We start from the raw sequence: 113698 nt of genomic DNA, 5'->3' as shown, positions 1-113698 counted from the left end.
TGCCTCAGGGCCGGCTTTTGCTGCGACTGGGAAGCTCTGCAGCGTTGCCGCGTAGACCGCCGACCTGATCAGCGCTGAAGCGCGGTCGGCAAGGCTCATGCGGCCAAGCGAGCGCTGCGCGGCTTCGATCAATGGCTGGTTGAGCTCGAAGACGGGATCGTAGGCGTCATCCAGGGCAAGCATCGCGCGCAGATGCTTTTCGAGCTGCGCGCGGCCCTCGCGGTTGTTCTCGCCCGGATAGCGGTTCACTTCCCAATCCTGCTTCATCCAGGAAACAATCAACTCGTTCTCGACCTTCGGAGCCTTTCCGCCGAGCATCAGATAGATCTTCAGCGGCTCGTAGAGTGCGATTGGATCGGCAATCTTGGCCTGGATGGTCCGCTCGGCCTGCACCAGGAGGCGGGAGCGGAATGTCCGCTCGAGCGCTTGTCGATAGGCATCCTTGGAGGCCGACAGCAGCCTGTCGCGCTGGCCAAGCCCGAACGTCTCCTCGATCGGCTTTCCCTGGTCGCCGGTCTCGAATCCCGCTGGCAGGTTGCGCAACTGGTCGAGCGGGCCGATGACATTTTCGAGGTCGACGTCGCTCACCATAGTGCTCTTGAGCAGCGCATCGGCGCTGTCGCGATAGTGGGCCATGGACTGCCTGGTGGACGTGATCAGGGACTGGTTGGCGAAGAAGCTCAGCCCAAGCACGCCGAGCGCCGTCAACGTCGCCAGCGCAATCGTGGCGAGGCCACCAAATCTCGCAAGTCTGGCGCGCCGCTCGGCCACCCGGTCGAAAGATACCCAACCTGATTCCGGGAAGATCACCTTGGTCAAGAGATCGTGCAGGAAGAAGCTCTTGCCGGTGCCCGAAAGATGCGCCTGCGAGGCGGTGCCGAAGCTGCGCCCGATTGTGCCCAGTACCTGGTCGAACGGTGTTCCTTCCTGAGTACCCGAGGAGAAATAGAGGCCCCGCAAGCTGACATTCACCCGCGATCGGGAGGCATCGAACAAACTGCCGATGAAATGCGCGGTCCGGTTCCTGAGGGCGCCGAACTGCGCCGGGAAGTCGAAGATGGCGATGCGCGCCACCGGGTCGGCCTCTTCCTGCAAGCGCTCGACGAGTTCTTCTGCCAAGCGCTGCGCCAGGCCGTCGAACTCAGCCGCTGCCTCGCCGGCCATGTTCCTTGTGCGATCGGCGGTCTGGAAGGTCGCGCCCCATACCTGGCGCCTGCGCACGTCATCAAAGCCGCCGAAATAATCCATGAAGCCCGACAAGAGGTCGGCCTTGGTGAAAAGCAGATAGACGGGAAACTGGATCTTGAGCGTCTCGTGCAATTCGCGCAGACGGCTCCTTATCTCGGTGACATGCGCATCGATATGCTGGTCGTCGAGGCTGATGAGATCGGCGAGGCTGATGGCGAGGATCACCCCGTTGATTGGTTGCCTGGGGCGGGTTTTCTTCAGCAATCCCAGGAATGCAAGCCAGCTCGCCTGGTCGCGTTCGCGGTCCGATTCGTGCGTCGTGTAGCGGCCGGCCGTATCGATCAGCACGGCTTCATCGGTAAACCACCAGTCGCATGACCGCGTGCCGCCGACGCCAGTCACCGGCTGGGCGTTGCCGGAGCCCGCAAGCGGAAAGTTGAGGCCGGAGTTGACCAGCGCCGTCGTCTTGCCGGCGCCTGGCGGACCGATGACGATGTACCAGGGGACATCATAAAGGAAGTTGCGCTTGCGGCTCGTCCGCCTGAGCGTCGCGATGGCTTCGCTCATGCGCGCTTCGAGCACCAGTGAATCGTCGTTGCGCTCGTCGCCGCGCACAATGGCCGTTTCGAGCGCCTGTTGCGCCTTGCCTCTTTGCCAGAAGCGAATGCCGTAGAAAGACGCAAGCACGATGGCGGTCGTGCCGATGATGAGAGCCCTGAGCCACACCGACCCAAGCGGGCGGGTGTCGGCGAAGCGGATCAGGGGTCCGGCATACCAGACGGCGGCCGAGAAGCCGACCAGGGCAAGCGCGCTGAAGATCCGCAGCACCCAGCCGATCAGCTCCTCGCCGCGCCGGCTCATAACGCGTCCTGCTTTGGGAGTATCACGTCGACGCGGCGGTTCTTGGCCCGGCCGTCGGCGGTCGCATTGCCGGCAATGGGTTCGTCTTCGCCCTTGCCTTCGACGCTCAGGCGCGACGGGTCCTTCAATTGCTTGGCCATCATGGCCTGCACCGCTTTTGCACGTGCAACAGAAAGATCGAAATTCGACTTGAATGGGCTCGACTTCTTCGGCTTCACGTTGTCGGTATGGCCGACGATTTTGATCGGTCCGGGTTCGGCATCGAGCGCCGAGGCGATGTCTGTCGCGATGGGCTGGAACTGTACCGTTACCCCGGCCTGGCCGGGCAGGAACAAGAGCTGGCTGCTGATCTCTACGACGATGAACTCGCCCTTGGTGCCGACGCTCAGTCCACCGCCCGCGACCTCCTTGGCGAGTGCGGTGCGGATGCGGTCGATCTGCGTGGTGTTCGCAGGCGTAGGTGGTGGCGGGTCGGCTCGCGCCGGCTCGGCGGGCGCCTCTACGCTGGCCCGTTCAATCATAACCGGGCTGGATGGATTGAGCGCCAGCAACTCGCTGGCAGTGACATCGCCTTCGTCAGTGATCAATATCCTCAGCCAGAAAAAGGCTACCGTCACCAGGGTCGCGCCTGCCGCTGCGATCGCCCACAGCGGCAGCCGCCCTGCTGGCCTGGGCATCGCCGCCGCCATGCCTTGCCACCTGGGCGAAATCTCGTCTGCGGCACGTGGCCTGAAATAGCGCAGTGTGTCGTAGACGTCGCGCCGGACGCGCTCGAGTGTGTTGCGCTCACCCGACAATGCCCGATACTGGCCTTGGAAGCCCAGCGAAAGGCAGGCATGCATCAATTCGAGCAGGTCGCAATGGCTTTCAGGCTTGGCGAGGATATTGTTCAGCGCCTCGTAAAAGCCGGTCCCTGTCGGCTGCGTGTGGAAGAACTTCATCACCATGCTGTGCCGCAGCCAGGTATGCTTGTCCGGCCAGGGCAGATTGCCGATGAGGTCGTCAGCGGTTTCACAAAGCGCAAACTTGGCGATCCGCGCGTCTTGTTCGGCAATTCCGGCTTTGGCCGTGGCACGGTCGAAGCTATCGATGTTGTCCGCGATATGCTCGGCCAACGCGGCCGCTTGGCGTTCGACCGGCATCAGCCGCAACTGGCCGAACAGCATGAGCAAGGGGGCTGCGGCGGCAAGGATGGGATTGGCCGCGGCATACTTCACGCCAGCGGTGGCGTGGAGCAAGGCATCCTGCTGCAACAGTCCTTTTGCAGCCACCGCTTCGTTGTCTTGAACAACAACAGTTCCCGACGACCAGCCGGGGGGCAACTGGCGGCCGGCGCCGGGGTCGAACACGGTCGATTCCCTGGCCGGTGAGGGGACAGGGGGCACGCTTTGCACACCGGAACCAGCGGGAGCCACGAGCGGCCTTTGCCTCGGCCGTGGCACGCGGATGACGGTTTTATCCGGAGGCTCGGAGGAATCGTCCTTCGAGCTCATCGGCGCACCACGGCCGAAGTCCAACGGGGGTCTTTCAGACAGGAGGAAAGCGGCATACGAGGCTCAGTATCAGCAGCGAGCCGGATCGAAGGTCTGATCTTGCCGAAACATGACATTCCTGCACACGCCCCAAGCCGCGCCGCTTGCCAGCCTGGCAAGCGCTCCTATGCCATTCTAGTCGCACAGGAAGCCGATTGAAATCGGAAAGCAGGATGTCAAGGAAGCGGCTTTTCCATGATGTTGCATAGCGAGTGCTAGCAACGCCATCTGGTGCAAGGCTATTTCTGCTTGCCAGCCTTGGCGTAGGCTTCGGCGAAATAGGCAAGAAAGACATCCAGCATGCCGTTTTCGTGCTTGTCTTCCATCGTCCGCCACGTCGCGACGACCGCATCCCAGGCGTGGCTCTTCCTGGATGAAAAGGAGGCGGGCGGGATTCTTCTGGCGATTGCCTCCGGCGACAAGTCGTCGAGCAGCCTTGAGAGCGCGGCCTGCATGGCTGCGTAGGTTGCGATCTCGTGGGTCTTCAGATCGTCGAACGCATCCTCGATGCTGCGTCTGGCATCCAGATAACCTGCCCGCCGCTTGGCAAACATGATCTCCAGCATATCGTCGGTGCCCGGCACGAATTTCAGCGGGTTGTTGTCCGCGGCGCCGATCATCGTGCGATGCGCGCTCTTGGCGAGGACCTTGGCCGCCGCGCGCGCCTTGAGCAGCAACGACAACTGCTCGACTGTGGTTCGCAAGACCGCGCCGATCTCGGCAGCGACGTCATGCGGGTCGCGCGACGCCAACAGCTCCGGCGACAAGCCGGCCGCCCTGGCGATATCGCCAAGTATCCGGTCGGCTTCCGCCGGCTGCTTGACTGGGACGTCAGGGCCGGGGCTCGGCGCCGACGACATCGACATTTTCGCTGCCTGGCCAGGGCTGTGTTCTGCCGGAGTGGGCAACGGTGCGCTGCCGGGCTCAAGCGACCGTCCCGTCGAGGCCGGCAACTCGCGTTGCGTCGAACCGGTCCTGGCTTGCGGATGACCGGCGCCAACGGGCTCTTCGTCGATCGAAACGGTGATGACATAATGGCCAATCAGCAGCCGGTCGCCTCGGATTAATCGATGCGGCGCATTCAGGCGCTGGCTGGAGCCGTTGACGAAAGTGCCGTTGCGCGAGAGGTCGTATAGCCAGAACGAGCCCGTCTGATAACGGATTTCGCAATGCCGCCCCGAGATGAATTTGGCAGGGTCGGACAGCGTCCAGTCGCAGTTTTCGCGCCCGATTTCGAAGCCACGGTCGCGGGCGGCATAGCTCGCGGCGACCCCTGGCGGTAGCCGGTCGACATTGCTGATCTGAAGCGAGATGAACATTCGAAGCCACTGTCCGCTGAAATCCCAAGGCATTCTAGCAGCTTGCCGGCGCAGTGGGAGAGGCGGGTTTCACGAACAATGCTCGCCAGGTTCATGCGTTGCTTTTATTTGGTCTCCGTCGAAGGTATGCTAGCTTGCGGCGGTCAGATGCTGTGAACGTGATGCCGTTCACGGAGCGGGGCTTCAATCCATCATCCCGGCTGCCGCGTCGAGGAGGGGCACGACCCATGCCGAATGAACGTGCCACGGTTCTACAGACGCCGGTTGGGGCCGATGTGCTGACATTTACCCATCTCGTTGGCCGTGATGAGATCAGCCGATGTTTCGCCTATACCGTGGGGTTCGTCAGCAAGAGCCGTGAGATCGATCCGCTGAAGATGCTGGGCGGCGTCGTTTCCGTCGAAGGCGAATCCGATCCAAAGCGCTGGTTCAGCGGTCTGGTGTCGGATTTCAAACTTACCCGCATAGAGGATCGGTTGACCTATTACGAGGCCAGTGTCAGGCCATGGCTCTGGTTTCTCGGCAACACCACCGACTGCCGCATCTTCCAGAACATGACCGCTGTCGAGATCGTTGAAAAGATCTTCTCGAAATACGGCATCGCCAAGTTCGAGAAGCGGCTGCAGGGGTCTTATCCCTCGCGCGAATATTGCGTGCAGTACGATGAGAGCGATCTCGATTTTGTGCAGCGGCTGCTCGAGCACGAAGGGATCTTCTATTTCTTCGAGCACAACGAGGGCAAGCACACGCTGGTGCTGTGCGATGCCATGAGCAAGCTGAAGCCGGCGCCAGGCTACGACAAGGTGCTTTACAATTTCGAAGGCCACGGCTCGCGCCGTGATGTTGAATACATTACCGAATGGATTCCGGGCAGCGCCGTGCGTCCAGGCGCCTACGTTCATACAGACTATGATTTCGAGAAGCCCGGCGCTGACCTGATGGCGAAATCCGCTCAGCCCTTCGCCCATCAGGAGGCTTCGGGCGAAAACTACCGTCAGCCCGGCGCGCATCTCGATGTCGGGCGTGGCGATAAGATTGCCGGTATCCGGCGCGAGGAACTCCAGGCTGTGCACCAGCACAGCACGGCGGTGGGAACCGTCCGGGGCCTTTTTTCAGGCTGCAAGTTCACGCTGGAAAGTTTTCCGCGCGACGACCAGAACCAGGACTATCTGGTGATCAGCGCCGAATACCGGCTGTTCGATCCGGGCTACCGGACCCAGAACGAAGCCCACAGCGAGAACTTCAGGGTCGTGCTGGGCGTTGCGCCCACCAAATTGCCCTACCGGCCGCTGCGGATCACGCCGCGACCGATCATGCGCGGGCCGCAGACCGCGACCGTCGTCGGCCCGTCAGGCGAGGAGATCTTCACCGACAAATACGCGAGGGTGAAGGTGCAATTCCATTGGGACCGCCTCGGCAAGAAGGACCAGAACTCGTCCTGCTTCGTGCGTGTGTCGCAGACGTGGGCCGGCAGCGGCTGGGGCTTCATCCAAATCCCTCGCCTCGGCCAGGAGGTCATAGTCGATTTCATCGAGGGCGACCCCGACCTGCCGATCATCACCGGACGTGTCTACAATGCATCGGAGATGCCGCCTTACGCGCTGCCGGGCAACGCCACGCAATCAGGCTGGAAGTCCAATTCCTCGAAAGGCGGCGGCGGCTACAACGAGCTGATGTTCGAGGACAAGGCTGGTTCCGAGCTGGTCAATTTCCAGGCGCAGAAGGACCACCATCTGCTGATCAAGCACGATCGCAACAAGACCGTACAGCACGACCAGTCCGACCGCATCGACCATGACGCCAAGCACTCCGTCGGCCATAACCTTGACGAGGACGTCGGCAACAACAAGACGGTCAAGATCGGCGTCGACCAGACGACGAATATCGGGTCGAACGATTCCGAGACGGTGGGTAAGAACCGATCGCTGACGGTAATGGCGAACGAGACGATCCACGTCGTCGCCAATTCGACGGAGAACATCGACGCTAATCACTCGCAGACGGTGGGGCTGGTGCAGACGGTGACTGTGGGCGCGGCGCGTATGGATTCGGTAGGGGCGGCCGAGACACGGAGCGTCGGCGCAGCGCAGTCGAACACGATCGGGGCTTCACGTTCGGTTACGGTGGGGGCGGAGCAGAGCCACGATATTGGGGCGGATGATAGCTGGAATGTAGCGGCCAGCCAAAGTATCGAGATCGGCGCCGATCAGGGCCTCAAAATCGGCGGCGCGCAGAACACCGAGATTGGCAAGACATGGACCGTCAAGGTCAGCCAGGATGCCTCGACCCAGATCGACGGGGCGCACGAACTCAAGATCGGCAAGAAGAGCCTCACCCAAGTCGGCGAGGATGCGGGGTTGGTGGTCGGCAAGAACCTGACCATCGAAGCAAAGGACTCGATAACGATCAAGACCGGTGGTGCCGAGATCCTTATGAAGAAGGATGGAACGATCACCATCAAGGGAAAGGACATTACGGTCAAAGGTTCGGGAAAGATCAATGTCGACGCTTCGAGCGATATCGTCATGAAGGGCAGCAACATCCTGCAGAATTGAGGTTCGAAATGGTTGCGTTGAAATCGCGGATCGAGGGTGTCGTTATCGGCGTTCTGTTGGGCTTCGAGGAAGCCGCGCCGCTGGTCGTATTTGCAGGCAATCCAAAGGAGACCGCACTCAAGGCGAAGAGCCTCGTCGCGCTGGGTCCGGACGCGATCGCCTCCGAAGTGGCACTGTTGTTCGAGGAGGGGGATCCACTACTTCCGCTGATCGTCGGACGCATTGTCGATCCGACCCGCGACTCGCGGCCGCGGGCGTTCAGTGACGGGCGCCAGGTGCGGATCCATGGTGAGGAACGCGTCGAACTCCGCTGCGGCAAAGCGTCCATCATCCTGGAAAAAGACGGTCATATCACCATTCGCGGCACATATGTCACCAGCCATGCCAGTGCGGCAAATCGTATCCGCGGTGGCTCGGTCAACCTCAACTGATGCCGCGCGCACCCGTCCTTCCGAAAATCGTGCGCCAGCACGCGGAGATGGCGGCGTTCCTGTGGACAGTCTACGACCGGCACCTGCTTCACCCGGATGAGAATCCTGACATGGACGCTGAGCGGCTCGCGCGGCTGGTCGAGCGGCTGGAGGCGCATTTGGACGGGCTGTGGGTGGCGGGACCGGACGGCAAGCGGATCGCTCAGGAACGGTTCGCCGAATATCCCGAAGCGGGCGAGCTGTTCGTCGTGCGCATGCTGGAGGCGAAGCGCCCGATCCCGGTCACAGAGCTGGACCTCAAAAAGGTCAGAGAATATCTCGGGGCGAACGGGGTGTAGATCCTAACCAAGCTGCCGCGCCCGATTATCCATCGTGACGCACTTCTTCCCATACGTCGTCCGGCAGATCCGTGATGACCCAGGCGTTTTGCCGCCGTTTGGCGACCCCCTTGTGATCGAAATACCAGAGCACGCCATCCGCGACATCAATGAGCAACGGGCTCTGCAGTTCGTCCGGCAGGCCAATCTCCTCTTCCAACTGCAAATCCTTGCCGAGGACATGGATCACCGTATCGCCAAGAAGGTGGGGCCGGCCACCGACTAGGCAGATGGAATGGTAGTTCTCGGCGAAGCCCGGCTGCGAGAAATCCTCGAAGCCATGGGGATCCCGACCTGCGACGATCAGACCACCGCCGCCCGCCGCTAGAAGGCGACCGTCCTCTAGCACGACAACATCCTCAAGATAGGTGTTGCCTGGTAGGTCCACGCCCGTCCAGCGGCGTTTATTCCGCACGTACAGGCAGCCGATTTCGCCTGCCAACTGGGTCTCGAAGCGCTCCTTCGCGGCAAGGTATTGGGGCATCGTGCCTGTCTCTGCGATCCGGTCGAGTTCGGCTTGCTCGGCGACGGTCGGCTCACGGAAGGCTGCGGCGGTGTTGCCGCAAGCCGCCCACTCCCCATTCGCGTTTCGCGCCACGGCCTCGAAGGCGTTGTCGCCCAAAGCCTCGTCATCCGAGCCGGCTATTCTTGTCCACGCGTCCCGTGTGTCGCGCACATAGACTTGCGAACCGTATCCGCAGGCAATCAGTTCGTCGCCCAATTGCCGAATTTGGCTCATCGAGCCACGGCCCTCTTCGTCGTCGCCGGCGCCCGCATCCGGAATCTGCTCACTGGCAAATTGCTGGCCGACGAAGCTGACATCGCCGTCGATGCCGAGGGCCGCGAGCAACGCCCCGTGACGCCAGCCGTCGAGTCTCGTCAGCCACACGAGCGTCGATTCGAAATGCAAATAGTTCCATTCAGGCATGCCCGGCGCTCGGTGGAGCGTAAGCCTGCTGAACTGCGGCCCGTCCTCGAGCAGGCCGGTCGAAATTGCGAAGCCGTCGGCAGACAGCGCACAGGCCGCCCAGATATTGTAGTCGCTCATGATATTGTCGTGTTCAGCATTTTGCTCGCCGCCGCCTTGTTAGGAAGCGTCCCTGACGTGCGGCCGACCTGGTTCGGCCCGATGTTTGCGGTCTGCCTGGTTACCGCGGCCTTCGCCTTCGCGATGCACGCGGCCGTTGGATTGCCGTTCTTATCCTGCTTGATGTCGCTTATCGACTTCTTCGACTCAGCGATAATGTCACCGAGCTTCGCGGTGTTCCAGGTGCCGTTGCTTTTCATGGTCTCAATATGCGCCTTCTTGGCCGCGCCTTTCAGATTGGCCGGTACCTTCTGCCCGAGCTTCTTGAGCGCTGCCCGCTCCTTCTTGTGGATCTTTTTGTGCGCCGACTTGCTGACACAGATGCAGACGCCTTCACCGATCGACGGCGCGTTCTTCACGCGCTCGCCGATGTTCCGCTTCTGCCTGCCGAAGGTCCGCGTGATAGTCGAGGCGCCGGCCGCCTCAGCGGCAATCGCCTGGTCCCGCGTGCCCGTGCGGCAGGTCTTGTCCGGAACGACATGATGCGCCTCGCCGGGAGGCTTCGCGTTCGCGCAGGCAGCGGCGATGTCATCATAGGAACCGACGAGGCAGTCCGCGTCCTGGCCGGGTTTCAGGTCGGCGGCCGCGACCTTCGGCCAGGGCGGCGCATTGCCGACCGGCGAGGCATGGTTATTCGTTGAGATGTCCGTAAACCGGCTGATCGGCTCTCCATCCATCTTGACGTTGCCGGACCAAGCTTCGGCGTACTCCTTGCCGGTGTTTTGCGAGCTGACGACGCCCTTTTTCGGCGCACACCCCGCTTCGGTCCCCGTGGTCTTGGTGTAGTAGGACTGGTTCTTCTGCGTGACGGTCTTGCCGCCGATCTTGACTGTGCTCGTCCCTTTGTCCGTGTCGGAATCCGTGCCGAAGCTTGGGTAGGGAATCGGCACGCCGGGCGGCGTAGCCGGCGTCTGCGGCGGCGTGAAGCAGACATCTGGAAAGGCCGCGATCACCTGATTGGTCTGCGCCTTGCAAGCGATCTCGAGCCCATTCGCGAACACGGTCATGCGGCGACCCGCCTCCGCGGCATTCGTCCCGCGGTCAACAGCATCGCACCGCAGGCGCCGTCGTCGCCCGAAGACTCGATCAGCACCGGATCGCCTCGGTCGTAGCCTTTCATGGCAGCGGTTATGGCCATGCCAACCGTCATCGGCACGACAGCGGCTCCGACATTGCCGAGACTTTCAGCTGGGCTCCAGAAGTCTTGGAAACCATGATGGCCTCGGACGAGCCGCAACGAGGCAATCGCTGCCTGCTTGAAGAAATAGCTCTCGCCGATAAGATCCGAAATCCGGTAACCGACATCGCGCATTTCCATCCCCGAGGCGTCCAGAGCCATGCGGTAGGCTGCGGTCATGCCGTTACCGCGGAGAGGAAGATCGGTACGGTTGTAGATATAGGCCGGCTCGCGGGCCAGGCCGAGGCCGAGGAGGCGCATGGTGCCGCTGCCTGGGCGGGTGCAGAGGATAGCACTGGCAGCTTCGCCGGGGATGAAGCCATTAGGGTTGTCTGGGGTGAGCAGGCGCCGTTCGGCCAGATAGTGGTCGATCGTTAGTCCCGCCAGGTAGCTGTCGACGCCGCAGATCATCACGTAAGGTACGCTGCGGTCGGCCAGCAGCCGACGGGCCTGGTCGAGTGCGACGTGGCCGGAGGGCCGGCCGTGGGCGACGATTCGCGTTCGATACGGCGAGGCGATGCCGGTGATCTCGGCGATGCGCGCAGCGAGGCGTGCGGCTTCCGGGGCGAGCCGGCCGGGCCGGTCTTCTTCGGCGAGGCAGAGGATGAGCGCTGCGGTGCCACGTGCCTCGGGAACGAGCTCGAAGGCCTCGATGATGGCGGCCGCAGCCATGTGGGCCAGCCGTTTCTCCCCTGTGAACTTGCGCGGCAGCGGCACCGGGGCGCCGACCAGCCAGCCGCCGCCCGGGCCGACAAAGCGGGTTTCCTGGAAGCCGTCGAGTTTGGCACGCATCGCGGCGCACGCCGAGGGGGCGTCGAGACCGACCGCGGTCACCATGCCGATCGAAATGATGTCGAGCTCGAGTGTCATGCCTCCTCGATTTCTTCTTCCGCGTCAGCACCGTTTGCACGGACATAAGTTCGCCCGGTCCCTCGTGCGCGCAGCATGGATTGCGTCGGCGGCCCGATCCAGCATTCCGAAAAATCGAGGATCGTGCGCTTGAGCCGCTGCTGCAACCGCCAAACCAGCGAGAATCGTCGATTTTCTAGATCGAACAGGATGGTGTCCGGAGACAGTTCACCGTCGAACACCTTGTCCTGCTCCTTGAACAAGGTCATCTGCAACGCCGGCGCCGGCAGGCGGAAAACCTCCTTGCCCATCGGCGTCAGATTGATCAGCTGCACGTCCTCACCGCCTCTCGGAGAGTCGATCTGTTGGTCAGGTGGCGCCATCTGGAAATAGCGTTCATCGAAATCCGGCGGCAGGAACGGAAAAATATTGTCGATCCAGTTCTGGTCATATGTGCCGCCATATTCGATGCGGCCGGGCCAGCCGCGCCCCATCGGCCCGAAACTCATCGGCCTGTAGTCCCCAAAGGGTGAGCGCACTTCCTCGCCGACCGCCTGCGTGTTGGGCAGCCGCAGGCCCGGGACTAGACGCTGGTTCTTGGTGCGCGACCAGCCGGTTCCGACCGGGTTGTATTTGTAGCTGGCGGGAAGCTTGTCCTCTGGGTCCAGTCGGTCGACGCCGCCCCAGGCTACGTCGTAGGAAATCGGCAGTTTCAGAAAGGGCTGCGGAGCCGTAGCGGTAAACAAAGGCCCGATGGCGCGCCACTCGCGGTGCCCGACGACCTCGAACAGCTTCGACCAGTTGCCGACCTTGATGCCGACCGGCACGCGCTCGGCTGGACGCCCGCCCGGCGCGTAGGCACAGCCATTGGCGATCACATCGCAGCGCGGCTTGCGGAAGGCGAAGTCTGTCTCCCACAACGTTGCCGAATAGCCGGGCACGCCGGTTTGCGTGTCGGCCATGACCAGCGGAACCTGTTCGGCCGATTTCTGCACCAACCCGCCAGGCTTCGTCGGAAAATCGAAAGTGCCCTTGACCACGACCACGATCCATTCGTGGCCGGCCTTGTCCATGCCCATGGTGAACTGATGCGGATAGCCCATCTGGTTCCATATCTGCATCAGCTCGCCTCCATATGGCTGGCGGCGATCTGCTCCAGCACCGGCTGCGGCGCCAGCTGGTCGACATCGAAAATATCCGTACGCGCCGTCCACGCTACGAGATCGTCGATGACATCGCCCTCGCCATCGACGACCGGCGCGGGTAGGCTGGCCAGCACCGCGTCGAGCTCGTCCGGCGTCATCTCGCCCCGTTGCGCGGCGAAGGCAGCTTTTTCGATATTTTCGAACCAGGCATCGGTATAAGCAAGCTTCAGCGGTGCTTCATCAAGACGTGCGACAACGCTCAGTGGAAATTGCCGGCCGACCTTGTCGGTGCTTTGCAGTACAATGCCGGCCGCGGCGCCGAAGGAACCAGGCCCGCTGAGGAAACGCAGCGCAATGTGCTGCGGCCAGGTTTCAAGTCCGAACAGCGGCACGATATGCTGCGCCAGCCAGCGGTCCCATCCACGCACGAAATCCGCCGGCAGCCGCCGGGTCACGAAATCGCCGGTGGCGGGCATCTTGCCGTAAAAGCCGGGCACGATCAGATCTGCGGCGGACATGTGAATTTCTTGAACATTTCGAGCGTGTAGGGGTTTTCGACGCTGGCCGCCTTGAGCTCGAAGTCGGCCCACATCCCCTTCGTGCCGAGCCGCAGGCTGTAGACGTCGGTGAGCTTGGTCGCGGCGAAGCGGCCGCCGCGCAGCATTCTGAGCCAGGCCCAGCTGCCGGTTTCGTTGAGCATCACTTCAGGCGAGCCGTCGACCGGCTGGAAGGCAAGCGAGATCACCCCGGTGCCGTCCTTGCCGGGCCACGTCATCGGCTGCGGCCGGGTGGCATTGTTGTAGTAGACGAGGTTCTGGCCATCGAGGTTGAGCGTAACCCGCGCCGCGCCGGGTGCGAGGTCCTTGGGTTCGAGGGTGAAATTCATCACCGGGCCGGTGCCGCCTGGAAACAGGTCGTCGCGGATATGCCTGGCCTGCTCGAAGGCTGCGAGCGCCGCCGGGTCGAGACCGAAATCGGCCCGCCATTTCCACGGCTCGCTGGCGGTGTCGACGTAGTTGATCAGATGGTCGTTGATGAAAGCATCGATCAGGCCCGTCGGCCCGAACAGGCGCTGAAAGTCGCGCACATTAACGTCGACCGCGCTGTCGGCGCTGAATGGATAGCGGTTGTTGAGCGCCGCCTGGCAGAAGGGGAGTATGTCGGCCCTCCAGATGGCATTGAGCTCGTTGGTTACAGCCTTCTGCGACAGGCCACTGGTGTCGCCGGCAATACCGCCCAGCCAGTCGTTGACGGGCGAGGGCAGGATCTGTGCTTGTCTCGCAACCGCGCCTGTCAGTTCGGCAAGGCCTCCCTGCTTCTTGATCGCATCCTGCGGGTTGGGATTGGCGGTGACCGTCTGCAGAACGTTCGACAGCGCCGTAAGCGCGACGATCGCCGCGTCGAGCGCCGGCGGCTGGCCGTCGACCTGTGCGATGGTGCCCTTGAGCGGCTTGAAATGGTCAGCCACCAGGCTGCCGGTCATGTCCACCTGGTTGGCGGAGCCGGCGCGAGGCAGGAGCTTGGCGCCTGAGGTCACCACCTTGCCGAGCTTGCCAAGCTTGCTCAGCAGCTTCGAACCGGTCTTGGCGGCAGCGCCGCTTTGGCCCTCGGCCGGCGCCTCGTCGGAGCGGGTGAGGTCAGTCTCCTGCACCACTGCCGTCAACAGGCGCTTAAGCGCGGAGTCGGCGCTTGACAGATCCTTGAGGTTCTCACTGGCAACGTTGAGATCGGTCAGCGGTGAAAGCCGCATGTCCCGCAGGAAAGAGTCCCACTGCGCGATATAGTCGTCGTAGTAGAGCTTCAGGATGTCCTGGGAGAGGGCCGAGACCGACGTCTCCGAATTCTCCGCGCAGCCGCCGGCAAACACCGCTCGGTCCAACGCGGCCTGGCCGGCGACATCCTCGACTCGGTCGAGGATCGCGTCATGGAACCCGGCATAGGTATAGGGGCCCGGAACGCCAACACGCAGTGTTTTGTCGGAACGGCGCGCAAACACCTTGGCGCCGTTCGGCCCGGCGAAATTGGCCGGCACCCATTCCTTGACGGCTGCTACTTCCGGGTCGGCCAGGAGTTGCCTGTAGGCGCGCTCGGGCAGCGAGATCGTGCACACAGTCTTCAGCGCCTCTGCGACCAGTTGCTTGTCGGGGGCGATGTAGCTGTCATCGACTGCCATGCGGCCGATAGCGGCAAGCTGGTGCTCTTCGGCGTCGGCCGTGGGGAAGGGCGGCGCCGGCGCGAATTGCGGCAGACTGTTCACCCACCAGTTCTGGACGAAATCGGTGTCCATTTGCGACAGGCCAGTCATCATCCGGTACGTCTTCAGCGCGCCAAGCATGAAATCCGGATCGCGGATTTGCCGCCACATCGTAGCCTCGAGCAGGGCAACCATATGCGGCTCGAGCACGTTGCGCAGGGCATGGTCGTAGGTATCCGTCTGTGCGCGCATCAACTCCGCCGACGCGGTCGGCCCGAGCAGGTTATGGACGCCGTCTGGCGGCGGCGTTCGTGCCGTCGCGACTGCGCCCATCGCCGCCAGCGCGCCATCCAAGGTCGGCTGCTCGACCGCAGCCGGCATGGCGGCCACCTCGGTGAGCGGCCGCTGTAGGGCTTCGAACTGGCCAGCCTGTTCGGCGATCGCATTGCGGTTGTCGAGGTAGGACCAGGTGAACAGGCCGCCGGCCAGCAGAGCCGCGAGCGCACAGGCGGCGGCAGCCCCGCGCCAGATCCAGGCGCGGCGACGCTGCGCCAGCGGATCGAACGTACCAAGGCCGGCCTCCTTGAAGATAACCTCGGTCAGAAGGTTCCTGAGGAAGAAGCTGCGCCTCTCGACCCGCGCCGCCGGCATGGCGCGGCGCGGCGGCAGGCCGAAGGAGGACGACAACGCCGCGGTCAGCCGGTCGATGGGAGCGCCTTCCTGGGTCGCCGATGTTAGATAAAGGCCGCGCAACCAGGCGGCTTCCTCATAGCGGCTTTCGCCGAATATTGCCTCGATCAATGTCTTGATCGGCTCGCCGAGGCTCGCCAGCTGGGCTGGAAAGCGGAAGATCTCGGCGCGCGAGGCGAGTTTGTCTTCGTCTTCCAGGCGTGGCACCAACCTCCGCTCCAGCTCGGTGGCGAGCCTGGATAGCTCCGCCTGGATCGTGCCGGCGTTGACTTGGGCCTCGAGCGGAAAGGTTGTTCCCCATACCTGCTCGCGCGCGCTTGTCGACAAGCCACCGAAGAAGGCTTCGAAGCCTTTGATCAGATCTGCCTTGGTCAGCATCAGGTAGACGGGCAGGCGGATCTCCAGCCGATCATTCAGCTCGGCCAGTCGGCGGCGGATCTTGCGGCCGTGCGCCTTGATCGCTTCCTCGCCCTCCGAGAGCGCGTCGATCGACAGGGCGACAATGACGCCGTTGAGCGCTCGGCGGCCGCGGTGCTTTTTCAAGAGGTCAAGGAAGCCCAGCCATTCCGCGGCATCGACCTCCGGCTGGCTCTCCTGCTGGACGTAGCGGCCCGCGGTGTCGATCAGCACCGCGTTTTCGGAGAAGAACCAGTCACAATTGCGCGTGCCGCCAACGCCTTGCAAATCATCGGTGAGGTCGATTGGAAAATTGAGACCCGATTGGCGCAACGCCGTGGTCTTGCCGGTGGCCGGAGGTCCGACGATCACATACCACGGCATCTCGCGCAGGAACTTGCGTCCGCCGAGCTTGCGCCGCTTGAGCTCGGCCATCACCTCGCCGAATTTGGCGCCGACGGCTGCAACGCTCTCCTCGCCAGGGGTGAGCTGTTTTTCGGCTACGGGAGCTGCGATCTCGGCGACAAACATGCGATTGGCGCGGATGGCGCGCCGTTGCGCGATGATCAGCCAGATCAGCCATAAGATGATCAGTCCGGCGACAATGGCGATGCGCACATTGTCGGATTCGAATGGCGCGTAAGGACCGACCCTTACGATCGGGCCGAACACCCAGATCAACAGCGAAAGCAGTGCAATGCCGATCAGGGTCCACAGAAATCGCGAGGTGATGACCGCCCACAGGAATCGCAGGATGAACATCTCAGAGCCTCTTCTCGACCAGGACCTCAACGCGCCGGTTGAGCGCGCGGCCCTCGCGCGTCGAGTTGTCGGCCACCGGATCGGTGTCGGCGCGGCCTTCGGAATGGATGCGCGCCTGTGGCACGCCAGCCTGCACCAGGAGGTCCCCTATGGTCTGGGCGCGTGCCTCCGAAAGCCGCTGGTTGCTCGCCAGGGGGTTGGACCGCTGTAGGCGCACATTATCGGTATGGCCGATGATGGTGATCTTTCCAGTCAGCTCCTGGTTGGCGAGGATCACCTTGGCGATCGAGGCGATCAGCGGCTCATAACCTTGGGACAGTGTCGGCCGCGAGGACTGGAAGAGCTCTGGGTTGGAGGACTGAATGATCAGCTTGGCCAGCGAGACGCTTTCGGTGCCGCTGAGCGCGCCCTTGAGGCTTGCCGGCGCTTCAGCCTTGAATGCGGGCAAAAGCGCGAAATCGACCGCCTGTGGCGGCTCAGGTTCGGGCGCATCCTGCTTTGGTGCGGCGCGGGTAACGTCCGCGCGAGATGCCGGCGGCAGGGTGCGCACCAGTGCGGACAATTCAACCGCCAGGCTGCTCAAGCTCATCGATAGGCCGATATAAGCGGCGGCGGCGATGGCAATTGCAGCAAGGGCCATCACCCATATCGGGACGATGAAGCGCTGTGGCTCGTCGGAAGCGATTACGCCTTTCCAGTTCGGCGATAGCGGCGCGGCGTCCGCGTCCGCATTGCGCAGGACGCGGACGGCTGCCACACGCACGCCATTGAGCGAGCGGTCCCCGGCTCGGCCGGGCACCCGATACTTGCCGCGGAAGCCGAGCGCCAGGCAGTAATACTGAAGCTCCAGCATCTCGCGGTCGCGGTTGGGATGGCGCTCCAGCTCGTCAAGGCGGGTGAAAAACTGGGTGCCGGCATCGACGTCGCCACGCAGCATGACCACCAGCGGCTGGCGCGGCCAGGCGCTGGCGCCGCCCCATGGCGTGTTGAGCGCAAGGTCGTCGAGCAATGCCGCCACGGCCCATGCCGCCTGATCGGCGCGCTCCAGCGAGGAGCCCGCTGCCATAACGGCGTCGCGCGCCTGAACCAACTCGTCGAGCAGGCGTGTGCGCATTGCTTCGGGGTTTTCCGGCGCCAGAGCGCTTTCGAGCTCGGGGGCGAATTCGAGCAGTGGCGCGAAGATGTTGATGAGCGGGTTGGGATGGAAGCGCGCCCTCTTGACCGGAGCGCCTGGCGTCAGCGGCGCGAGCGGTCGCGGCGCAACGCCCGCCAGCCTGATGCGCGTGCGCTCGCGATCCTCCGACAGACCGAAAGGATCATCCCGGCTCATCACCTGTTCACCGAATAGCAGTCGACCTGGGGCTCGCTGTCCAGGACACCCGACACCCCAATGACGAATCCGGGCGCGTCCAGCAAGGAGGCCCAATGCTCGCTCTTCTGATCGAGCTCCAGGCACAGCCGGTCGCCATCATAGGGAATCTCGCGTGGCTGCGAATGGAGCGGTTTGAGCGGGATGCCCGGCAGGCGCGACTTCCAAAGCCCTTCGAACTGGTCCGCGGCGCCGACTGTCGCCTGGTTGACGAAGATCTTGCGCAGCGCGTCTTCCGAAAGCTCCGATCCGACGCGGATGACGATCCGGCTGGCGAGCAAAAGCTTGGGGTTGTCGATGCGTACTTTCCAGACATTGGTTGCGTGCCGCATCACCGGCAGCGCGCGCGATTTCGGTTCGATGTAGCGCAGGCTGAGGATGAGCGAACGCAAGGCGTCGGCCAGTGCCATATAGGCGGGGCCGGGGGCCATGTGGTCGTAGGCCGGCAGGTCGCCGAGCCGGCGCGAGCTCGAGCCGTAGGTTGCCATCTCGCCGGCGAGTCCGGCAAGTTCGAGATAGAGTTCGGCGGGATGAAAGACATTCTGCGCCAGCATATGGGCAAGGCGCGGGCGAGCGGCATTGGCCAGGTGCAGCATCAAGAGGTCTTCGACGCTACGGCCGGCGCCGCCCATCACCATCTTGCCATGCGCTTCGCCGATCTGCTCGAGGCCGGTGACGACCTCCTGCAGCAATTGCCTGTACCAGTGGACCGCGCCGGTGATCAGCGTCGGCGGCAGGAACGTCTCGTCGAGCGAGATGCCGCCGTCGGCGCGTACACCTTTTATGTCGGCGATCGGCAAGGCGGTATAGCCGCCGACCGATTTGCCGGGCGCAAGCAGCGCCGCTTGCGGCCTTGCGATCTCGATCTCCTCGGGATCGCCGCCAATTTGGACGGCATCGCGCACCGATACGATCTTGCCGTGGTAACGCGCGCCCGTCGAGGCCGCATGCGCCGGGTCGAATCCCACGCCTCCGGGGGGCTCGAGCGGCAGTGCGACCAGCACCGGCCCGGCGCCCGTGTCGGGCGTGACCGGTAGCGGCTTCGGCGCATCCATCAGGTCGGGAATGGAAAAAGGCGTGCCGTCCGGGAAAATGCCCCGGGCGGACACGATCGAAACCTGACCGGCGTCGAGCAGCGACTGGTCGAGGGCCAGTTGCTGGAACCCGAAAGTATGGAGCTGGCCGGCCCGCAATGCGCCGCGCACCATGCCTTCGAAGAACCGATCCTGCTGCTGGAAGTGTTGGGTCCTGAGAAACAGGCCCTCCGACCACAGCACCCTGTTTGCATCGCTCATGCCGCTACTTTCTGCATGCAACTATATGCTGCCTTACCGCTAGGCGGAAATGCCGCCCTTGCCCAGGCTGACGTTGACGGTGAATTTCGACCCTGGCGACACCGACTTGGTGGTGCGCCAGTTGCGTCCGCCTGGCTCGCGGATCAGCGCCACGAAGCCGAGCGCCGTCGCATTCGGCTCGACCGTGATGGTCTTGGCCACCGTTTTGCCAGGCGCAACCGAGATCGCGTCGGAGCCGATGAGGTCGGCACCGAGGGCCGAGCCCGCGTCGCCCTGCAGCGCGAAATAGTCGGCCGAGTTGAACTTGCCGGTGCTGGCAAGCCGCATCACCAGCACCGTTACCGGCCGATCGCCGCCGCCCGGCCCTGGATTCATCCCCGCACCGCCGGTCACATTGACGGAGATAACCGATGGTTTCGGCGGGCCGCTCTGGCAAGCCGCAAGTAGCCCCGCAGCGCCGAGGGCAACGACGAATTCGCGTCTGTCGATCATGTTCTACTCCTCCTCATATGCGTCCCTGAAGTCTGCGCCGATCTCGCCCAGGAAACTCGATTCGGCACTCTGGGCGATGTCGCGATGGCGTCTCTGATAGAGCTCCCACAGCTTGGCGTTGCGCCCGCCCGAGAGCAGATTGCTGATGGCGGAATTGGATTTGAGCTCTTCTTCGATGGCGGCTGGATCAAAACGGTCGATCATGCGCCGAAGTGCCGCCTGAACGCCCCGCCAGGCGCGTACGTGATGCTGTGCAAGGTCCTTCACCGCGTCGCTGATCGCCGCCTCGCCTGAGAGAAAGCCCGGGCTGCGTTCGGAGATGATGGTGACGACGACATCCTCGACCGTGGGCAGGAATTTAAGCGGATTGACCTCGGAGACGCCGACCACAGTCTGGGCGACGCGCGCGCTTCCCTTCTCCTCGGCGCGTTTGCGCAGCAGCTGCATCAGGCCATCCAGCATCAGCCGGTATTCACGTCCGAATTTTTCCATTTCGGCGATCGCATCGCGCCCGGGAAAATCAGCCTCCTCGACGCCTATGCCGCGCAAGAACGCGGCACGAAGCGCCATATCGCTTGGCGCTGGCTGCGCAGCGGGCGCCGGCTTCGACGCTGGCGCGGCGCGGCGCGGCGCCGGCGATGCGGCTGCCTGCACCGGCATGTCCCAAGGATTGTCGGCGCGCGGCTTTTCAACCTGGTGCTGGCCGCGTCCTAGCGGATCAGCGCCGTTGGTGACAGGCGGCGTTGCGGGGGGCCCGAAACTGAAGTCGTCATCGAAGCTGGCCGGCTTCACCGGCTGCCAGGACGCATCGTTGCGCGAAGACATGTCACCCAGCCCAAACGGATCCGGCTGACCCGCAGCCGGGCCGTCACCGGCCTGCGGCGTGGCCACAGGATCGAGGCTGAACGGGTCATCGAAGGCAGGCGAACTGCGCTGGTTCGATGCGCGATCGTAAGCCGCAGGGACAGGCTGCTCGAACGGGTTTGGCAGATCCGCCGGGCGGGGCTTGCGCGGTTCTTCCTCGATCTTGACCGAGAAGAAGTCATCGCCGCCGATGCTGGCCGGCGTTCGTGCTCCCGGAGGCGACCACGCCGGTATGGGATGGCTGGCGGCCGGGGCCAGGCCGACTGCGGTCTGGCTCATTTTGGACTGAACCTCGACGTGAAACACGTAGTCGCCCATGCGCAGCCGCATGCCGTTCTTCAGCCGCATCGACCTGCCAGGTCCAAGAGGGCTGTCGGCTTCATCGACGAACAATCCGCTGCTCGATGTGTCGGTCACGAAATAGCCGTCCCGGTCGCCCTTGATCGTGCAATGCGCGCGCGAGACGAACATGTCCGGGTCGTCGATCTGCCAGCCCGCATCGGCGCTGCGCCCGATCACCAACTCGCCCTCCTCCAGCCGGCTCTGCCGGACGACTTGCGAGCGGGGGCCCTGTTCCAGGGTCAGCAGCAGGCTCATGCGGCCGCCTCCGGCATTTCCGGCCGCCAGCCGACGATAGTGTGCAATCTCAGATCGTCGGCGTCGCCCATACTTGCGGGCCGATCCAGCCAGGCCGTGCGGCCAAGCTGGACGGTCCCGACCCGGGGCGGCGGTACAGCATCGCGCGCCAGCACGATGCGCAAATCGACATCGAGCGCCTCGCCGATCATATCGCGCACCGCCTTCTTGAACAGGCCGAGACGCCGCTCGCCAGGCAAGAACGACTTGAACTCGTCGAGGCTCAACGGACCGACGCGCAATTCGATCCTGCTCTGGCGGCTGAACACCCGCGGCCCGATCGTCGCGCCGCGTCCAAGTCCGGCATAGGCCTTGCCGAGACGCGTCTGCAATGCCATTGGAATGGTGATCCAGGCGGCAACGAACTCCTTGATCCGCACCGGAACCTTGAAGGCGGTCGCAAGGAACAAAGTAAGCCGCTCCACGCCGTCGACCTGACTGGCCAGCGACCCAGCCTGTCGCAGTCGCACAGCGTCGAGTTCGGGATCCTGCGTGCCGGGCAGGCCGATGCCGGACATGGCCTCCAGCATGGCGCGAACGCGCCCGCCGACGGAACGCTCGACCTGCACCGCTGGATGCGCGTCGGCCCAGGCGCGGTAGTAGAGCGCCATCATGCGGTGCTGCAGGATGTTGACGAAATCGACGAAAGTCGTGTCGCTGGTCTGCTCGGCATCGGCTCCGGTGAACCAGCGCTGCGAAAGCCGGTCGAGCACCCAGCGCGTCAGATGCAGCGGCATCGGTCCTTCCGGTCCAAGCAGCCCCAGATTGGCGACGGTCACCCTTGCCAGGGCCTTGTCCCCGCCCTCCTGGAACTTGACGACGTCGCGCGCCGAGAAGCTCAGACGCACATGCTGGCCCAGCCTCGCCGGCTCGCGCTCGGCCGTTCCGGAATGGCCGAACAACCCGCGGCGCTGCTCCAGCCGTCGCAGCAACTCGAAAAAGTCGAAGTCCTCCGACAACATTTCGGCCGCGACCGTTGCGGGCTGCGCTAGATCAGGTAGCGATTGCCGGGCGTCATCGGCCATGGCACATCCTCCTGCTTCTGCAGCAACCGCGTACGGGTCCGCACAAAACCGTTTATCCCCGCATGGCGGGCGAACAGCCGCGAAAGCAGGGCCGAAAGCAGCAGTGAGCTTTGCCCCGCCAGCACGGACTGGTCGACATGCAGCGTTACCTCGGTGCCGCGTCCAAAACACATTGGCCCGTCAATTTGCAGCCTCTCAATCACCGGGCGCGAATCAATGCGCACGATCGAATGCACGTTGCGGGCAAGGGCCGGATCGCCCCGATCGGCATAGAGGTCGAGCAAGGCATGCAGCGGATCGACTCCCCGGCCTTGCTTGGCAAGGCTGAGGAAGTTGAGCGAGAGCTGGGCCACCAGACGCCAGGCGAGATTGTCGGCGCGCGATTCGCCTTCAGCGCCGCCCGGCAGGGATGCCGGGATCGCCGGCTGCGGCGGCCGCAGCGCTCCAAGCAAGCGAACCGCTTCGACTGGATCTGCCGTCTCCAGCGTCAGCGTCGGCGTGTCGTCCAGGATCGGCAGGTCGCGATTGGTACAAAGCGCCACGATGCCGAGACGCTTGAGCAGCCGGTTTGGCACGCTTCCTGCCGGCCGCGAGACGGCGATAAAGACGTCGTCGCCGGTGTAGGAGGTGCGGGTCAGGCCGTCGCGCCGCTCGTCCTCGGTGGCCCGGCGCGGACGCCGCTCGGTCGAATAGACCCAGCCGCTGCCGCGGTTCTGCCCCAGGCTGAACAATTCGGGAATCGTCGCCTCGCTGCTTTCGGCGTCGGCATCCTCGACTTGTGTGACCCGAAAGATCTCGAAATCCCGCGCCCGGGTGCGGTCGGCATGCAGCACCTGACGCGTTTTGCGCGGATCGATTTCGATGTCGTTGCATTCGCGTTCGAAGAGATTGATGACCGGCGTCACGAACAACTCGAAATCGGCAGCCGTCACATCGGCGAGTTCTGGCACCGCACGCCGGAACAGGAAGATGATCTCGATCGCCGCCTCGCATGTGCGCACCACCGGCTGGAGGCCAGCAACCCGTACGTAATGGAAGCGCTCCGGGATCATGAAATATTCGCGCAGCAGCCGGTAGCCCTCGAAGGTCGTACGGGTTCGTGGCATCAACGCTTCGTCGTCGCGAATGCCTATCATTTCGGGCTCGGGCAGCGCTGATAGCGGATTGGCCTTGCCCTGGGCGCGCGCGCCGAGCGCCGAGCAGGCGCCGAAGATTGCATCGAAAAGCACCGGCGCCTTGGCGCGCCCGGCGAAATAAAGGTCGAGACGGTCGAGCGACAAGTCGCTGAGCTTTCCTTTTCCTGTCCGGGCGAGCGTTACCCGGAACGCCGCCTCGGCGCGCACGCCGCCGATCGGCGCGATTGCGGCGGCGGCGAGCGCGCTGCGATCCTGGAGATAGCTGACCGAGGTGACGGCGATCGGCCACAGCGTCACCTCCTGCGCGGTGGTAAAGGTGGAGCGTGTCGAAAGCCCTGGATGCAGGGCAGAGACCAGCCGTGTGCCGCGCGCGATGGCGTGACCTGCGAGCATCGACTGCACTTGCTGGCCGGGTTTTAGGACCGCCATTGCCGTCGCCGGCGCCGGCGCGACCAGATCGGGATAAAGCACATCGAGCACTGCGCGCGAGAAGCGCGAGCGCTCCGCGTCGACCTTCAGACGGGTCCGCGCCGCCAGGAAGGCGACGCCGTCGAGCAGCCGTTCGACATAAGGGTCGGGACATGGGACCGTGTCGAGGGAAAGATTGCGGGCGACCGCCGGATGCATGTCTGCGAATTCCGCCGCCAGGGCGCGGATATGGGTCAGTTCCTCTTCGTAATACTCCACAAAGACCCGATCCATCTCAGGTCTCCCTGAATTCGGTTCGTGCCAGCCCGTTGTCGAGATTGATCGTGGTGCGCAGCCGCATACGCTCCGGTGTGGGGGCCATGATCAGCACCGCGTCGATCTCGATCTTCAGGCCGATGTTTTTGTCGCCGAGCGTGACGTTGACGATCGTGGCACTCTCCTTCAGGCGCGGCTCGAAGGTGGCCAGCACCGCGCGGATCTCTCGTGCCAGCGAATCGCGCTCGAAATCCCGCGACGAACGGCCGGAAAAAGAGGGCACCCCGAAATTGACCACGCTTCGGCGCACCTGCGGAAAGTCAGTGAGCGAGGGCAGTTCGTCCAGGGGCTGTTCGTGTTCGGCGTCGGAGAGCATCGGTACGGATTCGAAGCGCTCGGTGTTGAACAGGGCCTCGATGTCGCGGCGCACGGCCTCTCTCAACACGCGTGCCGAAACGACCACGCCGCGGCCTTCGATCTCGGCGCGATGCTGGCTCTGGAAGACCAGCCGGTGCAGGCGCCGTTTTTGCTCGGATGTGAGTTCGGCGTCGGCGTCGATAGCGCGTGCGCTGCCGGCAAGAAGACCCTCGACGCGCTCGGCGCCGAGTTCTTCATCCAAGAGACGGCGCAGCCCCTCGATCTCCGACGTCAGCCCAGGCAAGTCGTTGACGAGGCGATCCCAAAGGGAAGGCTGGACCGCCTCGCGCCTTGCCCGCGAACTGCCGCCAGGCTGCGCTCTCGCGCCAGGCCGCCTGGTCTCACTTGCCGACATAAACGTCCATTTCGATCTCGTCGTCCTTGTCGTAGACGAACTTGATCTTCTTGTAGGCGAAGCTGACTTCTTCCTCGATCAGGTCCGCCTCGTCGGGAGCCTGCCGCATGTCGTATTCCATGATCGACGCGTCGGTGAGCGTCACGACCAGATAGTCGCTGGTCTCGCCGTCAATGGTACGCCGTGCCGAAAACACCACCTCGTCGAGAGCCTTGTTCTCGAACAACGCCTTCTTCAGATATGGCGACGACTTGTCGTAGTGCTTGAAGAACTTGATCATTCCCATCGACACACGGCCGCGTCGCGAAAGCGAATTCGGATCATAAGGCGCCATCATCTTGTAATCGACGCCATGCACTTCGATCTCGTCTTCATGCCCGTCGCGCTTGCTGGGCCCCTTGATGTCGGGAACTTTCAAAAAACCATCAATCTTCATTGAAGGAGCATCGCTTCTGTCTGTGGTCGGCATTGTCTTTCTCCACCGCTTTCAAATGAAACAGGATGATGACTTCGCTGCGCTTCAGCCCTTCACGGACGGCAGTTCCGACACCAACCGCAGCGAGGCGTTGATGCCCTCCAACTGGTAATGCGGACGCAGATAGAAACGGGCGTTGTAGTAACCGGGTCTGCCTTCGACGCTGTCGACCTGAACCTCGGCCGCGGCAAGCGGTCGCTTGGCTCGCGCCTTGTCGTCGGCAAAGGCGGGATTGGCCAGCACGTAGCGGTTGATCCATTCGGTCAACCATGTCTCCATGTCGGTGCGTTCCTTGAACGAGCCGATCTTGTCGCGCGCGATCGCCTTGAGGTAATGCGCAAAACGCGAGACCGGGAAGAGATAGGGCAGGTTGGCGCTCAGCCTTTCGTTCGACTGGGCGTCGGGATCGACCAGACGCCCGGCACGCGTCTCGTCGTCCTGAAGCGAGTGCGCCCCGATGAAGGCTGCGAGATCGGTGTTCTTGCGGTGCAAGATCGGCATCAGGCCGAGCTTCGCCAGTTCCGCCTCACGCCGGTCGTCGATGGCAACTTCGGTCGGGCATTTCATCGCAATCGAACCGTCGTCCGTCGGGAAAGCGTGCACCGGCAGGTTGAGCACCGTGCCGCCATTCTCGACGCCGCGGATCTGCGTTCCCCAGCCATAGAGCTTGTGGCTGCGGTTGATGTTCACGCCCATCGGGAAAGCGGCGTTCATCCAGACATATTTGTTGTGGTCGCCGCTTACCTCTTCCTCGAAGGTGAAGCCCTTCACCGGAACGGTCTCCGAGCCGTAGGGCAGGCGTGCCAATACGCGCGGCATGGTTAGGCCGATATAGCGGGCGTCCTCGCTCTCGCGCAGCGACTGCCATGAGGCATAGGCCGGGTTGTTCACGATCATTTGCAGGTCTTGCGGGTTCGGCAGTTCCTGCCAGCTGTCCATCCGAAACAGCCGCGGCGAGGCGGCCGCGATGAAGGGGGTGTGCGCCGAGGCACAGACACCCGAGATGTTGCGCAGCAGGCCGACGTCGCGCGGGTGGTTGGAGAACTCGTAGGCGCCGATGATGCAGCCGATCGGCTCGCCGCCCAGCATCGAGTACTCGTCGGTGTAGACTTTCTTGAAGATTGGGCTCTGGTCCCACATCTGGCCTTCATAGTCTTCCAGCGTGTCGGCCAACTGCTCCTTGGAGATGTTCATCACCCGGATCTTCAGCTTGGTATCCGTCTCGGTGTTGTTGATGAGGTACCAGAGACCCCGCCAAGTGCCCTCCATCTCACGCACTTCGGGGGCATGCAGGATTTCGTTGACCTGCGTCGTCAGCATCTTGTCGATGCCCGCGATCAGCGACTTGATCGACTTGATCGCGTTGGACGAGATGGTCGTCGTCTCGGATCGGGACTGAGCGGCCAGCGCCAGGTTGCGCACCAGTTGCTGCAGCTTCTCGGTGTCGTCCTTCCTGACCTTGAAATCCTTTTCAAGCAGGCCGCTGAATTCACCCAGATCTATCGCCTCCGCCTCGGCGGTTGCGACTGCGGTCTTTTGCTGTTCAGCCATGACTTACTCCTCGCCCTTGCCGTCGGACATCGCCTGGCTGGCGATCTTGCTCAGCAAAGGCTCGTTGTTGAGAAGCTGCGCAATGCGCTTTTCAGCATCGACGCGGCCATCCATGAAGCCCAGCAGTTCCTCGAGTTGCCGCCGCATCTTGAGGATCTCGGCCAGTTGCGGCACCTGCTCGGCGATCTTGTCGGGCGCGAAATCACCCATTTTGGAGAAGGTGAGATCGATCGCCATTTCCTCGTCCCGCTCGGCACCTTCGGCTTGCGGCAACGTGTTCTTCACGCGCGCCTTCACGCGCGGTCCCATCGCTTCCATGAATTTGGGAAAGCGGTTGGCGTCGGTTTCGACGAAATTGCGATCCAGAACCGACTTTGAAGCTTCCTTGGTCTGCGAGGCGCCGGAAAGGTCGGCAATGACAGCCATGACGAACGGCAACTCGATAGTCGTCGGGCTGCCGTAGGTTTCGACGTCATAGGCGATCTGCACGCGCGGGGCGCGGTTTCTTTCGATGACCTTCGCTTTGCTCTCTGCTGGCATGATTGTTACCTTTCATCCTTCTGGGCCGGCTTCTTGGGATCGGGAACACCGGCAAGCAGCCGGAATTCCTTCAGCCCCGACGGGGCGAGATCTTCCATCAGTTCCACGAAATCCATATGCACCATGCGGCGGACGCGCCGGGCGAGATGCGGGATCGGGCTGGACGGCTCGGTGCGATCGTAGAATGCGACCACGAGGTCGAGGCATTTGACGACTTCGTCGCGCGAATTGAGGCGCTCAGGCAGGCCGATGCTGGTTTCCGCCAAGTTTGCCACACTTGCCATCGTCTCGGCTCCATGGCCATTTCGGGTGGGTGTCGATGCCGGTTGAGACGGCTGCGCTGCAGGCTTTGCGGCACCGTTGGCGACCGCGCTGGCACTGGTATTCCACTCCAGCGTCGTCAGCAGTCGCTGCAGGAACTTCTTCAAATCCGGAACGGCTGCACCATTGCCGTCGATGCGGGCATTGAGCGCAGCATCTACCGCCTGCAACGCCGAAATGGCGGCGCGCGCATCGCGCAAAAGCGTCATGATGGCGTCGGCGTCCTGATCGGCCTGCGCCGCGCATCCCGTGCGTACCCGGTTCAGCATCTGGTTGTGGGCCGAAGTCAGCGCCGCCCTTTCGGCCGCCCCCAGGCCGGACGCAGCTTCCTGGAGCATGACGCGCTCGTCGAGCGCGGCCTGTTCGAGGTCTCGCCCGCTGATCGGCCCGATCGCACGCGGTGAGAAGAACACGGTCTGCCTCAGGTTGGCCAGCAGGCCGTCCTGGCCGTTTTGGAGCTCAAGCAGCGCATTGATGCGTCGCAGCGCCGCGTCGCGGCCCGTGGCGGCCGTGCGCAAAGCCGGGTGCATCGTATCCCAATACTGGTCGAACGTCCTTGCGATCAGGTTCAACCCCTGGGCGAGGCCCGCGAGCCTCTCTTCGTTGGCCAGCGCGCGCGTGACGATCACGAGAAGGCGCAAATCCCGGCCGCGCGATTGTAATTCTTCGGCTTTTTGCAGGACGGTCGCCCAGTCGACCGAAATGGTTGACTGCGAAGCCTTGTTGCCGCCCTCGTGAACGACCTTGATCTGTGCTTCCGTCAGCCGCTCCAGCTCGTGAAAAGCCGGGTCGTTGCGCAAATCCACTCCCGACGGGTTGTCACCGTCCAGAGGATTCAGCCAGAGTGCGAGATCAACCACACTTACCCCCCGCAAGCCGCCCCGTGCCCCCCATCTGACGTAACGTTATCATCGGTCCCCTGCCACGACAATTGAGCAGATGCTCGAAAACTAACAGAAGCTGAATGCTCAGTTATCTTTCAACGAAACCCATGGGCGATCGGAGGACCCGGTATGCGCAACGTCGTTGGCATCGCAGTGCTGGTTCCTAGCGGGAGTTTGCTAGTCTTGTGTAACGACAAGGTGCCGCCCGAACGGGCCAAAAGGGCCCGCTCGTCACATGGCTTTGTCAAGCAGCCGCTTCTGTGGCAGGGTAGGGTCAGCAGATTTCGGGGGCAGGTTCGAATGGAACAGCGCCGGTCGTCGCAGAGTTTCAAGCGCAAGGAACTCGTTGCGAAGCTCAATCCCACGGGGGTGCGCGCCTTCAAGGCCGCCGCCGACACGGCCAAGTTGCGCGGCAACCCTTATGTCGAACTGGTCCACTTCGTCCAGCAACTGGTGCTATCTGAGCGCTCGGACGTGCAGATGATCGTCGCTAATGCCGGGCTGGATGTCAGCCGGCTGACGGCAGATATGACCCGTGCCGTCGACAAGCTGCCCTATGGCGCGACCTCGCTGGAGGAATTCTCCGATCACATCTTCCACGCCATCCAGGAAGGCTGGAACCTGGCCACACTGGAATTTGGGGTCGAGGAGGTGCGCAGCGCGCATATTCTTCTGGCATGCCTGAAGACACCGGTGCTGGAAGGTCTAGTTTCGAAGATCAGCGCTGAATTCGACAAGATCGACGCGGATGGGGTTATCGCCCGCTTTTCGGATGTGGTCGAAGGCTCTCTCGAAGCCGGCTCACCGCCTGCCGCAGTTGCCACCGAAACGTCGATGAATCGGGGCCGGGGGGGCGACTCGGCACTCGCCAAATACGCCACCGACCTCACCCAGCGCGCCCGCGACGGCAAGATCGATCCGGTCGTCGGACGCGATGCGGAGATCCGCCAGATCATCGACATCCTGATGCGGCGCCGGCAAAACAACCCGATCTTGACCGGCGAGGCGGGTGTCGGCAAAACGGCGGTCGTCGAGGGCTTTGCCTTGCGCATTGCCCAAGGCGACGTGCCGCCGGCGCTTCAGAACGTCAGCGTACGCATGCTCGATGTCGGGCTGATGCAGGCGGGCGCCAGCGTCAAGGGCGAGTTCGAAAAGCGGCTGAAGGCCGTCATCGACGAGGTCCAGCAGTCAGAGATCCCGCTCATCCTGTTCATCGACGAAGCCCACACGCTGATCGGCGCCGGTGGCGCGGCGGGAACCGGCGACGCCGCCAATCTCCTCAAACCCGCTCTGGCGCGCGGCGAGCTTCGCACCATCGCCGCCACGACCTGGGCCGAATACAAGCAGCACATCGAGAAGGACCCGGCGCTGACCCGTCGGTTCCAGGTCGTCAAGATCGACGAGCCTTCCGAAACGGTCGCCGTATTGATGTTGCGCGGTGTCGCCGGCGTTCTCGAGCAGCACCACCAGGTGCAGATCCTCGACGAGGCGATCGAGGCCTCGGTTTCGCTTTCGCACCGTTATATCGCGGCCAGGCAGTTGCCCGACAAGGCGGTCAGCCTACTTGACACCGCCTGCGCGCGCGTCGCCATCTCGCAGCACGCGACGCCTGCCGAGGTCGAGGACATTCTGCGCCGTCGCCAGGCGCTCGAGGTCGAGGAAGGGATCATCTCCCGCGAGGCGGCGATCGGCATCGACGTGACCGACAGACAGGCGCGCGTAAAGGCCGGGTTGGCGGAAGCCGAGACCGCGCTTGCGGCAGCGCAAGAGCGCTGGGACCGAGAGAAGGCGCTTGTGAGCGCGATTCTCGATCTGCGCGCCAAACTCCGTGGCGAGGGCATGCCCCTTGAGGCGCAGGAAAGCGGGGAAGCTCCGGGGCAAGCTGTCGACGCGCCAGCGGGCGAGGCGCCTAGGACACAGGCTGCCCACGAGCCTGCTCCTGCGCCCGATACCGCCGCTGATCTGGCGCGGCTTCGCGAATTGATGGCGGAACTCGCCGCAGCGCAGGGCGAGACGCCGTTGATCCTGCCCTCGGTGGACCGTAACGCGGTGGCGGCGGTTGTCCAGGACTGGACCGGCATTCCGACCGGAAGGATGCTGTCCAGCCAGACCGAGAAAGCGCTCAAGCTCGCGGCTACCTTGTCCGAGCGCGTGGTCGGGCAGGACCATGCGATGGAGATGATCGCGCGGCGCGTGCAGACCAGCCGCGCCGGTCTCGGCGCACCGGAAAAGCCGGTCGGCGTGTTCCTGCTTTGCGGCCCCTCGGGCGTCGGCAAGACCGAGACAGCCCTGGCGCTGGCCGAGACGCTCTATGGCGGAGAGCAGAACCTGATTTCGATCAACATGTCGGAGTTCCAGGAGGCGCATACGGTCTCGACGCTGAAGGGCGCGCCGCCCGGTTATGTCGGCTATGGCAAGGGCGGCATCCTGACCGAGGCCGTGCGGCGCAAGCCCTATTCGGTGATTCTGCTCGATGAGGTCGAGAAGGCGCATCCCGACGTGCACGAGATCTTCTTCCAGGTCTTTGACAAGGGAATGATGGACGATAGCGAAGGGCGCAGGATCGACTTCAAGAACACGCTGATCCTGCTCACCTCGAATGTCGGTTCCGAGGTCATCATGGACCGCACGAGGACCGGCACCCTGCGCACCGGCATCGACGATCTGGACACTGCTTTGCGCGGTCCGCTGCTGAAAGTGTTTCCGGCCGCTTTCCTCGGCCGCGTGGTGACAATCCCTTACTACCCGCTTTCGGACACGATGATCGAGGCGATCACCACACACCAGTTCGGCAAGATCGCGCGGCGTCTCAAAGCCAGCAACCAAGCAGAGCTGGTGATCGGCGAGGGTGTCATGGACATGGTCAAGGCGCGCTGCACCGAGATCGAATCTGGTGGGCGCATGATCGACGCCATTCTCACCAACACGCTGCTGCCGGAACTCAGCCGCAGCGTGCTCAATCGCACGCTCGAGGGCAAGAAGATGACAAAAGTCATCGTCGGCGCCTCGGCGCAAGGATTTACCTACTTGTTCGAATAGAGCCCGAGATGGGATTCGCGGTCACGCATTCGCGCAATCTAAGATCTTGAAGCACAATGCATGGACGGACGCCGTTAATCAACGCACCTTCGCCGCCAATCGGAGCTCTGCGTGGTCCGCAAATGACGCGCAGCCGCAGAGAGCGTGCCGTGCTTGGCGACCGCGAGCACAAATCTGAAATCATCCCAGTTCAATGTGCCCGCCACCTTTGCGGCTTGGACTGTCGGCTCGCATCCCGGCCGAAACGGCGTCTCATTCGTCAGGCGAGCCTCAGCCCAATTCCTCTCCGCACTGTCACAGAATCAACGAACAAAGGAGCGCCATCCGTAACTCGTATCGTATGATGTTCGTTCTCTGGATCGACGCTAGACAAATACGCTCACCCTTGAGCAGTGCTGGACCAGCGTTCACTCTCGACGGACGCGCTCGAACCATGGGGGCCGTCCTCTCCCTCCAACGCGTAAGCGCCCGGCTGATCCCTGCGCCTTCACCCGGGTGCGACACCGCAGGCCGAGCAATCGGTTCGCGCGGCTCAATGAGCAGTGGGAGGTGGCGATCTGGTAGCAGTGGCGAAATGCTGGCGCGAATGCGCGCGCCGCGCCAACTCATTCGGATCGCAGAGTCACGCGACTAGAAGGCGACCTTCAGTCCGAGCTTGGCGCCCATAGTGGAACTGTCGGACGACACCTTACCACGGACTTCGCCGTTGACGGTCGTCAACTCCGAGACCTTCAGGTTGAAGCCGGCCGACAGCGCCGCGGAAAAATCGGCATCGTCAAAGGAGATCGTCCTGGTGTCGATTTCGGTCGTGTTCTTGTAACCGAAACGCTGCTGCAATTCGGCCCGTGCATAGGGGCTGAACACCATCCCGTTGCTTAGCTTGTAGTCGCCATAGATCCCAGGCTCGATCTTAAACGCGCCAAAGGAAAGCCGGCTCTTGCCGAACTGGTTGCCGCCGCTGTCGGTAAAGGAATCGCCGCGGAATGACACGCCAAGCAGGCCACCACGCAGGTCGAAACGGGTGCGCTCGCCCAAGGTGAAGATGTGGCCGACCGATCCCGTAACCGCATAGCCCTCGGTGTCATAGCTGCCTGTGGTGCCGAGCACGCCGTTGGTCACGTCGCTTCCGCCGAAGAAACCGGAGGCGGAGACCAGGGCGTAATTGGCGTCCTTGCGCAACAGCGCGTAGCCGCCGAACATGCCGGCCTTGTTGGTGCCCTCGCCTATGGCGTCAAATCCACGGAACGCGCCAAGGTTGACGTCTGTCGAGGCATAGCCGGCGAAAATACCGATGTTGAGACCATACTCATTGTCGAACTGGAAATGCTTGGCGGCATTGAAATCCAGGCTGATCGCGGCCGAAAAATCATTGGCATCGAAGCTCGGACCGGGGCCATTCAAACCGCCGCCACTGATAGTGTAGCCGTCATGCTCGCTATGAGCGAATTGGCCGGAGGCAAAGACGCCGAAGCTGGACGAAACCGGCACCATTCCGGATCCCGATGCGGGCGAAAGGGGGAGGTCAGCATCGATCGCGTCGCGGTTTATGCCGTAGAGAGCATCGATTGCCACCGTGACCGCCCCGGCGTTGGTGGCGCTGATCGGCGCCGCCGCAATACCGAAATTGGCCGGCGTTGCGCGCAGGAACAAGCCCCCATTCGGGCCAGTGACGATCGCATAGGTGAAAAGTGAGCCCAGGGTGCCTGGAGTGCCTTGGATGTTGAAAATCCCGGCGATCGGCCCGCCGGTCGAGACGATGATCGGAATATCGGTCGCCTGCGTGAATTGGGGCGTGCCCAGCAGGTTGACGATGATGGTGTTGACCCCGGTGGCCGAAAATGCGTTGGCGACGAGTTGATCCGACTGCAGCGTCTGTTGATTGATGTCGAGGCCGATGCTTGCTCCATTGAGGGTGAGGCCGCCCAGCGTCAACACGTCATCGGCGGCACCGTCCGTCAGGTTGATCAGCGAATTCGTCGCGATGATCGAACCTGGCATAGTGACGTTGCCGTTGATGAACAGCGTCGAGCCATTGCCGAGATTGAGTTGGTTGATGCCTTGCGTGCCACCGCTGAAACGGAGCGTGGAATGGTCGGCGGAGAAACTATCGAACCCTGCGAAATTCTGGCTTTTGCCGCCGGCAGCAAGGTCGGTATCGGTGACGGTGCCATTGGCATTGGTTCCACTGAAAAGAACGTGATCGCTCAGATTGAGCGGATCGACCGCGCCGGATCCGTTGATGATCAGCGTGTCGGGTCCAAGGCCAGTGATGTCACCGCCGATGGTTCCGCCGGAGAGCTGGACGTGGTCTGCGTCGATGCCACCCTTGATGGTGCCGCCGGAAACCGAAACTTGGTCGAACCCGGCTCCGCCGCTGACATTGCCGTCGACGGTGCCACCAGATACCGTGATCGTATCATTGCCTGCGTCTCCGGTCACGGCGCTGTGGACCGTGCCACCGCTGATAGCCAGCGTGTCGTTGCCATCGTCACCGCTCAGACTAGCGTCGAGGACGCTCCCGGTCATGGTGAAGTGGTCGTCGCCGTCGCCAAGCCCGATGGCACCTCCTCCTTCCGAATCGCCGTGAATAATGGCGCCCTTCTTGATGGTGACGCTGTCGGCGCCGCCATTTGTCAAAACAGAACCCGCGACAATGCCGCCGTCGCCATCGGCCAAGCTTGTATCGTGTCCTATGATGATGGTGTCGGCGCCATCGCCACCGATGACTGAGCCGCCAATTTCACCGCCGGTCAACTCCAGCGAATTGTTGCCTTCGCCAAGGGAGACGCTCAGAATGGTGCCGCTGTGGATGGTGACCGTGTCATCGCCCGCACCAGTGTCGAGATTGGCATCGACTTGCGGCGCAAACGGCTCACTGTTGAAAACCCCATCGGACATGTCGAACCGGTCGTTGCCGCCAAGGAGTTGAATGGTCCCCGTGCCCGGCTGCAAGGAGGTCGTTACCTCCGAGCTTATCGGCGGCAGGCCACTTACGCTGGGTGTCGCCGTACTGTTGTTCAGGATGCCGCCAACGATGTTCACAACGTCGTCGCCATTGCCGTCATAGTCGTTGACGATGACAGTCGACGAACTGTTGTCTTGCCCTTGGTAACCCTCGAACCCCGTCGTGAATACGCCGCCGAAGTCCTGGACAGTTCCGGCTGTGTTGCACGAGGCCGTGACCGACGTCGTTTGGAAGGTCGTTACGGCGGAGACGCCAGACCCGACTGTTGTCGAGGCGCCCTCGGCGGTGGCGGTGCAGGCTGCCGCGCCAGACATTTGGAACGTGGACGCTGCCGCTAACGCAAGCAACGGGACACCCCCCAGTTGATAAACCCTGCGCGGCACTCTCATTCGACCTCACTTACGAGAAATCGATACCGTCACAAATTAGGCTATTAAAATCGCTCGGCGACCCATCTGGTGGGTTCGATGCCTTGCTGACCGGAAGTGTACGCGGCGCGCTGCCCTATGGCAATGGAAAGGCGTTCGCCCTCAGACCATTGTAACGCCATATGTGGCGACAAGGTCACTATCGAAAACTCCGATCGAACTGCTGACATGGCAGTACATCAACGTGAGAGGAGACTGTTACAGCTCAGAATAGGCTGCCGAAACGGTCATATCTCCTGCATGGGCGACCTTGCGGTCAAAGCTCGCCCATATTTCGCCGCCACATTGCTGCGCCCAGCGGTGGCAGAAAGAAAAATCGGTCGGCAAATCCACATCGGGCGTCACGATCTTTGAAAACGGCGTCAGAAAGCTGTCGAACTGTGCGGTGTATTTGTTGTTTTTGTAGCGAGACCGGTTCACCGTTTCCGGAAGTTTCTCGATTATCTCGGTGACGCAGTCGCGGGACACCAAAAAGACGCCCGTGCCGCATAGCGACACCCGGACGAAGCCGCTCATCTCCTGGCGGGGTTCGATGATGGTTCCGACGAACTCCAGACTCCGTGCAAAGGCCTTTTCGAAGGGCAGTTTCGACAGCGAGTGAAGTCTGCGGAGATCGATCAGGCGCCGAGGATACAAAGTGCCGACCACCGGCTTCTCAAGCGCCAGCATCGCGGCGATAAGATCAGGCGAAAAGCCCATATCGCTGTCGATCATCAGGATGTGGCTGCAATCCGGTTTGTTGTAGTAGAAATTGGTCAGCAAATAGTTCCGGGAAAATGGGATATCCGTGTACTCGATTTCGGACAGCGTGAAGGCGTAGCTGGACAGGCTCTTGTGGGTCAGGGCTGCGAACAGGCTGCGGACGAACACGCTTTTGTAAGCGGCTCCATAAACCGGCAGCGCAAGGTTGATCTTGGTTGGCATTTTGTCCTCCACAATCCAGCGACTGAGCGCATACAAATCCCTTTCACCTATCTTTGATACGATTCTTGGTATAAAAATCTGCTGGCCTTTGGGGGCGCAGGTCCAGACGCTCGGGCAGGATTGCGTTTTGCGTCGTGGTGCGCTGTTTGGAAGGCTGCGAGATCAACATTGACGCAGGCCGGACCGAGCATGCTGACATGACCCATCGCCTCAGACTCTTGTTTCGTATCCCGCTGCTTCTGCTTCTGATGCTCCTTGGCTCGGCCGGCGCTCGCGCGGCGGTCGAACAGACCGCGTCGCCGCAACCACGCAACCGGCTGGCGATCGTCATTGGCAATTCGAACTATCAAAGCACCCGGCTTGAGCATCTCCCCAATGCAACAAACGATGCCATAAGGCTTTCAGGGAGCTTGAAGCGGCTGAATTTTGAAGTCCTGACTGGGACCGATCTTTCGACCAAAGGTTTTGCCAAACTCCTGCAAGACGCTGAAGCGCGGTTACCGAGCGCCAGTGCCGTTTTGATTTTCTATGCCGGTCACGGCGTCCAACTGAATGGCGAAAACTACCTGCTCTCGGTTGATACGCCCGATCCTGAAAGCCTGGAAAAACTGACGGGCAGCGCCATCAAGCTAAATGATGTGATCGCGCGGTTCGCGCGACGCGACCGCCAGACATTCATATTCCTGGACGCCTGCCGCAACAATCCGCTCGGTTCTGGCAGCGGCGCGAGCAATGGTCTGGCGCAAGTTGAAGTCGGTGAAAATACATTCGTTGCCTTTGCCACTCAGCCTGGAAATGTCACGGCAGATGGCGGCGGCGAAAACAGCCCGTTCACCACCGCACTGCTGAAGAATGTCGAGATCCCCGGGCTCAGCATTTCGGACATGATGATCCGTGTGCGCAACGAAACTGAGGCGCTGACGGTCGGCCGTCAAGTGCCTTGGGATCAATCCAACCTGCGCGAGCAGTTCTATTTCACCGAGCAACAGGTGCTCGATCCGGGACAGTTGAGCGCAAGCCTTTCACGCATCCTGGCAGACCCCACAGCAAAGAAGAGGTTGCAGGTCGAACTTGCCTCAAATGACCTGCAAACAGCCGTGGTCATCGTTGGACAGACGTTGCGGTCGGTCGAGATTCCCGCACCGTCATCCAGTTTGGCGCAGCCTGTTGGCACTCAGGTTGCCAATTTGTCGCCCGCTGAAGGGGTTGAAGACGCTCGCCAAAGTGTCGTCTCCGGTCTCGAAACCCTTATAATCGGCGCGTCCGCGGGCGTGGGGGACAAGGACAAGACGGCCGATCTTGCACGCAACATTCAGACGGAACTTCGTCGCCTGGGCTGCTACCGGATGCAGGTTGATGGGGATTGGGGCACGGGCTCAATTCGTGCTCTCACTGACTACTACAAAAACACCAAGCAGGTCGCAGCAACGACTGAGCCGAGCGTCGGACTGCTCGGCGATCTCTTTCTGCGCTCAGGCAGAATCTGCAAGCAACCGGTCATCGTCAAGGCCAAGCCGGCTAAAGTGGCGTCGGATGCCGCCCCGTCGCGCAACACCCCCAGGGGGATGACTGCAAAACGCTCGCCAGCCGCGCCGAGACTTCCCGCGGCTCCCCCACCCGACATTTCCGGGGGCATCGGCATTGGCGGTGTATTCTAGGCGGCCGCCTTTGCTCACGCCCTCACTTCCGACGGAGCGAACGGGAATGATGGGGCCTTGGGGGTGCTTCACCGCATCGTCTAGCCGCCGTTCCCTTGCAGTGTGTTGCGCCAGATCTGTGCAAGCCCGGCAACCCGGCCGGTCTACAGCGTCCATTGCCCAGTCGCCAAGGTCGCTCAAGCGACACGAGAGCTGATGGATGCAGTGAGGCAACGAAAACGAGACGGCGTATCACTCCAGTCGGAGACAGCTATGATCTGGCCCACTGAAACGGAGCGACTGAAGTACGTTTTGGGAAGGTTGGTGGGGCCCTGCTGAACACGGCCGATAGCGCCTGCGGACGCTTCGTGGTGATCGCGGATGTGCGTAACAATGTTTGAAGTCGCTAATTTCCTATCATCGCCGAGCAGCCTATCATCCTAGGTTTTCAACGGCTATGCGCTGGAACCCAGTTGGAAAATGCACGTTTCTCTTGTGGTCACTTCAACACCACACGGAGGATCAAATGAACATCAAGATGCTCACAATGGGCGTGGTGACGCTTGCCATGATGAGTGGTTCAGCACTTGCCGCTAACAACACATCCGCTCTCGACGATCCGGCGAAGATGTCGCCGTTCTTCACCGATGCAGGCATGAAAACGTTGAGGTCGGAGGCGGATTTCAAAACCGCTTGGATGTCCATGAAGCCCGATGAACAGAAGGCGGTACTGAAAGACTGCGGCGATACTACGCTTAACAAGGCGCATGCGGATTTCTGCGCTATGGCGAAAAAGATGGGCGGCTAACTTTAGCCTTTGAGGCCAACAAAAACGGGGGTGGACAGTTTGCCCGCCCCGCAGCGTGATCGCGCCCCGCGTCGCGATGATAGCGCGATCTTGGCGGCTCCATTGCATAGCTATGATCGTTCAACGACGAGCACCGCGCCATTGCTCGTTTGAAGGCCCCCTGGGTCTTGAAGCACGGCAGCACGGGTCTCAAGTCGCAATGACCTCGGTTCTGCGTCGTGGCGACAGTGCTGCATCTTCCGCTGGGGCCGTGCCGCGGACGCGCTGCTCATCGAGCCAACCGGCGGCAATATAGGTAGATGCTGGTGTGAGGTAGCGTTGTCGAGGTCGGGAGCGCAATCAAACTCCGACAGAAATGACCCGACTAATCGCCAGGTGTGCTTTCCGAAGTGAGATAGTTAGCCCTGCCGAGCATCGCCGAAATTCTGGGCTGCACTTGAAAGGATTTTACGAGATCGCTTTATAAGCCGCTGGTTTTGCTCGATAATCTCCTGAGTTTCCTTAATGCGGCGTTGCGTTTCATCCAAGCGGTTAACCAGCTTTTTGGTGTCGTCCATCTTTTGCATGAGAATGGCCGCCTTATCGTGATGTGTAACCTACTGCGTTAGCAACTCGCGCGGGCGGGAAATTGTTCCTTAGCCCAAGTCACGCGGCGCGGATGCAGCAGGCGATATCCCAACAGCAGCTACAATCTTTTGCATTTCGCCTTCCGATAATGTCACGTGCTCCCGATTAAGGAGGGCACTCGCGCGTCGAGAGTACGTGACCCTTCAGCAAAACGAACTCGTCGCTCAAAGCGAAAAAGATGCGGACTTGAGCGATCCAGCAAGCAAGGCGATCCACTCGCCGTTCAGGCAGATCGTTGGAAAGGGAAGGTTAGTGGGGGAACATGTCCACTTCTTCGCGTTCTGTCGCATGTCTCAAAATCCAGATAGGTTAATATCGGTTCGCAGCAAATCGGGAGCGGGCCGCACCAACTCCTGCGGCCTTCCCAAGTGACCCTGCCCGCTGGCTCCAGCCAGCGGGCTTTTTCGTGCCCGAAACACTACTCGAGGGAGGAGGTTAACCATACAGTGGTCGATTCCGACGGGATGTGCCACGCCCTATGGAAGGCCCGTCGCGGGAGCGGCGGGCTTTCTTGATGCTGTTTTCATCTCGGCACAATTTCCATGGCGCCGAATGGCATTCTATTCTCCGCATTGGTCACCAAGGTCCGGCAATTGCCTTGATTCTGTCTTCAGACGCCGCCGCTGCCGTGAATAGACGCGGCCGGTTTGCGCTCTCCCCTTTGATCGCAGGCGGCTGACAAGGCTCGCTAGCTCGGCGCAGTTTCGCCGCCGCGGATAAGGCGAGGAGCCCCCAGGGCTGATCAAACGCGAGCGACTGTCGTCCGTGACTGCCCGGTCGGGGGCGTCGATAGTCCCGCCGCCGCCACCGGTCCCTTGATATAAGTGGAATGTGTTCAAAGCCCGCAAGCTCTCGCCAGCGGGCTCTTTTACTGCACCAGTGACATTGCACTTAGGTGGGCGTGCCTGGGTCGCGCGGCATCTGCTGGTTAAGGAGTGTGGCTAGTGCCGTTACAATCTGCACGACGGCAAATGGCTTTGAAATCATGACGCTGTTTGGGACGCCCTGTTCAGCCCAATGGGGGGCACTGTCACCGCTGACGTAGACAACTGGCATTGCTGGTGAGGCGTGGCGGAAATATCTGGCGAGTTCCCATCCAGATTTTCCGTTCCCGAGACGAACGTCAGTGACCAGGGCGCGGATATTCGACGGGTCTGTGTCAAACACCTCGATCGCAATTTCCGCGTTTTTCGCACGAACGACCTCGAACCCAGGTCCTCTAACCCGGATTCGATATCCATTAGGATCAGCGGCTCATCCTCTACGACCAAAATCACAACGCCAACTCACCGGTTCCCCTCAATGGAGGGCATCTTGCGACCTATCAGAAGATTAGTCCATGCTAATAGCCTCCGCTATTGACGTTAAAGGCGTGGGTGTCCGTCGCCGGCGAGAATTACCGGTAGCGGACGTATGGAAGTGAACATCATGCTTTCGCCGCTAACAGGCAGCTGAAGCATGGATTCCATCAAGGACCACCTTCGCAACATCGTTCGCCGTGATAGCGGCGGCTCGAAAGTTACTGGAGCCTGAAATTCCGCAAAGGCCGCTCTTTGGCGGCTGCATCAATGAGCGGAACGTAACATCTCTCGGCGGCTTATGCCCCGATGAGCACTCGCGGCGTCAACTTCCTCGACAGGTGGCTAAGCAGCAATCTGTCAGGCCTCGCCAGTTCAGACGTGATTACGGTTGCGGAGGCGATTGAAAAGCCTTTCGCCGACGCGAAGGCGATCGGGATCAGTAGCACCGAAATTGAGGAGGAGACCGGCAGCGTTTACGAAACAGTGCTCGACGCCATCGTTCATCATGGAGCGGGCGGGCTGTAGCCGCGAACGAAGATGCGCAAAAGAGGGGCAGACGACCGGGCAAGCGGGCGGCGGCGTAAAGCCCCGGTCGTCTATACGGCAACGTCAGCTGAGCTTGGAGGCACGCCGGCGCGGAGGGATGCGCTTGCAACGGCGCTTCTCCACGCTATGCCCATCAGCGGCGCCTACAATGGGGTTGCCGGCATATGGTGAATGAGCCGCTGCTATCCACAGGCACGCATTCCACCATTCTTAAGAGCACGGTCGGGGGCCTGCACTGGCCAATGTCGGGGTTTGCCTCACGTCTCCATCAAACAGTGCGACAAGCCTTCGTCGCCTGGCCAGCCGCTGGTGGGGCTTTGTTATTTCCGCTTTGGAAATGCGATCACCTTCGCCTCCAGGCTCCGGCTCCAGCGGCTCATGAACGGGCCGCTCATGCCAGAAGACTTGGCGCAGATCGCGCTGATCAACCCTTTGGCCACAGGGACGTGCAGTTGTAGAAGTGCAGATGCTCTTCAATATGCTGGGCGCTGTGCAACTTGCCGGGAATAGGCGGACCAAGCTCGGACAGCTTTGTCATGCGGGCTGCAACATCCCGCCCTGGTAAAGGTTCCGCAACCATTTTAGCCAAAACTGATTGAACTGCGGTTCGTGAGTGCTGTGTATGGGTTTGAAGGTTCAGTAAGCGGCTGATGCCGATCCTGGTTGAGAAGCCTCCCGAGGGCGAAGAATGGATTCGCGAAGTCAAGTGTGACGGCTATCGATCTCAGTTCACCAAGGATGAGGGCGGCGTGCGGATTTTCACGCGGCGCGGACTCGACTGCACGGCCAGATACCGAGACCTCGCCAAGGCAGCCGGCGACCTCAATGTCGAAAACGCCACCTTAAACGGCGACATCATCGTGCTGAACGAGGCTCGGATCTCGGACTTCGGCCCGCTGCGCAATGCCATCACCAGCCGGCAGCATGACCTCTATTTCGTAGCCTTTGATCTGCTGCACCTCAACGGCCATGACCTTCGGGATGTGGCGCTGGAAGACTGTCGCGACATCCTGGCCGACTTGATCCCGCCGCACACCAGGATCCACTTCTATCAGCCTTTGCCCGGCCATGCTGCATTTTCCACCTTGTCGAGCAGCCTGGGCTGGAGGGCATGGTGTCGAAGCGCAATGACCGTATATACCGGAGCGGCCCATCGATGAACTGGGTGAAAGCAAAATGCCATACGGTGGCTGAATACGAGGTACTTGGCGTCGAACGTGAGCCGGGCAAGCCAGCCTTCGCTTTGATGGCCGATCGGAAGACCGGCCAGTGTGTCGGTTCTACCTTCACCAATTCCAGCCGAGCAATCCGAGAACGGCTGTGGAAACGCGTCCAGGAGCATGTGCGACCGGCGCCCAAGGGCATGAAGCGGCCGGCAACGCAATGGGTCAAGCCCGGCATCATCGGCCGTGTGAAGCATTTGCGAGGCGAGGAGGATTTGCGGCACGCTACATTGCAGAACTTTCGCGAGGAATGAGTAAGATGGTCGTCGCAAAGAATGATCAGGAGCGTATCACCTGTGCCTACGCCTGGATGTATGGCCAGCAGGCGCGCAAGGATGGCAAGGAACGCGCCGTGCCTGAGTATTGGCACGAGCATGCCGAGGCCTGGCTACAGGGCTTCGACGGACAGCCTTTAGAAGGGCCGGGTGCAGCGCCCCTTAGCAGAGGCGGAGCTTGACGAGGCCGCCAATCGGCAAGCCGGGAAAGCAAAGCGCCGATCGACCTTATCGCCGAATGAGCACGCGCGGTGCGCCGTGCCATGGCCGCCCCGATCAATGATGCGGATTCAAGTTCGCTCATCCGCCGAGGTCGAACAGATGGGCAAACAGCTTCTCACTTTAAAACGGCGCGCCAAGCCTGGACTTATCCGATCATCATCCGCGAGGAGCTCTCGGCCAACATGGCGGGGTTTCCTAGGACTCGTGCCTGGTTGGGGATGGTGGCGGCCGCCCACTACCGGTCATCTCCCGCGGCGAGACCGGCGCCAGTAATGGAGGCCATTTAGGAAAAGTACGCCGACAGCACCACGGGCGAGTTGGTGCGATCCTTCGCTTGTCGGCCGAGGCCGACGGATCTCCGTGATGTTTGAACAACCGTCCTTTGACGCCCTCTCATCCGGACCGATGGTATTCCATTGGGCTAACCCACTCCCCTTTCTGAGCCGCACCGCGCTAGCACCCGAATCAGGTCAAATGTGGCGGAAATACAACTGCACGCGCCGGGAAGCTCTGCTACCAACGGACAGGTTATGGGGGCCACTATGAAAAAGCTGCTTCTTGGTCTGTCGCTGTCTCTGCTGGCGTCCTCGGCGTTTGCTGCCGACGCCATCGTCGGAGAAGCCGCGCCCGTTTTTATTTGGACAGGCGGGTATGTCGGCGTCCAAGCAGGATATGCTTGGAGTGATGGCAATATACACCAAAATAATGGACCGGGGTTTATTGAGCCAGACCCTGACGGGTTCCTTGGGGGTGTCTTCGCTGGTTATAACTATCAGATGTCAAACGACGTCGTGATTGGTGCGGAACTGGACTTCGTGTCCGCCAATGTCGATGGCAGCGGCCAAATATTTGCCGCTCCTGGTCTGCCATTTCCGGGCGGCGTCGGGACTGAGGAGCTCAACTGGAGTGGGGCGGCAAGACTTCGCCTGGGATATGCCGCCGATCGCTTTCTTCCCTACATCGCGGGTGGCGTTGCATTTGGAGACATCGGCATCAGCAGTAACACCGGCGTAAGTTCTTTCGGAGATACATTCACGGGATGGACGATAGGCGCGGGCTTGGATTATGCCATGACGGCCAATCTGCTGCTGCGCGCCGAGTATCGCTATACTGACTTCGGCAAGAAAGCATTGCCGGCGGGGGTTGTTGATCTGACTACCAGCGAGGTTCGCTTAGGCTTCGCCTACAAGTTCTAGTCCCCTGAGCCCAATAGAGCCTGTCGCTTACCACGATAGCCTTTTGCGCAAGGATTAGCCGCTGACTGGCTGTTGTGAGCTTCGGCGATTTAGAGCTCGCATAGCTTTCCGCCCATCTTCGAGATTTACCTTCATAGGCAAAGGTAAAGTTGACAGTCACGTATCGGCCTTCGCGTTAGGTTCGTTCGCCCAGCCTTCAGGCAATCGGTCAAAGACACCAACCCTACTTAAAGCTCAGTGGGGGAATCACGCCGAGCTGTTTTTGGGAAGATATGTGCAACGACCAAGCGCACGAGGGAGCTAGGCGCAACGCAAGTCCCCAAAAAAGCCTTCACTGGGTATTTGGCCCGTTCGGGGGAAGGGTACTCCGGGGCAGGCAAGGGGCGCTGGTTTAGGGCAGCGCCTCCTTCGATGTCGTCGTCGCAAGTAGAGCGATCCTGGCAATAGCGAGGACGCGCCGTCGCGGTCGCACCTTTGGGAGGCGCACGACTGCCTCTGCATTCTGCATCCTGGGACGCGTCTGCTTCTTTACCACTCGCAGGCTCGTTCGGGTAGGGCAGGATCGGAAGCCTGCCGGTCTAGGCAGTGCCAGGATGCTTTGGCGGCGGCTTGTTGCTCGTTCAATAGCAACCGACTGAACCCCGGGAGCTAATGCGACCGCGACGCTTTGAGTTTAGTTGAATAATGTCGGCCCTGTTGACCGGGCAGAACACCAGGCGACCTCGTTAAGTGACGTCCGAGATGGTCTACCGATGAGCGGCTTTACGACAACTCGCAGCGCCCGTCGGGCGCAGGATTGCCTCATAGGAACCTTTAAGAAAACCGGCCGTTGTTGGCGGTCCACCAGACCACAAAGGGGGCCACTTGGACCAGGATGATGCGGCACCGACACCGACTGGCGTACCAGGATTGGACTATGTCCTGCGCGGGGGATATGCCAGATACAGATCGCATCTAATCGAAGGACGTCCAGGCTCAGGCAAGACGACGCTCGGCCTGCAGTTCTTGATCGAAGGCGTCGCGGCAGGCGAAACCTGCCTCTACATCACCCTTTCTGAGAGCAAACGTGAGTTGCTTGCGGTCGCAACTCGTCACGGCTGGACCCTCGACGGCATCGTAATCCTTGAACTTGTGCCTCCGGAATTGAGCCTCGATCCATCACAGTTGCAGACGCTGGTGCACTCTTCCGACCTGGAACTCGGCGAAACCGTTCGATCCGCGCTGGCGGAGATAGAAACGCTGGAGCCTGATAGAGTTGTTTTCGACTCTCTTTCGGAGATTCGCCTTCTTTCGCAAGGTTCTTTGCGGTATAGGCGGCAGGTTCTGGCCTTGAAAAGCTTTTTCTTGCTCAACGACGCGACGGTCCTGCTTCTAGATGATCTCACCGCTGAGCATGACGACTTCAATCTACATTCCATTAGCCACGGCGTGATCCGCATGGAGCAGCTATCGCCAATCTATGGCAGTGAGCGCCGCCGTCTGCGGGTCATCAAGATGCGCGGTGTCGAGATCCGAGGTGGGTTCCATGATTTTGTCATCCGCCCCGGCGGAGTGATTGTGTTTCCGCGGCTTGTCGCGGCCGAACACGAAGAAGGATTGCACGGTCCCCCAGCCCTCAGCGACAGTTCTGTGGACGCACTCATGGGAGGCGGGCTCGCTAGGGGTACCAGCACCCTGTTGATTGGCCCCTCCGGTGTTGGGAAATCCACTATCGCCTCATCCTATGGCCATGCTGCGTTGTTGCGGGGTGAGCGCGTGCTGGTGCTCCTATTCGACGAAACCAAACGGATCTTTCTGACGCGTGCTGCCGGTGTTGGATTGGATCTGCAGAAGTTTGTTGACCAAGGGGCGCTTCTCCTCGAACAGATTGATCCAGCCGATTTGTCGCCGGGCGAACTATCAACCCTGATTCAAAAGGCCGTCGAATTGTCCGACGTGCGCATTGTTGTCATCGATAGCCTCACCGGATACTTAAACGCCCTAGCGGAACAACAGTATCTTGTCCTGCAAATGCATGAAATTTTGACTTACCTCAATCACAAAGGCGTTGTGACCATTCTGCTGCTTGCCAATCACGGGCTCATTGGCAACATGTCCGTCCCGATTGACATCACTTACCTCTGCGATGCGGTTATGCTGCTTAGGTTCTTTGAGAGCGGCGGTCGGCTCCGACGCGCGATCTCTGTTGTCAAGAAACGGGTTGGGCCGCATGAGGACACCATCCGGGAATTCAGGATCGGTAGCCAAGGTCTTGCTGTGGGAGAGCCACTGGCAGAGTTCCGGGGAATTTTGACGGGCGTGCCACTTTTCGAGGGAAAATCCTCGGAACTTCTGGAAGACAAGGACCGGGCATGAACGCCCGTGAGGGAGACGTGCTAATCCTTGCTCCGCTCGGGCGAGATGCCAAGCTAGCGGCCTCCATTCTCGCCGAAAGCGGGATCTCTACACAGATCTGCAAAACCCTTGATGAGGTGGTGGCAGCACTCGAGACTGCCAGATGTCTCGTCGTCACCGAGGAAGCTTTGCTTCACGCTGATCGTACTGCGTTGGCAGCCTGGCTCGACATGCAGCCGGCTTGGTCGGACTATCCGATCGTATTGCTGGTGATGCGGGAGACGGAGTTCGACAAGCGGCTAAATTTTCTCGACCGGCACTTGATCGTCCTTGAACGGCCGTTCCTGGCCTCGAGCTTGGTCAACTCGGTCCGCTCGGCACTGCGTGCCCGTGGCTCGAGATAGCGATCGAGCTCGGACAACCGATGCGTAGGTCTCGCCAGCTTCGCTCTCGCCAACTCCGTAAAGATCGCGCTGGCGGGCAATCGGCGATGCAGCTTTTCGACGGCGGGCTGTACCGCGGCAATGATACTGCCGGTTTGGCTCGAATCCGCCGGCAGCGATAAGAGAACCTGGCAGGAGGATGTCACCTATTCGAACGAGACCTTGTCGATCCATAGGCTTGGGCGCTTGGCGGCATGCTGGATCTGCACTGTCGCCGTGCCCATGCCCATTTCGACACTCGCTGCCTCGATGAGAGCGCTGCCGTCGGCTGAGACGCGGAGGCGCATTGTCGTGGGAAAGCGGAGACGGGACAGTAGGCAGTCGCCACGCCGATCAGCCATTGGCCGTCGCACTGAGACCGAGGCTCTCGTGCCTGAACCATCCCCGTCGGCGGCAACCTCGCATTCGAGCGCGAGCAGCGCCTGCTCGTCTTCATCGAGACGCGACGGCCGACTGTTCTCAGGCATGCCCTTATTGGTCGCCTGGTCGATCAGGTACTAGGGTCTAGGCCTAGTTCATCAGGATCGAGCGCTTCGCCTCCAGCGCCAGCGTCAGATCGCGGACCAGGTCCATAGGCGATGTCCAGCCATCCGAACCGGAGGATCGTCGGGAGTGGCCGCACTGTCGAGGGCGCGCCCGCACCACTCCTGAAGGACGGCAAGTCCGAGCCGATCAAGCACAGCATCCGAGAAAGCTCGCGTCGAACTCCCGGCCTGTGCAGGCATCTCATCGAGCTGCAGGCAACGGCCTTTGCCGACCAGCCCGATCGGGGAGACGCAGGTCAGCCCCTGCTGCTCGGCGTAGCGGATGGCCGATTCCAATGTCGGAAAGCCAAGCTCGACCTGGGCCAGCGTGTCATCGCCGCTCGTCTAGCCCACCAGGGCTCGGCGAACGGCGCAGTGCTTCGCTCGAAACGAGGCGCCAGCCCCCCAAGCGTGCCTTGCCGGACGTGGTCAATGCGCGCGACCGCATCGTCCGGGAAGAGCGAGCGCTTCATCGAAAGGCTTGTGCAGGTTGTCGTTCGACGGCCACCCCTGTGGGTTATAACCTGGTTCGGTCTGTCGACCTGTCTGGTGTTCATCCCTGCCTGCCTGAAGGACGCTGCCGGCGGCGGCCAGCTGCCCGCCGCCGGCGCCTGCCACGGGTTAGCTCTTGATGGCGATGCGCTTGACCTGCGACTGCGCTCTCTCGCTCTTGGGCAAGGTCACGGTCAGCACACCATTGCTGAAGCGCGCGTCGACCTTGTCGTCCTTGACCTCGTAGCCGAGTGGGATGCGCCGCTCGAAGTGGCCATAGAAACGCTCGGAGAACTGCCGGTCCTTGTCCTCCGTCTCGGAGTGTTTTTCGCCCTTCAAGGTCAGCACTCCGTCGTCGAGCAGGACTTCGATGTCCTTCTCTTCGAGGCCAGGTATCTCGGCTGTCACCTTGATCTCCTTCTCACTGTCGGAAATCTCGACGCTCGGCCAACCGCCGCTGAAGGCGGAAGGAGTGTTGAAAGAGGGAAGGTTCGAGCCGAAGCCGCGAAAGACGTCGTCGAACAGCCGGTTCACCTCGCGATGCAGCGACAGGAACGGGTCGCGCTCGCTATCGCGGAACACAGTTGGAGCCTGGTTGCCGTTGCCTCGGTTCCAGGGGATCAGATCACGGACATTCATTGTTCTTCTCCTTCTGTTTGTTCGTTTGTTTTCCCGCCGGCGCCGGGGAGTGCCCAACGCCGTGCCCAATGTGCGCTTTGGGGGCGGCTTTAGGCGGCCTGCTTCTCGGTCTCGATCTGCTTCGTCTCGACCTTGGGCAGCGCCTCGCCGGCCGCAATCTTGATCTTGCGGGGCTTCATTTCCTCGGGAATCTCGCGCTTGAGATCGATCGACAGAAGGCCATTGACTAGGCTTGCGCCTATGACCTTCACATGGTCGGCCAACTCGAAGCGGCGCTGGAAAGAACGCTCGGCCATACCGCGATGCAGATAATGGCCGGTGTCCTCACCAGCCTTTTGACCCGACACCATGAGCATGTTCTGCTCCTGGGTGATGGTCAGATCGTCCTGCGAGAAACCGGCCACCGCCATGGTGATGCGGTAGTCGTCCTCGCCAGTCTTGGCGGTGTCATAGGGAGGCCAGTTGTCGATAGTTTCGACGCGGCTCGCAGCCTCCAGCGCGTTCAGCATTCGGTCGAAGCCGATGCTCGACCGGAACAGGGGAGAAAAGTCGAGAGTGGTTCTCATAGCCACATCCTCCTTTGAGCAATATGGATACAAGGTCTTCGGCCGCCGGATGCTCTCCGGCCGGCATACCGGCCCCGATGGCGCCGGCGGTCATGATTTAGTTCACTGGATTGGCTGTTCAAGAGGCCGGCGTCTTACTACGAGGCCTTTAACCTGAACCCGACTGCGTGATGATGCGGACCCTGCCCCTAGCGACTCCTGCGCGACCGGCACGCCGGCCGAGGTGATGCGGGCGACGACGAGATTCTATGAGGTGCTTTTCGAAGCGGCTGACAAGCGAGTCGCGCTGCGTCTGATGCGCACGCCCTCGGTCCAAGGCACCTCCCTGCGTCGCGAAGGGTCGGTTCCAGTCGAATACCACAACCCGCTCGCCTGAACGCGCGGATGGAAAAAGGGGCAGGTGATCGGATTGAGATCGGTTCGATGGTGCTTGTGGGCTGTCTTCTCGATTGCGCTCACCGCATGCGCAGGGCAGCTCCAAGCGCCCTAAATCCAAGCTCAGCGCCGCGGATGCAACGGTTCTCCACCTGACGAACGTCAAGATCAACGATCGGCTCAGGCATAGCAAGTTTGCGGAAAGCTCCGAAAATCGTGCAACTGCTCGGAGGGCGATTGGCTTCAGGCCAAACGCTTATGGATACAATGTGGGCCTCGGCGACGGACTAGGGATAGCGGTTGCCGGGGCGTTCGGAGCGTCGGCAGGGTCGCGGCGACAACAATCACCAGACGCTTCACGATTGGCAATTCTACCCAATCCAAATTCAAGGCAGCTACACATAAATTTGAAATCGACACGCCCCTTCGTATCAAGCCGACATTGAATGCATCGCGGATCGGCTTTAGAAAGAGGTACTTACAATCTTAGCTATTGGGAGGTAGCTATGATCGAAAGCCGTACAGACATCGCGCGGGCGATGATCGACGCCACCTTGACCTCGCGCCACCGCTCAATAAATGACATCGCGTCATTCGTCGTGATCTGGACCAGTCCAGGCGGGCAGTTGCTGCATCACGCGCCCTTCTTAAGCGGTTGCGCCAGCGCAATATAGACGAGGCGAACAGAAACGTTGAGCAACACCCGGTGTCCGCGTTCGATGCCGACATTCTCCGCAACGTCTTTCAGAATTTGGTTTTGGAAGCGAAGGCACCGGAGTGTCAATGGCGCGACCTCGCCCAGACCCTTGTTTACGAGTTTACCGGCTGTAAGCGGCTTCAATCCGGCTTGATAGACTGGATCGTCAGAAGATGATCGCTGGGGCCTTGAACCTCCAGAAAGTACTCGGGATGTCTTTTTTATTGAAATACCGATTGCGGCGGACTTATTTGAAATCGACGTTGCCCGTCGCTTTCCAGGGAGGCTGTGGTGGATAGCGTGGTCGTGATGCTGAACGGCAAGGTTCTGCCTTGCATTGAAGTGTTCGAGGGCGGCGGAGAATGGTTCGTACGCGTGCTTGAGAAGGACCGGCAACTCACCCGCTCATTTAGACTGGAATCATTGGCGCTGTCCTATGCGCAAAGCCAGCGGCTACGCTTGGGGCTGGATGAGGGTCCTGCCTCCAGGCCAGCCGTAGGGCGTAACAAAAACCCCCGGCGCTGGGTGAGTGCACCGGGGGCTTTAGGCATGTACAATAAACCAAGCATGGCCACTTATGAGTCTGAGCTAATATCGTAAATGAATGGTGAAGGTCGGCACGTCGTAATGCTCGGCGTGACCGGGCTGCCGACATTGCAGCAGCGCGTCCGCGACCGTTACTGGCCCGGACGCGGCCGGCTTATGCGGGGCCTCGCAATTTCTCGACCCGGATCGAATGCACCCACGGCCAATGTGGACAGGGTTTCGACCAGCGACTGAAGATGGAACGGCGGCGACGCTAGGCTCCGTTTCTCGCAAGCGCATTGTGCAGACGCGCGCGGCGACCACGAGCGGGAGGAATGCACCACCTGGAACTGGTGCAGAATAACAACAGAGAACAACTCGTCCACTCTTCGGCCCGCTCCCTGACGGTGACGGGCTTTTCAGGCGGCGCTGACCATCACGGCATAGCCTGATGCCCTTAAGATCAGCGAAACAGGTATCCAGTTTAAGATCTCGGGCAGGCCAGCCATTGGTCAGCTGGCAAAACGGCAAAACCACGCTTGGATTGTGAAGAGTTTCCCGGTGTTGACGATCGAGAACAACTGCCAACACCGTCCTTAAGGAACACTTAGGCCTGGAACGGAATTGTCGCCAGGCCGACAATGAGCGCCCCTTGTCTTTCGCCATAAATCGACGTGCCGGAACAATGGCGAATAGTCCGCCCAGCCTCGCGGGATTCTATTAAAAAGTGAAACTCAGCCCGTGGCCTCATGGGGCGGGCCTGCCTCTTTTTATGGAGCGCCTAGAGTCCGAATGACGGAGTCCAAGGGCTGGTCTCGTAGCCAAGGCGCGGCTTCAGACTGCTGGAATCGGCCTGAGGTGAAATGGCCGTACCGGTCGCCGTACAGTCCAATTTCGCTGCAACTGCAGCCTTGATCGAAAGGCCAGCACATGTGTTGGCAACGACTTTTGGCTTTCTTTCGTGCGCCATGGCGGCGCTCGATGCGGCGAGCAGAATTGCCGCGCAAACGATAGCGATTTTCATCGGAGACCCTTTTTAAGCGAAAGCTAATAATAGGTTAACGCTACGTAAGATCACCGTCAATAGTGCGCACCGGCAACAGGAACGCGTCCAGCTCCAGTCGCAAAGGCGCTGCGTTCCCACACGTGGGTCGGGACCTCAAAGCCGTCGCTGATGCAGCATTGCTCTGAACGTCTGATACGCGTTGTGAAGTTGTGAAGTGCTCGTGCCGAGATATAGCGCGCGTGCCGGGTCAGAGATCGTCTGAAGCACTTCGCGAATGCCGGCGTCTTCGATCTCGGAGAGGTCCAGCGCGATGGTCGCGCCGGGGGACGGGCCAAATGACGGAGGCGTGAAGTTGTAGGTGAAGGTTCGGGTCATAGCGCCAGCGCCCGCTTGAGATCGTCGTGTTCGAAGGCGCTGGCCATCCGTGTAATTTCTGCAGAGCGGGCGCCCGCCGCCTTGGCGGTTTCACGCCACGTCGCGGTCACGGTCGCGACCTCTTTGATGATTGCGCGGGCCTGCTGCAGTGTGAGGCCGAAGAACTCCGAAGCCGCCTCAAGCAGGTCGAGCGAGCAGGTGCCCTCGTCCAGGTCGATGTTCGTCGTCAGCACACGCGCGTTGAGATCGGTGGGCACAGGATTGAGGTCGTAGGCGGGAGAGAGAGACCATCCCGCCTTGCCGAGCCAAAGGAAGCCATGGTTGCGCAGGTGGTCGTCGACATTGGAAATCAGCACGTTGAAGACGACCCGCCGATAGAGGACATGAGCGTCGGTCTTCCCCTGCGCGCCATGTTGCGTAAGAGCGTCAACGATCTCCGGGTAGCTGCCGCGCTCACCGTCCTTGGCGCCCATCATGGCCATCGCTGACAGGAAAGGAATGCGGATCGAGTCGGAACGATCGAAGCGTCGGGACAGCATCACCGCCTTGCCGGCAACCTCGATTAGCTCATGGTGCGGCGTGGTAATGCCGGACTGCTCGGCCAGCCGCAGCGCGATCTCCTCCCATGTCTCCATGCTATAGTCGTCTGTCTCCTTCGGAAATTTGGCGATGGAGAGGTGTCCGTGCTGGTCGATGACCGATGCTTTCGGCCTGGCGCCGCCGAGGGAAGAGCCGGGGGCGAAGATGAGTTGAAGGTCCTCGTCCGTCTCCTCGTACCGGAGGATCCGTTCGGTGATCTGCAGCAGCCGCCCGAGTTCGATCAGGGCGGGGACGCCGGCGCGGATAGGCGCCTGGAACGCCTCTTCGCCTGCCCAGCGGAATCTGAGGGCACCCAGGCGGGTCTCGTCGGCGACGCCCAGCAGGTAATCGCTTTCCGCAAGGGTGCGAACGGCGCGACCTTCGCGTTCTGCAAGACGGCGCTCGGCGCGCTGCATAAGACGGCGCCCCCATGTGTCGGGCGCTGAGTCTCCTATGGAGCCGAAAGTCACCAGTCCGGCAGGAGGGGCGAAGGCACCGCGGGTCAGGGCAAGGGCGGGCTCAAGCGAGAACCGGTCTGGATTGGCGAGCCACGCGCCGTCGTATTCAAAAAGGATAGTCTCCGTGCCTCGAACGCGATTACTCCTCGCCAGGCCGATAGGGCGCGTGCGTCCGTCCAGGGCGATATGTACCTCGAAGTCAGCCATCGCGAGATGATCCGACTGTTCGCTTGAGATGGACGTGCTTGGGCAGTTCCGCGCTGGCCAGCGCTTGTCCAACCGGGTCGTTGCCTATGTCGGCTATCTGGCCAAGACCGTCGAGCAGGCCGAGCGCCTGAAGGACACCTGCATAAATGCCGATGCTGACATTGGTGTCCCCAGCCTCGACCTTTTGCAGGGTCGAGCGGGACGTGAAGGCGCGCTCTGCGACGACAGCCATTGGCAGCCGCCGACGCCGACGGGCATCGTGGATGTCTGCACCAAGCTTGCGCAGGACGCGCCGCACAGCGGCGGGAGGGTTATGTGGTGTAGGCATTTTGAAACCTTCACACTACAGAGTAGCGAGATATGTAGCATGAAGCTTACAATTCTCCTAGCCCTCGCGCGATAGCCATCCCATTGAGGGAGGGGGGGGTGGCGAACCAAGCACGTGACGCTATAATTCCGAGAGGCTGAATCGTGGCCGGCGTTGTCTAGCGTAGAGACGGCGGTGCGGCCGAAGTGACTTTCGGGGTGTTGTCGCCGCCGTGCCTGCCGATAGATGGTGGAACCACAATTTTCGCGATCTGGCAGAAAAAGCCAATGGTTCGGAGGCCGGTACTTTTGACGGCCTATGTAACAGTAGTATGCGGAAATCGAGAAAATATTTTAGTCAATACATCCATTTGCTTAACGTTACGACTGATAATCGAGTGAGCATGGTAGTCCTTTCGCGCGGCCAAGCGCGGATACAGCCTTGCCTGATTGGGACCAGATCGCGGCGGGGATCTGGCCCAGACCGACGACGTTGGGGAGGCCCGGTCCGGACACAGCCGCGTATCACGATCGGCGGATCGTGCTAGGGCGGAACGATTGGGGGGCTGGCTTGATCCCTCAGTATCCGTCAAATCCCTGATCCAGCCGCTTCAGGCGGGGACGCTGGGCGTGGACCAAGTGGGCGCACGAACCCTGTCGGCGGCGGTGAGGGCGCACCGATTCTCTTCATCTCCGCCCAGGTGACAGGTGAGCGGCGCCTGGTCGCTCACGACCTCCGCGGCCGCCGCTGACGCTTCGGCGGTGGTCGAGCATCTCGACTTGAGGAATGAGCCCCGTCGAATCCCTTCATCAAGGCCTAAGCAACGCACCCAGCCTTGCAAAGATGCCGCCATTCATAGCGGCGCGAACACGAAGTGCTACCCATCCGGCCTTCATCGTTGCGCCGACATGACAATGGCAAACAATGTCGTGCAATTGCCAGTTGGACAGTTCGAAAAACTTCCGGGCCGCACCATAAGTATCGTCCTCCAGGCCCTGCGCCCTCAGAATTGGGTCTTCGAACGCAACGCTGATCGGCGACGAAAGGCAACGCGCTTCGTTGCGGTCATGGGGGCTCATATATTCCGTGCCCGGGAGCGCTCCAAGGCATCGATCTGGTTGGTGTTCAAGGAGGTTTGCCCAGCGCTCAAGGCGTTGCCTACGAGTGATTGCTGGATATTCCGCGTTCACCTCCGCGATAACGTTCAGTTGTTCAAGTGTCTGGTGTTTCATAGCAAGCTGCTCCCATTGGGCCAGGTTTTCCTTGCTTTCCGAGATCGCGACAGCCCCGGTCGCCATCGCCAAGGCGTGAACCTTGCTTTCTCGGCAAAGTTCCATGGCGTCGAAAATTTGGGTGCCGCTGGCGGAGCCTCGCCGTCAACCCGGAAGTTGCCATCACCAGGCTCTCGAGCCGCAGGCTCAGAAGGCGCGAGCCACCAGGCTGGGAAAATCTGCCCTGGGCCTGCCGAACCCATTGGGAGACGCAAAATATCTGAGGGACCGCGGGCGCGCGGAGCGAATCCGATTGGCGGGACAAAAATATACCGGAGGCAACGGAGCAGTCGCGCTCGCCCAACAAGGTGGACTCTCGATTTCGGCCGACACACGGTTCTATGGTTGGCCATCAACCGCGCGGCCTCATTACTTCGGGTTCCGTTCGGCCGCCCGGCCGTTGAGGCACGGAAGAAGCGCTCTAGCCTGTTGGGCTTTCAAGCGCATATCCACCCAGTCTGACGGTGCGAATGACGTCGTGGTGAGGAGACTGCTTGATCGATCTTCTTAGCCGACTGATGTGAACGTCGACCGTGCGCGGGCCGACATAGACATTGCTGGGCCAAGCAGCCCCGATCAGTTCTTCACGGCTGAGCACCTTCCCCGGGTGCTCAAGCATATGCCGCAGCAGCTTGAACTCGATCGGCCCCAGCTCGATTTCCCGACCGCTGCAGCGTACATGATGCGTGTCGATCTGCATTTCTATGTCGCCATGGCTCAGCGATAGCGCGCTCTGCAGTTGCAATCGCGAGCGCCGGTCGGCTCCGAGCCTGGATCGCAGGTAGTCCAGCAGCTTGGCTGGCGCCAGCGGTCTGATGAAACTCTCATCGATTCCCGATTTCAGCAGCACAATGTGTTGGGGTTCCGCACCGGGCGCAATCAAGGCGATGACTGGAAGGGTACTGGTCCTGTCATCCTGTCTAAGCCGGGCGCAGCTATCCGCCATCTGATTGTCCGGCCGGCAGTCCAACAGCAAGGCCTGAACGGACAGTTCGGCGGCCAAGTCGAGCATCTCGTCGACATTGGTTGCTAACGCGCTTTCAAAGCCCTCCACCGCAAGAATGTGGCTCAGGATCAGATAGAACTCCGCGTGATCCGAGCATATGATGATCAGTGGCTTCATGGCGTCGCTCGCGTTTCGGCGGGTCGCTCGGTAGGTTGCTGGTCCCTCGTGCGCACCCGTTTACCCAACCATCTACCGGGGTTGCAAAACATCCGGCTTCGACCTTTTTCCTGTCGCTGGCCTGACGACAGTCAGCTCCTCAGCACGCGGGTGCTTTGCTGGTCCCGCACATCTGTGGGCCAGCCAACTCAGTTCAGTTGATGATTGGCAACTGCTCTGGAGAGAGCTCACTCAAAAACTGGACCCCGGCCTCGCGGATATAGATGACCTCTTCGAACTGGAAGACAGCGCCATTGATCTCCAGCTTGGGCTCCAGGTGCAAGATCATGCCAGGTCTTATCGTTTCTGGATTGGCCTTGGAGATGGACGGAGGTTCTGTGACATCGAGACCTCCACCGTGCCCGATACGTGAAACAAGCCCATAGGCGGGCGGAAGGCCGGCGTCAGACCAAAGCTGCTCGAAGGCGCCGAAAACATCCCCGCACGTCATCCCGGCCCTGACGCTTGTTGCAAGGGCCACGGTCAGCGCACGCGTTCGTTCGTAGGCCTCTATCTCCCAGTTTTCCGGCGCCCCGCCGCGAGCGATGCGGTTTCTGTCGGCAGGGTAGCCCCCATAGGTCGAGCGAAAATCCGTCCACACATACTGGCCAGCCTGCAGGGGATGCAGGCCTGGCGGGCGGCCGTAATTGAACTCGCCCCTGCAGAATGTCATGGCGATCGGATCGGCACGGTCGGCGCCGTTCATGATGATGCGGGCCTGGATCTGCCGGGAAAGCTCGACCTCGGTAATGCCGAGACGCGCCTGCGAAACAGCATCGTCGAAAGCTGCATTGACGATCTCGAAGGAAACGCGCTTTAGATCCGCTTCGAACGGCGATTTGATCATGCGCGTTCGCCACAGCATATCGACCGCGCTCTCAAGCCTGTGCCCGCGCGCCCTCAAGCCGTCGACGATCTCCAGCGAACCGCGACCGGCCATGTCCTGTCCATAGTCAACCGCGACCCGTGCAGTGGCGGCCAGGTCGCCGGTTCGGACCGCTTCGACGATGGTTTGCGCGCCTTCGGCCAGATACCCCGCGTAGTACACGATCGCGAAGGGTCGGTGCCGCGCTTCGAGATTTCTGGTCTCGATCCTGTTGGCGATGACGCGGACATCCTGATGGTCTATCACCAGGAACAAGGGGCGCGAGTGATAGCCCCAGGACAAGGTCCTGTAGTCGGTGAAGTATTCGACATTCTTCTGGTCGGTGAGGACCAGCGCGTCAATATCTTCGTCTGCCATCTCGCGTCGCACCGCGGCAAGCCGCCTGGTCAGCTCGGCCACCGCAACATCGGGTGAGGGTGAAACTGGAAGCATGATTGCCTGCTCCTGATCTAAAGCTCGTCGCGTCAGCCGGACGCCGGGTCGGTTCTCGTCCGCCGCTTGGGGGTTGCGTGATCGGCGTCGATTTCGACCACGCAAGCCAGCCGGTCGAACGGAGATTCGGTTATGCCGAACACCGAAACAGACCTTTCGGTGGTGCTCAGCCTGTAGAGGCGACGAAGGGTCGGATATCCGTTCGGAAGCGCGAACGTCTGCTGTGCTTCATTCGAGGCCGGCGCGGCATCGATCAGCAGCTTGGTCTTGGTGAAGCGCGTGCCGTGCTCGCGCAGGACATCGCCGATGAATTTGTCCCTGAACTCCTCAAGCATCTGATCGCTCACCGGGTGAGGCAGGTAGGATGTGTCGTACATGATTGGTGTGTCGTCGGCTAAGATCACCTTGCGCACGCACAGCATCAATCCAGTGGGCGGTTCAAGCACGTCGAAGGCTGGGTCTTGTATTTTTTCGCGCGTCAACGAGATGAGCTGAATGGACGGCTTCAGGCCGAGCCGCAGGGCGTTGTCATAGGAGGTAAGAGAAAAATCGAGATCGCGAATGAACCGTCGCTGCTCCCGGACAAAGGTCCCCAACCCGGGTACCGACCGCAGGATTCCGGCCGACTGAAGATCCCGCAGCGCCCGCTTGATGGTGATTGCGCTGACGCCAAAGTCCTCGGCCAGCGCTGCGGCGGAAGGCAGCGGCTGACCGGCACCGTATTGCGCATCCCGCACCCGGCGCGTGATCTCCTGCCGTACGGTTTCATGAAGAGCAGTCCCGATCTGTCCGGCCATTCTCGCCCTCGCAAGGTATACTAGGAATACCTAGCGCAACGATAAGGCGATGTCCATCCCCACGCAGGCCGGAGCGCCGAACGCGGATTTAACAAAAATAAAACTTATCCTTCACCCGATCTTGACATACCTGATATACCTGGTCTACCTGACTCAGCGTTGACCTGGAGAACACCGCATGCCCAACACGGTCGGACTGCTCAGGAAAATGGCAACTGCTGCTACGGCGGCCTGCGCCATTCTCGTTGCAGGCGCGAACAGCCTCAGGGCTGAAACGACAGGTGAGCGGGTCTTGCGCGAGGGCAAGATCGTGATCGGCATTTCGAATGGCGCGCCGTGGGGATACCGCGGTGCCGACGGCGAGCCGGAAGGCTTTCACCCCGACCTGATCAAAGCTGCGTTCAAAGGCCTCGGCGTCGATCGGGTGGAAATCGTGGTCACCGAGTTCGGCGCCCTTATTCCCGGCCTGACGGCGCAGCGGTTCGATGCCATCGCGGCCGGACTCGCCATCACGCCGCAACGATGTGAGCTCGTCGCCTTCAGCGACCCCGATCTGAAGATCGCCGACGCCGCCCTGGTCGCCAAGGGCAATCCGAAGAACGTCCACAGCTATGCTCAGATCGCAGCAAATCCTCAGATAAGGTTTGGGATTGGGCGAGGCAGCGTGACGGCCAAGAATGCTGCGGCCGCCGGTGTCCCCGAAAGCACGATGCTGCTGTTTCCCGACATACAGTCGAATGTCTCGGCTCTGCTCACAGGCAGGATCGACGTCGCCGCATTTTCAGCGCCGACGGTGGCTCGCATCTTGTCCGACCCAAATGTCAACGGCATCGAACGCGCATTGCCGTTCCAAGGCCTGCAGGAGAACGGCAAGGAACGCTTCGGCTATTCAGCTATTGCCTTCCGCAAGGAGGATGGCGACCTTCGTGACATGTATAATTCCCGTCTCAAACTCTTGAAGAGCGACGGAACCCTGGCCCACATCATGGCCAAGAACGGCTTCAGCCATGAGGAGGCAGCACCGGATCTGACCAGTGAGCAGGTTTGCGCGGGGCAGGGCTGACCGGACGCCCCGGGGATCGGCGGCAAGACACGTCGCGGCATCAGCGCGGACGGTCAGGCTCTCGGAGCACGGAGCGGCAGGATCAGGGATGTGCAGGCGTGACTATCGTTGAGATATTGGTCGGAATTTTCGCCGGCTTCCGGACCACGGCAACGGTAACCCTACTGGGCCTGGTGTTTGCCGTGCCCTTCGCCTTGATCTTCGGCGTGGCGCAGTATCTGACACGCGGCATCGCCCGCATCGCCGTCAGCGCCATCATCGAATTCTGGCGCAGTTCCGCAGTCATCATACTGCTGTTCGTCTTTTATTATGCGCTCCCTATCATTGGTATCCAAATGCCAGCGACTATTGTCAGCGCCATGGTGCTGGGGCTCAATGCGGGAGGATACGCCAGCCAGGCCGTCAGAGGCGGACTTCAGTCGCTAGACCGGGGGCAGATGGAAGCTGCCGCGGCCCTCGGCCTGCCGCGACGCCACATCCTTGTATTGATCGAACTCCCTCAAGCGTTGACCAGGATGGCACCGACCTTCATCAACCAGTTCATCCAGCTGGTTAAAGGAACGGCGCTCGTTTCCCTCGTTACGCTGACGGACATGACCTTTCGGGCAAAGGAGATCGCCGAGCTCCAATACAATCCCGTCGGCGTCTACACATCGCTTCTGCTCGCCTATTTCGTAGTCTGTTACCCAGTCGCGCTATTTGGCCGATGGGTCGAGCAGCGCATCGGCGTGGCAACGAGGTTATCCAGTGACCTTTGATCTCGAATTCGCCCTCTCGACCGTCCCCACCATCCTCAGCGTCATAGGAACCACGATCGGCGTGGCGCTGGCGAGTTGCGCGGGAGCGTCGGCGCTGGGCTTCTGCCTCGAGATCACCAGGCGGGCGGCGTCCATTGCCGGCTATGTGGTGCGCTTCATGATCGACTTCATCCGGTCCACGCCGGTGCTGGCATGGCTCTATTTTCTCTATTTCGTGCTGCCGCACTACGGGATCACGCTGCCGGCGCTGTTGGTCGGCACACTGGCACTGAGCGTCTATTTCAGCGGCTATCTCGCCGAGGTATTCAAGGCGGGCATCGACGCTATTCCTGCAGGCCAGGCCGAAGCCGCCAAGGCGCTGGGACTGAGCCAGACTGACATCGTGGTATTCATCCTGGCTCCCCAGATGTTGCGCAACGTCGCGGCCCCGGTCGGCAGCTACTTTGTCTCGATCCTGAAGGCTACGCCCTACCTCGCCGTCATCGCCGTACCGGAGATGCTGGGCAAGGCGTTGGATATCGCCTCGGACACCTACCGCTATGCCGAACCGCTGACTGTGGCCGGCATTGCCTTCCTTCTCCTCGCGCTCGCGGTCGCATGGCTGGTCGGCCGGATTGAACGCCAGCTGCTTGGGCCGACTAGAAGATGAATGAGCTCATGCGACAGGGCAGCTCCCAAACCACCGATATCGGGCAGGCAGCTGGCGCGCCAAAATCCGCCCAGCCGCCAGCGCTGGAGACGGTAGCGCTCAACAAATGGTTCGGCAGCTTTCACGCTCTGAAGGACGTCGATCTCGTTGCGGCGCAGGGCGCGCGGATTGTGATTTGCGGTCCCTCCGGATCGGGAAAATCGACGCTCGTCAGATGCCTGAATGGCCTGGAGACCTTTCAGAAAGGCGCGGTTCGGGTTGGTGGCGTGGATCTCAGTCGAGACCACAGGCAATTGCGGAGACTGCGGCGCGGGATTGGCATGGTGTTTCAGCAGTTCAACCTGTTTCCGCATTTAACGGTGATGGCCAATTGCACCCTTGCTCTGAAGCGCGTGCTCGGCCAATCGAAGACCGGCGCCGCAGGCATGGCGCTTCACCATCTCGAACGGGTGAGGGTTGCCGACCAGGCACACAAATATCCCAGCCAGCTGTCCGGCGGCCAGCAGCAGCGCGTCGCGATCGCTCGCGCGCTGTGCCTGAATCCCAAGATCATGCTGTTCGATGAGCCGACCTCTTCGCTTGATCCGGAGATGATCAAGGAGGTGCTCGACGTCATGACCGACCTCGCCAGGGACGGCACCACCATGCTTTGCGTCACCCATGAAATGGGCTTTGCCCGCGAGGTCGCCGACCAGATCGTTTTCATGGACCAGGGACGCATTGTCGAGCTCGCGTCCCCGACAACCTTCTTCACCGCGCCAAGCCAGGAGCGGACGCGGCTTTTCCTGGACAAGATGCTTCGCTGAATGGAGAAGGTAGACATGGCCGCTGAGACACGGATCTGGACCCCGGTTGACTACGAGGCCGACGGCAAGCAGTCGGACTGTCTGAGGCTGCCGCATTCGACCGACCTGTCCGCTTACGGTTTCGTACCCATACCGCTGGTCTGCATTAAAAATAGCGGCGGTCCAACGGCGCTGCTCATCGCTGGCAATCATGGCGACGAGTATGAGGGCCAGATCGCCCTTTGCAAGCTCGCCCGCGAGATCCGCCGTGACCAGGTTTCGGGGCGGCTGATCATCCTTCCGGCGCTTAACTTTCCCGCCGTCGCCGCCGGCCGCCGGGTATCGCCGCTCGACCAAGGCAATCTCAATCGTACGTTTCCCGGCGATGCCGCCGGTTCGCCCACCCAGATGATCGCCCATTACGTGTGCGAGGTGTTGATCCCAATGGCCGACATCGTCGTTGATCTTCACTCTGGAGGGCGCTCACTCGATTATGTGCCGAGCGCGCTCGTGCGGCCGGGGCGGACCGCCGAGGAACATGAACAACTGCTGCGTCTATTGCGGCTGTTTGGCGCCCCCATAAGCTTTGTCAGCGATGGCACAGGGGGTGGCGGACTGACCACCCTGGCGGCGGCGGCGCAGGACAGGGGCGCGCTGGTTCTAACCACCGAGCTTGGCGGCGGTGCGACCTTGTCCAAAGAAGGTCTGGCGCTCGCCGAATCTGGATTGAAGCGCCTGCTGAAAGGCCACGGAATCTTGCGCGAGGTCGTCGTCCAACCGGCTCCGCCGACGCGGGTCATGACCGTCAAAGGCCATAGCGCCTTCGTCTACGCCCGCGAGCGCGGTATCTTCGAGCCGGCCGCCGATATCTGCGATGAGGTGGTCGGCGGCCAGCTTGCCGGCCACATTCACTTTCCCGACCTGCCGACGCGCGAACCCGAAACGCTGCTCTTCGAAAGCTCCGGACTCGTCGCGTGCCGCAGGGCGCCATCGCTTACCGAGCCCGGCGACTGCCTGTTCAAGGTGATGGCCGACCTGGACGCCCGACCAAATCGGCTGGCACATGCTTAGCTCGGAGCCTCGGCTCAATCCGCGCGTGAGTGGGATGCGCTGTATTCGCTGCCACGCCGTGTTTGCCGTGGCGGATTACTTCGAAGGTTGCCCGGCCTGTCTTGAACAGAACATGCCGGCAAGCCTGGCGATAGAGTATGAGGAATTCCCCTGCTGCCTCGAGCGGCCTTCTGAATGGCAGGTCTACCCGTCCTGTCCGACCTTGGGTGAAGGCAACACACCTCTGGTGGGGATGGACGAGCTTGCACATGAGGTCGGCGTCCGCGCGCTCCATGTCAAGAACGAGGGCACCAATCCAACCGGGTCGCACAAAGACCGCATGAGCCGGTTTGTCGTCCAGCGCGCGTTGCAGAGCGGCGCCTCGACGGTTGCCGCCGCCTCCAGCGGCAATGCCGGCGTGTCACTTGCCGCCTACGCGGCTCAGGCGGGGCTCGACTGCGTGATCGTCACCACGCCTGAGATGAACCCGAACTGGCGGCGAGCGATCGAAATGCACGGCGCGACCTTGCTGGCCGCGCAAACACCGCAACGCCGCTGGCAGGTGCTCGCCGATCGCGTCCGCGCCGGCGACTGGTATCCGGCCACCAACTTCATTGTTCCGGCAGTAGGCAGCAATCCGTTCGGGGTGGATGGCTACAGATCGCTTGCTTTCGAGCTGTTTCTTCAGCTTGGCGCCCAGGCATGCAGCGACGTTGTCGTTCCGACATCGCGGGCGGATCTGCTTTGGGGCATCGCGCGCGGCTACCGCGATCTGCAAAGGTCCGGTCTCAGCGGCGAGCCGCCCCGCATCCATGCCGTCGAGCCCTTCGCACGCATATCAAGGGTACTTGCGGGCGCCGATTACCGCGGCCACTTCGAAGGTCATTCGGCTTTGACGTCGATCGGCGGATCGACGGTCACCTACCAGGCCGTTGAGGCGATTGCCGCGTGCGGGGGATCGGCAGTTGCCGTTGAGGAGGAACCGACCTACGACGACCAAGCGCGGCTGGCGCGCTACGGTCTTTATCTCGAACTGTCGAGCGCGGCAGCCTTGACCGGCTTGCGAAAGTTGGTCGCGCAGCGCACGGTCGGGCGGGAAGCCGCGGTCGTGCTGGTCGGCACTTCGAGCGGCGCTTCAGAATATCGCGCTTTTCCCAACGCCATTGCCTCTACAGACTAGTCTAGCAGAGCTTCGTTGCGGCTTGCGGTCACATCAGGGCATTTCCGCCTTATGCAGAACGCGCTAGACCAGCAACGGCGATGATCATCTTCAGCCTGCCCGCAGCCGATCGGGCTGTCTCGTCTGGGCCGCATTTGGTGTTCCGCGCCGAACGGCGGCTTGCGCCTATCCCGCCCGTTCACAGCGCAAGCTGAGCACCCTGTGGGTGAACGGCCGCGTCGGCGGCTGGCGGCACTTCCACCGGGCTCTGGTGCTGAAGTGGGACAGAACGGGCCCAGAACGGCCATTGGCGGTCAGTACCAATATACGCTAGAGGTTGGCGCCGGAGTTTCGCCGCGCTTGGCGCGGCAAACCGGTGCCCGTCCGCGTTGGGGACGCTCGGACCTGGGAACCGACCATGAGCCCAAGGAAGGGGCTGACACGTCAGCCAACCTGTCGCCTGGCATTAGCGATATCGAGGCGCTAGTTCAGCCCCGCGACCGGCATCGAACAGGGCGCGATTTGCGTCCCCGACAGCGGAGAGCTTACCCACTTGCTCCAGTGCCGGGATACAGATCGTGTCACCCTGCCGCAGGCCAGCCAAGGATGCGTTGACGACGTCACCCGGCTCCATCACCGGCACATTGGGCCTGAGGACCGGCTTGCCGTCGATATCATGGAATTCTGTCCTGACGACGGCGGGACAAAGCGCCTGGACGAGAATACCTTTGCCCTGCAGTTCAGCCGCGAGAAGCTCGCTGAACATCGTGATGAAGGCTTTGGTGGCGGCATAAACCGAGCGCTTCGGCATGAACGGGGATTTCAAGCTTCCACTGAAGCAGAGCAGGGAAGAGACATTGATGATGGCGCCTTCGCCGCGCGCAATCATCGCAGGAAGTGCCGCATGCGACAGACGCATGACCGCAGTTACCTGCACCGCAACCTCTTCCTGGGCGCGGTCGATCGACAGGTCGACGAAGGGCATGTAAGTCTGGAACCCGGCATTGTTGACGAGTAGCGACACGTCCCCGGCCTGGATTCGCTGCTCCACCATGTCGAGGCCATGCGACTGCGCCAGATCGGCGACGATGATTTCCGCGGAGGCGCCAGCGGCCTTGATCTCGCGGGCTACCGACTCGAGCCGGTCCCGTCGGCGGGCGACGAGCACGATGTCGTAGCCGTCGCTGGCCAGGCGCTCGGCAAAAGCTTTGCCGATTCCTGAGGATGCGCCGGTAATGACAGCGACGCCCAAAGAACTCCCTGTGGAATTGGTCACGTCCGTCCTCCTAATGTCCCGTGCCGATGAATTGACCCTGATTGTCCAACACTACCGCTTGCGGTCGGTTTTGTACTGGCCAATCTCGTCCTGAGCTCAGAGCGATGCTGCTCCTTGAAGACAGGATAGGGCTTTCTAGCGCGGCCATGCCGACAGCCACACGTCCCGAGTACACACGGACCGCGCCTGACACCGCCCTTGATGAAGCCAAATCAAGTGTGGCATTCACACGGCCGTCGCACTGTCCGGGTTTCGTAGCTTTCGAGGAGGAAGGTTATGTTGTACCCTGGTCAGTGCTGGGGCCTTGCGAGATCGATATGCTCTCTCACGTGTGCCGTATTGTATTCACGAGAACCGCACGCCCCTTGACTCGCAGCAGGCCTAGCGCATCGCGTCACACCTGCTCAAGCTGTTTTATCAACGGTCTGATAACCGAATAGGAACTGCTGGACGCTGAAAGGAGCCGGCCGGACGGCTAAAGCAGCCGCTCCAGCATTCGGAGCTCCGGTTCCCGGTCGACCGCGAGCTAGGTAGCGCTCAACCCCTGGGTGCACATCTGCTCAGTCTTCCCACTGTGGGCCATTCAGAAGGCCGCCGCGGTGGTGCTGCGGTGCACGCCAAGGCGCGGGACGAGGAGCTGGGCAACTTCCTGGCCGAGGTGCAGATGGCTCTCGGCCACAACGTTCCGGGGCGAGGCCAGGAGCGCACTTGTAGCTTCCGGTAAACCGAGACAGAGCGGATACTCACCTGGTGGGGGTAGAGAAAGCTCATGCCGCCCCGGCGGCCGACGCGTTTGTTGTCGCGCAGAGATCAGCCTAGACCCCTGGTGCTGCGAAACGCAATATATTAGCAGTAGCTTGACGAAATGATTGGCCGCTCCAGAGTCATAGTTATGGCAAAGGGCATCAAAATCGGCGACGAGGTCGTAATCACCGCCACCGTGCGCAAGCGGGTCACTGAGGACCGGGTGAGCGTTTCCATACCCTCCTATGGCCAACCCCACTCGGTGATCGACCACACAACGAAGGTACAGAAGGGGCAGCATATCGAGTTGATTGGCAACGTCATCCACATCGACGAAAACAGCGTGACGGTGAACCTGGGCGCTCCAGTCACAGTCGACGCCGCTGTCGTCAGGCTGGTGAGCGCTTACAAGCCGCCAACCAGAAGGGCGCCGCTGGACAAGCCGACATGACGCCGGCCCGTTGTGCATCATCCTGCCCGCACTTGCCGCTGGTGGGATCTCCCAAACAGGGCCGGAGCTAAGCCATCCTCTCATCGTTAGGGCGGCCAACGTATAATGGATGGTCCATGATGCATGACGGCAAAGTCCTAGTGGTCGAAGACGAGCCTGTCATATTGCTTGACCTCGATTTCGCGCTGACCAACGCCGGCTTCAACGTCGTTGCTACCAGCAACGCCGCAGGCGTGATGAGCACCACTATGGAAGAAGACATACAAATGGCCAGAACTGGAGAAGCGCGAGCGCTTGGGCAGCATCGCAGCCCAGTTGGTCATCGTATCCGGCCCAACCAAGGGCGGCGCGTGAGCTGCGCGACGATGAAAACCTACCAGAGACCCATCCCGACCAAGCGTGAACGTTGGTCCGATGCTACGGCCGCGACTTCTTCGCCGATCACCGTCTCAGGCGCGATCGACTAACCGGAGCATCTGCCTTTCACCACCCGCCCGCTGGATCACGCCGGCGGGCTTTTTTGCTTGCGGCGGGAACCGATTGTATCGGCCCAAGTTCATTCGGTGGCGCCCCTCGACACCCCCCGGACAGGAGCGGCGGAGAGTTGGTCGAACAGCTTTCAAACAAAGCCCGCCACTGTCCCCTCAGTGGCGGGCTTTGGTATGTTTAGCGCGGCGAGGTGGACTTGAGTACCTACCTGAGACAGCGGCTCGCTGAAATCAAAGCTGCTCCCAACTTCGCAGGCGCCTGCGAGCTAAGCGCCGGGCTTCGCTAGGCTGGGTCTCCGCTGCCTCGCGGGGCTATGCATCGAGCGGGCATGCCGCCGGCACGCCGCTTAGTCGAGGCCCAGATCACAAGTCGACCCCGGCGCGGTGCCTTTGGCACCTGGAATGTCGATATGCGCCGGCAGGTTTGTTCGTCTGACTGCCAGGCGGAAGTCTCGAATCCCCGTGCAGCGCATTTCATTGCTGATCCATACCATCAGAAGTCCGGTCGTTGCGCATCCTCGAATTCCGCAATAGGGAAGTCGAGGGGACAATACAGGAGTTACAATTGACCAATACCGAGAGCTTTGACCCGATAGGTTTGACGGCGGAGATCGTGGCCGCCTATGTCCAGAACAATCCGGTTCCGACCGCAGGCTTGCCTGATCTGATTGCCAGCGTGCATGCCGCGCTGTTGAAGCTGGAGCAGCCGGAGATCGCCGCCAAACCAGCGCCGGTCGCTGCTGTGAACCCAAAGAAGTCTGTCTTTCCCGACTACATCGTCAGTTTGGAGGACGGCCGAAAATTCAGGTCGATGAAGCGTCATTTGGGTCTGCTTGGCATGACGCCCGATGAATACAGGGCCAAATGGGGCTTGGCCAAGGACTATCCGATGGTCGCGCCAAGCTATGCCGCCCAACGGTCCGCCTTGGCGAAATCGATCGGGCTCGGCCGCAAAGCCGCCCCGCCCAAACCGGCGCGGGCGAAGCGGAAAGCGAATGCATAAGCGGCAGGGCGTTCATTGTTCGGCGCTTGGTTGAGCCGCCAGGCAAATGAGCAACGGAGCGATCTCTCCCTGCTTGAGCAAACCCACGGACCGGATGAGTTGATCGAGCTCGGCACGCGAAAGGATGTCGCGGCCGAGGTCGTGCAGCTTTTCGCCTACGGCCAAGTCATCCATCGGGTTGTTGGCGTCGCCAAGCGGTAGGGGCACGTCAATGACGCGCTCGCGCGCTCCAGCAACCATGGTCACTCGCGCTGGCGTGCGCCGCGGAAAAATCCCGGCCAGGTCGTGGGGGTAGCGGATTTCGACTTTCGCCGCGAGCGCCACCACCTCCGGATCCATGAGCGAGCAAGGACGCAAGGGGCGGAAGGCGGCCGCGCCGCGCAGTGCGGCCAATGCCGCGGCAAAAGGCACTGAAAACTGTCCGCCTTCGAGCGACTTCGGTGCGATTTCGTTGGGCAGTTTCCGCGCTTCTGGAAAGATCTCCACGACGAGGCGGTCGATCGGCAGCCCTGGATCACGATCCGCAACGAGCGCGAGCACGGCATCGATGACCGGGTGCGTATAGCGGCAGGCGGCGTAGGGTTTAAGGTAGGTCTCGGCGATAAGCCAGCGGCTGCCAAGGTCGGCGGTTAGGGCGCCGACATCATAGGCGTGGGCCCGGTCCAGCAAATCGATCGAGCCGCTCATGCCAGCCTCGGCCCGGCCGGCGGCGAAGACCGCCGAGACCGTCGACCACGGGCTGCTGCCCTTGACGGAGCTTGCCTGGCAATCGCCTTGCGGCAGGTTTTGCGGCGCTTCGGCGCCGGCTATCGCGAGTGCATGGGCGAGCTGGTCGACTTGCATACCGCGCAGCCATCCGATGGCGGCCGCGACGCCGAAGCCAGTCCATTGGCCGCTGGCAAAGCTCATCGTATCGGTGAAGCGGCGGGCGGCGGCGATGCGCAGGGCAACATCATAGCCTAGCGCGGTCGCGGTGAGCACATCACGACCATCGCTGCCCAGCCTTGCCGCTTCCATCAGCACGGCCGGGACGATGGCAGCACCCGGGTGACCCGCCGCAAGACAATGGCCGTCATCGACGTCGAGCGAACTCGCCGCAGCGCAATTGGCAAACAGGGCGCCGAGCGGATGCAGCCCGGCCTCGGCGAACCAGGCATGTGCCGCACCTGCTCCAAAACAGGCTCTGGCGGCAATGCGCGACAGCCGCGCATTCTCGGTCGGCACGCCGCCGAGGAGAGCCGCGATCGTATCGAGAATGGCGCGTTGCGTCTTCTCGATGACCATATCAGGCAGGTCCCGGCGCCCCGCATCACAGGCAAAATCGGCAAACCGCTGCGTCACGAGTCGCATAGCTTCCTCCCATCAATCATAATATACCTAGTATACCTGCATTGCCAAAATGGAAAGCGCGCACTCGCGGCGACGCTCAGCCGCAGCCGCGCGGAATCCTTACCGTCAGAATGGTTTGATCGCCGATTGGGCCGTGGAAGATTTGACCAGTGTCGCTGAAACCCGCATTGAGATAGGCCGATTTCGCCGCGGCATTGCGGATGTTGACGGCAAGCATCAGCCGCTTGACCCCGGGGCGCTTCCGCCGCAGCCACGAGATCGCCAGATCCACTCCGGCGCGGCCGTAACCCCTACCTTGCAAGGTGCGACAAACGCGGAAACTGTGCAATGTGACCGCGTCGTTTGGCGCCCACAGGGGCAATGCAAGTCTCTCGCGAAGAATGAAGAAGCCGACCGTCTTGTCGGCGGCGACAATGGCTAGGGGGTGCTCAAACTGCGGATAGCGGCTGTTTTGCAGTCCGTCAAAGACCACATCCACGTCGCCGGCGAACTGTTCCTGCTCAGGATCGAGCAGCAACGTCTTGATGGCAGCCCGATCGCAGAGCGCCACGCGCTGCAGGCTGATCCCGTCCAGGCGCGACACGATCGACGTGGCCCGCACCTTCCCAGTTGTCGTCGCGCCGGATGTCGATGGCGATCTCATGGCTTTGTCCTCGCTTCACATGGCCCGGTCAGCCGGCGATCATCGTCGCTGGGTGCGTCGATGGGGCTAGCAGGGCGCCGTTGCATCACAGGATTGCGCAGCTTGCGGCCGCAAACAGGCCGGCGAGACCCGGAAGAGGTGGCGGACCGGCATGGCATGTGGGGCGCCCACCACACCCCGGCCATTGCATCATCGGCGCACGAAAGCCTCAAAATCCATTGCTTTGTCCGCCGCCCAGGTTAAGCCCATCATCGGCCCGCGCCAGGACTTGTTGCAGCGTTCTGCGCCTCCAGGAGAAGCGGGACCATGCTGACATCGGCTCGCTCGGCGCGCCGACAGTGACCGGGAAGGCAGGCAGTGGACTCGGCCAGCCAGCAATCGTTGCAAGCCATTGCTGGTCGTAGACAGTCTCGACATAGCGGTGGCCCTCGTCTGGAAAGAGCACGACCACCTTCTTGTCGGGATTGTTGTGAGACCACCATTGGGCAACCCTGTAAGCGGCGCCACTGGTCGGGCCCATGAAAAGCCCGTGCTGGCGATGAAGCTGATGGGTGGCTTGGAAGACCTCCACTGGCGTCAGCCAGTGGACCTCGTCGAACTGGCTGTGATCGACATTGGCGGGAAGGATGTTGCCGCCCAGACCGCTCAGGTTGAGCCTACCACTCGGCTGGCCAAACAGCACGCTGCCGGGCGTATCGACGCCTATCGCATGCAGATCGGGAAACAGCGTGCGCAGGTAATGCGATGTGCCGCTCATCGAACCACCCGATCCGACCGGGCCGACCAGGCAGTCCACCTTGCCGACCCTGTCGATCAACTTTTCGGCGACCTTGCCGTAGGAGAGCGCGTTGTCGCGATTGTCGTACTGCGAGGGCCAGTAGCTGCCGGGAATATCGCGCAGATACTCGTGCAGACGATCGAGGCGCGCTTGCTGCAGCCCGCCCGCAGGCGCTGGGCTGTCGACGATCGCCACCTCGGCGCCGAGTTCGATAAGGCGCCGATGAAGATGGCGATCGAGCGCCCAGTCGCTGACCAGGATCAACCTGTAGCCGTGCTGTACCGCCAGCATGGCGAGGGCAAGGCCAAAGGTTCCAGACGAGGATTCGCAGATTATCCCTCCCGGTCTCAACCGTCCCTGTTCGACGGCGCGTTCGAGCATGAAGCGAGCCGGTAGAAGCTTCATCAGGAAGAAAGAGGCGCTGAAGAGAGTGGCGCTGAGCGGAACGAGGCGAGGACCCTCGAATTCTTCCAGCCTGCGCATCAACATGTGGACAGACATCATGCTTCTCCCCGCGCCCCAAAGTGGTCAGTGACGGAAGATTGCCGGGTCGAAACCAGACCCTCTCAAAGCGTCCGCCGCGCCATCGATGTTTGCCGAGGCTTTTGGATCGAGCCCATCGAACATCAGTCCGACGACCGTGCCGCTATGGGCGACCTGGATGCCGACAGCATCGAAACGGCAGCCGATGGCTTCGATCTCGTCCAGACCGGGCTTTGGCAGGAAGCGCTCGTTGATGCGCGCGCTTGCCGTCGCAACTCGGCCAAGCATGCGGATATCCGCATGCTTGATGGCCGTGCGCAGCAGGCTGCGCAGCGGCCGGAAGGTCTCGATTTCCGAGGCATCGTAGCGCGCCGGCTGGTATTCGAGTGTGTCGACGGTCACATCCGGCGTTGTGTCGACGCTGATCAGATCGACAGGAGGCAGAGGTCTGCGGAAAGCTTCCAAGACGATCCCGTCACGATGGGCGAACAGCACCGCCTGTTGTTTGAAGAGGGTGGAGTCACAGGCCGTCTCGGCGCTGACCGCGATGCGCATGACCTCGTCCGACGCCGCCTCGATCTCCAGCCACCCCAGCACAGCCTGGATGCTCGCAAGCACGTCGGCCGTGGACGATCCCATGCCGCGGCCGACCGGGACGTTGCTGTCTATGGCGAGATTCCCGCCGGTGCCCCTTTGGCCAAACCTTGCGATGGTCAATTCCGCGGCGCGCCTGGCTTTGTCGCACGATTCCGGCGTCACAGCCACGAGATCGCCGTCGCCTGCGCTGAACCTGGCCCTCGATTGCAGCTGACGACAGGGGAGCGAGACCAGCGCGCGCCGCAGCCGAGCGCCGTCGTCCTCGAACAGGCCCTGAACCAATTCGCCGTGGTGGCCGAAGGCCACGCCAATTCCAGCTCCGTCCAGCATGAGACGACCCCTAAGAACAACGTATTAGATTATCCTGATGTAAACTCTGCCAGAGACTTTCATTTTAGGCGCCGGCGCGCAACAACAAACAAACTAAGCTTTTGTGCTATATACGTTACACCTTGTTTGTCTAGTATGTTAAGAGCATTAAGCCTAACCGATAAAGGAACACGACGATCACTCCAAAGATATCGGGGTTACAGGCGGCGCATCAGCCGGGATGTGGAAGCTGCTGGGATGATCAGGACGGACTGCGTGCCAGCGCGTATCCGGCGAGCCTGACGGTTCGGATAGCGGCGTCCCCAGAACATTGGCTAAGCTGCTTTCGCAGCTGGGAGATGTGGACATCGACCGTGCGCGCGCCGACGCCGCGGTTGCGCGCCCAGGCAGCGCCGATCAATTCGGCACGGCTGAGCACCCTCTCCGGGTTCTCCAGCATGTGGCGCAGCAACTTGAACTCGATCGGCCCGAGCGCGATCTCCTTGCCGGCGCAGGAAACGCGATGGGTATCGAGCCGCATTTCGACATCGGCGTAAGCAAGGGGTCGGCCATCCTGCGTCGCTGGCTCTGGCGTCAGGCCGATGGCGAGCCGGGAGCGCAGGTCCTGGAGCAGCTTGGCTGGCGCGAAAGGCCTGACAAAACACTCGTCAATCCCTGACTGCAAGAGCTGGATGAGCTGCGCTTCCGCGCCCGCATGGACCAGGGCCACACACGGGAGGGCGCCCACCGCGGTATCCTGCTTGAGCCGGCCACTTTGTGCCGCCAAATGGTTGTCCGCCCTGCAGTCCAGCAACACCGCCGCGATGGGTTTTGCGCAGACGAGCGCCAACACGTCGTCGATGGAGGCGGCAAGCATGGGAGTAAAACCGTCGACCTCAAGAATGTGGCTCAGCAGAAGATAGAAGTCGGCATCCTGCGAGCAGATGGCGATCAATGGCTTCATGAGGCCACCCAGTCTTTCGCCCGCGATACAGAGCAGTTTGGCAGATCGAATCCGGCGTGCCGGGGGGCAGGATGGCAGATTGGGTCGGCGATGGCAATAACTCCGGATCAAAGCTCATGCCCGTGTTCGCCGCTTCGACGTCAGAAGCTTGCGAACCGGCCTCAAACTCTCACTCAATCGTACCACATAGACTTGGCGAAGGGCATTTTCTCATGCTAGATTCTGGTGATCCGATGCACGCGCCATAGTCTTTTCGATATGACGAAGCCTGCTATAACCAGCGCGTCGCCGCGCGCCAGCATTCACCAAACCATGAACAGACCAGGATGAAAACCAGCATCGACCACTTGCCGGAGCACAAGCAGGAGGAGCTCGCCCGCGTGGTCGAGATCCTGCATGCCGAGTTCGAGGACGCGCTGGCGGAGAGCACCGCCGAATGGAAGAAGAGCGGCCGCATCCTGAAGATCATCCTGTTCGGCTCCTATGCCCGCGGCGACTGGGTCGATGAGCCGCTGACGATGAAGGGGTATCGCAGCGATTTCGATCTGTTGGTGATCGTCAACAACAACAAGCTGTCCGACTTCGCCTACTGGTACAAGGCCAAGGACCGGCTGGAGCGCGACCGCGCCATCAAGACGCCGACCAGCTTCATCGTCCACAGCCGCCGCTTCGTGAACACGGCGCTGCGACAGGGGCAGTATTTTTTCACGGACATCCGCCGGGAGGGCGTCGTCCTCTACGAACTCGATGAAGAGCCTCTGGCTGAACCAAAACCACTTACGCCGAGAGCGGCGTATGAGACAGCCAAAGAACATCTCGAAAGCCGACTTCCTGGAGCGAAAGGTTTCCTCGACACCTTCCTGTATGTTCTGAAGCAGGATCGACAGAAAGAAGCGGCGTTTCAACTTCACCAAGCTATCGAACACACTTACTCAACACTGTTGCTGGTGCTTACGAATTACAGTCCACCGTCGCACAAGCTTACGTTTCTGCGAGCCCTGGCGGAGGACCAGGATCGAACTGTCAGAGGCCTGGCCACGCGATCAGCAGCGCCATCGTGCTTGGTTCAACACGCTGAACGAAGCCTATGTGAAGGCCCGTTATTCAAAGCACTACGAGATTAGCGAAGAGGCACTTATCTGGTTAGGCGAACAAACTGCGGAACTCCAAAAATGCGCTGAACAGACCTGCTTAGAGCATCTGGTGCGGATGGGGGAGGCAGCAGGCGTCTAGGCGGCAAGTTTTTACCGAGGCGCGGCCGCCGACCCCCAAAATTGAAGTCCGCTAAGCGCCCTGATGTAGCTCGTTCGAGCCTGTGGCACGTTCGCAAACCCTGCACTCCGCCGGACTCACATATTTGCCTTTTCTGACCTCTCGTCGGGGCCACGCGTCGTGAATGAGGGCTGCCTCAACCTTCAACCAACCTTGCCAAGGTTGGGGTCGAGCGTTCGAATCGCTTCACCCGCGCGGTTTCTTCATCGATCGTCTAATCAGGGCCACCAGATGGTGGTTCTTTGCCTTCCGGTTGGCCGAGGCTCCTTCTGGTCGCAATCGACGGGGCTAATGCATGGCAGCTGGCCTTTCGCGGTAATTGCCGCGTTTGACCCAGCATCAAGCGCACATCAACACTACAACGGCTGACAAGCACGTCCGAAAAAAGCGCCGGTGGGCTAGGCCCCAAGACATTCCCGCGCAGCGAAAGTTTTCCTCGATCCTCCGTCGAACACCCTTATGTTCCATGGTCGGAGACCGCCCATGGCATTTCGATTCGTACACACCGCCGATATTCATCTCGATTCGCCGCTGCGTTCGCTCGCGTTGCGAAACTCCGAGCTTGCCGAACTCGTCGGCGACGCCAGCCGCCAGGCATTCGTCTCGATCGTGGATCTCTGTCTTGCCGAGCATGTCGATGCGCTGGTTATCGCCGGCGATCTCTATGATGGCGACCAGACGTCGATGAAAACGGCGCGCTTCCTTGCGTCCCAGATGGCGCGCCTGCATCAGGCCGGCATCACAGTTTACAAGATCCGCGGCAATCATGATGCGCTGTCGCGAATATCAAAACAGCTGGTGTTTCCCGACACCGTGACGATCTTCGGCGGCCGGCCCCAATCCGTCCTGCAGAAAGCCGGCGGGCTCGAGGTGATGTTCCATGGCTTGAGCTTTGCCAACCCCAAGGCGCCGGAAAGCCTGCTGCCCAGATATCCGCCCGCCCGCGAGGGGGCCGTCAATGTCGGCATCATGCACACCAGCCTGGCCGGGTCGCCGGGTCACGACGTCTATGCCCCATGCAGTGTCGCCGATCTGCACGGCTACGGTTTCGACTACTGGGCGCTTGGCCACATTCATGTGCGCCAGGTCCATCCCGGAAGAAGCACTGTGGTGATGCCGGGAATACCGCAGGGCAGGGACATCAACGAAGCCGGCGCAAAATCCATTACCCTGGTGACCATACGAGACGACCGTTCGATCGAGATCGAGGAAAGGCTGACCAGTGTGGCGCAATTCGAGCGCGCAAGCGTCGACCTGACCGGTACGGTCGAATGGCCTGACGTCGTCGGGCGTGTCCGTTCCGCCCTAGAAGCTGCCCGGGCCTTTGTTGGGTCGCGTCATGCCGTTATCCGCCTCAGCCTGACGGGCGCGTCACCTGTGTCCTGGGCGCTGATCCGCGACCGCGACCTGCTGCTCGCCGAGGCCGAGCAGGCAGCCGAACAGGTGGGCGACACATGGGTGGAAAAGTTGGAGCTTGATGTTGCTCCGACCGGGGCCGGAACGGCCGGGGAGGGCGCGGATCCGATCTTGGAGCTCGCTCAGTCGATGCGTGCTGATGCCGGCTCGCAGGCTTTCCGGTCCGAGGCGAGGGCGTTCGTGCAGAAAATGATTGCGGACCTTCCTGCCGAAGGGCGCGACTTCGCCGGAAAGGACGAGGCCGGGCTGGAGCTCTTCCTCGACAAGGTGCTGGCCGGCGGCGCCGACCTGGTCACGGCCCGTCTCAAGGCAGGCGGCGCGCAATGAGGCTGCGGCGTCTTGACCTCATCCGATATGGAAAGTTCACCGACAGCGTGATCGATTTCGGACCCAAGCCGGAATCGGGACCTGACCTGCATATCGTGTTCGGCCTCAACGAGGCCGGCAAGTCGACGGCGCTGTCGGGCTATCTGGACCTGCTGTTCGGCATCGAGGAGCGCAGCCGCTACAATTTCCTGCACGAGTACAGCGCCATGCGCATCGGCGGGTTGCTCGAGCTGGCTGGCACGGAGCATGCCTTCACACGCACCAAACAGCGCAGCAACTCGCTCTTGGACGCCATGGGCCAACCGGTGAGCGAAATGGCCATATCGGCTCACCTGGCCGGCCTGTCGCGCGATGCTTATCAGACCATGTTTTCCCTGGACGACGAAACGCTGGAAGCCGGCGGAAAGTCGATCCTGGAGTCGCGCGGCGATCTCGGCAAGCTGCTGTTTACCGCCAGTGCCGGCCTTGGACATGCCAGCGACACGTTGAGCGCACTCGAAGCCGAAGCCAATGGGCTGTACCGGAAACAGGCGCATGGTACCGAGCTTGCGCTGCTCAAGAAGCGTCTTGCCGAGCTGAAATCGAGCAGGGATCAGATCGACACTTTGGCCTCGGCCTACGAGAGCCTGGAGACCGAACGTCGTGAGGCGGCGCAACAATATGATCGAACCATCGCCGAGCGATCGCTGCTGTCGGCCAGGGTTGGCACCATTGCCAAGTACCTGCGCGCCGGTCCGATCCTAGCCGACGTCCGACGCAAGGCCGCCCGGCTGGCCGAGCTGCCCGACATGGCTTCACCGGCGCGGACCTGGACCGGCAGTGCTGCCCGACTGATCGATGACGATGCCAGCCTGAGAACGCGGCTGTCGGCAAATATCGATGAGGTCGAGCGACTGAAAACAAAGATTGCCGCGGTCGATGTCGACGAGGCGATCCTCGGCATCTCCGAGCGCATCCGCGGCCTGGCGGAAAGCAAGGTGCGCCACGTCTCGGCGGGCCTGGACCTTCCCAATCGCAGGATAGACCTGCAAATCCTCGACAATGCGGTTGCGGCCTCGCTTGCCGCGCTCGGACGGTCTTCAGAGACCGATCCCACCGCACTGCTGTTGCCGGCCGCTACTATAGGGGCTGTTCGCGCCATGGTCGAGCAACGGTCCGGGATCGCCACTGCTGCACGCGTTGCCCGTGATGAGGCCACAGCCGCCCTCGATGCGCTGCAGGCGGCGCAAGATCGCGTTGGCGAGGAGCGGGCAGTGCCCGAGCCGGCCAGGGCCAGGCTGAACGCGGCCCTGGCGAAGGCGAGGGCGAGCGGCCACCTCGGTGACATGAAGGCGGCACGCGAGGCGCAGGACGCTGGCGAGGTCAAATGGGAGATCGCCCTCGGCGGTTTGCATGCGTGGTCTGGCGACGCGCAGGCGTTGGCCTGCATCGCCGTTCCGAGCGCCAGACAGGTTGGCGTCTGGAAAACGCTTGCCGCGCAGCTTGGTAAGAACAAAGCCGTCCTGTCCGAACGTCTCGCCGAACACCAGGCCAACCACGAAACGCTAGCGGCGCGTCTAAGCGCGCTTCGCGCCTCGGTCGATGTCGCCGACGATGAGGTGGCCGCCGCCAGCCGGCGTAGCCGCAACGAAGCGTGGACAAGGCATCGTGCGGCGCTGAGCGGCGAAACAGCCGACGCCTTCGCCGCGGCGTTGGAACGCGACGACGACGTCAATGCAGGCAGGCTGGCTGGCGCGGGCGCGCTCGCCGATATTCGAGCCATAACGCACGGCCTTGCGGAAGCCGCGGCCGATATCGCGCGTATCGGCGACAAGCTTGCGCGAGTCGACATGGAGGTCAACGCCGCATCGTCGCAGATGCGCGCGGCAGCCAGCGGCCTGCTTGGAGAACGTGTGGAGGCATCGCTCGAGGACCTGATCGAACTGATCGAGCGTCGCACTTCGGCTCGCGCTGATGCGCTCGCCGCCTGGCAGGAGATCGAACTGGCCGCCAAGAAGGTCGGCCGGGCGAGCGAAGACGAGGCACGGCTGAGGCTGGACCTCGCCACGGCGCTGGAGAGCGTCGGCATTGGTTCGGATCCTGGCGACAGTCTTGAGACGATCATGGGCGTTGCTGAGTTGTTTCTGGACCGGCAACGCAAGGTGGACGCCGGACATGCCGAGGCGCTCAAGACAGTCGCCGCCAGACAGGAAGAGCTGGCCACCCGGCGCCGGGCAGTTGGCGTGGCCGAGCGCCGTGAAGAAGAATGGCTGGCCGGCATTGTCGAGGCACTGAGAGGCACCTGGCTTGAGAACGGGCTGTCCGCAACGGGCGTCGGCACCGTTCTCGACCAGCTGACTGAGCTGGCCAGGAACCTTCAGGAACGCGACGCGATGCAACTGCGCATCGACAAGATGCAGGCCGACCGGGATAATTTCGTGGTCGAGGGCGCCGCGGCAGCAACTGAAGCCGGCGAGCCGGCAAATGGCGAAGACGCCGAGCAGCTGGCGATCCGGCTGGGCGAGCGCTTGGCGGATGCCGATCGCGCGCGCGAGGCGAAAGCAAATCTCGCTGCGGATCTGCAGCGCCTCCTCGACGGCCGTGAGCTCCTTGACGCCGAGATCTCGGTACACGAGCGCCGCAAGAACGAGGTGCTGAGCGCCTTTGGCGTTACGACGCTTGCCGAAGTGGTGGAACGCGACGAGCAGTTGCGTGAGCGCGACCGTCTACACGCGACAGTCACCGAACTGGAGGACCAGCTGGCGGCCGAACTCGGCGTTCAGACATTCGAGCAGGCGCGCTCGATCCTCGATGCGCTCGATTTCGGAGGCATAGCGATTGAGAAAGCGGAAGGGGAGCAACGGATTCAGCTCCTTGACGAAGCAATCCAGCAGCAGCTGATCCGGCAGACGCGTGCCGCCGACAAGCTCGATGCCATTGGCGGCGACAGCGCCGTCGCCCGAATAGACGCCGAACGACGCACGATCCTGCTGGAAATAGAGGACAGGGCGGTCCGCTACATCGAATTGAAGCTGGGCGTGATGTCCGCCGGAAATGCCTTGCGCGCCTACCGCGAGCGCCATCGCTCCGGGATGATGGCGCGGGCTTCCGATGCATTCGCGCTGATGACGCGCGGGCGCTACTCGGGGCTGACGACCCAACCGGTGAAAGGTGGCGAAGTCCTAATCGCCTTGCAAAGCGACGGGCAGTCGAAAGTGACCGAGGCGCTTTCGAAGGGCGCCCGTTTTCAGCTCTACCTGGCGCTCAGGCTTGCCGGCTATTACGAATTCGCGCAGTTTCGCCCCTCGGTCCCCTTCATCGCCGACGACATCATGGAGACGTTCGACCACGTCCGCTCAGAGGAGGTTTTCAGGTTGTTTGGTCAAATGGCGGATGCCGGCCAGGTGATCTACCTCACACACCACCAGCATCTGTGCGAGATAGCCAAGACGGTGGTGCCGGGCGTGATGATCCACGAACTCGGATAGCATCGACCTGTGCCAAAGGCGGACTTGTGCCTGCGATGTTGTGGCTTGCACCACGGCTCGGCCGAGATCTGCTTAGCTAAGGGCAACACAGAGACCAATAAGCTCGGCGGTGTTGCATCGGTTCGGCATGAGTGAGACATGGAACTTCGGCCCATCGGCGAGCTTCCAGATAGTCTGCTATGGGCGATGGCTCTCATTGAGCTTGAGGTCAGGGCCGAGGCACGCAAGATTGGGTTGAAGCGGACAGGTGTTTCATTGCCCTCCTTCACCAGCAATACGGGGAGAACGAGATGCGGAATCTTATGCTGGTCTTCGCGGCACTTGCCTTGGCCGCATGCCAATCACCTCAAGAAGTTCGGCAATCCGTCGCTGTTGAACCAGCATCGAGTCCGGCTGTTCTGCCTGCGGCAACGATGGTTCAATCGCCGACAATCACTCCTCCTGGAAAGGACGTGCCGGCAAAGTATGCCGCCTTTTCGGGCAGTTGGGTTGGCAGGTTGGAGAGCACATCTGAAGGAAGGCTCGATGTTCAGTCCGTTTCCTCAAACGGGAAGGTGACCGTCAACTACGCATGGGGCGTCCTGGACGATAACAATCCAGGTGAGGCTGCCGGCACAGGAAAGATCGTAGGGAATGCGTTGAGACTTGGCCGTCTTCCGAATGGCGCGGACGCCAGTTTTCAGATGCTGCCCGATGGAACCCTGGCCGAAACATTCGCGCTTGCCGGTAAGACCTATACCGGCGTGTTGACCAAGCAATGATTAGTCATTCTCGTCGCTATCCGGCGTGAAGCGCACGGTGACGGCCGATGACGCTTGGTGGCGGCCACCCGGAGCCAGCCAGGCCCATAAGGCTTGCCTTCCGAGGGAGCCTTCACCGGACGGCCATTGGCGGCACACGAGACCCATGTGGGAGGTTGGGGCTGCTCTTCAGCTTCAACCTCTAGTCCAATCGCTTGGTTTGCCGGGCAGCATCGAATAGCGCGGCTCCATCCATTTCGATTCTATCGACAAGGACCCGCGCTTGCTCGGTGTCGATGCCGGTTTCCCGGGACAGGAGCATGACCCGAAAACGCTTTTCTTCGGATGGAATAGGAAGGCCGGGCCGACCGCCTTCGGAGGACTCGACAGCCCTCCGCCTCGCTGGCTGTCCAGCTTTGAGCTTCGGAATGTCGTTCTCTGCCGGGGAGGTGGCCTGCTGGACGATCATCGCGTTATCGCAGACCAAGAAAGCTCAGGATTGCGATGACCACGACTACCGCTCCGATGATCCAAATCAATCTGTTCATGTCGTTTCCTTGCGTAAATAATTAACTACATCACCCTCGTTATCAACGAGATCGTGCCCACACTTGACGCTGAATGCGGTGTTAGAGACGGGGGCGAGCAACCGCCGCCTCAGTCAATACTGCTGTTCAGTTGGAATCTCCCGCCTTCGTAGCGACAACATTCCAAGCAAGGCTGGTTCCAGGCGCTTTCGAGAGTGGGACCTTTTCGTCTGTCGTTTCAGACTTAAGTCCGATCACAAGGGACCTCAGCGGGAATGTGATGTCCTCAGGCCTGATCCTAAATCGCCTCAGCCGTGCTTGTCGGCCCTTTGCAGTTCTTTGCGGCGCCTTGTTGGCAACCCGGTTCAGCCCCTGGCCTTGCGGCCGTCGAGCATACGATGGCGCAGCGGGAGGGCCTCCTGCACGACCAGGTTCAATACCTTGGCGTCGTTAAGAACCTGGCGCCTCATTATGCATCGGCGCGTCTTGTCGCCATGCCGATCATTGCCGGCGTGGGGATCGCAATCAAGGCGCTGGAAGCTCTCGCCGCCGGGCGTCCGATCGTCGCGTCGCCACTTGGCTTTCGTGGGCTTCCTCCGGATTTCCAGCCCCTGCGCCGAAGCCGACATCCGATGCTTTTGAATTCGCCGCGGCAATCGATCGGCTGCTCAGCGATGAGCAAGCGCGTGACGAGGCGCTTCAGTCCACGCGGAAAGCTAACCAGGCTCTTGGGATGAGAGAGCGCTTCGAATCTCAGATGGCGCAAGCTGTCGAGCGCCTCGCGAATTGTGCGATCGGCTAAGGCCTTTTCCACGCCTCGCAATCGCATCGCCAGGCAAAGCCCAGTCTTGTCGCTGGTCGCCAATAGGGCAGTCACAAGTCAGCGCGCGCAGACCGGTTGTCTTTATAGGAAGGCTCTGCAACAATTGCATCTGCGCCAGTTTCCGCGATCACCGTGTGAAGCTGTAGAAGGCCAGGGACGACACGACGAGTGTCTGAGCGTAACCGCTCGGGATCGTGGCTCACTCCAGGTGGGTTCCCCAACGTCCGGCCCGCAGCGCACCGCTGCCCCTGCCGGACCGATCCGCGGGAGGCCTTTGGCATGCCAAAAATCCACTCTAATTTCGCCGCCAGCTACAGCGAATTGACGCTCTGGGAATTGGCGGATCCAGCAGCGACGGTAGAGGCTGCGGTCGAACTCTACGGCCCGGACGCGGCGACCGCCGCGGCATGGTGCGCGCTGACTGCGAACTTCGACGGGCGCGAGGAGGACTATCGCTTCTGGTGCACGGTCTTCTCAAAACTGGGCAACAGACTCCAGTCTTGAACTCTGTTTGAGAACGAATGTCCCCGTTCCGACACAGTCGATGTGCAACGTCCCCGAGCCGCCTCACTGGAGGCGAGACAGGTGGCGGACAGGCCTGAATACTTAATGCACGAACAACATGTTTCCGGCGCTTAACGCCATTTCATCTAACTTTAGTACAGCGCCGGGAGTGACTGCGCTATCCTTCACCGACGCCGAGCCCGGAGGAAGAATGTCTTTCATCCGATTTCGGCCGGAGCAGATCCAAAGCCGGCATGCGAGGAAATTCATTTCACAGGAATGTCGGCCACGATGATCGCTTCTGGTGCCAATCTGTTCAGGTCGACGGGAAGAATGACGGGACAAGAGCACAGTGGGAACACGGCCACCCAGCGCGACCCGTTCAGGGGCGTTGAGCGGGTTTCGCCAACCGCTTCGGACGTCGGCCGCGCCAAAATCGGGAATCCTGCCATCGGGATGGCACGTTGCATCGCACGCCACCGGCGCCTCGTGGCCGCCGTTGAGAGGTTCTCCCGGAAACGGTGCGCCAGCCGTTTTAGCCTGCTGTCGGCTGCCGCCTGGCTGGCTCTGGTCGTAAGCCGGCCTCTTGAACGATCTGCGTGGCGCCGACTGGTCCAGCGCAAGCCTGTTGAAAGCTGCGAGGCCGAGCAGAAAATTCTTTATCTGATTGCTGCAATCCTGGCGCGGAAGACGCATTTGCGACCTGCGGAGGTCGACGAAGTCAAAGCCAGTGTCATGGAATTCCAGTCGGGCATTGCTGATTTACTGCGGAGAAAAGACCCGTGACTCTCTGATGTGATCCAGAGGCCGTACTCATCGCGTCAGTGGCCGTTCGACTGTGCCCGGTGGGTGGGCGTCACATCTAGAGCGGCGACTTTGGCTGTTGCGAACTTGCGAGGGCTCGGCGCTACCGAACCGAGCTGGAAGCGCGCCTTCTGGCGTCCACAAAAGGCGGCGTGATCTCATATTTGCGCTCGGCGATTAGATTGGAATCTGCAACTGGCCTTCGCGCCAAACTACTGTCGATGGCCTTGGCGCGCCACTCGTCCATGTCGAGGACGTATGTAGACCACATTCCATAGCGCGCCGACATGGCGTAGCGTTGCCATTTCAAATAGTGCGAGTGGACCGGGGAGCCGGTCTCCACCCGCGCCCAGCCGACGCGCAGCATCTCCACGGCAAGGTCGTGCCCGTCGGCGACACACCTGCCTTTGAGGGCACCGTCGCGATCAGGGAACTCGCCTAGGAGACAGACAACTTGTCTGTCGCCGACCATCCGCTTCAGCCAGGCTTTTGCCAAGGCCCCGCACGGAACCGGCTTCAGAACAGCACTTTCGCCGCGCCGCTTGGCATCGAAGGCCCATTGCGGCAATTCGCAACTGTCGATGCCGGCAAGGCGAACTTTTTGAGCCGATCGAGGAAACCACAAGGTGCGGCCGTCGATCACGCTGGCCCGTCCCGCAATCGCCTTTGAAGATCGCCCAGCGGTCAGGGAAGCAGGCTCACCACTTTGCCCGCTCCCAGCCGCTCTGGCGATATCGGCGCCGGGCGAAGGAGAGGGGAGGCAAGAGCAAGCCAGCGCGGTCAGCGCCCAAAGCAAATGCCTCGCGGTCATGGCCGCGACGCTTTTGCGCCGGCAGCCTGACCAAGCAGGATCGCCGGATGCTGGACGTCCTTGAACTGCCACAGCCCGGCGTGTCTGGCGCGCGCCGCCTGCTCGGCGACGGCGTAGCCGGCGTGGTAGGGCAATCCGTCGGCACGCAGGGCCGCGAAGGCAAAGCCGCTTGTGATCATGAGATTGCCGAGATCAAGCCGATCGCCCTCGATCATGACGAAACAGGCAACATGCACGGTGTCGCCGACCCTCAGCACAGGGGCGCATTCAGGCCTGGTGTCGGCGATCAGGGCGCCGAACACCGCGAGCGAAGCCTCGCCACAATCGGCACGGCGGCCGGCGGCATCGGTGTAGAAAGTTCCGCGAAGGCACGCCTGGGTGCCGTATAGACGATACTTGGTGCCGGCTTCGACCCAACTATCGCCAGTCTCGAGCGTCACGCCCGGTCGCAGGTCGAAATATCCGGGCGGCGCGGCGCCTGCCGGGCCTGCGGCGAGCGCACCGGCCAGGAGAATACGAACGGTCCTCATTGCGCTTGCGCCTTCATCCTGGGATCGGCCCACATGCCATAACCGCCGCGACCGATCTTTTCTGCTTCTGCGAGATCCTTGCGCACCGCAGTGCCGTCAGGGTTCCTTGCCACCCGGTGGCTACCAACTGAAACCAGCTGCTCCTCGAACATGTCCACCGTGTCGAGGCTGCCGGGGTAATTGTAGTAGCCGTAGCAGGTCGCATCCTGAAGCGGCGCATTCGCCTCGCTGACGAAGGCCCGGCAGAAGATCACCTTTGGCGATTGCAACAGCGTCTCCAGTCCCTTCCTGGCATAGTCGGCGCAGGTGCCGGAGAAATCCTCGCGGCGGTTGACCAGATCGCCCTCGCAGGGCTCGATGCCATAGAGGCGGAGTACGGTTTTTGAATCGACGCGGAAGTCGATCGGCGAGACGGCCTTGAAGCCGCTCGTCGAAGCGAAGCCCTTGCGCTCGGCAATGCTTCCCTGGCCATCGTAGTATTCGACGACCAGGACCGTCTTTCCCGGCGCGGCGAGTGACCTGATGTAGGCCTGATCGACGGGTTCGGCCGCGATGGCCGGCACCAATGACGCCAGGCAAAGGACGAAGCTGCCGCCGACGCTGGCTCTCATATTTGACACTCCCAAATAGCATCTCGTTTCGATCCAGCTTGCCAATTACGGATCCTTTGCGCAACAAAAAACAATATCAATTTGACATTCTTTTTTCCGTCAGCTACCGATTTATCGAAACTTCGACCCACCGGCGTGGAAACTTGCGATGGTTTCTCCATTGTTCATATTGGCAAACCGGCGGCTGCTCCTGCTGCTGAGTTCGGTCCTCCTGAGTTGGCCGTCGGCATACTCCGCAAGCAGCGCGGCGGAAAACCGCGACCTGCGCCAGCCGCCGCGCAATTCAACGGTCTCCGCGGTCAGCGCGGGAGAGGCCGGCATAATCGACAGCGTTTTCCATAGCCGCTGGGCGGAGAGGGCAGGAGAGTATGTGCTCGATGGCCAAGGCAGACTTCGTCAAACCCAAGCCCCCACGCGCAATGACGTGGATGTGGCGCCGCCGGGGCAGACGGCGAGCGCATCGCGCTCCATCGATCATAGTCAATTTGACTTCGCATCGGCTAACAACGGACTTCCCGGCGACGCTGAATGCGGGCCATCACCCCTCAATTCGGAAGAGATCGCACGGCTCGTGGCGCAGGCTGCATCCAGGTATGGCGTCGATCGCGATTTCGCACTTGCAGTCGCGATGTCTGAAAGCCGCCTCGACCACAGCCGGAACTCTCCAAAAGGGGCGCGTGGCCCGATGCAATTGATGCCGTCGACGGCAGCCCATTTCGGCGTCAGCGACATCTGTGATCCGGCCGAAAACATCGACGGCGGCGTGCGGCTGCTGCGGGATCTGTTTGCCACCTATCGCAACCCGCTGATCGTTGCCGCCGCCTACAACGCCGGCGAGGCGAGAATCCTTCAATATGACGGCGTGCCACCCTTCCCGGAGACGGTCCGGTTCGTCGCCGACGTCATCAATCGGCAGCTGAAGCTGCCGCCGCTCAGGCGGCAGGCCGGCAGCGGCATAGCAGCTGATCCTGCCGACACCGGCAAGGCGCCTCCTCTCATCGGAGCGAACTCTAAAGGCAAGCCGCGGCAGTGGGTCGGCGGCGTCCTGCAATTTTGACGGAGGAAGACATGAAGCGAGCCCTCTCGAACGCTCGACGGACACGGGCATTTCGAATTGCAGGCACCGCCCTGGTCCTTGGCGTATCGCTGTGCGCCATTGCCGAGCCGGCGTTGGCGCAGACCTCCGGCGCATTTGCACCGCTCGAAACCGCGGTGCAAATGATCGTCGATTTCATAACCGGCCCATTCGGACGGCTGCTCGCCATCATCGCCGTCATCGGGCTTGGCTTTCTGGCCTTCGCCGGACGCCTCTCCTGGTTCACCGCGGGCGCCGTGGTGATCGGCATCGGGCTGGTGTTCGGCGCGCCGGCGATCGTCGACCAGATGATATCGGCTGTCGGCAACTGAGCCATGAGCGATCATTCTGACGACAGGCCGCAACTGACACCGCTGGTCATCGGGCTCACCCGGCCGCCGATGATGTGGGGAGTCCCGCTCAGCGCCTTCTACCTCATCCTCGGCATCACGCTCATCGCGTTCCTGGTGACCAGCAGTTTCTGGGCAGCCGCAATCGCGCCTGTCACCTATCTCGCCCTGTTCGCGCTCTGCAGCCGTGACGTGCGCATCCTCGATCTGGTCCAGACCGCGGGGCGCCGCACACCGCGCACGCCAAACAGGACCTTTTGGCAAACCAATTCCTACGGGCCCTGATCATGCTCAACATTGTCGCCGAAGAACTGGGCTTCGGACGCCAACGGCGCCGCGACAGACCAATGGCCAGTCACGTGCCCTACATGCGCCACCTCGCCAACACGGTGATCGGTCTAGAAAGCGGGGCGCTGCTCAGCGTCATCAAGCTCGATGGCTTGTTCTTCCAGACCGAGGACCAGGCCGAACTCAACATGCGGGCCAGCGTGCAGAACACCATGATCCGGGCCCTAGGCTCGAGCAGGTTTTCGCTGTGGTCGACCGTCATTCGCAGGCAAGTCATTCCAGAGATCGGCGGTTCTTTCTCGGATCCGTTCTGCGCTCTCCTGAACACACGCTACATGGCCGAGCTCAAGCAGCGCCGCATGTTCACAAACGAGCTGTACCTCACCATCGTTCGCTCCCGCATGCGTGGTGCGCTGGGCGTAGCCGATAGCCTTTCTGCCGTGTTCAGCCGGACGCGTGACAGGGACAGCCAGAAACAGCAGGTGCTCGAGCGCATCAACGAGTTGGAGGAAATTGTCTCCACTGTCGCACGCGACCTGCAGAAATATGGAGCCCGGCCGCTTGGCATCGTCTACCGCGACGGCCAGCCCTATTCGGAGCCGTGCGGGTTCTTCAACACGCTTCTGACCTGCGGGACGTCTGCCCCCATGCGGCTGCCGCGCATGGCGATCCGCAACTATATCGGCACCTCGCGGCTGCACTTTTCCAAAAGGACGCTGCAGGCGCAGGGTCCGACGACGGCTGACCACCGCTTCGGCGCCATGCTCTCGATCAAGGAATACCCGCCTTTTTCAGGACCGGGCATGCTAGACGGGCTGCTGCAGCTCAATCACGAATTCATCCTGACGCAATCTTTCACCATCGCCGACAAGCCGATCGCGCAAGAACGGATCGCAAGATTGCAGCGGCAGATCCAGGCGTCCGACGAAGCCGGCAGCACGGTCGAGACCGACATCGATTTTGCCTTCAACAGCCTCGTCAACCAGGAGGCCGTGTTCGGCTATCATCATTTCAGCCTCCTGTGTCTGGCGCACGACCTTGCCGGCGTCGACAAATCCGTCTCGGAACTCGGCGCCTGCCTCACCGACATGAACATCAACTGGCTGCGCGAAGACCTCAATATAGAGGCCTCATTCTGGGCGCAGCTGCCAGGCAACCACAGCTACATCGCCCGTTCTTCCATGCTGTCGAGCGCGAATTTCGCCGGCTTTTCGTCGATGCACAATTTCGCCACCGGCACGGCCACGGGAAATCACTGGGGCTTGCCGGTCGCGCTGCTTGAGACGACCTCGCAGACACCCTACTGGTTCAACTTCCACCAGCGCGACATCGGCCACTTCCTGGTCACCGGGCCGACCGGATCCGGCAAGACCGTGGTGCTGAGCTTCCTGCTCGCGCAGGCGCTTCGCATCTCGCCAGAGCCGCGTGCGGTCTTCTTCGACAAGGATCGCGGCGCCGAGATCTTCATTCGCGCCGTCGGTGGAACCTATGAAGTGCTGGAGCCCGGCGTCGCCACCGGCTTCAATCCGCTGCAGATGGACAATACGCCGGCCAACCGCGAATTCCTGCTGCGGCTGGTCAAGGCGATGCTGCAACCCGCCGACGGCCGCGGCTTCTCGCAGGAGGAAGAGCATACGCTGGAAGGCGCGATCGCGCGCATTTGCCAGGTGCCGGCGCAGCAGCGCACCTTCGCCAACCTCTCGGCTCTGCTGATGGGGCGATCGCGCTCCGACGCCAACGACCTCCAATCACGCCTCAGGCCATGGTTCGAGGGGGAGAGGGCCTGGTTGTTCAATGCGCCGCGCGATGTCCTGTCCTTCTCCGGCAGCCGCATCTTCGGTTTCGATATGACGCATGTGTTGGACAATGCCGAGGTGCGCACGCCTGCACTGATGTACCTTTACCACCGCCTCGATGAGCTGCTCACCGGCAATCCCGTCCTGATCTTCATGGACGAGGGCTGGAAGCTTCTGCAGGACAAGACCTTCTCCGGCTATATCGTCGACAAGATGAAGACGATCCGCAAGCTGAACGGGATCGTCGGGTTCGGCACGCAGTCGGCGGCCGACATCGCCAAGGCACCACAATCGCACACCCTCATCGAGCAGTCCTCCACCAACCTGCACTTTCCAAATCCGCGCGCCGATGAGGAGAGCTATGTCGGCCGCTTCGGGCTGACGGCCAAGGAGTTCGCCTTTGTCAGGAACACGCCACCGGAGCGGCGGACGTTCCTGATCAAGCACGGCAACGATTCCGTCATTGCCCGACTTGATCTCTCGACCATGCCTGACATCCTCAAAGTGCTGTCGGGCCGCAAGGAAACGATCGAGGCATGCGCAGCCCTGCGGGCGCGACTGGGTGATGATCCGGCACTCTGGCTGGCGGAATTCTGCGGTTGGAGGCAATCGACATGATCCGGCGTCTCCCCCTGCTTTTGCTGCTTCTTGCCTCGCCCTCGGCAGCCGATGTGGTGACCATCGACGGCTCGGTGCTCGAAAGGCGAAAGGACCGCAACGGCAATGTCACGGCAATCGAGAAGGCCGATCGCGATCGCTACAGCGTCGATCAAAGCATCACATGCGCTATGTATCGGCCGGGCCGCAAGGACGATCCGGTTGCCGCCGCCAACGTCAACCCAACCATCGCCGGCCTCGTCCGGCGGGTGGCCCGCGAGGAGGGCGTCGACGAGAACCAGTTTCTGGCCCTGGTCTACCAGGAGAGCAGGTTTAACCCCTGTGCAAGATCGAGCGCTGGCGCCATCGGGCTGGCGCAGCTGATGCCGGGAACGGCGGCGGAGCTTGGCGTTGACGCAAACAGCGTCGAGCAGAATCTGCGTGGCGGCGCGCGTTACTTTAAGCAGCAGCTCGAACGCTTCAACGGAAACGCCTCGCTTGCACTGGCCGCATACAATGCAGGTGCCGGCAGCGTCGAAAAGTACGGCGGCATCCCGCCCTTCAGAGAAACGCAGGGCTATGTCGCGGCGATAACGCAAAAGTGGCTGCCGGCCTTTGGCGGCTCGGACAAGTCGGGCATTCCATTGAACTATGGCGGAACGGGTGCCGCCTTCCAGGGCATGCGTACCGCAACGCTGGACGCCATGGGACTGACCAGTGCGGTCGGCGACGGCTCAAACGATGTGGCGTCCTGGTTTGAGCAATTCGGCTCGGCTGCCACCGGCACGGTTCAAGACAGCTGGGACAAGAATTCAGGCGCCCGCAACGCCAATGTCGAAATGCTCAACCGGCTGATCCAACTGGGCGCCAGTTTCGCAGACCTGGTCAACTCGAGCAACGCGGTGACGCTGAGCGACCTTTCAGGCGCCAGCCGTTCGGGTGGCCGTCCGAAGCCCGACGACCAGCCGCCGACAGGCGGATTTTGCGATGCGCGCGTCGGTCTGGTCTGGAGCCGGCAAGCGCAAGCCTGCGTCCACGAGCTCGAGCAAGAGGTCGAGCTGTTCTTCAACCCGCAACAAGGAGGTCTCCAATGAAACGTGCTCTTGTGCTGGTCGCCGCGACCGTAATGGTCACCTCGGCCAAAGCCGACATTCCGGTGATCGACAGGACGAACTATGCCGTCGCCAAGGACACCGCCGACAAGGCCGCGAGAATCCTGGACACCAACAGGGATATTCTGACCACCGTCGAAAAGACCCTGCAGGCAGTTACCGGCAATCGCGGCAGCGACGTCGGCTCGCTCAAGGACTTGGCGATCGGCAATGGTTTCAGCGTCTCCTCGGTGCCTTCCTTCGACAGCGTGCTTCAAAATGGCGTTCCGGATTTTGGCTCCATGGGTCCGGAGATCGCCAAGGCCGCGACGACCTTCATCAACGGCATGCAACTGGTGAAATCGCTTTCTGGCAAACAGCAAAGTTCTCTGGCGAGCGACAAATCGTACGAGGAGATGGTCAAGACGGTGCTCGGCGTGTCGGCTCTGATCACTGGCTCGCGACAGGCTGTCGCAACGCGGCGTGCCGCGCTTGAGCGAGCCGGGCAGGGGATCGGCCAGGCTCAGGACATCAAAGGCTCGATTGACCAGAACACACAATTGCAGGTGCAGACCGGACTGACCCTGAACGAGATGATCGGCGTCATGAACGGTGCCGTCCAGGCGCTGCAGGCGGAGAACCAGCGCAGGTTGACTGATATTTCAAACACCAAGAAGGCGCTGACCTACGAATGACACGAGGCCGGCACGAACCGATCGCGCTTAGCGTCGTGGCGCTGCTGCTTGCCGGGTGCGCCACGCCCAAGGAAAAATCCGCGCCCTGCAAACGGCCGGCCGCCGTGATGAGCTACGCGGCACAAGCCACCCACCTTGAGTGCGGGCCGATGCGGCCGGTCAACCCCGACAGAGCGGCGGCATGGGCAATGATCGGCGGCGATTTTCCCTCTCGAACGGAATAGGGCTGACGTGGATAATTTCATCGGCGAACTGCTGCAGCGCATCGATGCTTCGGGCGAGAATTTCTCCGAGCGTGCGTTCGAGGTTCTGAGCAGGGACATCGAGCCACTGCTTCGGCTGCTGTTCATGCTGGTCGTGCTCTTCTACGGAGTGCAATTGGTGCTGGGAACGTCGAGGCTCAGCGCTGCCGAGATCGTGGGCCGCGTCGCCCGCGTCATGGTGATCCTCGTCCTGGTCAGCACCTGGTCGCACTTCAAGGCTCTCGTCTATGCCTGGATCACAAAAGTCCCGGAGGCGGCGGGGCGGGCAATACTGGCCGCATCGGGCACAGGGGTGACGGAACCCAGCAACGGCCTCTCGGAGATCTGGCAGACCGCCAATCTGGCAGCGTCCACATTTGCCGAGCAGGCCGGCTATTTCTCCGTGCTGCCGGCCTTGATCGGCATGATCATCATGGCCTTTGCCGGGCTGTTCGTCTCCGTGGCGCTGGGCATCCTGGTCCTGGCCAAGGTGATCCTGTGGGTTCTGCTTGGCACCGCGCCGATCTTCATCGCCTGCATGTTCTTTGATGTGACGCGCAACTACGCGATGGGATGGTTGAACCAGTCGCTGCTCTACGCACTGATCCCGTTGTTCGTCTACGTGATCGCCGCCTTCCTGATCGCGGCGATGGCGCCGGAACTGACCAAGATCAACCAGATCTCGGGCAATCGCGAGCTGAAGCTCAGCGACCTTGCAGCCTTCGTGATGTTGTGCCTGGCCGGCAGTTTCGTTCTGTTGCAGATCCAGTCGCTGGCGCAAGGCATTGTCGGCGGGCTCGCGATGCCGGTTGGTCAGCGTTCGCGAGCCGTTACCGGCCGCGGCGTCCTTTCGGGGCGCGCCGCTGTTGCCGGCTCGGCCACACAGATGCAGGCCGCTATCAATCGTGTGCAGGCCCGATTGCGCAGCCCTCAAACGCCGTCGCGCGAGGCCATGCAGCGCGCCATCACCGCCAATGCACAGACGCGGTAACACCAAAACGCAACAGAATTGTCCTCCAACGCTCCGCAACGTCCAATGGCAGAACCCCTCGACGAAAAGCTGAGATCCTACTTCCAGGACGGTGACGTCTGGGAGCACGAGATCTTCAAGCGCGCCATGCGCTCCAGCCGCATCGCCTGGTTTTTCACGCTGCTATTTGCCTCGATCGCGGCCCTTGCCCTGTTGGCGCTGGTGCTGATGGTGCCGCTGAAGAGCTTCGAGCCCTATGTGGTCGAGGTCGACAGGAACACCGGCTATATCGAGGTCAAGTCGGGATTGACGAGGACCTCTGATCTCACCGGTCAGGAGGCTGTCACCCAGGCCAATGTCGTTCGCTACATCCGCAACCGCGAGGGATATGATCCTTTTGCCATCGACGAATATTTCGGGATCGCGGCGCTTTTGTCGACCGACGAGGCGGCCCGCGACCTGCAGATGCAGTTCAGCGCCGCCAACGCGCAAAATCCGGCGAAGATCTATGGCCGGCTGAAGCGGGTGCTTGTCGATATCAAGTCCGTCACCTTCCCAAACGCCAGTACGGCGATCGTGCGCTTCTCGACCACAGAAAAGAGCGAGACGGAAGCCATTCACAGGCATTGGATCTCGGTGGTGAGATTCCGCTACACCGAGAGCCCGCTCAAGAACGAATGGCGCTTCGAAAATCCGCTCGGCTTCCAGGTCTACAGCTACCGCCGCGACCAGGAAACGGTGACACCGGGCGGTTCCGAATGATGGCACGCGGTCTGGTCGTGGTCGCTTATCTGATCCTCTTCGAGTTCACCGCTGTGGCCTTCGGCGCGCAGACGCCGAAGGCCGGTCGCCTGGACGCGCGCATCACCAGCGTCATCTATCAGGAGAACAACGTCGTCCAAGTGCATGCAAGCTATGGTGTATCGACGATGATCGTCTTCGACGAGGAGGAGAAATTTCAGACCATATCGCTCGGCGACAGCGAAAGTTGGCAGGTCGTTCCTGCTGAGCAGGGCAACATCCTTTTCGTCAAGCCGATCGCCAGGAACGTGACGACGAACATGAACGTCGTGACCAGCAGGCGCATTTACTTTCTGGAGCTGAAGGATAGTGCTCCCGCAGGAGGCCGACAGGTGTTCGGCATTCGTTTCGCTTATCCGGAGAAGGACCGCGACGCGGCGCTGAGGAGCGAAGCTGAGCAGCGCGCGGCCTGGCCCAACATCGCCGCGATCGACAAGGCCAATGTCAACATCGACTATTCATTTTCCGGCGATGCGGGTCTGAAGCCGGCGTTAGTGTTCGATGACGGCACAAAGACTTTCTTCCGTTTCGGCCGGCGTGCCGCGGCGATCTTCGCCGTCAATTCCGATTTCTCGGAGACGCTGAGGAACTTCCGCAAGGAAGGCGAGTACATCGTCGTCGACGGTGTCGCCGCCCAATACACGTTGCGCGACGGCAATCAGTGGCTGTGCATCTTCAATCTTCGAAAGCCCGATTTCGGCGCGCCCGATGCCGACGCGCTGGCGCCAGTGCGAGACGACATGGCAACGGTCCGCAGGAGGAGCGGAAATTGATCCAGCGAAGTCCCGAACTGGAGGCTTTGGCCGGCAATGACGACCCCGCTGTTGCGGACGGGTCCGTACGTCGCAAGCAGCTTGCCGGTGGTGCCGTCCTGATCCTGTTGGGGCTTGTGGCGGGCTATTTTACCTTGGCTGGGCGTCAACCGTTGCAAGGCCACGTGCCAGCCGGTGACGAGGAGTTCTCGACCACCAGTTTTCGGCCGCCTTCGTTCATGCGTGAGCGAGAACAGCCGGCGAAGCCCACCGCGCCCGAAGTGATCGAATTGCCGCCACCGCCACCACCGCCGCCAGTGCCGAGTCCCAATGTCACGCCTTTCGATGTGCCACCTCCCGCAGCGCCTCTATCCGCTCCCGACGCCCCGGCAGCCCCAGGCGATGAGTTTCCCAAACGCTTTCGTTCCAAGATGATCGTCTTCGACGAAAAGGGGGCGACCAGCGACGAGCAAGGCGCCTCGGCCGGCGATGCGCAACCGCGCGCCGTTGCCGGCGAAGACCGTAACAGCAAGTTTCTCGCTGCAGCGGCCAACATCGGCGATCGCTCGGCACGGGCCAGGAAGATCGCCCGGGTCGATGCACTGATTGCGGAAGGCACGCTCCTTCCCGGCATTCTCGAGACCGCGGTTGTCAGCGACCTTCCCGGTCAGATCCGCGCCATCGTCGCCGAGGACGTCTATTCATTCGACGGCCGTCGTGTACTGATCCCGACAGGCACGCGGCTGATCGGTGAATACCAGTCCGAAATCACCCGCGGCCAGAAGCGCATCTTCGTGATCTGGACACGATTGCTTCGCGATGACGGTGTCAGCGTCCGCTTGAACTCGATCGGCGCCGACAGTCTTGGCCGCTCCGGGCTTACCGGCCGGGTCGACACCAAGTTTCGGGAGCGCTTCGGCGCGGCCATCCTGCTTTCGATCGTCGGCGGCGGCGCCAGTTACCTGACCGGCTACGGCAGCCAGACCGCGACAGGCAGCGACGAGGCAAGGCGCGCTGAGGATAACGCACGCTCGACGATTGCTCAGACGTTCTCGGACATGGCCAACCAGGCGCTTGGCGAGAGCCTGAAAATCCCGCCGACGATCAGCGTGCCGCAAGGCGAGCGGATCTTCGTCTTCGTGCGCCAGGACCTCGACTTTTCCGCTGTCTACGACGATCCGGTTTCAGAGGCATTGGAGGAAATTCGTCATGAGCGCGGCTTCGATCGAGCCTGGCAACAATGACCGGCACTATTTCCTTCACCGGTCTCTCGAACCGCTCAGGCCGCTGCTGACAGATCCACAGATTGTCGAGATCTCGATCAACAAACCTGGCCATGTCTATGTCGAGCGCCTTGGTGCCGGTCACATGGAATACCATCACATTCCAAAGCTGACAGCCTCCGAAATCGTCCATATGGGCGAACGGGTCGCGGCCGCCACCAATCAGTTCATTGGTCCCGCAAACCCGATCCTCAGCGCAGCCCTTCCAACTGGGGAGCGCATACAATTCGTGCTGCCGCCGGCAGCGCCCGAGGGGGGCGCGGTTTCGATCCGAAAGCGAGTCGTTGGCGAGTTCACGCTTGAGGATTATCGCGACGCTGGCGCCTTCAATAAGGTATCCGTTGCCATCAGCGGCATGAACGATGCCGATCGCGGCTTGACGGAGCTTTTGCGGAGGGACGACGCCTATGGCTTTGTCCGTAGCGCCATTTTCAGCCGCGTCTCCATGCTAATCAGTGGTGGCACCTCAAGCGGCAAGACCACATTCATGAACGCCTGCCTCAAGGCCGTCCACGAGGGCGAACGCCTGATCACGCTGGAAGATACTCGCGAGCTGTTTCCTCCCCAGCGCAACACCGTGCACCTGCTTTCATCCAAAGGCGACCAAGGCACGGCGAGTGTGACGATCCAGAACCTGCTCGAGGCCTCGTTGCGCATGCGCCCGGACCGGCTGTTCGTGGGCGAAGTGAGAGGAGGTGAGGCGTTCTCGTTCCTGCGTGCGGTCAACACGGGCCATCCAGGCTCGATGTCGACAGTCCACGCCGACACGCCTCGCGGCGCTTATGAGCAGCTCGCCATGATGGTGATGCAATCGGGTCTGTCGGCAGCTTACTCGAAAGCCGACCTTATTTCCTACATTCGCAGCGTCATTCCGATCGTTGTCCAGCTGAGGCGCGAGGGCGGACGTCGTGGCGTGTCAGAGATCTATTTCTCAAGAATGGATCGATCATGACCGGCACGTTCCGCATCGCCTATCTCGTTTTCTGCCTCGCGATTGGTTTTGTCGTCTGGCTGCTCGCCTACGGGGTGGTGCTACAGTTGTTGTATGGCGACGGCCGCATCTTGCAGGTCACCGCGACAACCAATCCGTTCGCAGCGCTCCAGCAGCTTGCCCGTTACCCTCACAACGCCGTGTTGCAGCGGACCAGTCTGGGGGCAGCCGCCGTGTCGGTCCTCATCGCCGGTGCGATCGCCTCTCTCGGTTTGAAGCGTGCTTCCGAACCGCTTGGCAATGCTCGTTTCCAAAATACGACCTCGCTGCGGCATGGCAGATGGTTCCGGCGCCACGGACACATTCTGGGGCGTTACGGGCGCCATGTCCTTCGCGTCCAAGACGAGCGCCATCACCTGGTCATCGGTCCGACGCGCTCGGGCAAGGGGACCTCCTACGTCATCCCGAACGCACTCACTCATCAAGGGTCGATGATCGTTACCGACCTGAAAGGCGAAATCTTCCGCTCAACGGCCGGGTATCGCAAGGCAACCGGAAACCAGGTCTTCCTGTTCGCGCCGGGCAGCGAAAGAACACATCGTTACAATCCGCTCGACTTCATCAGGCCCGACCGGGGCGATCGCACAACGGACATTCTGAACATAGCAAGCATTCTCGTCCCCGAGAGTGCCGATTCCGAGAACGCGATCTGGCAGGCCACCGCGCAGCTGGTGCTGGCTGGGGCTATCAGCTACGTGAACGAGAGCGACTCCTATCGCGGCCGCCGCAATCTTGGCGAGGTGATTTCATTCTTCAACAGCGGCGTCGATCTGCAGGCCCTGATGAGCCTCATCAAAGAAAAGGAGCCGAACCTGTCGCGCTTTACGCTCGAAAGCTTCAACGCCTATATCGCGCTGTCGGAGCGCGCCGCTGCGTCCGCGCTGCTCGACGTGCAGAAGGCCCTGCGTCCCTTTCGCAACGAGCGCGTGGTCGCAGCCACCGAGGTCACCGACATGGATCTTCGTGCGCTGAAGCATCGACCGATCTCGATATACCTGGCGCCCAACATCACCGACGTGGCGATGCTGAAACCGCTGCTATCGCTTTTTGTCCAACAGTCGCTGGACACGCTGCTGCTCACCCAGGACCAGAATTCGCTGCCCATCTACTTCCTGCTGGACGAGTTTCGGCAGCTGAGAAAAGTCTCCGAGATCACCAGCAAACTGCCCTATGTGGCCGGCTACAACATAAAAATGGCCTTCATCATCCAAGACCTCAAAAACTTGGATGAGATCTACGGCGAAACCGCCCGCCATTCGCTTATGGGCAATTGCGGATATCAGCTAGTGCTTGGCGCAAACGACCAGGTCACGGCCGAGAGCGTTTCAAGGGGACTGGGCAAGAAGACAGTGCGTTACAGGACGGAGTCGAGAACGATCGAACTGATGGGGCTGCATCGCCGCACCAAAGTCGAACAGGTGCGCGAACGCGATCTGATGATGCCTCAGGAGGTCAGGCAAATGCCCGCCAACAAGATGGTCATCCTCGTAGAAGGGCAGGCGCCTGTTTTGGCAGACAAGTTGCGCTTTTTTGCGACTTCTCCATTCAAGGCAATGGAGCGGTTCTCGCGATCCAATACCCCCGATGTACCAGCGACGGAGCTGCTGCCGCGGGCTGCGATACCCGCGCTCACAGACGCCTATTCCCAGTCGGGCGCGTCCGAAGATCGCCGCATTGCAGCATTCGGCACAGCTCATCCGCCTACGCCTCCCTCCGGAGCTGCGATAGAGGCGCGCTTTGTTGCTGCAGCTCGAAAACTGAAACAACTGACCACCACGGTATCCGAGAGATCCAGCGGCAAGGCAAAGCGGAATTGGTCCGCGATTTTTGATGAGATCGTGCCTGACGATCCGACCGGGCAGGAAGACGATGCATGCAGTCAGGGCCCGTCAACTTTCGGCACGAGCTAACTTGTTATCCATCCGGGGTGGTTCTTGTCCTACTCAGGACACCGCCTCTTCAAACGCCCTCAGCCGCGGTAGGGCGGCGGCACTGACGCTGGCGTGGATCGCTTCGGGAAAGTCACGAGGAAGGAGTTCAGTTACCCGGGTGAAGGCGCGTTCGCCACGTTCTGCGATATGCGCCATGGCCCCATTCACCACGCTGTCCGGCAGTTTGACCGCGGCGGCGGTCTGAAGGAAATGCCGCGGGTGAATTTGGTCTATCCGGTAGTTACGGTTCGTTCCCACTGCCATTGCCAGCTTCATCTGCTTGCGCGTGATCTGGTTCAAGTCGAGGCTCGGCTGAGCGGTTAGGATGTCGTAGAGCGGGGTCAGTTGGTAGCCGCCACCGGGCGCCAGAAACACGCTGAAATTCTTTGCGTGGCCGTCAGTCGCGCCTAGGATCCAGAACAACATCTGGGCGGCGAGGAAGGTCTTCTGGTCTTCTGCCGGCGTATCACTGCCTTTGAGGAGATTGAGGATTGCCGCCATGCCTGGCCCGCCCTCGTGTTGGTACTTGAGGGTCGGCGGCACAGAGAGGGCTTGGCAGCAGTCTTCCTGTGGAAGGCGGATGAGGCGTCCGCTCTCGGTCCAGCGTCGATCGAAGCGTTCGATGGCCAGCGCCTTGGTCTTGCCGAAGGTGGCAATGCGCGCCGTGTTGACGGGCAGGCCAAACGCTTCGGCCAGCGCCAGGCAGTAAAACTCGTTCTCGACGCTGTTGGTGAGGTCGATGCCGTTAGGCAGCGTGCCGATCTGCGTCTTGAAGATGTGTGTGGTGGGGGTGGTGCCGTGCGGTTTGAGCCACCGTCCGTCATGCCGGAGCAGGGCCGTCTTCTCCTGAGCGCCGGCGACAGAGATGCGGAAGTCATCATCGCGGCTCAAGCCGAGCGGAGCCTGTGCCAGGTTCTTGAGGAGTTTCTCAATCTCACCGTCATCGACGGCTTCGCCGCTGATAGCTTCGATATCTGGTAAGTCATCGTCTCCGGCAATGAATTGCAGTGCGCCCACGCAGTCGCGGCCAATCCGCGCCAGCAGGCTGTAGGCGTCTATACCCCGCGCGCCGACTTTCTCGGCCACACGGCGGCGCAGCGCGTCCGAGTCAGGCAGCAGATTTTCGAAAACGGCGTTGACGGGTTCACCCCGGTAGGCATCTTCGCGCAAAGGCAGGGAGAGGGAGACCGGAAACGCGCCCCGCCGCGCAAGCCAGTGATCCTCGTAGCGGAAGCGAACGGCGCCGCTGGACTCTTTGCTGAGCTGGCCGACAAGGCGGTTGTTCAGATAGACCCGCAACGGCACGTGAAGGGGCCGCCGACCCATCAGCTGAGCAGGTCTTCTATTTCAGAGGAGGACCGCTTGGAGCGCGGCGCGACTTGGAACTCCAGGTCGAGGGCTGCCAGCAAAGCCAGCACGCTGTCAAGTCGGGCGGCTGGGTTCCCGCTCTCAATAATGGAAACGGAGGGCTGCCGCATACCGGCACGATCGCCAAGCGCGGCTTGGCTGAGGCCTTTCTGCTTGCGAGCGCGGCGGATGGCATTTCCGATTTGCTCAGGGGTACGGGCGAGGACCATGCTCGAATTATGCGTCAGCTTCTATATTTTGTAAATATGTGTTAGATCGAATATCCTGAACTTATCTGCTAAGTCGGATATACGCAATTATCCAAGGAAGCGCATAACAGATGCTCCCACGGGAACCCCCTTAATGCCTCGGCTGATCGCGTCGCGATATAGACGAGCAAGGCGCATTTGGGGCCGCGGCTCTCGAACCACCAATGGTGAGAGCCATCGATCTGCACGAGCTCGCCCAGACAGTCACGCCGACCGCGCGGCTGATGCAGTTGGCGCTTCCGCTCACGGCGTGAAGTCCAGATTCCGGCTTCCGTCATCCATTTGCGTAGTGTCTCGGTGCTGACGGCAATCTGGTGCCAAGCAGCTTCTCTCGGGCGAGCGTCGGGCCGAAGTCCCGGTAGCGATCGCTTACCAGATCCAATGTGGTGTTGCGGAAATCCTCATCATGGCGTCGATTGCTCGGCCGACCGCGCTTCTTGGACGCCAGCCCGCCGGCGCCGTCCTGGTCATAGGCCTGCAACAGCCGGTGAACCTGACTGCGGCTGAGGTGAAGGAGCTCCGCTGCATGTACGACGCTCAGCCGTCGGTCGCGGATCTTCTGGATGGCTTCGAGACGATGCAGCTCTTTTTGCGACAAGGTGACCAAAGCATGACGGCTCCCGCAATAAGCCCGCCCTCACGCCAGGCTCTGTGAAGTCGCTAGCCTTCCTTTCCAGCTTCATGTTGACCAGCCTCGGAAGCGGGAAGTGTCGCATCTCTAACTGGGGCAACTGTCGCATTACTAAATAGCTGCTAGAACTATTTGCGGCATAACATACATTATGGAACGGAATATTGTCGTTTAGATTCAACCATATAGAGAGTTGAGCTGGCCGCCGCCTGTAAGTCGTGCCCGACTGCCAAGTGAGGGCTGCCAGTATCTTCCTCGATCTCAGTGCTGCTGATGCCGACCTTTTTGGCGTCAGTGAAAAGCTTTTGTGTCAGCTCGGCGACTGAGATGACGCTCCTGCGGCCTTCCAGCTTGCTTTAATCATTGCTAATGCAGCCCCTTGCTGCATTAATCCTCGATCATGCTAATTGGACAGGGAGTAACGATGGCCCAGATGATCCGGTTCGCGATCTTTGCGGTTTCGGCCGCTGTCGCCGGCTTGGCGTGTTTCGCCTTGCATTCCTGCTGGACGTGGACCGCGCCGCTCCTGATCATATCCGTCGGGTCCATGCTTGCCGAACATGCCTTCAACCGGCTGGCCTCGAACGAAGAAAAGCAGCGCGATCTGGAAGATCGCGTGCGCAATCTGCCAATGCAAGCCAATGTAGAACGATCGTGAACCTAGACTTCCTTGTCCCCTTCGCCCCAATGGCACGCCAGTGGGTAGGGGAACATCGACCAGCATTTCATGGGCAAGGCGTCCAGCCCTTACGCGTACCGCGATGAAACAGCGTTCAGGAAGGCCGCCGCGCGCTCCCCGACGGACCCCTATGGCGTGGCTACAGGGCTCAAAGACGGGCGCCCGCCGACGTGACGATGGGCATATCGGTCGCCGAACTTCGCTCGGCAGGGGGGCGCGTGAAACAAATTGGGACTAAAGCTAAAGAGGCTGCAAGATTTGTGACGGCGATGGCCAATGCTCGACGCCTGTTGATCATGCACCTCGTGCTCGACCGCGAATTGCCGGCTGAGGCGCTTCGAGAGCAACTGGGGCTTAGCTCGTCGGCACTGTCACAGCACATGGCCAAGTTACGCGCACTCGGCTTGGTCCGCGTCCGCCGCGACCGTGACAACATAGTTCACTATTCCTGTTGCAATGACTCGGCCCGCAAACTGCTTGCCCTGCTGGACCACGCTTATGGAAGTGGCCCTTCGAAGCAAAACGCAGACTTGGGAATTCCAGATTGAGCCCTTGCGGACCCCGCATGAGGGACTGTTAAAGTCTATGCGGGAATCGACAGGGAAGGAACCGAGTTCACCCATTGGAATACCACCGGGCCTGTGCGGCGGCCTTCGTCAACCAATTGATGATGAGCGGCCCGGCTACCGAGGGGTTGATTTGGGCTTGAAGGTCCCCAACCGGGCCATGCCGGCGATCCCCCCCCGGCAGAAGGATCATGAACTAATATTAGCAATAGCGCAAATACGAAACGGCGCCGGCATCAACGTCGTCAATATCGTAGCCCGATAGGATTCGTTCGCTATCTGGCACCATAGGCTTACCGTGCCCTGGTCGCCCGCGAGATTTACAGGCCGGCTGTCAGACGCCGATCGGCAACCCGTGAGCATGCTTCACCTGGCCCAACGCAAAGCTGGATTCGATCGAGGCCACGCCGTCGAGCCTGGTGAGTTTCTGCTTCAGGAAGGTTTCATATGCCTCTAGATCCTTGACGACGACACGCAGCAAGAAATCCATTTTTCCGGTCATCAAATAACATTCGACGACTTCCGGCCAACGACGGACCGCGCTCGAAAAACCATCGAGCTCTTCCTCCCGTTGTCGCTCAAGCTTGACGGAAGCAAAGGCGCTAACGGGCAATCCAACCTTCACCTGATCAACGATTGCCACGTAGGCTCTGATCACGCCTGATTTTTCGAGCATCCGCACTCGGCGCGCGCAAGGCGATGGAGAGAGCCCGGCGATCTCGCTGAGATCTTCCGTTGTCGCGTGAGCATCCGACTGAAGTGCAGCCAGCAACCTGCGATCGATATCGTCAATCACATCTTTTGGCATAGGTTTTTGTTTCCTGCATAAAAATTAGCTGAGTCCGGCCGAAGCGGCTCTAGCTTATCGCGCTTTTAGCCGCAATCGCCCGCTGGATTTTCCTATCCTCCCTCCTCTCGGTGGAGTTATAAAATGAACGATCCTCAACTCGCGTGCCTCAAGGAACTCGAAAGCAAGGTACTGTGGCTTTCCACATGGATGGTCCACAACGCCAACAACCTTCGGCCGAATGACGACGGGCTCAAAGTTGGAGGGCATCAGGCCTCGTCAGCATCGCTCACCACGCTCATGACTGCGCTATACTTCGCGGTCTTGCATCCAGAAGACAGGGTCGCGGTGAAACCGCATGCAAGTCCGGTCTTTCACGCCATCCAGTATCTCTTCGGCAACCAGACACGGTCGAAACTGGAATCCTTCCGCGCTTATGGAGGTGCGCAGTCCTATCCATCACGGACGAAGGATACGGACGATGTCGACTTCTCGACCGGGTCTGTCGGACTGGGCGTCGCGCAAACCCTGTTTTCCTCATTGGTGCAGGATTACCTTCGAGCAAAAGGCATGGCCAAGGACCGTCCGGAAGGCCGCATGGTCGCGCTTATTGGCGACGCCGAGATGGATGAGGGTAACATTTTTGAGGCTCTTCTCGAGGGTTGGAAACACGGTCTGCGCAACACGTGGTGGATCGTTGATTATAATCGCCAAAGCTTGGACGCGGTCGTAAGGGAGGGCTTGTGGGAGCGCTTCGTCTCTCTGTTTCGCGATTTCGGCTGGGAGGTGGTAATCCTCAAATACGGCTCCCTGCTCGAGCAAGCCTTCGAGGAGCCTGGGGGCGAGGCTTTACGCGCCTGGATCGACAATTGTCCCAACCAGCTCTATTCGGCTCTGGCTTATCAAGGTGGGGCAGCGTGGCGCAGACGCCTGCTCGATGAGATCGGTGACCAGGGTCAAATCTCCCGGTTGATTGAAAAGCGTTCGGACGAAGACCTTGCGTGCTTAATGACAAACCTTGGCGGTCATGATCTGCCCCTGTTGTTGAGGACCTTCGAAGAGGCCCGCAAGCATGACCGGCCGATCTGCTTTCTCGCCTACACGATCAAGGGATTCGGCCTGCCGCTGGCGGGCCACAAGGACAATCATGCAGGTTTGATGACCACCGCGCAGACCGAAGACCTGCGCGCTCGTCTTCGGATTCGGCCGGGCTGCGAATGGGAATTGTTTGAAGGTCTTCAGCTCCCTGCCGCTGAGCTGGCTGCTTTCCTCAAGGAAGCTCCATTCAATGCCCGGCGCCGTGGCCGCCACCGGGCACCGAAAATCGCTGTCCCTGAGGCGTTTGCCATAGAGGTGCAATCTCCTGTCTCCACACAGCACGGCTTCGGAATTCTCATCCACGAGGTCGCCAAGACGGAGACTGATCTGGCGAGACGGATCGTCACAACGTCGCCGGACGTCACCGTCTCAACCAATCTCGGCGCATGGGTCAATCGTCGGGGGCTCTTTGCCCGGGAAGAGAAGGCGGATCTATTCAAGAAGGAGCGGATCCCGTCGACCTTCAACTGGCAATTCTCGCCCAAAGGCCAGCATATCGAACTCGGCATCGCCGAGATGAACTTGTTTATAAACCTCTCGGCTCTGGGGCTTTCCCATTCGACATTTGGCGAGCGGCTTTTGCCGATAGGGACCCTTTATGACCCGTTCATCGAACGTGGGCTCGATGCGCTGAACTACGCCTGCTACCAAGATGCGCGCTTCATTGTCGTTGCCACCCCTTCCGGGATCAGTTTGGCGCCTGAAGGCGGCGCCCATCAATCGATAGCAACTCCACTTATCGGCATGGCTCAGGATGGGCTCGCCAGCTTTGAGCCAGCCTTCGTCGACGAGCTTGCAACCATTCTGCGATTTTCATTTGACTACATCCAGCGCGATGGAGACACCCAGCCCGATCCCGTGACCTGGCTCAGGGATGCCACTGGAGGCTCGGTATATCTCAGACTGTCGACTCGGCCAATTGAACAACCCAAACGCGTCATTGATCAGACGTTGGCTGAAGACATCCTCAATGGAGGCTATTGGATGCGAAAGCCAGGGCCAAATGCCCAGATTGTGATCGCCTATACGGGAGCGGTTGCACCCGAAGCCATTGATGCGATTGGGTTGATCGCAGAGGATCGCCGCGATGTGGGCCTTTTGGCGGTAACGTCTGCAGATCGCCTGAATGCGGGATGGACGGCCGCGCAGCGCGCCAGGGAGCACGGCGTCGCCCATGCACAAAGCCCTGTTGAGCGGCTGCTTGCCAGCGTCCCCTCACATTGTGGGCTCATCACCGTGCTTGACGGCCATCCCGCCACGCTTGCTTGGCTCGGATCCGTCGAGGGTCACAAGACCCGTTCACTGGGCGTGGAGCATTTCGGCCAGTCGGGCACCATCGCGGACCTTTATCGGCACCATGGAATTGACGCGCAAAGCATCGCGCGAGCCGCACAGTCGCTTTCACCTGGAAGGCCAATCCGACACTTACGAGCGGCCGTCTAACATCTCGGCTCTACAAGGCGCGAAGGTGTATTGGTCTAGCGCTCGCGCTCGTTGCGGTCACGCGGGTGCCTCTCTTCGATTTCCTGCTCCAATCCTGGCGTACGCTGCGCGGATTGCTGGTGTGGATCCTGTCGTGGCGAACTCGGCTCCGGCAGCCCTCTTTGTTGACCCGCTATTTTCCTGGGCAATCCCGTCCTTTCACCCGCACGTAGATCGCGGGGATCAAGAGCTTGATGGGCGCTGCGCAGCCGATCCTCCTGGGCAACCTCCCGGCTGCGGACCACAGGCGCATTCCCTGAAATCGGCTCGTGCTTTGAGTTCGATGTGGTTTGAGGGGCTCGAGATCCGCTCTCAAACAACTGCGAAAGCTCGCCACTGCGAACTGGGGTGTTGTGGTCAGCTTCGCTGGCGGCAAGCTGTTGTTCCGAAATGCGGAGGTTTTCCCGCCGGACGGTCATCACTTCGCGCGCGGCTTCAACGACTTCGTTGAATTGTTTGCGCTCCCATGGCTCGATTGAGCGCTCAATGTCCGCCAGAATAGTCCCTATCCGCTTTTCGTATGCCTCGAACTCAGGACGTGTCATAGCAAGCATGGCAGCTTCCTCGCCTCCAAAAAGTTCCCGGGCCAAAACGGCTTTGGGGTCGTCCCCGTCCGGTGTTTGCCGAGAGAATTCATTCTCAGTCGCGATGTGGGTGAAACGTGACGCGGCCCGGATTCGTTCGAGCTGATCTGCGGCGAACTCGGCCACCTTCTTATCTTGGCTATCGCGCGCAATTGCGCTCCATGCCTGACCAACTTCCGTCACGTATTTGGTACTGCGGATGGACCTCGCCGCGTGACGGAGATTGGAACGTTTGGCTGCATAGCGTGCCTGTGCCGGCTGGCTGGTGCCCTCATGCTCGCTCCTGCCGACATAGCTGACAGGACGCACCTGAGTACGAGCATAGGCCGGCGCACTTGCAAACTCGCGGCGGTCGGTCAGCTCCATGCGGATTCCGTGCTCCCGGGCCTTCTCAGCCATCAGTGAGCGCCATTCCCGAAACTCCCGCGGGCTCGTCTCGATGCGTTCTCCTGTCTCCGCACGCATGGTGACGATCGCGTGGGCGTGGACATGGGGCCGCTTGCCACCCTGCCCTGCCACTTTTGGATCGTCAGACGGATCGTGCATGGCATAAACATACCGATGCCCGGGGAATTGATCGCCAAGGAACTCCCGCACGGCATCTCGAAATGCAGCTTGATCGGTGCCCGCGCGCGCCGAGGCGACCAGATGCATGATGTCGCGTCCTGTGCGGCTTTGCATCTGCTTGCGCCAGTCTTTCTGGACGAGATCGCCGGCTTGTTTGACAGTCTCGATATGGCTGTCCGTATCATCACGGACCCGCCCTTCGAAGCGCTCCACCATTTGGCGAATCCGGCTCGTTGCGAAGGCAACGCCATTGCCGTGACCGTGGAACAGAACCCGTGCCTGGACGTCGCTGCCGATCTTGCTCCTGTTCAACCGCTCTTGGGCGATTGCCGCGGCCTTCGCGTCGCCGGTCAGGCGCTCGCCATCCGGCCCGCGCAGGAGCAGGACCCCCTGCACCCGCAAACGCTCGCCGTCCGCTTGCTCGATTGCATAAACGAACCGGCGCTCGCCGAAGGCGGCGCGCAGGACGTGGCGAACGATTTGGTCATGCTCGCGATCGCTTGCCTTTAAGTTCACCGTCACCTGGAACAGACCTACGTCCCGGCTCGAGGCACGATTATCAAAAAGATGCTCCCATTCGGTGCGAAGTTGCAGCAGGCCCGCCTTGCCGATGATCTGCTCGCCCTTGTCGGTTTCTACGGCCAGTTCGCCATTCCGGGAGACGTAGCTCACCATCGCACCCATACGCGGTCCACGACCATAGGACGTGAGCTTGACCACCGCAGGCTGGCTCCCTTGAGCCACGGCTGTGAACCGTTGACGCATCGATCGGTTCGGCGCGACAGCTCCGGTGCGACAGGAACGCGCGCTGGCATTGTGGCCGGCGCGCGCCCTGTCCCCTCGCTTTACCGTTTCGTCTGGTGCCAACGCCACCCCGCCCCTTCGCCGCCAGTCACATTCATGCGCGTCGCGCCCCCGCTGCATTTCATGAAGCAGCGCTGCGCGACGCCGTTCCCACTCCCGTTCGAAAGCCCCCAGGAAAAATTCCATTAGCCAGCCCCCGAGCGCCGCGCCGCGCCGGCGCGTTTCGTCATCTGGGACAGCTCTGCAGCGACCGTCAATGAAATTGCGCGGGCATCATCGGCAGCTGCGGCGATATCCGAAACCGTGCTTAACCGCCCCGTGTTGAGCGCGCGTACGGCTTGATTGAGGCCATTGGCAACAGCACTCAGATCCGCGGCGAGGAGTTGTAGGATCGCGCGATCGGCATCATTGAGAAACGGGCGGATGCCCGCACCCTCGCAGGCGAGTGTGCGGATGAAGGCGGACACTGACATGCCGGCGCCATTCGCGGCCGATTTCATGACGGCAAGCTCATCCGGGGCGAACCGGATATGTGCGACCCTCTCCCGCCTCGGCGGCCGTCTTGCGATAGCTGCGCCGGCTCTCGTCATTACGCTTCTGCCTTGTTCGCGGCCGAAGCCGCGGATCGAGGGCCAGTCCCTCGATCGTCAGAAAAAACGTATCACGTTTTTGCGTATCCTGCCAACCGCTTTGACATCGAATTTTCCTGTTTGCCGCAATTGAACTGATTTTTCTTGTAGTTTTGACTATGTTTTTCTATATTGATGGAAATCCATCTGTCCACTGATCCACTTTCGAACAGATCTGGATTCAAGTGGATGTAGGAACACACGTTTATGAGGAGAGCTCGCTCATGCCTGTCGTGATCTCCGCCATCAATGGCAAGGGGGGCGCCGGCAAGACCACCGCCTTGATGAACATTGCTGGCGAGTACGCACTGCGCGGTTCAGCCGTGGCCATGGTCGACATGGACGGGAGAAGCAATCTGACCAAATGGTGGAGCGAGTGCCACGACAAGAACGCGCAGCCGGAAGGCATCAGCGTTTTCAGCCACAAGACCGCCAAGTCCTTGGACGCGTTCGTTGAGCGCCATGGCCACCGTTTCGATTACCTCCTCATCGACACGCCTGGAGAGGATATTTCTACGATCGATCCGGTGATTGGTTGGTCCGACCTGGTGATATCTCCTGTGCAGCCGTCTAAACGCGAGGTCCTTGGCGCGATCGACTGCTTTCACTCCGTACTCAGGATCAACGAGGCTCGCGCCAGCGCATGCCGGCATGGTGTTTTGCGAACCCGCATCTCGATGACGGTTCGCCAGACAGAGCTCTACCGCAAGATTAGGCCAATCATCGAGGACAAGGTCGGAACCTATCTGTTTCGTACCGAGGTTATGGAGCGTAACGTCTACAAGGACATTCAAAACGGCATCGGCACTCTCCAGATGCAGACGCTGTCCGAGGCTGTCGCCAAAGCGCGGCGCGAGACCCAAGAGATCGTGAGCGAAATCGATGCACTGCTGAGCTCCGGCGCAGAAGCGGGGCCCGCTTGATGAGCGGCAGGGAAACCCTGTCGCTCGACGAGTTCGCGCTCGCTGCCAGGAAGCAAGCGGTGAGAGGTGATGAAGATCGTGCGTCGGATCTAGTCAGCACTGACCCTAACTCAGACCGCACGTCGCCGAACCGGAGCGACCTTCGACAGGAGGCCCGAAAAGCCTTGCGCCGGATGAAACGAGAGCGCGTTAAGGGGCAAAGCTGCTTTGTCAATGTGAACCTCGACCGGCCAACCAAGCGCCGCTTGAAACTGGCAGCCTTCCATGACGACACAACGATGCAGGCAATCGTGGAAGCGGCGATCGTCAAGTATTTGGACGAGCTAGGCCTATAACTCCAGCCACGTGGTTCTTCCCTGGCGGATCGCGGAATTTGATGTCAGACCCCTCCCCTGCTAGACTCGCGGTCAAGTTGGCTCTGATTTTTCTCACATCGGGCAATTTGAGGTGGAAAGGCACGTCCTATCGATGTGCTTTCTCGACACGCACAGGAGCTGGCAAAAGCCCTCGAAATGGCAATCAAGGACCTTCAGAAATACATTCACGAGCACGCACTCACCGAAACGGAAGACGCCGAATCCGAAAAGCCGGTCTACAGGAAACCCGGCTTCGAAGGCGTACGGAGCTTCGGCGATATGGAGAAGGCCTTCGGTCGGTTTGTGCGCGAACGCCGCGAAGCCAGAAGGCTCAATCGCGCCCAGATGGGAACCATGGTCGGCCTGCATGAGACTATCTTTGCACGCTATGAGCGGGCCTTTTCGAAGCTGCATGCGACGAGACTCGTCCATGTTTGCGAGATTCTCGACTGCTCACCGATCGAAATGATCCATTTTGCTGCCCCGCATTTTTTCGGCCAGAACCGGCAAGAAGCTGACGATAAGCTGAAACTGATTTTGCGTGTGCTTGATATGCCGGCTTCGTCGGCATCAGGCCTGTTGAACCTTGTCGAGGGTCTCGCCGGCGCAAATGCCGGAGACGATCCGGGCGATCGATGATGCGATCGCCGCGCCCTGTCCCCGATTCCCGGCCGGCGGCAACGTGCTCATGCCGGCCGCAACTGGCCCGGCCCGAAAGCCCGCTATTCGATCAAAGTTTTGAATCGGTCTCGAACCACCGATTCAGAAAATGCATTGGACGGTATTTGGGCGAACGCAGATAATCCGATGCATGAAGCACGCGACCCATCCACTGTTCCTGCGGCGCATAGACAGTGCCCGCAACATGGCGCGGTACTATGTCATGGCATTGCAACCCACGCTGTTCGGTGACGTGTCCCTTGTACGGCAATGGGGCCGCATCGGCACACGTGGGCGTCAGAAAGTCGAGTTTTTCGACGATTGCCTGCAAGCAGCTGCGGCGCTGTCGCGGCTGGCCGCGCAAAAGTCCAATCGGGGATATTCGGGCAATCCCCATGAGGTATCCCCGGCAGGTGCGCCCGATCCGGCGTGCCAGCCGGTGCCGTTTGCCGGCAAGGCATCACAGATGATCATCACGACCCCTGGCACGAAGTAAGCAGGCAGGCGTGGCGCATCGATGCTGCGCCCAATTCCAAATGACCTCATGCCTCGCCTTTGCGCCAAGCGCCCGGCCTGTTCGGCGGGCGCTGCGCGGTCGGTTGCCGGTGCCAGGCCATCGAGAACGGAACAGCGAAAACCTGCCCCTCCTTGTCCCCAACAGGTTGGCGCATTGGGCCGCTGAAGCGACGATCGTCTGACGCCCCGGGATCGTCGGGGACCCTGTTGGCTTGAGCGCCGTGGGTGACCCTTCGCCACAAAGGGCTCGCGACCCGTCGGATGAGCAGGCTTGCGGTCGAGCTTTCGCCGCCGGAGTTCTCGCCTTGTCCCTTCGCAGGATCGCGGCGCCCCGGGGGAGCGCCGCGTCCAATGCGTGGCCGCCTCAGCGCGACCATATGAGAGCGTATCCCTCGTCATTCTCGACCAGGCTCGCGTAGATCGGAGCGGGGAAGCTTGGATCATCAAGCTTGACGGAGTGGTATTCTCGGCCGGTTTCCTTGGCTGCCTTCTTCCAGCCGGCGCCAATCTCGATGGTCCCTGCGAGGGCCCGAAGGTCGGGCGACTTATCGCTTTCCTTCTCGGCCTCGATCAGGCGGGCCTTGATGTTGAGGTTGAGCGTCTTGATAACTCCGACAAACGAGCCGTCTTCGTTGCGAGTGAAAGTGCCGATCTGAGCCATGGGTTTTCTCCTTGCTGTATCAGGTCGCGACCATCGCGGCCTTGATGGCGATCGCAGGGCACCACGCGACCGGCCCGCACCCGCAGGGCTAAAACGCGAGTGGAAGGCAGCGCAGCGCCGAGCTTCTTGGCGCGCGAGGAAGCCGCGCGCAGCACGGCGGGGAAGAAGGTCGGCATGGCTGTTGCGGGATCGAAGTCGGGCTGCGCAGCAGCTGGACGCGGTGTGAGATACGCCACCAAGAAAGGCCGTAGTGGACGCTCCTCTGGTAACTGCGTGGAGCAGAGGACCCTCGGCGAGGCCAAAACCACCGCTGGCGATGCTATGTCCAATATCCAGGCGCGATCCTGAGGCCCGGCAAGTGTGACCGTGATAATGCGGGTATCTCGGAGGGGCCGCGAAGCGATGGCTCAGTCCGGTGGCATTGAGGGCGCGGGCTGAAGATCGTGCAGGAAGGCGACGGCTCGCTGTGCATGACCGGCAGCGGAAAAGATCGCCCGCTTGTCGCTGGCAAGGACCTGAAGCCAGGAGGCGAGATAGCTCGCGTGATCCGGCCGCGGCTCGAGTTCCGGCGCGATGCCCAGATCCGCGCAAAGGAAGCAGCTGCCAAGTTCGGCAATGAGCTCCTCCCGCGCCCGCTCGCTGCGATCCTTGGCATACCGGCTGAGGTCGCGGTTCACCCGTTGCGGCGCCGATGTCCAATGTGTGGCCTCGTGGCTGAGCGTCGCGACATAGGCCGCCGCATCGCGGAAGGCTTGGAGCGGCGGCATCTGGATATGGTCGGTCGCAGGCGAAAAGTAAGCGCGATCGCCGCCGTGTCGGATGACCGCACCGGTGTTGGCAAAGAAGCGGTCGGCGTGAACGATATGCTCGACCGGCTCACGAACCGGCTCAACCCGCTCATAAAGCTGGTCGGGCAGACCCTCGATCTGGCCGGCGTTGAAGACGCTGTAGGTTTTGAGAAACGGGATCTCGCGGTCGAACTCCTCGCCCGAGGCGTCGATTTGCGTCTTGGTGAGGCGGCCTGCGAAGACCACCAGGGTGCCCGACTCTCCCTTGCGCACCGCCCCGCCGAGCTCGAGCGCCTGCTTGAAGGTCATCCACATCGGGCTGGATAAGCCCCGCGCGATTGCCTCTGACCACAGCAACAACACGTTCATGCCGTTGTAGGGCATGCCGTTATGCCGTACCGGTCGGGTCACCCGACCGACGGCGGTGGCGCAGTGCCATGGCTGCATCCAGGGGCGGACGCCCCTCTCGAGATCGGCGACAATCCGATCGGTGATCCGCGCATAGATGTCGACGCGCGGCCCTTTTCTGCTCATCTCTCTGAACCTCTGGTTTTGGAGGCCGCGCCGATCGCGGCCCCGTCACGGTCCGCCGGTGGCGAAGGAAGACGGGCAGCGCACCCGCAGGGCCATAGCGCCAGCGAAGGACGGCGCAGCCGTTGCGCTGACTGTCTTGCTGCGCCAGGACCGCGGGAAAGACGGGGCGCGAAAGAGGCGGCGCTGGGCGCCGCCTCGATACGTCTCGCAAGAAGGGTCGGCTCAGCGAATCGCACGGCCGCCCCGGTAGGGATCGTATTCGCAGAGGATTTCGACCTCTGCGTCATCGAGCTCGTCGGCGGGCAGGATGCCGAATTCGGCGTCGACCTGGAAGAGAACGACTGGGGCCATGAGGGTGCGGGCGAGATGCCAGGCGGCCTTCTGGGCAAGAGTGAGATCGTGCGACATCTGAGGGCTCCATCTTGGAGCGGGCCAATCCCCGCTCAATGGCTGCGTCGGGGTGCGGCGGCGGGCGCGATCATCGCGAGGCGACAGCCGAGCGGCCGCAGCTTGCTAGCGGACCCCTTGCGGGTTGATCGTGGAAGACCGCGCCGCACCAGGAAAGCCATCACGAAAGAGCGGGATTGGATTGCTCAAGTCCGGGCCGGCAGTGCTCGGTCGCATCCGATGTCACTGGCCTGAAGGCGGCTCCATGGATCGGCAGCGTGACCGCGGCGGCCATTCTGTCGGACATTTGGCGCGGCCGGGCGACCTGCCGGACCCAAGCTGAGCAGCGTTGGAATTGCGGCGGCAACGTGATCTCTCAACGGCTGTGTAGTGCCTGGCCCATCTTTATCGATCCTTGAGGCAAATCCGCATGCGCCACCAACACTCGAGCCAACGGGTCGCCCTAGGAACATCCGTTGAGTTGGCGGGTCCCGGGTTCAGTAGACCTCCCCCGCCGAGGCAGGCGGGAGAAGTTGGGGCGCGGCAAGCGAAGAGCGGGGCAGAGCCCCGCCCTGAAGGCGCCTACCCGAGAGCTGCCATCTGCAGCTCGGCCGCCTTGCGGTCGACTGTGGGGCCAGAGTTCTCGACCGACCGCTCGAAAGGCTTCCAGACCTCGCCAACAACGTGCTCATAGGCGATGATGGCCCCCTCGGCGGCCATGCGCAAAGCGTGGGCCTGGAGTGCCATGTCCGCAGCGAACTCGCGCTGGCGCTGGGCGGCGCTGTCGAAACCAACGGGACCACCGACATCTTCGTCCCGATCGTCACAGGCGGACTTGGCGGTTGCGTCGCGAGCTTGGGAGACCGCTCGGCTGTAGAACTGGCCGGCGCCGTAGGCGGACCCGACGAAGGCCCCGACGACGCGCTGCAGGTGGATCTGCATGGCGCGCTCGCCAAGCCCCTCGTCCAGCGCTGCTGCGGTGTCGACGATCAGCTTTTCGTGCAGGTCGCGGATGCCGTCGCTGTCGAGGACAGGCAGGCCGAAGCTCTCGGAAACGAGAGAGCACTGCGCGGCATCGGGGCAGGCGAACCGCACCATCTGCAAGGTGGTTGCCTTGCGCAGCGGCACCACGCGAGCGGTAGAGCGAGGATTGGCAGCTTTCTTGATCATGACACATCCTTTCTTCGGTTTCCGAAGCGCAGACCGGCTCCGTGCCGGCCCGCCCTCGGGCGCGGACCCACAGAACCGGCCGAGCGGCGTTCGCTTCAAGGTCCGGGTGGACCGAGGCGAGCAGGGCAGGTTTGCGGCCAAGCAGGGCTCCTTCCCAGCCGTCGCGCGGGACGCGGGGCTGCTATGCCGAGACTGGATCGCTCCGGCCGCCGCGCGGCGCGGAACGCGGCCTTGAAGTGAACGACCGCCGGTTCAGGACCGCTTCAAGCCCGGGGAGGACCGGCACGGGCCTAGTTATCGAAACGGAAAGGGAAGGACAGGCGCTCAAGACCATGTGCCTGACCAGCGGGCTGGACCTGTCCCATCGTGCCGCGAGCACCCTTACCAAGACGGTGCCGGTGTGCTTGCCGGATGCGGTATCGCCGGCAGCGCGCCAGGTCTCGCGCGAACAACTGCATCGCTCCACCTGCTCGCAGATATCCCCGCCTCGCCCTGCAGGTCGACAACTGTTGGCGATTGCTTGTCCGCCGCGCCAGCTAGCCGCGGCAACGCGTCAATCTCCGGCTGCCGCTCCGCCAGGAAGGGTGTGAACGGGCCCCGCAACTCCGCCTCGACGGCGCGGCTACGAGACGCTTTGGTCACCCAATCGGATAGCCAAGCTCCAAGAGCCATGCTTGGCGGCTGCGCGACGCGGGGCCGATATGAACGAGTTCGACATAGTCGCCGGGCCGGTCGAAGACCCGCACCGATCTCGGGGCGCTCGATGGCGGTGGAGCGCAGAGCTGGGCCTGGCGAGCAAGTGCGGCGGACCCGGATCGCGACCACTCCGCGGCTCATGGCCGGCTTCATGCAGGCACATCCCCTATGGCTCACCATCTTCTTCAGCCCTTCCGGACAGCTTCCTGCGGCTGCCACCGCGACCGGAGGGGTCAAGACCGCTCCTCCCCATCCTTTTGCGCCTTCATGTCAGGTCGGCATTCCAGTCGTCTAATTCTGGGCGCAGCCGCTCGGCGCTGCATCCGATCGCCTCGGCGAGCGCTAGAACCCTGCCGGCATAGATCTCGCCCTGGGCATTGTTGTCGGTGGCGGCGACGAGTTGGACACCTGCCCTGACAGCAAGCGCGTGGATCGCTGCGTGCGTAC

General features: G+C 61.4%; 103 protein-coding genes and 3 pseudogenes (2 of these 106 cut by a window edge). 51 read left to right on the top strand and 55 right to left on the bottom strand.

Annotated elements, in window-relative coordinates:
* From tssM (LB557_RS06805) to tagH (LB557_RS06795), 3 genes are all read right to left on the bottom strand, one after another.
* Nucleotides 1-2049 carry the 5' portion of a type VI secretion system membrane subunit TssM gene (tssM, locus tag LB557_RS06805; RefSeq protein ID WP_224644013.1) on the bottom strand. It extends 1494 nt beyond the left edge of the window, so 2049 of the gene's 3543 nt are visible here — the first part of the coding sequence; its start codon is at nt 2047-2049; its stop codon lies off the left edge, out of view.
* Nucleotides 2046-3542 (bottom strand): type VI secretion system protein TssL, long form, encoded by a 1497-nt coding sequence (gene tssL, locus LB557_RS06800; RefSeq protein WP_224644014.1) that lies wholly within the window; start codon nt 3540-3542, stop codon nt 2046-2048. Before tssL (LB557_RS06800) ends, tssM (LB557_RS06805) begins: the two co-directional genes overlap by 4 nt.
* Nucleotides 3543-3820: 278 nt before the next feature.
* Nucleotides 3821-4900 carry a type VI secretion system-associated FHA domain protein TagH gene (tagH, locus tag LB557_RS06795; protein WP_140661221.1) on the bottom strand — a complete coding sequence of 360 codons (1080 nt, stop codon included), beginning with the start codon at nt 4898-4900 and terminating at the stop codon, nt 3821-3823.
* 227 nt (nt 4901-5127) lie between these two features.
* Here tagH (LB557_RS06795) and tssI point away from each other — a divergent pair, with 227 nt between their 5' ends.
* From tssI to LB557_RS06780, 3 genes are read left to right on the top strand one after another with little or no spacing between them, the layout of a single operon-like run.
* On the top strand, nt 5128-7455 hold the full coding sequence (tssI, locus tag LB557_RS06790) for a type VI secretion system tip protein TssI/VgrG (protein ID WP_140661222.1): 2328 nt from the start codon (nt 5128-5130) through the stop codon (nt 7453-7455).
* Between the two features lie 8 nt (nt 7456-7463).
* A complete protein-coding gene (locus tag LB557_RS06785; protein ID WP_140661223.1) occupies nt 7464-7886 on the top strand; it encodes a DUF6484 domain-containing protein in 423 nt (140 codons plus the stop codon).
* The gene (locus LB557_RS06780; RefSeq protein WP_140661224.1) at nt 7886-8224 is read left to right on the top strand and encodes a hypothetical protein; all 339 of its coding nucleotides are present in this window, start codon (nt 7886-7888) and stop codon (nt 8222-8224) included. Before LB557_RS06785 ends, LB557_RS06780 begins: the two co-directional genes overlap by 1 nt.
* A gap of 25 nt (nt 8225-8249) precedes the next feature.
* On the opposite strand, the gene LB557_RS06775 is transcribed toward LB557_RS06780, so the two are convergent.
* From LB557_RS06775 to tssA, 17 genes are all read right to left on the bottom strand, one after another.
* Entirely contained in the window at nt 8250-9311 is a 1062-nt protein-coding gene (locus tag LB557_RS06775; RefSeq protein WP_140661225.1) for a hypothetical protein, read from the bottom strand.
* Nucleotides 9308-10357 carry a DUF4150 domain-containing protein gene (locus LB557_RS06770; protein WP_140661226.1) on the bottom strand — a complete coding sequence of 350 codons (1050 nt, stop codon included), beginning with the start codon at nt 10355-10357 and terminating at the stop codon, nt 9308-9310. Before LB557_RS06770 ends, LB557_RS06775 begins: the two co-directional genes overlap by 4 nt.
* Nucleotides 10354-11397, bottom strand: coding sequence for a 3-oxoacyl-ACP synthase (locus tag LB557_RS06765; protein WP_140661227.1), 1044 nt, complete (start codon nt 11395-11397; stop codon nt 10354-10356). Before LB557_RS06765 ends, LB557_RS06770 begins: the two co-directional genes overlap by 4 nt.
* On the bottom strand, nt 11394-12497 hold the full coding sequence (locus tag LB557_RS06760; RefSeq protein WP_140661228.1) for a DUF2169 domain-containing protein: 1104 nt from the start codon (nt 12495-12497) through the stop codon (nt 11394-11396). Before LB557_RS06760 ends, LB557_RS06765 begins: the two co-directional genes overlap by 4 nt.
* Nucleotides 12497-13039: a type VI secretion system-associated protein TagF gene (tagF, locus tag LB557_RS06755; RefSeq protein ID WP_140661229.1), complete on the bottom strand. Its 543-nt coding sequence runs from the start codon at nt 13037-13039 to the stop codon at nt 12497-12499. Before tagF ends, LB557_RS06760 begins: the two co-directional genes overlap by 1 nt.
* Nucleotides 13021-16563: a type VI secretion system membrane subunit TssM gene (gene tssM / locus LB557_RS06750; RefSeq protein ID WP_224644015.1), complete on the bottom strand. Its 3543-nt coding sequence runs from the start codon at nt 16561-16563 to the stop codon at nt 13021-13023. The genes tagF and tssM (LB557_RS06750) overlap by 19 nt, the downstream gene beginning before the upstream one ends.
* A 1-nt stretch (nt 16564) precedes the next feature.
* Nucleotides 16565-17893, bottom strand: coding sequence for a type VI secretion system protein TssL, long form (gene tssL, locus LB557_RS06745; protein ID WP_224713031.1), 1329 nt, complete (start codon nt 17891-17893; stop codon nt 16565-16567).
* Nucleotides 17893-19227, bottom strand: a complete 1335-nt coding sequence (tssK, locus tag LB557_RS06740; RefSeq protein ID WP_224644219.1) for a type VI secretion system baseplate subunit TssK — start codon at nt 19225-19227, stop codon at nt 17893-17895. Before tssK ends, tssL (LB557_RS06745) begins: the two co-directional genes overlap by 1 nt.
* A gap of 39 nt (nt 19228-19266) precedes the next feature.
* A complete protein-coding gene (gene tssJ / locus LB557_RS06735; protein ID WP_140715978.1) occupies nt 19267-19719 on the bottom strand; it encodes a type VI secretion system lipoprotein TssJ in 453 nt (150 codons plus the stop codon).
* Between the two features lie 3 nt (nt 19720-19722).
* On the bottom strand, nt 19723-21180 hold the full coding sequence (tagH, locus tag LB557_RS06730; protein WP_224644221.1) for a type VI secretion system-associated FHA domain protein TagH: 1458 nt from the start codon (nt 21178-21180) through the stop codon (nt 19723-19725).
* The gene (gene tssG / locus LB557_RS06725; RefSeq protein ID WP_224644223.1) at nt 21177-22244 is read right to left on the bottom strand and encodes a type VI secretion system baseplate subunit TssG; all 1068 of its coding nucleotides are present in this window, start codon (nt 22242-22244) and stop codon (nt 21177-21179) included. The genes tagH (LB557_RS06730) and tssG overlap by 4 nt, the downstream gene beginning before the upstream one ends.
* Nucleotides 22208-24082, bottom strand: coding sequence for a type VI secretion system baseplate subunit TssF (tssF, locus tag LB557_RS06720; protein ID WP_224644224.1), 1875 nt, complete (start codon nt 24080-24082; stop codon nt 22208-22210). Before tssF ends, tssG begins: the two co-directional genes overlap by 37 nt.
* Nucleotide 24083: 1 nt before the next feature.
* Nucleotides 24084-24836: a type VI secretion system baseplate subunit TssE gene (gene tssE / locus LB557_RS06715; protein WP_224644226.1), complete on the bottom strand. Its 753-nt coding sequence runs from the start codon at nt 24834-24836 to the stop codon at nt 24084-24086.
* The gene (locus LB557_RS06710; RefSeq protein ID WP_181166515.1) at nt 24823-25272 is read right to left on the bottom strand and encodes an Hcp family type VI secretion system effector; all 450 of its coding nucleotides are present in this window, start codon (nt 25270-25272) and stop codon (nt 24823-24825) included. The genes tssE and LB557_RS06710 overlap by 14 nt, the downstream gene beginning before the upstream one ends.
* Before the next feature lie 84 nt (nt 25273-25356).
* Nucleotides 25357-26862 (bottom strand): type VI secretion system contractile sheath large subunit, encoded by a 1506-nt coding sequence (tssC, locus tag LB557_RS06705; RefSeq protein ID WP_140620043.1) that lies wholly within the window; start codon nt 26860-26862, stop codon nt 25357-25359.
* Nucleotides 26863-26865: 3 nt separating this feature from the next.
* Nucleotides 26866-27402 carry a type VI secretion system contractile sheath small subunit gene (gene tssB / locus LB557_RS06700; RefSeq protein WP_140620028.1) on the bottom strand — a complete coding sequence of 179 codons (537 nt, stop codon included), beginning with the start codon at nt 27400-27402 and terminating at the stop codon, nt 26866-26868.
* Between the two features lie 5 nt (nt 27403-27407).
* A complete protein-coding gene (gene tssA / locus LB557_RS06695; protein ID WP_140715984.1) occupies nt 27408-28583 on the bottom strand; it encodes a type VI secretion system protein TssA in 1176 nt (391 codons plus the stop codon).
* A gap of 324 nt (nt 28584-28907) precedes the next feature.
* On the opposite strand from tssA, the gene tssH reads away from it, so the two are divergent.
* Complete coding sequence (tssH, locus tag LB557_RS06690) at nt 28908-31646, top strand: type VI secretion system ATPase TssH (protein ID WP_224643176.1); 2739 nt, start codon at nt 28908-28910, stop codon at nt 31644-31646.
* A gap of 630 nt (nt 31647-32276) precedes the next feature.
* Here the strand turns inward: tssH and LB557_RS06680 are convergent.
* Together LB557_RS06680 and LB557_RS06675 are read right to left on the bottom strand one after the other, a co-directional pair.
* Nucleotides 32277-34925 (bottom strand): autotransporter, encoded by a 2649-nt coding sequence (locus tag LB557_RS06680; RefSeq protein WP_224643175.1) that lies wholly within the window; start codon nt 34923-34925, stop codon nt 32277-32279.
* A gap of 312 nt (nt 34926-35237) precedes the next feature.
* Nucleotides 35238-35963: a hypothetical protein gene (locus tag LB557_RS06675; protein WP_140620019.1), complete on the bottom strand. Its 726-nt coding sequence runs from the start codon at nt 35961-35963 to the stop codon at nt 35238-35240.
* Between the two features lie 197 nt (nt 35964-36160).
* Here LB557_RS06675 and LB557_RS06670 point away from each other — a divergent pair, with 197 nt between their 5' ends.
* Both LB557_RS06670 and LB557_RS06665 read left to right on the top strand, forming a co-directional pair.
* Entirely contained in the window at nt 36161-37621 is a 1461-nt protein-coding gene (locus LB557_RS06670; RefSeq protein ID WP_224643174.1) for a caspase domain-containing protein, read from the top strand.
* 505 nt (nt 37622-38126) lie between these two features.
* On the top strand, nt 38127-38408 hold the full coding sequence (locus LB557_RS06665) for a hypothetical protein (protein ID WP_224643173.1): 282 nt from the start codon (nt 38127-38129) through the stop codon (nt 38406-38408).
* Between the two features lie 398 nt (nt 38409-38806).
* On the opposite strand, the gene LB557_RS06660 is transcribed toward LB557_RS06665, so the two are convergent.
* Nucleotides 38807-38974 (bottom strand): hypothetical protein, encoded by a 168-nt coding sequence (locus tag LB557_RS06660; protein WP_181166506.1) that lies wholly within the window; start codon nt 38972-38974, stop codon nt 38807-38809.
* A gap of 1668 nt (nt 38975-40642) precedes the next feature.
* Between LB557_RS06660 and LB557_RS06655 the strand changes: the two genes are divergently transcribed.
* From LB557_RS06655 to LB557_RS06630, 7 genes are all read left to right on the top strand, one after another.
* Nucleotides 40643-40861 carry a DUF768 domain-containing protein gene (locus LB557_RS06655; RefSeq protein ID WP_140620012.1) on the top strand — a complete coding sequence of 73 codons (219 nt, stop codon included), beginning with the start codon at nt 40643-40645 and terminating at the stop codon, nt 40859-40861.
* Nucleotides 40862-41532: 671 nt separating this feature from the next.
* Nucleotides 41533-42042: a hypothetical protein gene (locus LB557_RS31740; protein WP_318013341.1), complete on the top strand. Its 510-nt coding sequence runs from the start codon at nt 41533-41535 to the stop codon at nt 42040-42042.
* Complete coding sequence (locus LB557_RS31735) at nt 42039-42359, top strand: hypothetical protein (protein WP_318013340.1); 321 nt, start codon at nt 42039-42041, stop codon at nt 42357-42359. Before LB557_RS31740 ends, LB557_RS31735 begins: the two co-directional genes overlap by 4 nt.
* Nucleotides 42360-42364: 5 nt before the next feature.
* Nucleotides 42365-42562 carry a hypothetical protein gene (locus LB557_RS06645; RefSeq protein ID WP_140824493.1) on the top strand — a complete coding sequence of 66 codons (198 nt, stop codon included), beginning with the start codon at nt 42365-42367 and terminating at the stop codon, nt 42560-42562.
* Between the two features lie 582 nt (nt 42563-43144).
* A complete protein-coding gene (locus LB557_RS06640) occupies nt 43145-43798 on the top strand; it encodes an outer membrane protein (RefSeq protein WP_224643172.1) in 654 nt (217 codons plus the stop codon).
* Nucleotides 43799-44662: 864 nt separating this feature from the next.
* On the top strand, nt 44663-46153 hold the full coding sequence (locus LB557_RS06635) for an ATPase domain-containing protein (RefSeq protein WP_224643171.1): 1491 nt from the start codon (nt 44663-44665) through the stop codon (nt 46151-46153).
* Nucleotides 46150-46536, top strand: coding sequence for a hypothetical protein (locus tag LB557_RS06630; protein WP_224643170.1), 387 nt, complete (start codon nt 46150-46152; stop codon nt 46534-46536). The genes LB557_RS06635 and LB557_RS06630 overlap by 4 nt, the downstream gene beginning before the upstream one ends.
* A gap of 185 nt (nt 46537-46721) precedes the next feature.
* Here the strand turns inward: LB557_RS06630 and LB557_RS06625 are convergent, their stop codons facing one another.
* From LB557_RS06625 to LB557_RS06610, 4 genes are all read right to left on the bottom strand, one after another.
* A complete protein-coding gene (locus LB557_RS06625) occupies nt 46722-47042 on the bottom strand; it encodes a hypothetical protein (RefSeq protein WP_181166507.1) in 321 nt (106 codons plus the stop codon).
* 678 nt (nt 47043-47720) lie between these two features.
* A complete protein-coding gene (locus LB557_RS06620) occupies nt 47721-48230 on the bottom strand; it encodes an Hsp20/alpha crystallin family protein (protein WP_140620004.1) in 510 nt (169 codons plus the stop codon).
* An 89-nt stretch (nt 48231-48319) separates the two neighbouring features.
* Nucleotides 48320-48796 (bottom strand): Hsp20 family protein, encoded by a 477-nt coding sequence (locus LB557_RS06615; protein WP_140661240.1) that lies wholly within the window; start codon nt 48794-48796, stop codon nt 48320-48322.
* 1009 nt (nt 48797-49805) lie between these two features.
* Nucleotides 49806-50264, bottom strand: a complete 459-nt coding sequence (locus LB557_RS06610) for a hypothetical protein (RefSeq protein WP_224643169.1) — start codon at nt 50262-50264, stop codon at nt 49806-49808.
* A 992-nt stretch (nt 50265-51256) separates the two neighbouring features.
* Here LB557_RS06610 and LB557_RS06605 point away from each other — a divergent pair.
* Complete coding sequence (locus LB557_RS06605; RefSeq protein ID WP_181166508.1) at nt 51257-51433, top strand: hypothetical protein; 177 nt, start codon at nt 51257-51259, stop codon at nt 51431-51433.
* 119 nt (nt 51434-51552) lie between these two features.
* Here the strand turns inward: LB557_RS06605 and LB557_RS06600 are convergent, their stop codons facing one another.
* From LB557_RS06600 to LB557_RS06590, 3 genes are read right to left on the bottom strand one after another with little or no spacing between them, the layout of a single operon-like run.
* Complete coding sequence (locus LB557_RS06600; protein ID WP_224643168.1) at nt 51553-51774, bottom strand: hypothetical protein; 222 nt, start codon at nt 51772-51774, stop codon at nt 51553-51555.
* On the bottom strand, nt 51771-53018 hold the full coding sequence (locus tag LB557_RS06595; RefSeq protein WP_224643167.1) for a type II toxin-antitoxin system HipA family toxin: 1248 nt from the start codon (nt 53016-53018) through the stop codon (nt 51771-51773). The genes LB557_RS06600 and LB557_RS06595 overlap by 4 nt, the downstream gene beginning before the upstream one ends.
* Nucleotides 53011-53346, bottom strand: coding sequence for a helix-turn-helix domain-containing protein (locus LB557_RS06590; protein WP_010185539.1), 336 nt, complete (start codon nt 53344-53346; stop codon nt 53011-53013). The genes LB557_RS06595 and LB557_RS06590 overlap by 8 nt, the downstream gene beginning before the upstream one ends.
* 471 nt (nt 53347-53817) lie before the next feature.
* Here LB557_RS06590 and LB557_RS06585 point away from each other — a divergent pair.
* Nucleotides 53818-53969 (top strand): annotated as a pseudogene (locus LB557_RS06585) (SOS response-associated peptidase); the annotation flags it as partial.
* Between the two features lie 165 nt (nt 53970-54134).
* On the opposite strand, the gene LB557_RS06580 reads toward LB557_RS06585, so the two are convergent.
* The 4 genes from LB557_RS06580 to LB557_RS06565 all read right to left on the bottom strand — a co-directional run bounded on the left by LB557_RS06580 (nt 54135) and on the right by LB557_RS06565 (nt 57873).
* Entirely contained in the window at nt 54135-54557 is a 423-nt protein-coding gene (locus LB557_RS06580) for a hypothetical protein (protein ID WP_224643177.1), read from the bottom strand.
* 460 nt (nt 54558-55017) lie between these two features.
* A complete protein-coding gene (locus LB557_RS06575; protein WP_224643166.1) occupies nt 55018-55719 on the bottom strand; it encodes a response regulator transcription factor in 702 nt (233 codons plus the stop codon).
* A 193-nt stretch (nt 55720-55912) separates the two neighbouring features.
* Nucleotides 55913-57076: a M24 family metallopeptidase gene (locus LB557_RS06570; protein ID WP_140620123.1), complete on the bottom strand. Its 1164-nt coding sequence runs from the start codon at nt 57074-57076 to the stop codon at nt 55913-55915.
* Between the two features lie 32 nt (nt 57077-57108).
* Nucleotides 57109-57873, bottom strand: coding sequence for a GntR family transcriptional regulator (locus LB557_RS06565; RefSeq protein ID WP_140619994.1), 765 nt, complete (start codon nt 57871-57873; stop codon nt 57109-57111).
* Between the two features lie 178 nt (nt 57874-58051).
* Here LB557_RS06565 and ehuB point away from each other — a divergent pair, with 178 nt between their 5' ends.
* The 6 genes from ehuB (at nt 58052) to LB557_RS06535 (ending at nt 63358) form a co-directional block, all read left to right on the top strand.
* A complete protein-coding gene (gene ehuB / locus LB557_RS06560; RefSeq protein WP_224643165.1) occupies nt 58052-58936 on the top strand; it encodes an ectoine/hydroxyectoine ABC transporter substrate-binding protein EhuB in 885 nt (294 codons plus the stop codon).
* A 98-nt stretch (nt 58937-59034) separates the two neighbouring features.
* On the top strand, nt 59035-59694 hold the full coding sequence (locus LB557_RS06555; protein ID WP_224643164.1) for an amino acid ABC transporter permease: 660 nt from the start codon (nt 59035-59037) through the stop codon (nt 59692-59694).
* Nucleotides 59684-60343 (top strand): amino acid ABC transporter permease, encoded by a 660-nt coding sequence (locus tag LB557_RS06550; RefSeq protein ID WP_140619990.1) that lies wholly within the window; start codon nt 59684-59686, stop codon nt 60341-60343. Before LB557_RS06555 ends, LB557_RS06550 begins: the two co-directional genes overlap by 11 nt.
* Nucleotides 60344-60351: 8 nt before the next feature.
* The gene (locus LB557_RS06545) at nt 60352-61149 is read left to right on the top strand and encodes an amino acid ABC transporter ATP-binding protein (protein ID WP_224643163.1); all 798 of its coding nucleotides are present in this window, start codon (nt 60352-60354) and stop codon (nt 61147-61149) included.
* A 15-nt stretch (nt 61150-61164) separates the two neighbouring features.
* Nucleotides 61165-62199, top strand: a complete 1035-nt coding sequence (locus LB557_RS06540; RefSeq protein WP_140619987.1) for a succinylglutamate desuccinylase/aspartoacylase family protein — start codon at nt 61165-61167, stop codon at nt 62197-62199.
* A 34-nt stretch (nt 62200-62233) separates the two neighbouring features.
* Nucleotides 62234-63358 (top strand): pyridoxal-phosphate dependent enzyme, encoded by a 1125-nt coding sequence (locus LB557_RS06535; RefSeq protein ID WP_224713037.1) that lies wholly within the window; start codon nt 62234-62236, stop codon nt 63356-63358.
* A gap of 445 nt (nt 63359-63803) precedes the next feature.
* Here the strand turns inward: LB557_RS06535 and LB557_RS06530 are convergent, their stop codons facing one another.
* Nucleotides 63804-64613 carry an SDR family NAD(P)-dependent oxidoreductase gene (locus tag LB557_RS06530; protein ID WP_224643162.1) on the bottom strand — a complete coding sequence of 270 codons (810 nt, stop codon included), beginning with the start codon at nt 64611-64613 and terminating at the stop codon, nt 63804-63806.
* An 892-nt stretch (nt 64614-65505) separates the two neighbouring features.
* On the opposite strand from LB557_RS06530, the gene LB557_RS06525 reads away from it, so the two are divergent.
* From LB557_RS06525 to LB557_RS06515, 3 genes are all read left to right on the top strand, one after another.
* Nucleotides 65506-65808 carry a hypothetical protein gene (locus tag LB557_RS06525; protein WP_140619981.1) on the top strand — a complete coding sequence of 101 codons (303 nt, stop codon included), beginning with the start codon at nt 65506-65508 and terminating at the stop codon, nt 65806-65808.
* 116 nt (nt 65809-65924) lie between these two features.
* Nucleotides 65925-66275 (top strand): hypothetical protein, encoded by a 351-nt coding sequence (locus LB557_RS06520; RefSeq protein WP_140722529.1) that lies wholly within the window; start codon nt 65925-65927, stop codon nt 66273-66275.
* Between the two features lie 586 nt (nt 66276-66861).
* The gene (locus LB557_RS06515) at nt 66862-67299 is read left to right on the top strand and encodes a MucR family transcriptional regulator (protein WP_140716184.1); all 438 of its coding nucleotides are present in this window, start codon (nt 66862-66864) and stop codon (nt 67297-67299) included.
* Between the two features lie 12 nt (nt 67300-67311).
* Here the strand turns inward: LB557_RS06515 and LB557_RS06510 are convergent, their stop codons facing one another.
* The 5 genes from LB557_RS06510 to LB557_RS06490 all read right to left on the bottom strand — a co-directional run bounded on the left by LB557_RS06510 (nt 67312) and on the right by LB557_RS06490 (nt 72414).
* On the bottom strand, nt 67312-68649 hold the full coding sequence (locus tag LB557_RS06510) for an MmgE/PrpD family protein (protein WP_224643161.1): 1338 nt from the start codon (nt 68647-68649) through the stop codon (nt 67312-67314).
* A gap of 76 nt (nt 68650-68725) precedes the next feature.
* Nucleotides 68726-69292, bottom strand: a complete 567-nt coding sequence (locus tag LB557_RS06505; protein WP_140716014.1) for a GNAT family N-acetyltransferase — start codon at nt 69290-69292, stop codon at nt 68726-68728.
* 208 nt (nt 69293-69500) lie between these two features.
* Nucleotides 69501-70571, bottom strand: coding sequence for a pyridoxal-phosphate dependent enzyme (locus LB557_RS06500; protein ID WP_140716016.1), 1071 nt, complete (start codon nt 70569-70571; stop codon nt 69501-69503).
* Between the two features lie 27 nt (nt 70572-70598).
* The gene (locus LB557_RS06495; RefSeq protein WP_140716018.1) at nt 70599-71480 is read right to left on the bottom strand and encodes a GHMP kinase; all 882 of its coding nucleotides are present in this window, start codon (nt 71478-71480) and stop codon (nt 70599-70601) included.
* Nucleotides 71481-71721: 241 nt separating this feature from the next.
* Nucleotides 71722-72414 carry a winged-helix domain-containing protein gene (locus LB557_RS06490; RefSeq protein ID WP_181172989.1) on the bottom strand — a complete coding sequence of 231 codons (693 nt, stop codon included), beginning with the start codon at nt 72412-72414 and terminating at the stop codon, nt 71722-71724.
* A 335-nt stretch (nt 72415-72749) separates the two neighbouring features.
* Here LB557_RS06490 and LB557_RS06485 point away from each other — a divergent pair.
* The 4 genes and pseudogenes from LB557_RS06485 (at nt 72750) to LB557_RS06470 (ending at nt 79666) form a co-directional block, all read left to right on the top strand.
* Nucleotides 72750-73656 (top strand): annotated as a pseudogene (locus tag LB557_RS06485) (nucleotidyltransferase and HEPN domain-containing protein).
* Nucleotides 73657-74178: 522 nt separating this feature from the next.
* Nucleotides 74179-75438: an exonuclease SbcCD subunit D gene (locus tag LB557_RS06480; RefSeq protein ID WP_140716051.1), complete on the top strand. Its 1260-nt coding sequence runs from the start codon at nt 74179-74181 to the stop codon at nt 75436-75438.
* Nucleotides 75435-78905, top strand: a complete 3471-nt coding sequence (locus LB557_RS06475) for an ATP-binding protein (RefSeq protein WP_224643160.1) — start codon at nt 75435-75437, stop codon at nt 78903-78905. The genes LB557_RS06480 and LB557_RS06475 overlap by 4 nt, the downstream gene beginning before the upstream one ends.
* A 290-nt stretch (nt 78906-79195) precedes the next feature.
* Nucleotides 79196-79666: a hypothetical protein gene (locus LB557_RS06470; protein WP_224643159.1), complete on the top strand. Its 471-nt coding sequence runs from the start codon at nt 79196-79198 to the stop codon at nt 79664-79666.
* Nucleotides 79667-79847: 181 nt separating this feature from the next.
* Here LB557_RS06470 and LB557_RS06465 read toward each other — a convergent pair whose 3' ends face one another.
* Nucleotides 79848-80114, bottom strand: a complete 267-nt coding sequence (locus LB557_RS06465; protein WP_140877521.1) for a hypothetical protein — start codon at nt 80112-80114, stop codon at nt 79848-79850.
* Between the two features lie 456 nt (nt 80115-80570).
* Between LB557_RS06465 and LB557_RS06460 the strand changes: the two genes are divergently transcribed.
* From LB557_RS06460 to LB557_RS06450, 3 genes are all read left to right on the top strand, one after another.
* Entirely contained in the window at nt 80571-80909 is a 339-nt protein-coding gene (locus tag LB557_RS06460; protein WP_140716055.1) for a glycosyltransferase family 4 protein, read from the top strand.
* A 365-nt stretch (nt 80910-81274) separates the two neighbouring features.
* A complete protein-coding gene (locus LB557_RS06455) occupies nt 81275-81499 on the top strand; it encodes a hypothetical protein (protein ID WP_224643158.1) in 225 nt (74 codons plus the stop codon).
* A gap of 279 nt (nt 81500-81778) precedes the next feature.
* The gene (locus LB557_RS06450) at nt 81779-82285 is read left to right on the top strand and encodes a hypothetical protein (RefSeq protein WP_140722514.1); all 507 of its coding nucleotides are present in this window, start codon (nt 81779-81781) and stop codon (nt 82283-82285) included.
* A gap of 121 nt (nt 82286-82406) precedes the next feature.
* Here the strand turns inward: LB557_RS06450 and LB557_RS06445 are convergent, their stop codons facing one another.
* The 3 genes from LB557_RS06445 to LB557_RS06435 form a co-directional block, all read right to left on the bottom strand.
* Nucleotides 82407-82946, bottom strand: coding sequence for a thermonuclease family protein (locus LB557_RS06445; protein WP_224643157.1), 540 nt, complete (start codon nt 82944-82946; stop codon nt 82407-82409).
* A 164-nt stretch (nt 82947-83110) separates the two neighbouring features.
* Nucleotides 83111-83644 (bottom strand): thermonuclease family protein, encoded by a 534-nt coding sequence (locus LB557_RS06440; RefSeq protein ID WP_140620385.1) that lies wholly within the window; start codon nt 83642-83644, stop codon nt 83111-83113.
* Nucleotides 83641-84255 (bottom strand): hypothetical protein, encoded by a 615-nt coding sequence (locus LB557_RS06435; RefSeq protein WP_140620386.1) that lies wholly within the window; start codon nt 84253-84255, stop codon nt 83641-83643. The genes LB557_RS06440 and LB557_RS06435 overlap by 4 nt, the downstream gene beginning before the upstream one ends.
* Before the next feature lie 148 nt (nt 84256-84403).
* Here LB557_RS06435 and LB557_RS06430 point away from each other — a divergent pair, with 148 nt between their 5' ends.
* Genes LB557_RS06430 through LB557_RS06370 form a run of 13 tightly spaced genes read left to right on the top strand, consistent with a single transcriptional unit; the run spans nt 84404 to nt 97096 of the window.
* A complete protein-coding gene (locus LB557_RS06430; protein WP_224713030.1) occupies nt 84404-85312 on the top strand; it encodes a lytic transglycosylase domain-containing protein in 909 nt (302 codons plus the stop codon).
* 11 nt (nt 85313-85323) lie between these two features.
* Nucleotides 85324-85662 carry a TrbC/VirB2 family protein gene (locus tag LB557_RS06425; protein ID WP_140620390.1) on the top strand — a complete coding sequence of 113 codons (339 nt, stop codon included), beginning with the start codon at nt 85324-85326 and terminating at the stop codon, nt 85660-85662.
* A 3-nt stretch (nt 85663-85665) separates the two neighbouring features.
* Nucleotides 85666-85965 carry a type IV secretion system protein VirB3 gene (locus tag LB557_RS06420; protein ID WP_140620392.1) on the top strand — a complete coding sequence of 100 codons (300 nt, stop codon included), beginning with the start codon at nt 85666-85668 and terminating at the stop codon, nt 85963-85965.
* A gap of 2 nt (nt 85966-85967) precedes the next feature.
* Nucleotides 85968-88382 carry a VirB4 family type IV secretion system protein gene (locus LB557_RS06415; protein WP_224643198.1) on the top strand — a complete coding sequence of 805 codons (2415 nt, stop codon included), beginning with the start codon at nt 85968-85970 and terminating at the stop codon, nt 88380-88382.
* On the top strand, nt 88379-89455 hold the full coding sequence (locus LB557_RS06410; RefSeq protein WP_140620395.1) for a lytic transglycosylase domain-containing protein: 1077 nt from the start codon (nt 88379-88381) through the stop codon (nt 89453-89455). The genes LB557_RS06415 and LB557_RS06410 overlap by 4 nt, the downstream gene beginning before the upstream one ends.
* Nucleotides 89452-90147 (top strand): type IV secretion system protein, encoded by a 696-nt coding sequence (locus tag LB557_RS06405; protein ID WP_140620397.1) that lies wholly within the window; start codon nt 89452-89454, stop codon nt 90145-90147. Before LB557_RS06410 ends, LB557_RS06405 begins: the two co-directional genes overlap by 4 nt.
* Nucleotides 90144-90371, top strand: a complete 228-nt coding sequence (locus tag LB557_RS06400; protein WP_140620399.1) for a hypothetical protein — start codon at nt 90144-90146, stop codon at nt 90369-90371. The genes LB557_RS06405 and LB557_RS06400 overlap by 4 nt, the downstream gene beginning before the upstream one ends.
* A 7-nt stretch (nt 90372-90378) precedes the next feature.
* The gene (locus LB557_RS06395) at nt 90379-91380 is read left to right on the top strand and encodes a type IV secretion system protein (RefSeq protein ID WP_224643197.1); all 1002 of its coding nucleotides are present in this window, start codon (nt 90379-90381) and stop codon (nt 91378-91380) included.
* 45 nt (nt 91381-91425) lie between these two features.
* Nucleotides 91426-92121 carry a virB8 family protein gene (locus LB557_RS06390; RefSeq protein ID WP_140620403.1) on the top strand — a complete coding sequence of 232 codons (696 nt, stop codon included), beginning with the start codon at nt 91426-91428 and terminating at the stop codon, nt 92119-92121.
* Nucleotides 92121-92933 carry a TrbG/VirB9 family P-type conjugative transfer protein gene (locus LB557_RS06385; RefSeq protein WP_224643199.1) on the top strand — a complete coding sequence of 271 codons (813 nt, stop codon included), beginning with the start codon at nt 92121-92123 and terminating at the stop codon, nt 92931-92933. Before LB557_RS06390 ends, LB557_RS06385 begins: the two co-directional genes overlap by 1 nt.
* Complete coding sequence (gene virB10, locus LB557_RS06380; protein ID WP_140661383.1) at nt 92933-94156, top strand: type IV secretion system protein VirB10; 1224 nt, start codon at nt 92933-92935, stop codon at nt 94154-94156. Before LB557_RS06385 ends, virB10 begins: the two co-directional genes overlap by 1 nt.
* A complete protein-coding gene (gene virB11 / locus LB557_RS06375; RefSeq protein WP_224643196.1) occupies nt 94122-95147 on the top strand; it encodes a P-type DNA transfer ATPase VirB11 in 1026 nt (341 codons plus the stop codon). The genes virB10 and virB11 overlap by 35 nt, the downstream gene beginning before the upstream one ends.
* Entirely contained in the window at nt 95144-97096 is a 1953-nt protein-coding gene (locus LB557_RS06370) for a type IV secretory system conjugative DNA transfer family protein (RefSeq protein ID WP_224643195.1), read from the top strand. Before virB11 ends, LB557_RS06370 begins: the two co-directional genes overlap by 4 nt.
* A gap of 33 nt (nt 97097-97129) precedes the next feature.
* On the opposite strand, the gene LB557_RS06365 is transcribed toward LB557_RS06370, so the two are convergent.
* From LB557_RS06365 to LB557_RS06355, 3 genes and pseudogenes are all read right to left on the bottom strand, one after another.
* On the bottom strand, nt 97130-98422 hold the full coding sequence (locus tag LB557_RS06365; protein WP_411970526.1) for a type II toxin-antitoxin system HipA family toxin: 1293 nt from the start codon (nt 98420-98422) through the stop codon (nt 97130-97132).
* A gap of 20 nt (nt 98423-98442) precedes the next feature.
* Nucleotides 98443-98694 (bottom strand): helix-turn-helix domain-containing protein, encoded by a 252-nt coding sequence (locus LB557_RS06360; RefSeq protein ID WP_140620410.1) that lies wholly within the window; start codon nt 98692-98694, stop codon nt 98443-98445.
* A gap of 86 nt (nt 98695-98780) precedes the next feature.
* Nucleotides 98781-99340, bottom strand: a pseudogene (locus tag LB557_RS06355) (helix-turn-helix domain-containing protein); the annotation flags it as partial.
* Between the two features lie 448 nt (nt 99341-99788).
* Between LB557_RS06355 and LB557_RS06350 the strand changes: the two are divergent.
* Nucleotides 99789-100022 carry a hypothetical protein gene (locus LB557_RS06350; protein ID WP_140620412.1) on the top strand — a complete coding sequence of 78 codons (234 nt, stop codon included), beginning with the start codon at nt 99789-99791 and terminating at the stop codon, nt 100020-100022.
* A 239-nt stretch (nt 100023-100261) separates the two neighbouring features.
* Nucleotides 100262-100591, top strand: a complete 330-nt coding sequence (locus LB557_RS06345; RefSeq protein ID WP_224643194.1) for an ArsR/SmtB family transcription factor — start codon at nt 100262-100264, stop codon at nt 100589-100591.
* A 352-nt stretch (nt 100592-100943) separates the two neighbouring features.
* On the opposite strand, the gene LB557_RS06340 is transcribed toward LB557_RS06345, so the two are convergent.
* On the bottom strand, nt 100944-101417 hold the full coding sequence (locus LB557_RS06340) for an Lrp/AsnC family transcriptional regulator (RefSeq protein ID WP_140620416.1): 474 nt from the start codon (nt 101415-101417) through the stop codon (nt 100944-100946).
* Nucleotides 101418-101540: 123 nt separating this feature from the next.
* Between LB557_RS06340 and LB557_RS06335 the strand changes: the two genes are divergently transcribed.
* Nucleotides 101541-103937, top strand: a complete 2397-nt coding sequence (locus tag LB557_RS06335; protein ID WP_224643193.1) for a 1-deoxy-D-xylulose-5-phosphate synthase N-terminal domain-containing protein — start codon at nt 101541-101543, stop codon at nt 103935-103937.
* A 35-nt stretch (nt 103938-103972) separates the two neighbouring features.
* Here LB557_RS06335 and LB557_RS06330 read toward each other — a convergent pair whose 3' ends face one another.
* Together LB557_RS06330 and LB557_RS06325 are read right to left on the bottom strand one after the other, a co-directional pair.
* Nucleotides 103973-106117, bottom strand: coding sequence for a relaxase/mobilization nuclease domain-containing protein (locus tag LB557_RS06330; protein WP_224643192.1), 2145 nt, complete (start codon nt 106115-106117; stop codon nt 103973-103975).
* Nucleotides 106117-106521, bottom strand: coding sequence for a plasmid mobilization protein (locus tag LB557_RS06325; protein ID WP_140716079.1), 405 nt, complete (start codon nt 106519-106521; stop codon nt 106117-106119). Before LB557_RS06325 ends, LB557_RS06330 begins: the two co-directional genes overlap by 1 nt.
* A 263-nt stretch (nt 106522-106784) precedes the next feature.
* On the opposite strand from LB557_RS06325, the gene LB557_RS06320 reads away from it, so the two are divergent.
* The 4 genes from LB557_RS06320 to LB557_RS06305 all read left to right on the top strand — a co-directional run bounded on the left by LB557_RS06320 (nt 106785) and on the right by LB557_RS06305 (nt 108995).
* On the top strand, nt 106785-107483 hold the full coding sequence (locus LB557_RS06320; protein WP_140620424.1) for a ParA family protein: 699 nt from the start codon (nt 106785-106787) through the stop codon (nt 107481-107483).
* Nucleotides 107483-107818, top strand: a complete 336-nt coding sequence (locus tag LB557_RS06315) for a hypothetical protein (RefSeq protein WP_140620426.1) — start codon at nt 107483-107485, stop codon at nt 107816-107818. Before LB557_RS06320 ends, LB557_RS06315 begins: the two co-directional genes overlap by 1 nt.
* 300 nt (nt 107819-108118) lie before the next feature.
* Nucleotides 108119-108478 carry a helix-turn-helix domain-containing protein gene (locus tag LB557_RS06310; RefSeq protein ID WP_224643190.1) on the top strand — a complete coding sequence of 120 codons (360 nt, stop codon included), beginning with the start codon at nt 108119-108121 and terminating at the stop codon, nt 108476-108478.
* 172 nt (nt 108479-108650) lie between these two features.
* Nucleotides 108651-108995 carry a WGR domain-containing protein gene (locus LB557_RS06305; RefSeq protein ID WP_140620430.1) on the top strand — a complete coding sequence of 115 codons (345 nt, stop codon included), beginning with the start codon at nt 108651-108653 and terminating at the stop codon, nt 108993-108995.
* A 384-nt stretch (nt 108996-109379) separates the two neighbouring features.
* Here the strand turns inward: LB557_RS06305 and LB557_RS06300 are convergent, their stop codons facing one another.
* The 5 genes from LB557_RS06300 to LB557_RS06280 all read right to left on the bottom strand — a co-directional run.
* Nucleotides 109380-109676, bottom strand: a complete 297-nt coding sequence (locus LB557_RS06300; protein WP_140716087.1) for a DUF736 domain-containing protein — start codon at nt 109674-109676, stop codon at nt 109380-109382.
* Nucleotides 109677-110083: 407 nt separating this feature from the next.
* On the bottom strand, nt 110084-110998 hold the full coding sequence (locus LB557_RS06295; RefSeq protein ID WP_224643189.1) for an ArdC family protein: 915 nt from the start codon (nt 110996-110998) through the stop codon (nt 110084-110086).
* 222 nt (nt 110999-111220) lie between these two features.
* Nucleotides 111221-111406, bottom strand: a complete 186-nt coding sequence (locus LB557_RS06290) for a hypothetical protein (protein WP_140620436.1) — start codon at nt 111404-111406, stop codon at nt 111221-111223.
* Between the two features lie 561 nt (nt 111407-111967).
* Complete coding sequence (locus tag LB557_RS06285; RefSeq protein ID WP_140620438.1) at nt 111968-112555, bottom strand: hypothetical protein; 588 nt, start codon at nt 112553-112555, stop codon at nt 111968-111970.
* 961 nt (nt 112556-113516) lie between these two features.
* Nucleotides 113517-113698: the final stretch of a DUF3991 and toprim domain-containing protein gene (locus tag LB557_RS06280; RefSeq protein WP_140716091.1), read on the bottom strand. 703 nt of this gene lie beyond the right edge of the window; the window shows 182 of its 885 coding nt (coding positions 704-885); its start codon lies off the right edge, out of view; the stop codon is at nt 113517-113519.

The sequence above is a fragment of the Mesorhizobium sp. BR115XR7A genome (genome assembly GCF_020165315.1).
Lineage (GTDB): Bacteria > Pseudomonadota > Alphaproteobacteria > Rhizobiales > Rhizobiaceae > Mesorhizobium > Mesorhizobium australicum.
The sequence above is the reverse complement of the archived record's forward strand: the minus strand, read 5'-3'. Positions and strand labels throughout refer to the sequence as shown.

Excerpts from the sequence above, each read along its gene's own strand:
- LB557_RS31735 (WP_318013340.1), top strand. The coding sequence starts at position 42,039 with ATGAACTGGGTGAAAGCAAAATGCCATACGGTGGCTGAATACGAGGTA.
- tssJ (WP_140715978.1), bottom strand. The coding sequence starts at position 19,719 with ATGATCGACAGACGCGAATTCGTCGTTGCCCTCGGCGCTGCGGGGCTA.
- LB557_RS06760 (WP_140661228.1), bottom strand. The coding sequence starts at position 12,497 with ATGCAGATATGGAACCAGATGGGCTATCCGCATCAGTTCACCATGGGC.
- LB557_RS06765 (WP_140661227.1), bottom strand. The coding sequence starts at position 11,397 with ATGACACTCGAGCTCGACATCATTTCGATCGGCATGGTGACCGCGGTC.
- LB557_RS06770 (WP_140661226.1), bottom strand. The coding sequence starts at position 10,357 with ATGACCGTGTTCGCGAATGGGCTCGAGATCGCTTGCAAGGCGCAGACC.
- LB557_RS06710 (WP_181166515.1), bottom strand. The coding sequence starts at position 25,272 with ATGAAGATTGATGGTTTTTTGAAAGTTCCCGACATCAAGGGGCCCAGC.
- LB557_RS06570 (WP_140620123.1), bottom strand. The coding sequence starts at position 57,076 with ATGCTTCCAGTTTCACCCTCACCCGATGTTGCGGTGGCCGAGCTGACC.
- LB557_RS06605 (WP_181166508.1), top strand. The coding sequence starts at position 51,257 with ATGGCCGTACCGGTCGCCGTACAGTCCAATTTCGCTGCAACTGCAGCC.
- LB557_RS06450 (WP_140722514.1), top strand. The coding sequence starts at position 81,779 with ATGTCGGCCACGATGATCGCTTCTGGTGCCAATCTGTTCAGGTCGACG.
- tagF (WP_140661229.1), bottom strand. The coding sequence starts at position 13,039 with ATGTCCGCCGCAGATCTGATCGTGCCCGGCTTTTACGGCAAGATGCCC.
- LB557_RS06675 (WP_140620019.1), bottom strand. The coding sequence starts at position 35,963 with ATGCCAACCAAGATCAACCTTGCGCTGCCGGTTTATGGAGCCGCTTAC.
- LB557_RS06565 (WP_140619994.1), bottom strand. The coding sequence starts at position 57,873 with ATGGCCGGACAGATCGGGACTGCTCTTCATGAAACCGTACGGCAGGAG.
- LB557_RS06335 (WP_224643193.1), top strand. The coding sequence starts at position 101,541 with ATGAACGATCCTCAACTCGCGTGCCTCAAGGAACTCGAAAGCAAGGTA.
- LB557_RS06535 (WP_224713037.1), top strand. The coding sequence starts at position 62,234 with ATGCGCTGTATTCGCTGCCACGCCGTGTTTGCCGTGGCGGATTACTTC.
- LB557_RS06465 (WP_140877521.1), bottom strand. The coding sequence starts at position 80,114 with ATGATCGTCCAGCAGGCCACCTCCCCGGCAGAGAACGACATTCCGAAG.
- LB557_RS06500 (WP_140716016.1), bottom strand. The coding sequence starts at position 70,571 with ATGTCTGTCCACATGTTGATGCGCAGGCTGGAAGAATTCGAGGGTCCT.
- LB557_RS06505 (WP_140716014.1), bottom strand. The coding sequence starts at position 69,292 with ATGAGATCGCCATCGACATCCGGCGCGACGACAACTGGGAAGGTGCGG.
- LB557_RS06630 (WP_224643170.1), top strand. The coding sequence starts at position 46,150 with ATGAACGCCCGTGAGGGAGACGTGCTAATCCTTGCTCCGCTCGGGCGA.
- LB557_RS06775 (WP_140661225.1), bottom strand. The coding sequence starts at position 9,311 with ATGAGCGACTACAATATCTGGGCGGCCTGTGCGCTGTCTGCCGACGGC.
- LB557_RS06590 (WP_010185539.1), bottom strand. The coding sequence starts at position 53,346 with ATGCCTACACCACATAACCCTCCCGCCGCTGTGCGGCGCGTCCTGCGC.
- tssM (WP_224644015.1), bottom strand. The coding sequence starts at position 16,563 with ATGTTCATCCTGCGATTCCTGTGGGCGGTCATCACCTCGCGATTTCTG.
- LB557_RS06285 (WP_140620438.1), bottom strand. The coding sequence starts at position 112,555 with ATGATCAAGAAAGCTGCCAATCCTCGCTCTACCGCTCGCGTGGTGCCG.
- LB557_RS31740 (WP_318013341.1), top strand. The coding sequence starts at position 41,533 with ATGCCGATCCTGGTTGAGAAGCCTCCCGAGGGCGAAGAATGGATTCGC.
- tagH (WP_140661221.1), bottom strand. The coding sequence starts at position 4,900 with ATGTTCATCTCGCTTCAGATCAGCAATGTCGACCGGCTACCGCCAGGG.
- LB557_RS06525 (WP_140619981.1), top strand. The coding sequence starts at position 65,506 with ATGGCAAAGGGCATCAAAATCGGCGACGAGGTCGTAATCACCGCCACC.
- LB557_RS06640 (WP_224643172.1), top strand. The coding sequence starts at position 43,145 with ATGAAAAAGCTGCTTCTTGGTCTGTCGCTGTCTCTGCTGGCGTCCTCG.
- LB557_RS06315 (WP_140620426.1), top strand. The coding sequence starts at position 107,483 with ATGAGCGGCAGGGAAACCCTGTCGCTCGACGAGTTCGCGCTCGCTGCC.
- LB557_RS06785 (WP_140661223.1), top strand. The coding sequence starts at position 7,464 with ATGGTTGCGTTGAAATCGCGGATCGAGGGTGTCGTTATCGGCGTTCTG.
- tssH (WP_224643176.1), top strand. The coding sequence starts at position 28,908 with ATGGAACAGCGCCGGTCGTCGCAGAGTTTCAAGCGCAAGGAACTCGTT.
- LB557_RS06305 (WP_140620430.1), top strand. The coding sequence starts at position 108,651 with ATGAAGCACGCGACCCATCCACTGTTCCTGCGGCGCATAGACAGTGCC.
- LB557_RS06540 (WP_140619987.1), top strand. The coding sequence starts at position 61,165 with ATGGCCGCTGAGACACGGATCTGGACCCCGGTTGACTACGAGGCCGAC.
- ehuB (WP_224643165.1), top strand. The coding sequence starts at position 58,052 with ATGCCCAACACGGTCGGACTGCTCAGGAAAATGGCAACTGCTGCTACG.
- LB557_RS06405 (WP_140620397.1), top strand. The coding sequence starts at position 89,452 with ATGAAACGTGCTCTTGTGCTGGTCGCCGCGACCGTAATGGTCACCTCG.
- LB557_RS06435 (WP_140620386.1), bottom strand. The coding sequence starts at position 84,255 with ATGAGAGCCAGCGTCGGCGGCAGCTTCGTCCTTTGCCTGGCGTCATTG.
- LB557_RS06410 (WP_140620395.1), top strand. The coding sequence starts at position 88,379 with ATGATCCGGCGTCTCCCCCTGCTTTTGCTGCTTCTTGCCTCGCCCTCG.
- LB557_RS06655 (WP_140620012.1), top strand. The coding sequence starts at position 40,643 with ATGAGCACTCGCGGCGTCAACTTCCTCGACAGGTGGCTAAGCAGCAAT.
- LB557_RS06325 (WP_140716079.1), bottom strand. The coding sequence starts at position 106,521 with ATGACGAGAGCCGGCGCAGCTATCGCAAGACGGCCGCCGAGGCGGGAG.
- LB557_RS06575 (WP_224643166.1), bottom strand. The coding sequence starts at position 55,719 with ATGAAGCCACTGATCATCATATGCTCGGATCACGCGGAGTTCTATCTG.
- LB557_RS06475 (WP_224643160.1), top strand. The coding sequence starts at position 75,435 with ATGAGGCTGCGGCGTCTTGACCTCATCCGATATGGAAAGTTCACCGAC.
- tssB (WP_140620028.1), bottom strand. The coding sequence starts at position 27,402 with ATGCCAGCAGAGAGCAAAGCGAAGGTCATCGAAAGAAACCGCGCCCCG.
- LB557_RS06670 (WP_224643174.1), top strand. The coding sequence starts at position 36,161 with ATGACCCATCGCCTCAGACTCTTGTTTCGTATCCCGCTGCTTCTGCTT.
- tssL (WP_224644014.1), bottom strand. The coding sequence starts at position 3,542 with ATGAGCTCGAAGGACGATTCCTCCGAGCCTCCGGATAAAACCGTCATC.
- virB11 (WP_224643196.1), top strand. The coding sequence starts at position 94,122 with ATGAGCGCGGCTTCGATCGAGCCTGGCAACAATGACCGGCACTATTTC.
- LB557_RS06645 (WP_140824493.1), top strand. The coding sequence starts at position 42,365 with ATGGTCGTCGCAAAGAATGATCAGGAGCGTATCACCTGTGCCTACGCC.
- LB557_RS06780 (WP_140661224.1), top strand. The coding sequence starts at position 7,886 with ATGCCGCGCGCACCCGTCCTTCCGAAAATCGTGCGCCAGCACGCGGAG.
- LB557_RS06460 (WP_140716055.1), top strand. The coding sequence starts at position 80,571 with ATGGCGCAGCGGGAGGGCCTCCTGCACGACCAGGTTCAATACCTTGGC.
- LB557_RS06400 (WP_140620399.1), top strand. The coding sequence starts at position 90,144 with ATGACACGAGGCCGGCACGAACCGATCGCGCTTAGCGTCGTGGCGCTG.
- tssK (WP_224644219.1), bottom strand. The coding sequence starts at position 19,227 with ATGAGCGATGCAAACAGGGTGCTGTGGTCGGAGGGCCTGTTTCTCAGG.
- LB557_RS06470 (WP_224643159.1), top strand. The coding sequence starts at position 79,196 with ATGCGGAATCTTATGCTGGTCTTCGCGGCACTTGCCTTGGCCGCATGC.
- LB557_RS06330 (WP_224643192.1), bottom strand. The coding sequence starts at position 106,117 with ATGGAATTTTTCCTGGGGGCTTTCGAACGGGAGTGGGAACGGCGTCGC.
- LB557_RS06385 (WP_224643199.1), top strand. The coding sequence starts at position 92,121 with ATGGCACGCGGTCTGGTCGTGGTCGCTTATCTGATCCTCTTCGAGTTC.
- tssL (WP_224713031.1), bottom strand. The coding sequence starts at position 17,893 with ATGAGCCGGGATGATCCTTTCGGTCTGTCGGAGGATCGCGAGCGCACG.
- LB557_RS06625 (WP_181166507.1), bottom strand. The coding sequence starts at position 47,042 with ATGCCTGAGAACAGTCGGCCGTCGCGTCTCGATGAAGACGAGCAGGCG.
- tssI (WP_140661222.1), top strand. The coding sequence starts at position 5,128 with ATGCCGAATGAACGTGCCACGGTTCTACAGACGCCGGTTGGGGCCGAT.
- LB557_RS06600 (WP_224643168.1), bottom strand. The coding sequence starts at position 51,774 with ATGACCCGAACCTTCACCTACAACTTCACGCCTCCGTCATTTGGCCCG.
- LB557_RS06340 (WP_140620416.1), bottom strand. The coding sequence starts at position 101,417 with ATGCCAAAAGATGTGATTGACGATATCGATCGCAGGTTGCTGGCTGCA.
- tagH (WP_224644221.1), bottom strand. The coding sequence starts at position 21,180 with ATGAGCCTGCTGCTGACCCTGGAACAGGGCCCCCGCTCGCAAGTCGTC.
- LB557_RS06595 (WP_224643167.1), bottom strand. The coding sequence starts at position 53,018 with ATGGCTGACTTCGAGGTACATATCGCCCTGGACGGACGCACGCGCCCT.
- LB557_RS06665 (WP_224643173.1), top strand. The coding sequence starts at position 38,127 with ATGAACATCAAGATGCTCACAATGGGCGTGGTGACGCTTGCCATGATG.
- LB557_RS06300 (WP_140716087.1), bottom strand. The coding sequence starts at position 109,676 with ATGGCTCAGATCGGCACTTTCACTCGCAACGAAGACGGCTCGTTTGTC.
- LB557_RS06545 (WP_224643163.1), top strand. The coding sequence starts at position 60,352 with ATGCGACAGGGCAGCTCCCAAACCACCGATATCGGGCAGGCAGCTGGC.
- LB557_RS06660 (WP_181166506.1), bottom strand. The coding sequence starts at position 38,974 with ATGCAAAAGATGGACGACACCAAAAAGCTGGTTAACCGCTTGGATGAA.
- LB557_RS06510 (WP_224643161.1), bottom strand. The coding sequence starts at position 68,649 with ATGCGACTCGTGACGCAGCGGTTTGCCGATTTTGCCTGTGATGCGGGG.
- LB557_RS06320 (WP_140620424.1), top strand. The coding sequence starts at position 106,785 with ATGCCTGTCGTGATCTCCGCCATCAATGGCAAGGGGGGCGCCGGCAAG.
- LB557_RS06295 (WP_224643189.1), bottom strand. The coding sequence starts at position 110,998 with ATGAGCAGAAAAGGGCCGCGCGTCGACATCTATGCGCGGATCACCGAT.
- LB557_RS06580 (WP_224643177.1), bottom strand. The coding sequence starts at position 54,557 with ATGAAACACCAGACACTTGAACAACTGAACGTTATCGCGGAGGTGAAC.
- LB557_RS06310 (WP_224643190.1), top strand. The coding sequence starts at position 108,119 with ATGGAGAAGGCCTTCGGTCGGTTTGTGCGCGAACGCCGCGAAGCCAGA.
- LB557_RS06455 (WP_224643158.1), top strand. The coding sequence starts at position 81,275 with ATGCCAAAAATCCACTCTAATTTCGCCGCCAGCTACAGCGAATTGACG.
- LB557_RS06440 (WP_140620385.1), bottom strand. The coding sequence starts at position 83,644 with ATGAGGACCGTTCGTATTCTCCTGGCCGGTGCGCTCGCCGCAGGCCCG.
- LB557_RS06290 (WP_140620436.1), bottom strand. The coding sequence starts at position 111,406 with ATGTCGCACGATCTCACTCTTGCCCAGAAGGCCGCCTGGCATCTCGCC.
- LB557_RS06430 (WP_224713030.1), top strand. The coding sequence starts at position 84,404 with ATGGTTTCTCCATTGTTCATATTGGCAAACCGGCGGCTGCTCCTGCTG.
- tssG (WP_224644223.1), bottom strand. The coding sequence starts at position 22,244 with ATGGCCGATGACGCCCGGCAATCGCTACCTGATCTAGCGCAGCCCGCA.
- LB557_RS06615 (WP_140661240.1), bottom strand. The coding sequence starts at position 48,796 with ATGAGAACCACTCTCGACTTTTCTCCCCTGTTCCGGTCGAGCATCGGC.
- LB557_RS06620 (WP_140620004.1), bottom strand. The coding sequence starts at position 48,230 with ATGAATGTCCGTGATCTGATCCCCTGGAACCGAGGCAACGGCAACCAG.
- LB557_RS06425 (WP_140620390.1), top strand. The coding sequence starts at position 85,324 with ATGAAGCGAGCCCTCTCGAACGCTCGACGGACACGGGCATTTCGAATT.
- tssC (WP_140620043.1), bottom strand. The coding sequence starts at position 26,862 with ATGGCTGAACAGCAAAAGACCGCAGTCGCAACCGCCGAGGCGGAGGCG.
- LB557_RS06360 (WP_140620410.1), bottom strand. The coding sequence starts at position 98,694 with ATGGTCCTCGCCCGTACCCCTGAGCAAATCGGAAATGCCATCCGCCGC.
- tssE (WP_224644226.1), bottom strand. The coding sequence starts at position 24,836 with ATGTCGGCAAGTGAGACCAGGCGGCCTGGCGCGAGAGCGCAGCCTGGC.
- LB557_RS06680 (WP_224643175.1), bottom strand. The coding sequence starts at position 34,925 with ATGTCTGGCGCGGCAGCCTGCACCGCCACCGCCGAGGGCGCCTCGACA.
- LB557_RS06420 (WP_140620392.1), top strand. The coding sequence starts at position 85,666 with ATGAGCGATCATTCTGACGACAGGCCGCAACTGACACCGCTGGTCATC.
- LB557_RS06520 (WP_140722529.1), top strand. The coding sequence starts at position 65,925 with ATGATGCATGACGGCAAAGTCCTAGTGGTCGAAGACGAGCCTGTCATA.
- LB557_RS06350 (WP_140620412.1), top strand. The coding sequence starts at position 99,789 with ATGGCCCAGATGATCCGGTTCGCGATCTTTGCGGTTTCGGCCGCTGTC.
- LB557_RS06415 (WP_224643198.1), top strand. The coding sequence starts at position 85,968 with ATGCTCAACATTGTCGCCGAAGAACTGGGCTTCGGACGCCAACGGCGC.
- LB557_RS06495 (WP_140716018.1), bottom strand. The coding sequence starts at position 71,480 with ATGCTGGACGGAGCTGGAATTGGCGTGGCCTTCGGCCACCACGGCGAA.
- LB557_RS06390 (WP_140620403.1), top strand. The coding sequence starts at position 91,426 with ATGGCAGAACCCCTCGACGAAAAGCTGAGATCCTACTTCCAGGACGGT.
- tssF (WP_224644224.1), bottom strand. The coding sequence starts at position 24,082 with ATGGATCGGGTCTTTGTGGAGTATTACGAAGAGGAACTGACCCATATC.
- LB557_RS06480 (WP_140716051.1), top strand. The coding sequence starts at position 74,179 with ATGGCATTTCGATTCGTACACACCGCCGATATTCATCTCGATTCGCCG.
- LB557_RS06370 (WP_224643195.1), top strand. The coding sequence starts at position 95,144 with ATGACCGGCACGTTCCGCATCGCCTATCTCGTTTTCTGCCTCGCGATT.